Raw genomic sequence first — 115,343 nt, forward strand, 5'->3', positions numbered from 1 at the left:
ATCCAGGCCGTGCTGCGCCAGGTCGACGGCGCGAAAGTGGAGGAGCAGGGCGAAGGCGGGGCGGTCCTGGAAGTGGCCGTGCTGCGCGAGCGGCTGGCCGCCTGCGAGCACCGCATCGCGCTGCTGGAACGGATCGCCCAGCTGGAAAAGGCCGCGCGCCAGGCAGCCGACGTGACGTGGCGGCAGCGGGTGCAGGGCAAGGATGAAGTGATCAATGCGTTGACGCTGGCGCTGGCCCGGCCGGAGCCGCAACCGTTGCCGCAGGCGCCGGCCCGTCCGCGCGACGACGCATGGCCGACCTGGCGGCATGCGCCGGGCGGCGAGAAGCGGGCGATCAATTGAGCAGATAAAGGTCTGCCGTGGCATGCCATTAGCGCATGCACCACACCCGGCAGCGAACTGCTGGGGTCAGGAGGGAGTCCTGGCATGCATGCCAGGACCGTTGCGCAGGCGCGAAGCATGCTTCGCGAAACCCCTGCTCCACCCCGGTGGGTATCCGACCCCGGGTCTTGCACTTGGGGTGGTACAAGCGCCAACAGGACCCGACCTGGTTTTCGCAGGACTTTCGACAACACGCGCAATAAAGCCGTACTGGCAGCTTCACGGTCGCCATTCGTTGCGGTTGTGCGGGCCAACGAGACAAGCCCGCGACAACTCCCGTCAATAAATCTCCGGCACCACGATCTCCTCCGGCACCGGACGCCGCACGTAGTCCTCGTGGTACTCGCGCTCCGGCAGCGCGATGGCCGGGCGTTCCACTTCCACGTACGGAATCTGCGCCAGCAGGTGGGCGATGCAGTTCAGCCGCGCCTTCTTCTTGTCCACGCCCTGCACGACCCACCACGGCGCCTCGGGGATGTGGGTCCGCTCCAGCATGATTTCCTTGGCTTTGGTGTATTCCTCCCAGCGGCGGCGCGATTCCAGGTCCATCGGCGACAGCTTCCACTGTTTCAGCGGATCGTGGATGCGGCTGAGGAAGCGGGCGTTCTGTTCCTCGTCCGAGATCGAGAACCAGTACTTGATCAGCTGGATGCCGGAACGGGCCAGCATGCGCTCGAACTCGGGCACGGTCTGGAAGAATTCCTCGTACTCCGCATCGGTGCAGAAGCCCATTACCCGTTCGACACCGGCGCGGTTGTACCAGCTGCGGTCGAACAGCACGATCTCGCCGGCGGCGGGCAGGTGGCAGACATAGCGCTGGAAATACCACTGCGTGCGTTCGCGGTCGTTCGGCGCGGGCAGGGCGACTATGCGGCAGACCCGGGGGTTCAGCCGCTGGGCGATGCGCTTGATCACGCCACCCTTGCCGGCCGCGTCGCGGCCCTCGAACAGGATCACCACGCGGTGGCCCGTGTGCACCACCCAGTCCTGCAGCTTCACCAGCTCGGCCTGCAGCCGGAACAGCTCGCGGAAATAGGCGCGGCGCGCATCCCTCTCCTCGTCGCTGCGGCCGCCCTGCGGCAGCAGCGTGTCGGGATCGAGATCGCGGTCGTCCAGTTCCAGTTCCAGCTCCTCGTCGTAGCTGTCGTCGATGTCGCGCTGCATCCGGTGGATGACGTCCTGCGGGTTGTTCTGCAACATGTGGTGCTCCGGCTACATGGGAAGATGGTGCCGCAGTCTACGGATCAAACGTGACAGGCCGATGACTCGCGGCGTTCGGCGACGATGTCGGCGGCGAAGATGCGCGCCGGGTCGAGCGTCGTCCTGTGCCCCAGGTCGCGACCGTGCTCGCGCAGCCATTGTTCGGCGGCAGCCACGCCAAGTCCATGCAGCTTTTCCAGGAAGCCCAGCTCGGAATTGAATTTGCTCGAGAATCCGTAGTCCATCAGCGTATCCAGCCCGCTGATCAGGTGCAGGCGCGTGGGCTCGGCGGCCATGCGCGCGGCCCGTTCCTCGTCGGCCAGGTGCTGTGTGTGATACAGCGAGCTGATTTCCCGCATGAAGGCGATATTGAAGGCGATTTCATTCGACCGGTTGGCGATGTCGGCCTGGCTGCGCGGCAGTTCGCCGCGTGCGATCGGGTTGATCTGCACGACGATCACGTCGCGCGCCGGCCGTTCGAGCAGCGGGAACAGTGGCGGGTTGGCGACATAACTGCCGTCCCAGTAGAGTTCCCCGTCGATTTCCACGCCGGCGAACACGGTCGGCAGGCAGGCCGAGGCGATCAGCCGCTGCACGTCGAGCTCCCTGCGCGTGAAGATCTTGCCGGTACCGGTGCGCACGTTGGTGGCGCCGATGAACAGTTCGAGCTCCTCGCAGCCGCGCACCCGCTCGAAGTTGATCATCGTCGCGATGAACTGCTTCAGGGGGTTGATGGTGACCGGCAGGTTCGTCACCGGGCCGATGATCGCCCCCATCATCTCCATCAGGTGATAGGCGGGCGTGTGCGCCATGTCCCACCGGCCGGTGAGACGGTCGACGGGCGAACGCTGCAATGGGCTCATCAGCGATACCTGGCCCAGGGTGGTCCAGAAGCGCCGCAGCGCGGCCTGTGCGCCGCGCCGGCCGCCGCCGAAGGCATGGCCATCGGCCGTGACCACGGCATTGATGGCACCGGCGCTGCTGCCGGTCAGTGAATCGATGACCAGGTGCTCTTCGTCGAGCAGCCGGTCCAGTACGCCCCAGGTAAAGGCGCCGTAGGTGCCGCCGCCCTGCAGGGCGAGGCTGACTGTTTTATTCGTGGTGATCAGCAATTGCATTCCCCTTCGAAGTGGCTGGGCCAAGGACGGCCCTTGCCGGTACTGTAGGGGGTTTCGCGAACCTTCGGCGCTACGGATCAGCCGGCGGTGGGCGCATTGCGCGCCGCCGGCACAGGAACCGTCAGGCTGGCTTCGGCGTATTGCGCTTGCCGGCGTGGACCAGCAGGATGGCCAGCCCGGCGATGGCGGCCGGAATGCCCAGGATCGGATCACGGCCGAGAAGCCCCAGCCCATCGACAGCAGCACGCCGCCCAGGAACGAGCCGAGGATGCTGCCGAAGCGGCCGATGCCCAGCATCCAGGACACCCCGGTGGCGCGCACCGCTGTCGGGTAGCAGGCCGGCGCGAAGGCCGTCATGCCGGTTTGCGCGCCATTCATGCAGAAGCCCGCCAGCATCACGAATGCGGTGAACATCGCCGAGTGGATGTCGCTGGCGGCCAGCGCCAGGATGAAGACCGCGCCGCCGCCATAGGCCAGCCCGATCACGCGGTTGGCGCGCCAGCGGTCCATGTAGAAGCCCACCACCAGCGCGCCGAGCGTTCCGCCCAGCTGGAACAGCGCGGTCAGGCTGGCGGCCCGCTCGATCGGCAGGCCGGCGTCGCGGATCAGCGTGGGCAGCCAGCCGCCCAGCAGGTAGATCACCAGCAGGCCCATGAAGTAGGTGGTCCACAGCGACAGTGTCATCGATTTGTAGGTGGGCGAGACCAGGGTGGCGACCGGGTGGCCGGTGGCGACGGGCGGTTCGCTGACATGGAAGCGCGCCGCGTCGGTGAACTCGCCGCCACAGACGCGGCGCAGCGTCTGCGCGATCTTCGCGGAACCCATCTTGCGCACCACCATGAAGCGCGCCGATTCCGGCAGCAGCCACACGTAGATGGGCAGGCACAGCAGGGGAATCGCGCCGCCCATCAGCAGCAGCGCGCGCCAGCCGTAGGAGGGCAGCAGTGCCGCCGCGGCAAAGCCGATCAGCGCCGAGCCCAGGTTGAAGCCGGTGAACATCACGGCCAGCAGCGTGCTGCGCGAGCGCTCCGGCACGTATTCGGACAGCAGGGTGGTGCAGCACGGCATGGCGGCACCCAGGCCCAGGCCCGTCAGGAAGCGCAGCAGGCCGAGCACGACGATATTGTCGGCGGCCGCGCTCAGCAGGTTGAAGATTTGGCGCCTGCCGGCAGGATTGACATTCCGCTACCGGAAAGGCCCGGCGAGCTTTAGCGGGCCGCGGGCACCCGCTGGCGAGTGGCCGCGGCAGGGGCAGGGAGAGAAGCAGGGGCGGCGGCAGCGGCCAGCCGCGCCATCGCTTCGCGCGCCGTCATGCGGTCCTGGTTCCAGAATTGCTGGACCACGTCCCACATCGGCGCCACCGTATGCGATGGCTGGGCCATGCCGTGCGCGAGGCTGGGCAGCAGCGTGCCCCGCTTCGCGCTGTGCTGGAAATCTTGCCGGGCGCGGCGGGCGCAGGCGTCGAAGCGCTCCAGCGGCACGTCGAGCCGGGCCGGGATCGACCCCTTGGCGAGGTTGAAGGCATGCTGGAAGTCGCGGCCCATCACGGCGCGCGCCAGGTCGCGCTGGGCGGCCTTTTTCTCCGCGCTGACATCGAACAGCACGATCGAATCGATGTCGAAGCTGAACGCCTCGCGCGAGCCGGGCGTGGCCGTGCACAGGATGTCGATGCCCGGGCGCTTGCCGGCCGCCAGGATCTCCGCCTTGGCCCAGTCGCCCATGATCAGCATGCCGGCGGCGCCGCGGTTCAGCATGGCTGTCGCCGCCACCCAGTCGCGCCCCATGTTGCGCTGGTCCGTGTACGACTTCAGGCGCTTGAAGGTTTCCAGCGTCTTTTCCATCGCCGGGCTGGTCAGCGCTGCGCGGTCCAGTTCGAGGAATGCCTTCTTGTAGAAGTCCACGCCGCCGACGCCGATCGCCACGCTCTCGAAGGTGCCCAGGTCCAGCCAGGACTGGCCGCCGTAGGCCACCGGCGTGATGCCGGTCTTGCGGATGGCGTCCGCGGCGGCGAAGAACTCGTCCCACGTGGCCGGCACTTTCGCGCCGGCCTTGCGCAGCACGTCGGCGTTGATCCACAGCCAGTTCACGCGGTGCACGTTGAGCGGCGCCGCCACGTAGTGGCCGCGGTACTTCATCGTGTCGCTGATGACCTGCGGCAGCAGCGCATTCCAGCGCTCGGCGCCGGCCACGTCGTCCAGGCCGGACAGCTTGCCCTTGCGCGCCCATTCCTGGATCGCCACGCCCTTGATCTGGGCGGCGGTGGGCGGGTTGCCGGAACGCACGCGCGAATCGAGCATCAGCACGGCCAGCCCGCCGCCGCCATCGGCGATGGCGAAATCCTTCCATGTGTGGCCGTTCGCGCGCAGCGTCGCCTTCAGCTGCGCGACGGCCTGGGCCTCGCCGCCGCTGGCCCAGAAATGCAGCACTTCCACTTCGCCGGCCCGGGCGGGGCAGGCAAGGGCGGCGTGCAGCAGGGCGAGCGCGGCGGCTGCGCGGCGCGCCCGTCGCCCGCGTGGCGGCAGGGCGCTCATGGCTGCGGCTCGCGCGGCAACCGGATCGTCACGCGCAGGCCATGCGGTTCGGCGTCGCCCAGCGTCACGCTGCCCTGGTGCCGTTCGATGATCTCGCGCACGATCGCCAGGCCCAGGCCGCAGCCGTCGCCGCCTTCGGTGGCGCGCACGAAGCGCTCGAGCACGCGTTCGCGGTCGGCGGCGGGGATGCCGGGGCCATTGTCGTCGACGACGATGACCGCGCCGGCGCCGTCTTCCTTCACGCGCAGGGTGACTTCGGCGCCGCGCCCGGCGTAGCGGATGGCGTTGTCGACCAGGTTGGAAAGCGCTTCGCGCAGCAGCGCGGCATTGGCGAGGATGGGGATCTCGCCGGCGGGCGCGTCCACGCCCAGGTCCACACCGGAACGCAGCGCGCGCGGCACCAGGTGCGCCGCCACCTCGCGCACGAAGCGGTGCAGGTCGAAGCGGCTCCGTTCCAGGACCGCCGCCGCGCCCGGCTCGGCGCGGGCCAGCGTCAGCAGCTGGGCCACCAGGTGCGCGCTGCGCGTGGCACTCTGGTGCACCATGTCCAGCCGGGTGCGCTGGGCCTCGTCGCTGGCTGCTTCCAGCGCCAGTTTCGTCTGGCTTTTCAGGCCGGCCAGCGGCGTGCGCAACTGGTGCGCCGCATCGGCGATGAAGCGCTGCTGCGCCCCCACGTGGTGGCGCACCGATGCCAGCAGATCGTTCAGCTCGCCGGCCAGCGAGCGCAATTCGCTGGGCGCCAGGTCCAGCTTGAGCGGTGTCAGGTCGCCCGGCGCGCGGCTTTCCACCTCGCGGCGCAGGCGTGCCAGCGGCGCCAGCCCGGCGCGGATGCCGGCCCACACGATCACGCTCATCAGCAGCACCAGGCCGGACAGCGGCAGCAGCGTGTCGGCCAGGAGCGCGCGGGCCAGCTCTTCGCGGTTGGCGCTGCTGCGCGCGACCTGCACCAGCATGGTCTGCTGCGGCGCACTGATGTCGCCGAACGCCACGTACAGCGCGGCGATGCGCATCTGCTTCGGCGTGCCGCTGGGATCGGGCTGCGGCACCACTTCGCCATCGTAGAAATAGGGGGTGTCGAGCTTGCGCTCGATGCGGGCCGGCGGCGCCGGCAGGTTTTCGTTGCCCAGGATGAAGTGGCCGGGCGGCGTGCTCACCGTATACATCAGCGGATCGTTCGGATCGGCTTCCAGCACGTCCTGCGCGGCGCGCGGGAAGTCGATCAGCAAGCCCTGTTCGATGGGCTTCACCTGCCGCAGCAGCGCGCGCGACGCCTGGGCCAGGCCGGCATCGATCGCCCGGTTCGCATACGTGGCGGCCAACCGGTAAGTCAGGAAGCCGCCCGCCACCCACAGCACCAGCTGCGGCAGCAGCAGCCAGAGCAGGAGTTTGCGGTGCAGCGAGACCATCTCAGGCGCGCGCCGCGCGGCTGTCCGCCTCGAGCAGGTAGCCCAGTCCGCGCACCGTGCGGATATCCAGGCCGGACCCTTCCAGCCGGCGCCGCAGGCGGTGGATGTACACCTCGATGGCGTTGCCGGCGCCGGTGCCGGCGCTGTCGCTGGCCCAGCTTTCGTTGATCTGTTCCTTGGTCACCACATTGTCGCGGTTGACCAGCAGCAGTTCCAGCAGCGACCACTCGCGCGGGCTGAGTTCGATCGGCTCGCCCGCGATCGTGGCGCGCCGGGTGCGCAGGTCGAAATGCAGCTTGCCGAAACCCAGCTCCGAGTTGCCGCTGCTCGCGCTGACCCGGCGCAGCAGCGCCCGCACGCGGGCATCGAGCTCGGGAAAGTCGAACGGCTTGGTCATGTAGTCGTCGGCCCCCGCGTCGAGCCCGGCCACGCGGCTCTCCAGCGCATCCTGCGCCGTCAGCACGATCACGGGCATCAGCTGGTTGGTGGCGCGCACGTGGCGCAGCACGGTGAGTCCGTCGACCATCGGCAAGCCGAGGTCGAGGATGGACAGGTCGAACGACTGCCGCTGCAGCAGGTATTCGGCCACCGGGCCGTTCGGCGCATGTTCGACCGTGTAGCCCATGCCACGCAGGTGCGCGCACAGGGCGTCGGCAAGGATCGGATCGTCTTCGGCAAGCAGGATATGCATGCAAAGAGTTTAACAATAAATGAATGAAACAGCCACCTGGAATGAAATGATCAATTTTCTGTAATGTTTCATTAAGAGGTTTACGCTTCATTAATGCTTGCGTATATTTGCTTACAGAACGTTAAGGTTGGTCGACGGACAAACAGCACGGGAGCAGGGATGGCATCGCGCTCCAGCCGCCGCCGATGCCGACAAAAACGTCAAGGCTCAAGGTTGACCAACGACATTCGCATATAACAGGCCGCCCGACGGCCGACCAAGGAGACTGCGATGGACCCGCGCTACCGCCACAAGCATCTGCTGCGCCTGCTCGCCGAGCATGGCGCCGCGCCCATCTCCCGGCTGGCCGGCTGGCTGGGGGTCTCGGCCGCCACCGTGCGCCGAGATATCCGCCTGCTCGATACTGCCGGCCAGTTGCGCCGCACCCACGGCGGGGCGCGCCGCGTCGATGCCGGCACGCCGCAGCCTGCATTGACACCGGGCGCGCCAGGCAGCAGCTTCACTGACACGGCGCGCGCCAACGCCGGCAGCAAGCGGGCCATCGCCCGGCGCGCCGCCGCGCTGTGCGCCGACGGCGACACGCTGCTGATCGGCGGCGGCACTACCACGTTCCAGCTGGCCGCCTTCCTGGCCGGGCGGCCGATGCGCATACTCACCAATTCCTTCGCCATCGCCCGCGAGCTGCTGGCCAGCGGCAGCGACGACGTGATCATCACCGGCGGCAAGGTGTATCCCGCGCAGGGCATCATCCTCAGCCCGTTCGATACGGAGGCCGTGCAGTACTGCTACGCGGACCGGCTGTTCATGGGCGCGCACTGCCTGTCGGCGCTGGGCGCGATGGAAGCCGACGCGCTGCTGATCCAGGCCGGCCGCCGGCTGATCCACCAGGCGCGCGACGTGGTGGTGCTGGCCGATGCGTCGAAATTCGACCGGCGCGGCGGCATGTTCCTGTGCGCGCTGGACCGCATCGCCCGGGTCATCACCGATACCGCCGCGCCGGACGCCGGCGTGCAGATGCTGGAGCGCGCCGGCGTGCAGGTCGACATCGTCGCGCCCGAGATGCCGCCCGGTCCGCGCGATGCCGCCTGCCTGCAAGCGGCGGCGCGCAGCTGGAACAGCGCCAGTCCGCCGCACTGAACCATCCCTGCAGCAAGCCCGATGCGCACGGCCCGCGCCGCCGCGCACGGCACTGCTGCGCCATGCAATCCGCCATTCAAGGCAACAAGCAGACCAACACCAGTTTCATACCAGATCAATTCAAGGAGACAGGCAATGCAAGCACACCCCATTCACCGCGTTCCCGGCATGCGCATGACGAGGATCGCGCTGGCGATCTGCGGCCTCGCGGGCGTCATCGGCGGCGCGGCGGCCCAGCAGGCCGTGCAGCCCGAGAACGTGGTGACCGTGACCGGCACCAGCATCCGCGGCGTGGCCGCGGTGGGCTCGGACGTGACCACGATCCGCCGCGAAGACATCGCCGCTACCGGCGCGACCACCTCCACCGAGCTGCTGCGCTCCGTGCCGGAGATGAACAACTTCAGCGCGTCGGGCATCAACAATGGCCAGAACCAGGCCAACTTCGTCGACCAGCCGGCCATCCACGGCATCGGCGTGGGCAACGGCGGCGGCGGGCTGACGCTGGTGCTGCTCGACGGCCACCGCCTGCCGGGTGCCGGCATCAACCAGACGGCACCGGACGCCGGCGCGATCCCCACGTCGATCCTCGAACGGGTCGAGGTCATGGCGGACGGCGGCTCGGCCATCTACGGGTCCGACGCGGTCGCCGGCGTCATCAACTTCGTGCCGCGCAAGAGCTTCGACGGTGCCGAGACAAAGGTCCGCTTCGGCAGCGCCGACGGTTACCGCACGAAGAACTTCAGCCACCTGGTCGGACACAAATGGGATGGCGGGCATGCGCTGGCCGCCATCGAACGCTCCGAAAATACCGCGCTCGACGGTTTCGCCCGCCCATACGCGGTAGCCGACCAGCGGCGCTGGGGCGGCGCCGACGCGCGCTCGACCAGCTGCACGCCGGGCACGGCCACAGTGGGCGGCGTGAACTATCCCATCGTGGCCGGCGGCCCGCTGGGTCCGGGCGCGGCCACGCGTTGCGAAACCAACCGGGGCAACGACCTGTATCCGGCGCAGCACCGTGACCAGGCCTACTTCAGCCTGCGCCAGGACGTGGGCGAGTCCACCGAGCTGTATGCGAGCTTCCTGTACTCGGGGCGCCGGCTCGATTCGCGGGTTTCCGGCAGCGGTGTCACCAGTGGCGGGCTGTCGCTCACCGTGCCGGCCAGCAGCCCGTTCTACCTGCCGCTGGCCGGTGCCGAAGCGGGGGCGCCGCAGTCGGTGACGTACAACCCGGCCGCGGACTTCGGCGCGGCGTTCACGAACCGCATCACCACCAGCACGCGCAGCCTGGTGGCGGGCGCCAACGTGCAACTGCCGAACGACTGGAGCGCCAAGGTCGAGTTCAACTACGGGATCGAGAAGGATGACGTCAACAACCATGGCATCAACCAGGCCCTGGCGATCAGCGCCGCAGCCAACGGCACGTTCAATCCGACCGGCATCGGCGCGCAGACCAGCGCCGGCGTGCTCTCGCAGATCGGCAATTTCGTCACCCGCTACAACGCGCGGCATACCCTGAAGGAAGCGCAGGTCAAGCTCGATGGCCCGCTGTTCCAGATGGGCGGCGGCAAGGCCCGCGCGGCGCTGGGCGCCGGCACTCGGCGCGAGGAAATGGAAGGCCTGACGTCGGCCGGTCCGGTCGGCGGCGACTTCACCGCCGCGCCGTACACGTCGATCGGGACCCGCGATGACGATTTCATCTTCGGCGAACTGTATTTCCCGGTGCTGGGCGAGGCGAACGGCATCCCCGGCGTCCGGAAGCTGGACCTGTCGGTCGCCGCGCGCCATGACCGCTACAGCGACGTGGGCAATACCACCAATCCCAAGGTGGGCGCCACCTGGACGGTTGCCGACGGCGCCAAGGTGCGATTCTCCGCCGGCCGCTCGTTCCACGCACCCAGCCTGGCCGACGCGCCGAGCGCGATCGACAGCCGCGCCATCCGTGCGGACTGCCTGCCCGGCCAGCACCTCGGCTGCAGCACTGCGGGGCCGTCCGACTACGCGGTGTGGCTGGCCGGCGGCAATAACCTGAAACCGGAGAAGGCCAACACCTACAGCATGGGCCTCGATCTCGGCCCCGAGCTGCTGGGCGGCTTCAAGGTGGGCCTGACCTATTTCCGCATCGACTACAAGGATGTGATCACGTTCCCCACCTTCGGACCGCTGTTCAATCCGATCGGCGCCTACGACCGGTACCGCACGCTGCGTCCCGCCGGCGCCACCGACGCGCAATGGCGTTCCACTGTCGAACCGCTGCTGGCCGGCCTGCGCCACGATGGCCTGATCTATCCGGACGTGGGCCTGCCGCTGGCGATCTACGACCTGCGCCGGCAGAACTTTGCCGACGAGACGATCCAGGGCATCGACTACAACGTCGAATACCGCCTTCGCAACAGTGCCGGCCAGTGGAACTTCGGGATCGCCGGTACGCGCATGCTCAAGTTCGACCAGAACGTGCCGGGCGTGGCGGAAACCATCGAGCTGCTGAACACGAACTACTCGGTGCGCGACAAGGTGCGGCTGCAGGCTGGCCTGGTACGCGGCGCTTTCAGTGCCGCCCTGTTCGCCAATCACGTCGGCAGCTACCGCAACACGGGCGTCACGCCGGTCCAGCGGGTGTCCAGCTTCAACACGGTGGATGGCCATTTCGCCTGGAACTTCAAGGACGGCGCCGTGCTGGGCAACACCACGCTGGCGATCGACGTGACCAACCTGTTCGACCGCAACCCGCCCGTGTTCTACACCGGCGGCTCGATCCTCGGCTTCGACGCCGCCGCCGCGAACCCGCTGGGCCGCGTGATTTCGGCCAGCCTGACCAAGCGCTGGTAAGCCCCCTGCAACCAACAAGGAGAGCAATGAAACCAAGTCCGGAACAGATCGCCCAGGCCAACGCGGCCGAGGAAGCGCGGCGGATCAACCTGCCGGCCGGCGCCCCCGTCGAAGCATACCTGCGCACGGCGCAGGCCTTGATTCCCGCCCTGAACGAGCGCGCCATCCCGCCGGTGGCGCTGGTCGAGGCGGAGCCGCGGCCGGACCTGGCCTTGCGCCACGCCATGCGCCGGCTGGCCGATGGCGGTGAGCTGGCGCGGCGCGGCTGGGCCGAGGGCAGCGCGTTCATCGCCGATTTCGGCGAACACCTGACCGGCTACCTGTCCTTCCGCGCCGTGCCCGTGGGCAGCGTGGCCGACAGCCCGATCCGCCTGCGGCTGACGTTCGGCGAGGTGCCGACCGACGTGGCCGAGCCCCTGTATCCGTACTCGGGCTGGATCAGCGCGGCCTGGCTGCCGGAGGAAATCGTCACCGTCGACGACTTGCCGGCGCTGTTCCGGGTGCCGCGCCGGCACGCCTTCCGCTATGTCAGGGTCGAGGTGCTGGCCGCGTCGCGCCGCTTCGGCGTGCGCTTCGAGGCGATGACGGCGCATGCCGTCACGTCGGCCCGCACGGAACCGGTGGAGCTGCCGGCGACCTATCCGGAATGGATCCGCCAGGTCGACCTGGTTGCCCAGCGCACGCTGCGCGACTGCCTGCAGACGGCGTTCGAGGATGGCCCGCGCCGCGACCGGCGGCTTTGGGTGGGCGACCTGCGTCTACAGGCGCTGGCCAGCTACGCGACCTTGCGCGCCGACGATGTCGTCAAGCGCTGCCTGTACCTGTTCGCCGGGCTGCCCCGTTCCGACGGCCTGGTGAACGGCTGCGTGTACGAGCGCCCCGAGCCCACCTACGGCGACACCACCACGCTCGACTACGCGGCGCTGTTCTGCGTGACCTTGCAGGAATACGTGGACGCCACCGGCGACCTGGCCTGCGGCCGTGAACTGTGGCCGGTGGCGCGGCGCCAGGTCGACTGCCTGCTGGCCCGGCTCGACGACACGCTGCTGTTCCACGACACGGGCGAAACCTGGTGCTTCATCGACTGGGCCTTCGGCCTGGACAAGAGTGCCGCGACCCATGGCGTGATCGTCTTCGCGCTGCGCCGCATGCTGGCCCTGGCGGAGCGGCTCGAGTGCGCGCAGGAGGTCGCCCACTACGGCCCGCTGGTCGACGGCATGGCCGCCGCTGCGCGGGCGCAACTGTTCGATGCCGGCCGCGGTGTCTATACCAGCGGGCCGGAACAGCAGGTATCGTGCGCGGCACAGGCCTGGCTGGTGCTGGCCGGCATACCCGAGTCGCGCGAGGTGGCGCAGGCGGCGTTGCGCAACGCGCTGGCCGATCCGCATGCGGTGCGGCCGATCACCCCGTACGCGTATCACTACATCGCCGAGGCGATGCTGGCGTGCGGCATGGAAGACGAGGCCCTCGGCCTCGTGCGCTCGTACTGGGGCGCAATGCTCGACGCCGGCGCCGACACCTTCTGGGAAGCGTTCGACCCGGCCGATCCGCTGGCGTCGCCGTATGGCGACATCCATGCCAACAGCTACTGCCACGCGTGGAGCTGCTCGCCCGCCTGGCTGTTCCGGGCCCGCGGCCTGGGCCGGCCGGATGGCGTGGCGGATGCGGCATCGACGGGGGAGGGCGCATGAAAGTCGAAACCATTCCCGTGCCGCGCCTGCGCGACCTGCCCCGTCCGGCCTGGCGCGTGGCGATCCTGGCGGGCATGGCGTCCTACCTGGATGCCGCGGCGATCATCACGAGCGGCGGCGCGCTGGTGCTGTACAAGGATCACTTCGGCCTGTCGCTGGGGCACATCGGCCAGCTGTCCGCCTTGCTGACGGCGCTGTTCGCCATCGGCGCGCTGGTCGGCGGCCGGCTGGGCGACCGCTTCGGCCGGCGCCGCGTGTTCACCACCACGATGGTCGGGCTGGCGCTCGGCACGGCCATGCTGGCGCTGGCGCCGTCGCTCCCGGTGCTGGTCGCGGGCACGGTCATCGTCGGCTTCTGCATCGGCGCCGACCTGCCGGTCTCGATGGCGATGATCGCCGAGGAAGCGCCGCCCGGTTTCAAGGGCCGGCTGATCGCCTTCTCGCACGTGCTGTGGATGGCGGCGATCGGCACCACCTACGTGCTGCAGATCTTCGTCGGCGGGTTCGGCGAGCTGGGTGGCCGGATCATGTGGGCGCACGTGCTGCTGGTGGCGCTGCTGGTGCTGGCATTGCGGGCCACTTTGCCCGAGTCGGGCGAATGGACGCGGGCCCGCGCCGATGCGAAGGCCGCAACGGACGGCGTGGCGCTCGATGCCGGGAGCATCCGCCAGCTGTTCGGCCGCCGCTACATCGGACCGTTCGTGGCGCTGGGGCTGTTCTATGGTGTGTTCAACCTGGCCGCCAACACGGGCGGGCAGTTCGGCACGCTGCTGTACACCGAGGTGGCCGGCACCTCCGTCTCCACGGCGGGCCTGGTGAATACGGCGCAGCTGGTGGTGTCGTTCGCCAGCGCGATCCTGTTCATGCGCACCGTCGACCTGCCGTCGCGGATGACCTGGTTCGTGCTGGGCGGCGTGCTGGCGGTGGCCGGGCAACTGATGCCGATCCTGTTCGGCGTGAACGTGTACTCGCTGGCGGCCTGGCAGATCCTGCAGGGCATCGGCGGCGCGTTCGCCGGCGAATCGATGTGGAAGGTATGGAGCCAGGAACTGTTCCCCACCTTGCTGCGTTCGACGGCGCAGGGCGCCACCACCTTCTTCACCCGCATGCTGGCCGCCGTGGCGGCGCTGGGCACGCCGCTGCTGATCGAGAGCGGCCCCGCCACGCTGTTCCTCACGCTGACGGTGGCGGTCGGCTTCACCACCGCGCTGGGCTGGCTGTATATTCGCAGGCTGCCGAGCGCGGTCCTGCAGTGACTTTCATGACAACACAACGAGACGAGACGATGAGTACAAAACTGTTGCGCAGTGGCGTGGCCCTCCACGTGGGACTGGCATTCGCGAGCATGGCGGCGCTTGCCCAGGCGGCCGGGCCTGCCGCACAACCATGGCGCGATGCCACGCAGGCGCCCGAAGTACGCGCCGCCCAGCTGCTGAAGGCGATGAGCTTCGAACAGAAGGTGGCGCTGGTGAGCGGCGTCGACCCCGTCGAGTATGCGCCGCTGGCCCCGCTGGGCGTGCAGCCGCTGACCCGGGTCGATGCGTCCGCCGGCCTGCGCGGCGACAAGGGCGTGACGGCGTTCCCGGTGCCGCTGGCGCTGGGCGCCACGTTCGACGCGGCACTGGCGCGCGAGTACGGCAAGGCGATCGCCGTCGAGGCGCGCGGCAAGGGCTGGAACGTGATCCTCGGCCCCACGGTCGACGTGGCGCGCGACGGCCTGTCCGGCCGGTTGACCGAATCGTTCGGCGAAGACCCGCTCGTCAATGCCGTGCTGGGCTCGGAAGTGGCGTCCGGCATGCAGGGCGAAGGCACCATCGCGATGGCCAAGCACTACACGGTGTACCACACGGAACGCGAGCGGCTGACGATGAACGTGGAAGTGGGGCAGCGCGCGCTGCGCGAAGTGTACGACCTGCCGTTCCACTACCTGGTGGAGAAGACCAGGATCGGTGCCCTGATGGGCTCCTACCCGAAAGTCAACGGCACCTACATGCTGGAAAACGCCGCGCTGCTGGAGCAGATCAAGCGGCACGGCTTCCAGGGCTACATGGCCACCGACTTCATGGGCGGCGCCGACGGCATCGCGCAATTCAACGCCGGCATCGATTCCTGGTCGCTGCAGCCGTTCCTGCGCAAGGCCGAAGGATTCAGGGATGGCCGCATCCCGGCCAGCCGCCTCGACGACGCGGCGCGCCGCATGCTGTGGGCGCTGTTCTCGACGGGCACGTTCGACCGCCCCGTGACCGATACGCCGGCCGCCGTGGTGACGACGCCGGCGCACCAGGCGCTCGCGGTCAGGGTGGCGGAAAGCGGCACCGTGCTGCTGAAGAACGAGGGCGGCGTGCTGCCGCTGCGCCGTGGCGGCCGGGTCGCCGTCATCGGCCCGGCCGGCAAGGAGGCGGTGACGGGCGTGATGTGGTCGACCTTCGTCGATCCGGGCCAGTTCACGACCCCGCTCGAAGCGATCGCGGCGAAGGCGGGCAGCGGCGCGAAAGTGGCCCATGCCCAGGGTTCGCTGGGCGACGTGGTGCTGCCGTCGATGTCCGCCGATGGCGGCATCTTCGCGCCGCCCGTGGCATTGGTGGCGCCACACGGCAAGCCGGGCTGGCAGGTGCGGTACTTCGGCAGCGAGGACTTCAGCGGCGCTGCCCTGGGCGAGGATACCGTCAAGGAAATCGACATCAAGGGCAAGCCGTCGATGGCGATGCCGGCGAAATGGTCCGCGAAATGGGTCACGGAATACACGCCCGACAAGGATGGCCCGGTGCGGCTGGCCGCTTCCGTCAGCGGCGCGGTGAAGGTGACGATCGACGGCAATGCCGTCATCGACGGCGCCCGCTCCACCGCCGACGGCTTCCCCGGTTCCGGTCCGTACACCTATCCACTGCATGGCGTGGTACGGATGGAGAAGGGCCGCAAGGTACGCATCGAGGTCGCGTACTCGTCGCGCGGCGCCTTCACGGGGCCGCGCATCCAGCTGGGATGGCAGGGTACTTCGATGATTCCGGACGCCGTGGCGCTGGCGAAGAAGTCCGAGGTCGCCGTGGTGTTCGTCAACCAGGTCACGGGCGAGGAAATGGACCGCGACAACTACGCGCTGCCGGCCGACCAGGATGCGCTGGTGGAAGCGGTGGCCGCCGCCAACCCGAACACCATCGTGGTGCTGAACACGGGCGGCGCGGTGAAGATTCCGTGGCTGCCGCGTGTCAAAGGGGTAGTCCAGATGTGGTATCCCGGTTCCGCCTCCGGCACGGCGATCGCCAACGTGCTGTTCGGCGACGCGGAACCGGGCGGCCGGCTGCCGGTGTCGTTCCTGGCCGATGAACGCCAGGGCCCGCGGCCGTATGCCGGCGGCGGCACGGTGCGCTACGACGAAGGCGTGTTCGTCGGCTACCGCTACCTGCACAGGCATGGCCAGAAGCCGCTGTTCCCGTTCGGTTACGGCCTGTCGTATTCCACTTTCAGCCTCGATGGCCTGGGTGTCCGGGCAGTGCGTGGCGGGCAGGGCGGGCAAAGCGGGCCTGCGGACGTGGCGGCCACGGTGTCGGTGCGCGTGAAGAATACCGGTGCGCGCGCCGGATCGACCGTGGTGCAGGTGTACAGCGGCGCCTTGCCGGGGCCGGTGGAGACGCCTGCCGTGAAGCTGGTGGGCTTCGCCCGGGTCCAGTTGCCGGCTGGCGGCGAGCAGGTGGTGACGATTCCCGTCGAGCGTCGCCTGCTGTCGTACTGGGATGACAAGGGGAACAAGTGGATCGCCCCGGCGGGCAAGGTGGCGCTGGGCGTGGGCTTCAACTCGGCCGAGATCGTGCAGCGGCAGGAAGTCGACCTGTTCAGGTAAGAGGGTGGGCAGGGCGCCGGTTGGTCGACGCCTCCGCCTGCCCAGGCACTTCCGCTTCTGTCGGAGCTTCCCTCAGAAGCCGGTGAAGGTATCGGTTTCCCAGGCCGTTTCCCCATTCGGATAAACGGCCACGCCGGCGCCGCCCAGCGCGCCCGCCGCACCGGCCGCTGAAACATCGCCCTTGACGAAAGCGTCGATCAGCCGCACCGTTTCCAGCGGCCTCGCGACCGGGAAGCCATGGTCGAAGCCCTGGTCCGGATTGATCATCACGGCGGTCACGCTGGCGCCCGCCCGTTTGAGATCGTACTTCGAGGTGGCGGTGTAGTTGTCGTAGATGACCTGGTCGCCGCGCCAGGTGGCGAGACTGGTCGTGGCCTTCACCAGCATCGCTCGCTTGCCGTTGAACAGCGCGCCAAGGCGGGCGTCGCCCGGGATGGTGACCACGCTGCCGTCGGCATTCGGTGCGGGCTTGACCACGTTGACGGGCGAGACATTGAACTTGTGCGAGTAGTACAGCGATTCCGGCATGTACTGGATGGTGAAGCCGTCGAGCAGCGAATTGCCGTAGTTCGGCGATGCGCGGAACGCGGGATCGGTGACCGCCGCAGGCGTGAATGCCTTGCTGATGTCGTATTTCAGGACATCGTTGTAGACCACCGCGTCCCAGGTGGCCTGCACATTGGCGTAGGTGCGCTGGTCGCCCTGCCAGGAACGCTGCTGGAACTCCGTACCGGCCAGGCCGGCGGCATCGTTCGCGACGGTGACCCAGTCGCCGTTCGCCCACGAATGGCCGGCCGCATCGGTGCCGGCCTGGCCCGCGTTGAAGCCGACACGGACGCCGCGCGTGCCGATCCCCGCCAGGCTGACGACATTCGCGTAGCGCCCGGGATTGGCAATCACCATTTCCAGCGCGGTGCCGAAACCCATCGAGTAGCCGACCAGCGTGACGCCGGACGTCGGGAAGTTGGCGATCTTGTTCATCACCTTGTCGAAATCGGCGGCGAAATCCTTCAGCGACGTGATCTTCCGGTTGTAGCTCGACTTGCCGCTGCCGCGGTAATCGAAGGTGTAGACGGTATAGGCGTCATTGAGCGCGTCGATGGAACGGAAGAAGCCCATCATGCCGTCGAACGTGGCGCCCGACGTGTTATTGCCGGGGACGAGGACGATGACCTTCGGGCCATGGCCGGCCTTGCGAACGTAGATGCTTTCCTTCGGATCGCCGGCGGCCGCGCCGTCGATGATGATGGCGCCCTCGCCGATGGTGGCGATGGCGTCGGCATTGGCGCCCGGGGTGCCGGGCGCGCCAGGATCGCCCTTGGCGCCCTGGTCGCCGTCGCCGCCACAGCCTGCGAGAACGGTCGAGAGGGCCAGCAAAAGCAGTGGGTTGACGCACCTGGTCTGCAGCATGGTGTCCCTCGTTGGTTGAGTGGCCTGACAGGGTGCCGCCCCGTCGCGGAATGGCGTCGGATTACGATAGCACGACGGGGAGAAAAAAAACGTGGTGAAATTGCACGCTGGACGGGATCGTCCGCGGATGCGGCGGCCGGTCGTGCCACGGACATGTCCGGCTCGCCGCGCATTGAACCGGCGAATTCCCATGGCATATACTGGACGGCAGCGGATACAACTACTTCGAGAAAACAAGATGCCATCCATTGAAATCCGGTACACCGACAAATTCCCGGAGCCGCATTTCTCATCGCTCCAGAAACTCATTTTTGCCGATATCGAGCAGGTTTCGGCCGAATTGGGTTCTGTACTGGCTTCCGAGCGCACCGACGTGGATTTCCCGGCACGGGGCACTGTTTCCATTTACAGGCTGGGTGCTTATGACGGCGACCAGCTGGTCGGGTGGACCTATGGCTGGATGGAGCACGACAATTCCCTTTATATGGCCAATAGCGGTGTCATGCCAGCGCATCGAAGGAAAGGCGTTTATACATCGCTGTTGCAAGCCGTCCAGCGTCATGCATCGACGCAGGGCGCGTGGTGCATCCGCTCTCGACATTCCGTGGTAAACAATCCGGTGATCATCGCGAAGCTGCGGGTGGGTTTTCGTATCTCCGGCCTGGTTCAGTCCGCGCAAATGGGAACACTGGTCGAACTGACGCGGCATTTGTCCGAACAACGCGAAGCGATGTTCCAGAAGCGGGTTCTGCCTTATGTTGTTCCCGATCGCTGATTCCTCCTGCTTGATGATGGACCGGAAGCGGCTATGCAACTTGGAAAAGGCAAGATGAAAAGCGTACAGGATTGGCTATTCAAGGGAAGGCATTTCAAGCTGCAGGCACTGTCGTTTGCCATCGTAGCCTGTTGCCTGGCGGTGTTTTTCTATGGATTGATAACGTATCCAGACGCCCCATACAAGCCTTGCGTCGATGGTCCGTACTGCGGTAAGACAGGCAAGCATCATTCGTACGAAACGTACCGGGACTGGAACCGCTGGGAAGGCGTGCTCATCGCGTGCTGGCCATTTGGCCTTCTGGCGGCATTTGGATTGAACCGGCTGCGAAAACAGCCCGCGTAGGATCCTGGAGCCATCGGTCGGAAGCGTGTACGATCCTGGATGAGTTTGCTTGCTATGGAAAGCCCTTATGTATCACTGCCATGTTTGCGGCGCACCTGTGGACGAACCACCATGGGGCGAGGATGGACATACTCCACTGTTCGACCTTTGTCCTTGCTGTGGATGCGAGTTCGGCTACGAAGACTCGACGCAGGCCGGTGTCGAACGTTATCGGACCACATGGCTGCAGGGCGGCGGTGTGTGGAAGAACGCGAAGCACAAGCCGGCCGGCCTCCAATTGGAGCAACAGCTGAAATGGATTCCGGCGGAGCTGCCAATCGGTATCGCCAGGCGGATTGCCTAACGCATGGCTTAATCACGGGAAGCGCTCGATATGCGATGACGATCCATGTGGCCGATAGCGACCGGGCAGTGATGAACGCCCGAAGCATTAATGAGGCGCCGCTCGGCTGAACCGCGAGCCTGGCTCATTCGCCCTTCGATAGATCACCGGTACAAGGATGTATGTTCGCTGACTGGAACGAGATTCGCGAGTTGTTGGATCGGTCGCCCCGTCCACCTGGATATATGCCGCTGCAAGGTATCGACACTGCCGGAGCTGCGGCACTGCGGGCCATGCTGGGGAGTGAATTGCCATCGGATCTGTCGCAGTGGCTTCATATCGCCAATGGGCTGTGCGCGGGACCGGGCGGACTGTTCGGTTTTGGTACCAGGGAGGAGCATCTGGACATGAAGTTCTTCTGGGCGCTCTTTTCGGGTTGGCGCATGAAGGGATGGATTCCGGTGGCCGGCGATGGCTGCGGAAATTATTATGTACTGGCGATCCAGGATGAATGCGCCGGAAGCGATCCCGTACTCTTCGTCGAGACGCTGGACAATGCGGATGCCGGCTCGTATGTCGTTGCCTCCAGCCTGGCGCACTTCCTGCGCTTCTATCTGGAAGACGATATCGGGCGAACCGGCTGGCCGTTCGACGAAATGTACGTCCGTGACCGTGACCCGGCCATTTGCAACTTCGGCCGGCTCACACTGCCCTGGGATGCTCGTGCGTAGCGACCGTTCCCGTTGCCGGTGTTCCATCTCGACTTTCGTCATACAACTTTGAGGAGTGGCCATGACCAAGTTTCTGATTTCTTTCCCGGGGAATGCGATGCAGGTTCCGGCCGAGGAGATGCCCGCCGTGAGCGAGGCATCGCGCGCGGTAATCCGGGAAGCCAAGGCGGCGGGAGCCTATGTTTTTGGCGGCGGAATCAATAGCGAGGTTGCATCCCTGATGGTATCGGCCGATGGGAGCTGCGAAACCCGGACCTATCCGCAGACCAGGGAGTTCGATGGAGGATTCTGCGTACTTGAACTGCCGTCCAGGGACGATGCCATCCAATGGGCGGCACGGATCGCCGAGGCGTGCCGTTGTGCGCAAGAGCTTCGCGAGTTCTTCTACGACCCGGAAAGCTGATTCGCGGCCATCAATGGTGTGACCAGGGGCGGCTGACACCTTCGGTGGACGGTTCGAATCTAGAGAGAACGGTCGCTACGACAGGCCGCTTTCTGCCGCTACCGGACTTTGCACGCTTTACCAATCCCTACGCGACGGCTGGCGACCCGGTCCGTTCGCACATTCGAACGACAGGAAAATGCATGGATATTGCACCACAGCGTGTCTGGCCCGATGATGCCGATGGCGACGTATTTCGACGGCTGGACGCTGCGTCCTTCGACTTCGAGCGGGAGGTGGACATCGATTTCAACATTGATTTCGACACCTGGCCGCCATCGCCGGAACTGATGGAAACCCTGACGCAGCGGTTCGCCACCGTGGAGGCTTACGTCCCCGGTGCTAGCGGCGAAGGCCATGTTCGGGTCGTTCGCCGGGCGATGCTGAGCTACGAACTGGCGATGTCCATGCAGGATTCCCTGACGAAGCTGGCAGCGCCTCATGGCGGCCTGTGCGAGTCGTGGGGCGTGCTGCAGGATTGACGGTCGACGGTCCAGCATACAAGGCAAGAGGAGGGCGGACATGAAAAAGGCCAGGCCCGACTGGGTCCGGTGCACCCAGCCGGTCGACGGCGTCGAGCGGCTCGAAGCGTTCTTCGGCGGCAAGGCTTACGCGATGCACCGCCACGATACCTATGCGATCGGCGCCACGCTCGCCGGCGTGCAAAACTTCCGTTACCGGCGCAGCCTGCGCAACGGGCTGCCCGGCAACGTGATGGTCCTGCATCCGGACGAGCCGCACGACGGGCAGGCCGGCACCGAACAGGGATTCGGCTACCGCATGGTGTATGTCGAACCCGCGCTCGTGCAGCAGGCGCTGGGCGGGCGCCCGCTGCCGTTCCTGGAGAGCGGGATTTCCGCGGATCCGCGGCTCGTCGCCGCAACGCAGGCGCTGTTGCGGCAGGCCGGCCATGCCATCGATCCGCTCGAACAGCACGGCGCGATCGCGGAAGTGGCACGGGCGCTGGCGGCGGTGACCGGCATGCCGATGCCAGCCAGGAAGGGCGATTTCGCCGCGGCGTGCCGGGCCCGCGACTACCTGCGTGCCAGCATTGGCCGGCACATGGGGCTGGCCGAGCTGGAAGCGGCGGCCGGCCGCGATGGCTGGAGCCTGTCGCACGATTTCCGCATGTTCTTCGGCACCAGTCCCTACCGCTACCTGACGATGCGGCGGCTCGACGCGGCCCGCGGCATGCTCCTCGGCGGCGTGCCGCTGGTCCATGCGGCGGTCGCCACCGGTTTCGCCGACCAGAGCCACCTGACGCGCCACTTCGTGAAGGCCTATGGCCAGACGCCGGGGCGCTGGCTGCGCTACATGCGCGATGCGGGCATGCACAGCCTGCACACGAACGTTCAAGACTGGCCACGGCTGCCGGCGTAATCTCCGTCCTCTATCCACTCAGGGGAGATAACGATGTCCATCGAAGCACACGGCAGGGAAGCGGCGGCGGTTCGCGGCCAGGGCAAGGCCATCGACCTGGCCGGCAAGATCGCGCTCATCGACGGCTACTGGCAACCGCGCGTGGTGGCCGAGATGAACGACTACCAGTTCAAGGTCGTCAGGCTGGCGGGCGATTTCGACTGGCATCGCCACGCCGGCACCGATGAAACCTTCATCGTGCTGGACGGCGAGCTGAGGATCGAGCTGCGCGGGGCGGATGCGCCGCCCGGGCCGATCGTGCTGCGCGCCGGCCAGATGGCGGTGGTGCCGAAAGGCGTCGAACACAAGCCCTGCGCCATCGGCGAAGTGAAGCTGCTGCTGATCGAGCCGCGTGGCGTGCTCAACACGGGCGATGGCGGGGAGAGCGCACGCACCGTCGCCAACGACCAGTGGATCTGACGGGCGACGCGAAGCGAAAAACGGTGACAGGCACCATTTTCCGGGAAACGTTGCAGCAAAAACGGTGACAGGCACCATTTTCCAGGAAATGTTGCGATTTTAATGGTGACTGTCACCGTTTTTTCCTGGGTGCCCGGCGGTCAGGCCACGCGCGCTTGTCGAGCTGCGCAGCTTGCCCTGATCGCCGAACGGGCCGCAGTCGGCCATCCACCGCCGCCCTGGCGGTGGCCAAAATTTGCAACTAACCGAATTTGATGAAGACGAGTGCGACCTCACGTCATGCGGTGAGTCAAGCGCCCGGCCATCAGCCCGAAGCCGCCGGCAATTGCCGAGGCACGCCAACCCGTCCAGGCGTCGGGACTGGCGCGGGCCCGCAACGCTGGTCAAAGATCGATTTCCAGGACCGGCGTCCTGGCCCGCGACACGCAAGGCAGGAAGCACCCGGCCCGCTCGGCCGTGGTGAGGTAGCTGTCGCGATGATCGGCTTCGCCGCCGCGCACCCGGGTCAGGCAGGTGCCGCACACGCCCACCTCGCACGACGATTCGATGTCCACGCCCGCGTCCTGCAGGCAGGCAAGGGCGCTGCGGTCGGGCGGCACGGGGACCTCGCGGCCGCTTTGCAGCAGGCGCAGGATGAACGGCCGGTCGCCGGCTGCAGGCGCCGGAGCGCCGAACGATTCGGTGTGCACCGCATCCGCCCCGAACCGCGCCACGGCCCGCGTGGTGACGGCATCCATGAACGCGGCCGGTCCGCAGGCATAGACGTGCGTGCCATCCGGTGCGGCGGCCAGCAGCGCGTCGATGCGCTCGCCGGTTTCCTCGGGCCCCAGCGCGCAGTGCACGCTGCTGAAAGGTCCCAGCGGCGAGCCTTCCAGTTCATCCGCGAAGGGCACCAGCCCGGCCGCGCGGGCGAAGACAGCGAGCCGGAAGGGAACCGCGCGCCGTGCCAGCGCATGCGCCATCGACAGCACCGGCGTGATGCCGATGCCGCCGGCGAACAGCAGGTGCGACGGCGCCTCGTCGACCAGCGCGAACGCGTTGCGCGGCGTGCCGATCTCCACATGAGCGCCCTCGGCCGCCACGTCGTGCAGCCATGACGAACCGCCTCGCGACTGCGGCTCGCGCTTGACGGCGATCCGGTACCGCTCCGGCGACGGCACGGCGCAGCACAGCGAGTATTGCCGCGTGATCCCGCCCGGCAGCGTCACGTCCAGGTGCGCGCCCGGTTCGTAGGTTGGCAGGGCGCCGCCATCCGCCGCCGCCAGTTCCAGGATCCTCACCTCGGGCGTGGCATGCACGATGCTGCGGATGACGGCCTTCATCGGGTGGCGCCTTCGTTCAGCAGGGCGATCACGCGGCGGGCGCGGTTGGCGCCCGCATCCACGTGGATATCGACCATCGGCGGCTGCGCGAAGCGCTGCATGTTGCGCCACTGCGCTTCGATGATCACGCGGTCCTCCTCGAACGTGTCGGCGGTCTGCTGGTGCACGGTATCGAGGTTGTCCGGCTGCTCCGGGTGGCTCGACGCGGCCATCGTCCAGAAGTAGTGCGAGGTCGTCGCCGTTTCCGGCGTGATGCCGTGGAAGCCGCGCATGTGGAAACCGCCGCGCTCCGGATTGTCGATCGGTTCGGCGCCGGCATCGACCGCGCCGGTGAAGATGTGCAGGTGGCTGACATGGAAATCGATCTCCTGCCAGCGGTCGATCAGCCCCTTGAATGGCCAGGCCGCCGTGTAGGTGGCGGGCGGCTGGGAAGCCTTCATGTGGCGCACCACGCGCACATGCTCGCCGTCGGCACCCACGTTGGTCGGTGCTTCCATGTGCACCCGCGCGTTGCCGCCGATGGTTTTCGTGTGCACGTAGCCCACGTGGCTCAGGTCGAGCAGGTTGTCGTGGATCAGCTGGTACGGCGCCTGGTAGTGGAACGCGCCGCCCTTGAAGCGGTAGCGGGGATCGGCATGCGCGGGCACGCGGGGCGGTTCGCAGTCCGGCTGGCCCCCTGGCTGGCTGGCCATCCAGATCCACACCACCTGGTCGACCACCGCGACCGGATACGGCGCCACGCGCGCCTTCGCCGGGATCTTGCCCTGGCCGGGCACGTCGATGCATTGGCCGTCGGCGGCGAACAGCAGGCCATGGTAGCCGCAGCGCAGCGCGCCATCCTCGACGCGCCCGCAGGATAGTGGCAGCGCGCGGTGGCAGCAGCGGTCTTCCAGCGCGGCCACCTTGCCGGCGGCATCGCGGAACAGCACGACCGGGCGGTCGAGGAAGGTGCGGCCCAGCGGGGCGTCGCCGACTTCCCAGTCGAAGCCGGCAACATACCAGCGGTCCAGTGGAAAATTGTGAGAATGCGTCATGGTGGTCTCCTTTAGTTCTTGACGGGGTCCTTGACCGCGTCGTAGCGGTCGATTTCGCTGGCGACGAAGGCGCCGCCCCGGCGCTCGATGCGGCGGATGTAGATCGTCTGCACGATGTCGTTGGTGGCGGCGTCGATGGTCACCGTGCCGCGCGGGCTGGGTGCGCTGTAGCCCTTTACCGCTTTCATGAAGCCCGGCCCGTCCGTCTTGCCGCCGGTCCTGGCCAGCGTGGCGGCGATCAGCGCCATGCCGTCATAGGCCGAAGCGGCCAGGAAATTCGGCTCGAACTTGCCGTTCACGGTCTTCGCGAACGCGGCGCGGAAGCGTTCGTTGTCCGCACCCGGGCGCGAATAGGCGTAGAAGCCCGCCGTGTAGATGCCCTGCAGGCCATCGCCGGCCTGGGTCAGCACGTCCTGGTCGGCCCAGCCTTCTCCGCCGAGGAAGCGGATGTTCGCCTTGTGGAGCCCCTTGTCGTGCCATGCCTTCATGAACGACACCATCGGCTGGCCGTTCGGCAGGAACACGTGCACGGCATCCGGCTTTGCGTCCTTGATGCGCTGCACGTAGGCGCTGTAGTCGACGGTGGCCAGCGGCGCGCGCACAGCGCCGACGATCGCACCGCCGGCCGCCTTGAATGTCCTGTCGAACCACTCCTCGCCATCGAGCCCCGGCGCGTAGTCGGCGACGATCGAGTACACCTTGCGCGAACCCGTCTTGTACGCCCACTGGGCCAGCGGCACCACCGACTGGGCGATGGTGTAGGAGGTGCGGGTGACATACGGCGACCGTTTGGTGATGCCGGATGCGGCGGCGTTCATCACCACCAGCGGGCGCTTCGCCCGGTCGGCCACGCTGGCGGCGGCCATGGCGTTCGGCGTGAAGATGAAGCCGGCCAGGATATCGGCCTTGTCGCGGCTGACCAGCTCCGTCGCCAGGCGCTTGGCCACGTCGGCCTGCGGCCCGGTGTCGTCGCGGTACAGTACTTCGATCTTGCGCCCGCCGGCGGTGGCGCCATTCAGGCGCAACCAGGTGTCGATGCCCGCCTTCATCTGCGCGCCGCTGTGCGCGGCGGGGCCGGAGAGGGAAGTGATGACGCCGATCCGCACCGGCTCGGCCGCATGCAGAGCGGAAGAAAAGGCAAAAGATAAGGACAGGGCCAGCAGCGCGCTGCCGGCAATCAGGTTGCGCAAGATCGTCTCCTTGTGTGGTCGCGGGCCTGGACCGGCCCGTCGTGAAACCATCATCACGCAATCTGGACTATCTGAAAATGGAATTTATTGCATAATCTGAATTCGAAAACGTAATACAGACGTGTAATACAGGCGCGTAACCGGGATGGAGAGGTGGCCGTGAAACCGTTCGACATGAACCTGCTGCCGGTGGCGCTGGCGGTATTCGAGGAAAAGAGCGTGAGCGGCGCGGCGCGGCGCCTGGGCATGAGCCAGCCGGCGGTCAGCGTGGCGCTGAACAAGCTGCGCACGGCGCTGGGCGACCCGCTGTTCGTGCGCACCACGCAGGGCATGCAGGCCACGCCGCGCGCGCTGGACCTGATCGCGCCCACCCGCGACATCCTGCAGCGGCTGGAAACGGACGTGCTGGCGCGCCGCGATTTCCAGCCCGCCACCACGCGCAAGCGCTTCACGCTGGCGCTGTCGGACATCGGCGAAATGACCTTCCTGCCCAAGCTGCTGGACCGCCTGCAGCGCGAGGCGCCGGATGCCACCATCAGTTCGGTCAGCATGCCGCCCGAAGACCTGGCGCGTGCGCTCGAGAGCGGCGACGTGGACCTGGCGGTCGGCTACTTTCCCGACCTGAACCAGCGCAACCTGTTCCAGCAGCGGCTGTTCTCGCACGACTTCATCTGCCTGCTGCGGCAGGGGCACCCCTACCGCGCGCGCCAGTTCACGCTCGATGCATTTCTGGGGATGGGGCACGCCGTGATCAAGGCGGAAGGGCGCAGCCAGGAAGTGTTCGAACAATTCCTGGCCCGGCAAAAGATCGAGAGGAGGGTGGTGCTGTCGACGCCGCACTTCATGTCGATCCCTTTCCTGATCGCGTCGAGCGACCTGGTGGCGACGGTGCCGCGGGCGGTGGGCGAGTCGTTCGCCAAGCTGGCGGACATCCGGCTGCTGGAGCCGCCGCTGGAGATACCGCCATTCGACCTGAAGCAGCACTGGCACCGCAAATACCACAAGGACGGTGCCAGCATGTGGCTGCGCGCGCTGCTGGCCGAGCTGTTCGGTGCCTGAGGCGTGCCAGGCGCGCGCGATGGGTGACACTTGCTGCAGGGTGACGCTTGCTGCAGGGACGCTTGCTGCAGGGACGCTTACTGCAGGGTGACGCTTACTGCAGCGTCAGGATGACCTTGACGGTATCGTCCACGGCCGACTTGTCGATGTAGCCGATGGCTTTCGGATCGTCCGCCACGGCCTTCTTCACCTCCGCGTTCGACTTGAATTCCTTCGGCGCCTGGGCCTTGCCGGTGAAGACCAGCTTCGACCAGATGGCCTTTACCTGGGCGGCATCCTTGTCCGTCACCTTCTTGTAGAACTCGTTGCGGATGGCCGAGCCGTCGGCCTGGTCGACCGGCGTGAACATCGTCGATTTACCGAGGAAGAACTGGGCCGCCTGCTCGGAGAACATGCGCGTGGCCGGGTTCTTGGCGCTGACGATCACCACGGTTTCCGCACGGACCGGGAGCACCGCGCCGGCGGCGAACATCGCGGCAACCAGGATATATACAGTCTTTTTCATCATGGTTCCTTAGAAAACGAAGTCGACACCGGCGGCGAGCACGGTGACTTTCTTGCCCACGCCTGCCGGGGTCACGTCCGACAGCAGGGCGTTCTTCACGCCCGGCTTGATGCGGTCGACCTGCACCTTCAACGCGGCCGACTTGGCGAAGTCCCAGCGCACGCCGAGCGTGTCCGATTTCTGGCCGGTCGGCGCCAGGATGGAAGACATCGCGCCATACAGCGGCGGAATGCCTGCCAGGCCGGCGGGAATGCTGACCGAAGGCTTCGACTTGAAGCTGCCGTGCGAGTAGTACGGCAGCACCGTGCCGAAGCGGTAGCCGGCCATCAGGTACCAGGCGTCCGCATCGGCCAGGAACATCTTGTCCACCCCGCGGCGAATGCCGTATTCCGATTGCACCACCATGTTGTTCCAGTCGGCCATCAGGCCGACGGACGTGAACGAGATCACTTTCTTCTCGCGCATGCTGAAGTCGCTCGCGAACTGCTCGAAGCCGGCATGGGCCACCGCGTCCGACAGCTTGTTCAAGTCCTTGGCGTCGATCGTCAGCTTGCCGCGCACGTGGGCGACGCGCAGCTGCACCGGGCCGCGTTCAGCGGTGAACGCGATCGCCGCGTGCGGCGACTGGAAGCGTTCCACCGACTTGTCCTGGGCCGTGTAGGCCTTGCCCCGCACCACGCCGCCCACCGCCTGCACGGTGAAGGTGGTCTCGCCCACGCTGTGCTGCCAGCTGATGTCGGCGCCGTCGATGTTTTCCAGGAAGTTCGAGCCATACAGCTCGGTCGGCGGGCGCATCATCGTGTTCGCATAACCCACGTTCTGGTAGTCCGAGATCAGGAACGTCGGCATCACCACGCGGCCGACGCGCACGGCGATATCGTCATTGACCTGGTACTTGACGAAGGCCCATGCCAGCTCGGTCGTGAAGCTGTCGCCGGTCGACTTGCGCGACAGGATCTGGGTGGTGGCGGACAGCTTGTCGGAGAACTTGTACGTGGCTTGCAGGCCGAGGTTGGAGTCGAGGCCGATGGTGGTGGTGCCGGCGGTGCCTTCGCGCTGGTTCGAGCGCGTGTAGCGGGCATCTTCCGTATTGCTTTTCGCGGCAGCCAGCGTGCCGAAGCCGGTGATGCTGAGGTTTTCGCTGCCGAGGTCGGCCGCGTGGGCAGCGCCGAGGGTGCCGAGCAGCGCTGCGGCTAACAGTGTGAGTTTCATTCGTTGATCCAGTGTTGTTCGTCTTGCCGCGAAGTCGGTGGCGGCGGCCGTGTCGGATGGAACAATAGAGGAATTGCCGTGTGGCATCAAATTGTTTTCGTGATCGGGTAGCCATTTAACAAGTTACTGTCGCCTTTTTTGCACAGCAGGGCTCGCTTCAGGCCTGGGATCGCGCCAGGGATCGATCCAGGTATCGATCCGGCGGATGGCTGGCATGGAAATAATCCATTTTTCGGCACCGCGCCGTTTCCTTATATTGCTGACAGCCGTCCTGTCCGCGCCGCCGCCGGCCGCGCCGACGAGGGCGCGCCGCCGAGGGCGCACCGCCACCATCATCAATACAAGGAATCAGCATGTTCAAGTACTTCCCGACCAACTATGTGTGGAACCTGTCGGTCGACCTGGCCATCGAAATGGGCGCCAGGATCGGCGAGATCGAGGAAATGTGCGCGCCGCTGCAGGAAGCGGCGCGCCAGCCCGATGCCGACGGCACCCGCGCTTTCCGTGCCACCTGGTCGACCATGGCCGACAAGCTGTGCGGCCTGGCCGAGGAAGACGAGCGGCGCGGCCGCCTGATCTCGGCCGGCGACAAATACGGCCGCGCCGCCACCTACTACCTGACGGCGGAACGCCTGCAGGCGCACGGCGCGCCGGGTCGCGTGGAGCTGTACGGGCGGTTCCTCGACGTATTCGCCCGCGGCATCCGCCTGGCTGGCGAGAACTGCGAGCGGGTGGAAATTCCCTACGGCGACGGCCACATCGCCGGACTGCTCGTGCGCGCCGAGAACGTGCAGGGCCCCGCGCCGATCCTGGTGCAGGTCAACGGCCTCGATTCCACCAAGGAGATGAAGTACCGCGTCGGCCTGCCGCGCTGGCTGGCGCAGCGCGGCGTGTCGTCGCTGGTGATCGACCAGCCGGGCACCGGCGAGGCGCTGCGGCTTCACGGCATGACGGCGGTCTTCGACAGCGAACGCTGGGCCTCGAAGGTGGTGGACTGGCTGGAGACCCGCGACGACGTCGATCCCAAGCGCATCGGCCTGGAAGGCGTGTCGCTGGGCGGCTACTACTGTCCGCGCGCGGTGGCCTTCGAGCCGCGCTTCGCCTGCGGCGTGGTGTGGGGCGCCAACCACGACTGGCGCGACGTGCAGAAGCGCCGCCTGGCGAAAGAGGGCAGCTTCCCGGTGCCGCACTACTGGGAACACGTGCGCTGGGTATGGGGCGCCAGGGACATGGACGACTTCATGCGCATCGCCGAGAACGTGCACCTCGACGGCGTGCTGGACCGGATCACCGTGCCGTTCCTTGTCACCCATGGCGAAAAGGATTCGCAGATCCCGCTGCACTGGGCCCAGCGCACCTACGACCAGCTTGTCAACAGCCCGGGGCGCGAACTGAAGATCTTCACGGACCGCGAAGGCGGCGTGCAGCACTCCAGCTTCGACAACTCCGCCAATGCCGGCGCGTACATCGCGGACTGGGTGGCCGAGACGCTGGGCGGACGGACGGCTGTTTGAAAGCGCATGCATTCACCCCAACAGCGAAGGGCTGGGGTCAGGGAGGAATACTGGCTTGCAGGCCAGTATCGCTACGTCGGCAAGGAGCGATGCTCCTTGAAACCCCGACTACGCCCCGCCGGGGTGGAGCAGGGATTTCGCGAAGCATGCTTCGCGCCTGCGCAACGGTCCTGGCATGCATGCCAGGACTCCCTCCTGCCCCCGGATCCTGCACTTGGGGTGGCTAACCCGAACGATATCGAATCCAAAACCAGACTCACCAGGAGACATCATGAACATCATCGGACCCGACGCGCTGGTCTTCGGCGTGGACGACCTCGCCGCCTGCGCGCAATACCTGGCCGACTACGGCCTGGCCCCGGCCGGCAACGGCCGCTTCGAGGCGCTGGATGGCACCGCCATCGTGCTGGCGCACAAGGACGACGCCGGCCTGCCGCCGCCGATGGGAACGGCCAGCATGCTGCGCAAGACCATCTACGGCGTGGCCGACCAGGCGGCGCTGGGCGCCATCGCAGAGGAACTGGGCCGCGACCGTGAAGTGAAACGCCTGCCGGACGGCAGCATCGAGGCGCTGGACGACATGGGCTTCGTGCTCGGCTTCCAGGTGAGCGTGCGCCGCACGCTGGACATGCCCGCCGAAACCATCAACGCGCCCGGCGCGGCACCCCAGCGCAAGCCGAACGTCGTCGCCGTCGATGAGAACGCGCCGGCACTGCCGCGCACGCTGTCGCACGTGGTGTATTTCGTGCCGGACGTGCCGCGCGCGGAAAAATTCTATGTCGAGCGGCTGGGCTTCGCATGCACCGACCGCCTGGTCGGCGCCGGGCCGTTCCTGCGCCCGGCCGGCACGCTGGATCACCACACGCTGTTCCTGATCCAGACCCCGCCGTTCATGAAGGGCATCGAGCACTTCACCTTCCACATGGGCGGCCCGACCGAAGTGATGCAGGCCGGATCGCGCTTCGTCAACAAGGGATACCAGTCGTTCTGGGGCCCGGGCCGCCACAAGATGGGCTCGAACTGGTTCTGGTACTTCAATTCCCCGCTGGGCTGCCATGTCGAGTACGACGCCGACATGGACTTGCACGATGAACAGTGGACCGCGCGCGAAGCACCGGCCGGCGCCGACGCGTCGCAGCTGTTCCTGTTCGAGAAGCGCGACAACTGGGCACCGGGCGGTCCGCCGCCCGGCGCCGCGGGGGCCGCGGAACGGCACTGATGGACAGCGTGTACCTGTGCCGGCTGGAAGACATCCCGGACGGCACGTCGCGCGGCTTCGATCCGTCGCGCGCGGGGCGCGACACGGTGTTCGTGGTGCGGCAGGGCGCCCGGGTGTACGCCTGGCGCAACGCCTGTCCCCACTACGGAACCCGGGATCGCGAAGTCCCGCTGGCCTGGCGCAAGGATGCCTACCTGGATGCCGGCCGCTCCAGCATCGTCTGCGCCGCGCACGGCGCCCGGTTCGACATCGCCACCGGCATCTGCACGCTGGGACCCTGCCTGGGGCAGGGCCTGCAGCGCGTCGAGGTCGAGGTGGCGCCCGATAACAATATTTACATACCGCCGCAGGGCGGAAGGAGACCAATATGACGCACCCTGTCCAACGCGTGCTGATCGTCGGCGGCGGCTTTTCCGGCATGTCCGCCGCCATCGAACTGAGAAAACGCGGCGTCGCCGTCGACCTGGCCGAGATCGATGCCGGCTGGCGTTCGTACGGCGCCGGCATCAGCCTGGGCGGCGCCACGCTGCGCGCGTTCCGCACGCTGGGCGTACTGGACGAATTCGTGCGGCGCGGTTCCGCGCACGACAACGTCGACCTGCACACGTCCGGCGGCCACCACATCGCCACGCTGCCCACGCCCCGCCTGGCCGGGCCGGACGTGCCGGGCGGCGGCGCCATCATGCGCCCCGTGCTGGCGGAAATCCTGGCCGAAGCCACCCGCGCATCCGGCACCACTGTGCGCCTCGGCTGCACGTTCGCGTCATTCACGCAGGATGCCGATGGCGTCGACGTGACGTTCACCGATGGGGCCACCGGCCGGTACGGCCTGGTGATCGGCGCGGACGGCCTGTATTCGGCGATGCGCGACGCGCTGTTCCCCGGCGCCGCCGGCCCGAAATACACGGGGCAGGGCGTCTGGCGCGCGGTGCTGCCGCGGCCGGCGTACATCGACCACGCGATGATGTGGCTGGGCCCGAAGATCAAGGCTGGCGTCGCGCCCGTATCCGATACGGAGATGTACCTGTACGTGACGGAAGACCGCGCCGAGCGCACCTACGTCGATCCGGCGCAGTTCCTGCCGCTGCTGCGCGACCTGCTGGCGCCGTTCGACGTGCCGGCGCTGCAGGCCATCCGCGCCCGCCTGGCCGAGGATTCGCAGGTGATCTACCGGCCGCTGGAAGGCTTGCTGCTGCCGCGCCCATGGCACCGCGGCCGCGTCGTCCTGATCGGCGATACGGTGCATGCCACCACGCCGCACATGGCGTCCGGCGCCTGCATCGGCATCGAGGATGCGATCGTGCTGGCCGAGGAACTGGAACGCCACGCCGATATCGATACCGCACTGGACGCCTTCGAGGAACGGCGCTGGGAACGCTGCCGCATGGTGGTCGAGAACTCCGGGCGGCTCGGCGAGATCGAGATCACCGGCGGCGACAAGGCCGAACACGGCCGCATCATGCGCGAGACGCTGGTCGCGCTGGCCCAGGCGATCTGAGGGCGGCGCATGGAAACCATGAAACCCGTCCGCCGCATCGTCACAGGCCACGACGCCACCGGCAAGGCCATCGTGGCCGAGGCCGGGCCGCTGCCGACCGTGGTGCCCATCGAGAAGATCCCCGGCACCGTGTTCCATGAAATCTGGTCCACGGCCGCCACGCCGGCCCCGGTCGGCAACGGCGCCGATCCGACCCTCGGCCCCCTCGTGCTGCCGCCCCCTCGCCACGGCTCGCGCATCCGCATCGTCGACATTCCGCCCGATACCGACGAGTTCCTGGCGCAAGGTGGGGCGCGGATGAAGGATGCCTTCACGCAGATCGGCGATGCCGCCGCGTCCACCGTCAAGGCCGACTCCCCGCATCCGCTGATGCACCGCACCGAGTCGGTCGACCACGGCATCGTGCTCGAGGGCGCGATGACGCTCGTGCTGGACGACAGCGAAGTGCCGCTGGCGCAGGGCGACATCGTTGTCCAGCGCGGCACCAACCACGCCTGGGCCAACCGCTCCGGGGCCATGTGCCGGATGCTGTTCGTGCTGCTCGACGGCGAATACGAACCCGGCCTGCGCACCGCGCTGGCCAACCGCAAGGAGAATGGATGAAATTCGCAACGTTGAAATCGGCCCGTCCGGACGGCCGCCTGGTGGTGGTCTCGCGCGACCTGTCGCGCGCCGTGGATGCGGGCCATGTCGCCGCCAGCCTGCTCGACGCGGTCGAGCGCTGGGATGCCGTGCAGGCACCGCTGCGGGCACTGTACGACAGCCTGAATGAAGGTTTGGCCGAAGGCAGTTTCCCGTTCGACCCGGCGGCCTGCCTGGCGCCGCTGCCCCGCACCTGGCAGTGGGCCGATGCCTCGGCGTTCCTGAACCATGGCCGGCTGATGGAACGGGCCTTCAACACGGAGCCCATTCCCGATTTCGAGACGATCCCGGTGATGTACCAGGGCGCTTCCGACGATTTCCTCGGCCCGCACGACAACGTGCCGCTTCCCGACGAAAGCCTGGGCATCGATTTCGAAGGCGAATTCGGCGTCATCACGGGCACCGTGCCGATGGGCGCGACCGCTGCCGCGGCCCAGGAACGGGTGCGGCTGCTGGTGCAGGTCAACGACTGGAGCCTGCGCAAGCTGGGGCCGCGCGAGATGAAGACGGGCTTCGGCTTCTTCCAGTGCAAGCCGTCGACCAGCTTCGCGCCGGTCGCCATCACGCCGGACGAGCTGGGCGAGGCGTGGCATGACGGCCGCGTGAAGCTGGACCTGCACGTGCAGTGGAATGGCGCGTGGTTCGGCAACCCGAACGGCGCCGAGATGAACTACAGCTTCGGCCAGCTGATCGCCCATGCGGCGCGCACGCGGCGGCTGTCGGCCGGCACCGTGATCGGTTCCGGCACCGTGTCGAACGAGAACCGCGCCGCCGGTTCGGCCTGCATCGCCGAGCGCCGCGTGATCGAGATCATCGACCATGGCGAGCCGCGCACGGAGTTCATGCGCTTCGGCGACCGGGTGTCGATGACCGCGCGCGATGCGCACGGCAATGCGCCGTTCGGCACCATCGACCAGCAGGTGGTGCCGGCCCGCGCACCGGATTGAGGGCCGCGCCATGCACATCGCGATCACGGGCGCCGGCGGCTTCGTCGGCGCGGCGCTGGCACAGCACCTGGCGCGGCACAGGATACCGGGCCGGCCGGCGGTCAGCCGCCTCACCCTGGTGGACCGCCGGTTCGCCGACGCGCCGGACGATGCGCGCGTACGTCTCATCCACGGCGACTTCGGCGTCGACCAGGTACTGGATGCGGTGTTCGACGTGCCGGTCGACGTGCTGTTCCACCTGGCCAGCGTGCCCGGCGCCGAGGCCGAGCGCGATTCCGCGCTGGGCTACCGCGTCAACCTGGTGGCGCCGCTGGCGCTGTTCGAACGGGCCGCGGCGCAGGAGCGCGCGCCACGGCTCGTCAACGCCAGCAGCATCGCCGTGTATGGCGCCGAGCTGCCGGACACCGTCGGCGACGACACGCCGCCGCGGCCAGCCATCAGCTACGGCGCCCACAAGCTGGCGTGCGAGATCGTGCTGGCGGACCTGGGCCGGCGTCGCCTGGTGGACGGCATCTCGCTGCGGCTGCCCGGCATCGTGGCGCGGCCCGGGCTGTCGGCGGGGCACGGCTCGGCGTTCATGAGCGCCATGCTGCGCGCCGCCCAGCTTGGCGAACCGTACACCTGCCCGGTATCGCCGGCGGCGGCGTGCTGGTGGATGTCGCTGCAGGCCTGCGTGGCCAACCTCGTGCACGCGGCGGCACTGGACCCGTCCTTGCTGCCGGAAAGCCGCGCGATCACGCTGCCGGTGCTGCGGTTGACCGTGGAAGAAGTCGTTGCCGCGCTGGCCAGGCGCTTCGGCGCCGCGTCCGTCGCCGGCATCCGCTGGCAACCGGTTGCGGGCATCGAGCAGCTGTTCGGGCGCATGCCGCGGCAAGTCCCCGGCATCGCCGCACGGCTGGGCTTTATCGACGACGGCGACTGCGACGCGCTGGTCGCGCGGGCGCTGTAGCGTGCATCGCGGCGGCGCCCGTCACCTGCGGCGCCATCGCGTTTCCCGATACGTCACATCGCCATAAACCATTTTTCGGCATCCCCCGGGCTCGGTATTCTTGACCAACAAGAAAACGGAGACCCCTCCCGCCTCGCTGTCGCAGACACGCAAGGCACCGCTTCACTCGCAGCACAACAATAAAACGCGCACGACACGCGCGGCGGGTCCGTTCGTCCCGCATAAAACCAAGGAGACACCATGAAACACACCAGAGCAGGCATGACCGCCGCCGTGGCCGCGGCGCTTGCCGCCATGGCCGGCGCCCAGGCGGCGGAGATCGCCACGACCATTCCCGACCTGACGGTCCGCTGGGACAACACGGTCAAGTACAGTACGGCATACCGGCTGAAGCGTCCCTCCGCCGTGCAGGTCACGCCGGGCGAAAACACGGTCAACACGGATGACGGCGACCGCAATTTCGGCAAGGGCTTCGTGTCGAACCGCGCCGACCTGCTGTCCGAGCTGGACATCTCCTATCGGAATTTCGGCGTGCGCGCCAGCGGTGCCGCCTGGTACGACGGCGCCTACAACCGTTCCACCGACAATGCGTTCCGGCCGACCTGGAACGCGGCCTCGGTACCGCCCACCGAGTTTACGGACGCCACCCGCAGGCTGCACGGCAGGAAGGCCGAGCTGCTCGATGCCTTCGTGTTCGCCAAGGGTACGCTGGGCGAGATGCCGTTCACCGTGCGGGCCGGCCGCCACGCGCTGGTGTATGGCGAAACGCTGTTCTTCGGCATGAACGGCATCGCCGGCGCCCAGCAGCCGATCGACGTCGTGAAAGGCCTGTCGGTGCCCGGCACCCAGTTCAAGGAACTGCTGCGCCCCGTGGGCCAGGTGTCCGGCCAGGTCCAGGCCGGCGCCAACGTCAGCCTGGGCGCCTACTACCAGTATCGCTGGGAGAAGAGCCGCCTGCCCGCCGCCGGCAGCTATTTCTCCACCGTCGACTTCCTGGACGACGGCGGCGAACAGCTCTACACCGGCGTGGATGCGACCGGCCGGCCGGTGGCGCTGGCACGCGCGCACGACCGCCTGGCCAGGGATTCGGGGCAGGGCGGCATGCAGCTGAAATGGAGCCCCGAGGGCCTCGGCATCGACTTCGGGCTGTACGCCGCGCGCTACCACGACAAGGCCCCGCAGGTGGTGCTGGCACCGGGCCTGCACACCTATTCGCTGTACTACCACGAAGGTATCCGTACCTACGGCGCCAGTGCCACCACGACGCTGGGCGAGTTCAACTTTTCCGCCGAAGCTTCCGTGCGCCACAACACGCCCCTGTCGCATGCCGGCACGGCCGACCTGTTCGGCCTCGTGCCGGCGGCCTTCGGCGGCCCGGCCAGCGCCTCGGACAATCGCGGCAATCCGGTCTATCCGGTGGGCCGTACCGCCCACGTGAACGTGTCGATGCTGGCGTCGCTCGGCCCAAGCTTCATCGCCCGCGAGGCGTCGCTGGTGGGCGAGATCGCCTGGAACCGGGTGACCAGCATCACGAGGAACGCCACGATGATCGACCCGAACGCGCGGCGCGAAGGCACGGCGGTGCGGGTGCTGTATGAACCGAGCTACCGGCAGGTGGCTGGCGGGCTCGATGTGTCGGTACCGATCGGGCTGGGCTATGCGCCGGCCGGCCGCTCGCTGGCACTCGGCAACAGCTTCGGCGTGCAGCGCGGCGGGGACATCAGCGCCGGCCTGAACGCCGTCTACGAGAGCGCCTGGTATGTGTCGCTCAACTACACCCATTACTTCGGCCGCGAGGATACGCCGACAGTCGTCACGCACGCCCCGCGAACACTGCCGCAATCAGCCTACACCTACGGCCAGGCGATGAAGGACCGCGATTTCCTGTCGCTGTCCATCCGCCGCACATTCTGACGACAATGGAGACAACCATGACACGCATGAAGCACCTGCCGGCCGCGCTGGCGGCCATCCTGTTCGCCGGCGGCGTTTATGCCGCCACCGCCGAGGAGGCGGCGCAACTGGGCAAGAGCCTGACGCCACTGGGCGCCGAGAAGGCCGGCAACAAGGATGGCACGATCCCGGCCTGGGACGGCGGCCTGGCGAAGCCCGCCGCCGGTTTCACGAATGGCGGAAAGCGCGACCAGGATCCGTTCGCCGGCGACAAGCCGGTCGTCTCGATCACGGCGAAGAACATGGAGCAGCATGCCGACAAGCTGTCCGACGGCAGCAAGGCCATGCTGAAGAAATACCCGTCGTACCGCATCGACGTGTATCCGACGCGCCGCACCGCGGCCGCGCCGGACTGGGTGTATGCGAACACGGCGAAGAACGCCACCCGCGCGAAACTGGGCGACAAGCTGGTGCCGGAAGGCGCCTATGCCGGTATTCCATTCCCGATCCCGAAGACCGGCGCGGAAGTAATGTGGAACCACCTGCTGCGCTGGCGCGGCACCGACTGGCAAAAGCCGTTCCGCTCCTACCTGACGACGGCGGCCGGCAAGCCGGTGATGACGGTCGACGGTACGGCCGACGGCAGCATGCCGTACTACTACAAGGACGCTGCGGACAAGTTCAACGGCACCTACTGGACTATCCGGCTGGTCAACTCCGGCCCGCCGATCCGCGCCGGCGAAGCGATCAACGGCAAGCTCAATCTCGATCCGGAAAAGGATTCCAGCTACGTCTACCTGCCGGGCCAGCGCCGCACGCGCAAGCTGCCGAACGCCTGCTGCGACACGCCGACGCCGGCCACCGCGGGAGTGATGAGCTTCGATGAAGTGGATATCTTCGGCGGCCGCCTGGACCGGTTCGACTGGAAGATCCTGGGCAAGAAGGAGATGTACATCCCGTATAACAGCAACCGCTCGCTGAAGGGCAAGGATGCCGACCTGCTGGGGCCGAACCACCTGAATCCGGACGGGGTGCGCTGGGAGCTGCACCGCGTGTGGGTGGTGGAGGCGAAGCTGAAGGCGGGCCAGCGCCACCTGGCGCCGCGCAGCGTGTACTACATCGACGAGGATTCGTGGACCGGCGCGCTGGCGGACCGCTGGGATGCCAATGGCCAGCTGTGGAAGACGCTGTGGTCGCTGCCGGTAACGATGCCGGACCTGCCGGCCACCACCAGCATCACGTTCGGCTTCTACGACCTGGTGTCCGGCACCTGGTTCGTCAGCGACCTGGTGACGGAAAAGGCCGTGCAGTACAAGCAGGTGCCGCGCTGGCCGGAAGCCACGTGGAGCCAGGAAGCCCTGTCCGGCGCGGGGTTGCGCTGATGGGCCGTCTGTTCAACACGCTGCTGATTGCCTGCCTCGCGCCGGCTGCCGCCACTGCGGCTCCGGTGCCGGCGCAGGGCGCGCAGCAGGGAATACAGCAAGGCGTCCATGCGGTACTGGACCGGCCGGCGGCGAGCGACCGCCAGGCGCCGCGCCGCGTGATGCTGGGCCTCGACCGGATGGAGGGACGTGCGATTGCCGTGGGCGAGCGTGGCCTGGTGCTGCTGTCGGACGATGGCGGCAAGGCCTGGCGGCAGGCACAGGTACCGGTCAGTGTCACGCTCACGGCGGTGCGCTTCGTGACGCCACGGCTGGCCTGGGCGATCGGCCACGGCGGCGTGGTGCTGCACAGCGCGGACGGCGGCGCCACCTGGCGCCGGCAACTGGACGGGCGCGGCATCATCCGCCTGCTCGACACCGCGGCGCGCGGCAACGAAGCGCTGGCCGCCACGGCACGCCAGTTCGCCGCCGACGGTCCGGACAAGCCCTTGCTCGACCTGCATTTCTTCGACGAGCGGCGCGGCATCGTGGCCGGCGCCTACGGCCTGGCGCTGCGCACGGAAGACGGCGGCGCCACCTGGACGGTCCTGAATGACGCGATCGACAACCCGGACGGCTTGCATGTCTACGCGATCGCCGTGCGCGGCGAGGAAACCTGGCTGGCCGGCGAGCAGGGCTACCTGGCCCGCTCGCTCGACGGCGGGCGCAGCTTCACGCGCGTGCAGGCGCCGTACCGGGGCACGTGGTTCACCGCCAGGGCATTGCCCGATGGCGGCATGCTGTTCGGCGGCCTGCGCGGCAATGCATTCCGCTGGAACGGGCAGGGCTTCGAGCAGCTGGCCGGCTACGCGCCGGTGTCGCTGAGCGCATCGGCGGCCGGCAAGGACGGCGTGCTGCTGGCCGACCAGGCCGGCCACCTGTACCGCGCCGGCAGCGCCGGCCAGCCGGCCCGGATGGTGAAGCTGGCCACGCCGCCCGCGCCGATCGCGGCGCTGGCGACGACGGCCGGGGGCGATGTGCTGGTGGCCGGCGTGCGGGGCGTTTCCCGCATCGACGCGGCCATGCTGGAAGGAGGTGCGCCATGAGTTTCGGCGGCTCCGCGGGCGAACAGGCGGTGATCCGCGACCTGTCCCACTTCGATACCCGCTCCGGCAGCGCGCTGGAGCGGCTGCTGTTCAACCACCGGCTGCTGGTGGCGCTGGCCTGCCTGCTGGCCACGCTGGTGCTGGGCTGGCAGGCCACGCGCCTGAAGCTCAACGCCAGCTTCGAGGACATGATCCCGGCCAGCCATCCGTACATCGCCAATTACCTGGAGCACCGCGACCAGTTGAGTGGCCTCGGCAACGCGGTGCGCATCGCCGTCGCGGCCAAGGGCGGCACGGTGTACGACGCACAGTACCTCGCCACGCTGCAGAAGATCAGCGACGAACTGTTCCTGATTCCCGGCGTCGACCGCACCTACATGAAGTCGCTGTGGACGCCGTCCACGCGCTGGGTCGGTGTGACGGAAGAGGGCATGGAAGGCGGGCCGGTGATCCCCAACGACTACGACGGCTCGCCGCGCAGCGTGGCCCAGGTGCGCGAGAACGTGGCCCGTTCCGGGGAGATCGGCCAGCTGGTCGCGGTCGATGGCCGTTCCAGCATCCTGTACGTGCCGCTGCTGGAACGCGGCGCGGACGGCCAGCCGCTGGACTACGCGGCGCTGGGTGAACGCCTGGAGCAGCTGCGCGCCAAGTACGCCGGCGGGCAGGTGGACCTGCACATCGTGGGGTTCGCGAAAGTGGCGGGCGACCTGATCGAGGGGCTGAAGCAGGTGCTGCTGTTCTTTGCCGCCTCCACGCTGATCGCGGCGGCGATGCTGTACTGGTACACCCGCTGCGCGCGCAGCACGCTGCTGGTGGTGGCCTGTTCGCTGGTGGCCGTGGTGTGGCAACTGGGCCTGCTGCCGCTGCTGGGCTACGGGCTCGATCCGTACTCGATGCTGGTGCCGTTCCTGGTGTTCGCCATCGGCATGAGCCACGGCGCGCAGAAGATGAACGGCATCATGCAGGATATCGGCCGCGGCACGCACAAGCTGGTGGCGGCACGCTATACGTTCCGCCGGCTGTTCCTGGCCGGCCTGGCGGCGCTGCTGTGCGACGCGGTCGGTTTCGCCGTGCTGGCGATCATCGACATCAAGGTGATCAAGGATCTGGCAGCGGTGGCCAGCATCGGCGTCGCGGCGCTGATCCTGACGAACCTGATCCTGCTGCCGATCCTGCTGTCCTGGCTGGGCGTGGACGCCGGCGCGGCGCAGCGCAGCCTGCGCGCCGAGGCGGCCGAAGCGAATGGCAATGTCATGGGCAGCGGCAGTGGCAGCTGGTCCGTGCTGGAACGGTTCACCGAACGGCGCACCGCGGCGGCAACCATCGCCGTGGCCGCGCTGCTGGGAGCGGGCGGCTATTACGCCAGCCTGCACGTGAAGATCGGCGATCTCGACCCCGGCGCACCCGAACTGCGGCCGGATTCGCGCTACAACCGCGACAACGCCTATGTGGTGAGCCACTACGCGGCCAGCAGCGACGTGTTCGCCGTGATGGTGAAGACGCCGGACAATGCCTGCGCCAGCTACGACACGCTGATGCGCGTGGATGCGCTGGAATACCGGCTGTCGCAGCTGCCCGCGGTCGAGACGACCAATTCGCTGGCGCTGCTGAACCGCCGCGTGCTGACCGGCATGAACGAAGGCAGCCTGAAATGGTATGAGCTGGTGCAGAACCAGGGTGCGCTGAACATGGTCACGGCCGGCGCGCCGCGCGGCCTGTACAACGACACCTGCAACCTGCTGACGCTGTGCGCCTACCTGACGGACCACAAGGCCGACACGCTGGCCGGCGTGGTGAAGGTGGTGGAGGACTTCGCCCGCGAGAACGACACGCGCGACGTGAAGTTCCTGCTGGCGGCCGGCAACGCGGGCATCGAGGCGGCCACCAACATCGTCGTCCACGATGCCAGCCGGGCCATGCTGTACTGGGTCTACGCCGCGGTGATCGTGCTGTGCCTCGTCACGTTCCGCTCCTGGCGCGCCGTGGTGTGCGCGGTGGTCCCGCTGGTGCTGACGTCCGTGCTGTGCGAGGCGCTGATGGTGTGGCTCGGCATCGGCATCAAGGTGGCCACGCTGCCGGTGATCGCGCTGGGCGTCGGCATCGGCATCGACTATGCGCTGTATGTGATGAGCATCCTGCTGGCGCGCCAGAAGGCCGGCGACTCGCTGCGCGAAGCGTACAGCCATGCGCTGCGCTTCACCGGCAAGGTGGTGCTGCTGACCGGCGTGACGCTGGCGATCGCGGTCGCCACCTGGGCCCTGTCGCCGATCAAGTTCCAGGCCGACATGGGCATCCTGCTGGCGTTCATGTTCCTGTGGAATATGGTCGGCGCGCTGGTGCTGCTGCCGGCGCTGGCCTGCTTCGTGATGCCGTCGGCCCGGCGGCAGGTGCAGGACGCGCCGGCGGGCGTGCCGGCGCAGGCGGCGCTGGCCGACTGAACGGCCGGGTGGATCAGGAGTACGCGGCCATGGGCGCCGCGTGCTCCCGGGGAGGCTGGCCGAACGGGTCGACCCGCGCGATATCGGCCAGCACGGAACGCAGCCAGATGTGCGAAGGATCGCGGTCCAGGAAGTGGTTCCACTGCATGCACATCTCCAGCGCGGGGATTTCCAGCGGCGGCGGCAGCAGGCGGATCGGGTAATAGCGGGCCAGCGTGCGGGCCAGGCGCGTGTGCATCGTGGCGATGCGGTTGGTGCCGATCACGAAGTGGGGAATGCTGGTGAAGTTGGTCGTCGTCACTTCGATGCGCCGGTCATAGCCGCTCACCTTCAGGAACCACTCCTCGAAACTGGTCACCGCGTTGCCGAAGCGGGAAGACACGTGGCCCAGGCCCATGTACTGGTCCAGCGTCAGCGTATCGCCGACCGCCGTGTTGCCGGTCCACGCGATGCAGGTATAGGTTTCCTCGAACAGCACGTGTACCGGATGCGTTTCGGCGATGAACTTGCGGGGCAGGACGATCAGGTCCACCTCGGCGCGTTCCAGCAGGTCGATCGGGTTCGATGTCGTCGGCAGCACGTCGAGCGTGATGTTCGGCGCGGCGCTGGCGATGCGCTGGCCCAGGTCGCCCAGCAGCACCGTCGAGATGTAGTCGCTGGCGAGGATGCGGAAGGCGCGGCTGGCCGTCTGCGGATCGAACTCGGGGCGGATGTCGATGGTCGCCTGGATCTGCAGCAGCACCTTGCGCACCGGGTCGCACAGGCTGGACGCCAGCGGCGTGAGGATCAGCGTGCGGCCGACGGGGACCAGCAGTTCGTCCTTGAAGTAGTCGCGCAGCCGGGCCAGCACGCCGCTGGTGGCCGACTGGCTCAGGTTCAGGCGGCCAGCCGCGCGGGTGATGCTTTTTTCGCTCAGCAGTGCGTCGAGCGCGACCAGCAGGTTCAGGTCGAGGCGGTTGAAGCGCATGGTGTCTCCTTTGATTCTTCTTGAAAATTATGCGGAGGATGATGCCACATCCCGCCAGCCGCCATGGCGGCGCGGGCATCGGTTTTGTGGATACCTGTGATCGATACAATCCATTTTGCGGTGGCGCCGGCGGGCAGTACGCTTCACGCGACAATAACCTGACACCAAGCCGGAGACCGCAATGACCCGCCGCTTCATCGACCTTTCCATCTTCCTCGAGAACGAAGTACTGTCCGACCCGCCGCCGCTGGCGCCGAAGATCACGTACCAGAAACACACGGACACGCTGCCCGAGTTCATGGCGATGATCCCCGGCACCACCGCCGCCGACTACCCGGACGGCGAAGCCGCCGCCGCCGAATGGGTGACGATGACCACCCACAGCGGCACCCACCTCGACGCGCCATACCACTTCCATTCCACGATGGATGCCGCCACCGGCGAGAAAAAGGCCTCGATCACGATCGATGAAGTACCGCTGGAGTGGTGCTTCCAGCCCGGCGTGAAGCTGGACTTCCGCCATTTCCCCGACGGCTACGTGGCCACCGCAGCCGACGTGGCCGCGGAACTGGACCGCATCGGCCACGAACTGCGCCCGCTGGACATCGTCGTCGTGAACACCCGCGCGGGCAGCCGCTATGGCCACAACGACTATGTTTCCGCCGGCTGCGGCATGGGCTACGAAGCCACCATGTACCTGCTGGAGCGGGGCGTGCGGCTGACCGGCACGGATGCGTGGAGCTGGGATGCGCCGTTCTCGTTCACGGCCAAGAAGATCGCCGAGACGGGCAACAAGGCGCTGATCTGGGAAGGCCACAAGGCCGGGCGCGACATCGGCTACTGCCACCTCGAGAAGCTGCACGCGCTGGAGAAGCTGCCGGCGCATGGTTTCTATATCAGCTGCTTCCCGCACAAGGTGCGGCGCGGGTCGGCGGGGTGGACGCGGGCGGTGGCGATTTTCGACGATGCGTTGATGGCGCTGCCGCGCAGCTGAGTTCGTGTCAGCGTGCCTGACCCCCTGAAACGAACTCGGCAGTAGAGCCCGGATCAGCTCGTGTCAGCGTGCCTGACCCCCTGACACGGACTCGGCAGTAGATTCTGGATCAGGTTCGGGGCGAGTGCCGGGCCCGGGGGTAACCAGATGGCGGAAGATCCGTGTAAATGACAGTTTCTTGTAAGCGTTTATAGGATTCTTCCGCGCCGCAGCACGAGGTTTTGTCCGACAAACCTGTTCTCTCTCCACCCACGCCAGCCTGTACCGTGCAGTTCTAAGCTAGGGGCGGATCAACACTGGAGAGAAAACATGAGCCATGACACGAACAGTCCTGCATCCCCCGCCACCGGTTCCACGGCGCTCGAACTGTGGGGCGGCCTCGAATGCACGATCAACCGCGTGTCGGACCAGTACTTCAGCCAGATGGAACGCAACGGCCACATCGACCGGCTCGATGACATCGACCGTTTCGCCTCGCTGGGTATCCGCGCGGTGCGCTATCCCGTGCTGTGGGAACGCACCGCGCCGGACGGCGTGGACAAGGCGGACTGGTCGTGGTCGGATGCGCGGCTGCCGCGCCTGCGCGACCTGGGCGTGGAACCGATTGCCGGGCTGGTGCACCACGGCAGCGGGCCGATGCACACCAGCCTGGTGTCGCCGTGCTTTGCCGAGAAGCTGGCCGAGTTTGCCAGCGCCGTCGCGCAGCGTTATCCGTGGCTGACGTTTTACACGCCGGTCAACGAGCCGTTGACGACTGCCCGGTTCTCCGCGCTGTCCGGGGTGTGGTACCCCCACGCGCGGTCGGAACAGTCGTTCGTGCGTGCGCTGCTGAACCAGTGCCGCGCCACCATCCTGGCGATGCGGGCGATCCGCGCCGTCAATCCCGATGCCAAGCTGGTACAGACGGACGACCTGTCGCGCACCTATGGCACGCCCGAAATGGCCGAACTGGTCGACTTCTTCAACGAACGCCGCTGGCTGTCGTGGGACCTGCTGTGCGGCATGGTCGGTCCCGAGCACGCGCTGTACGACTTCATGCTGAAGTCCGGCGCCGATCCGGAAGAGCTGCAGTGGTTCCGCGACAACCCGTGCCCGCCGGACATCATCGGCGTCAATTACTACATCACCAGCGAACGCTGGCTCGACCACCGGGTCGAACGCTTCCCGGACAGCCACGTGCACGAGTACAAGGGCTTGCGCCATGCGGACATGGAAACCGCGCGCGTGCTGGCCAACCCCACGCGCGGCATCGGCCCGCTGCTGGGAGAAGTCTGGGAGCGCTACAAACTGCCGGTGGCGATCACCGAGGCGCACATCGACGCCCACCGCGAAGACCAGCTGCGCTGGCTGCGGGAAATCTGGCAGGCCGCGCAGGCACAGCGCGATGCCGGTGCCGATATCCGCGCCGTCACCGTGTGGGCGCTGCTGGGTTCCTATGACTGGAATTGCCTGGTGACGGCTTGCCATGGCTACTACGAACCCGGCCCGTTCGACGTGCGCGGCGCCGAACCGCGGCCGACCGCCGTGGCCGACCTGATGCGCCGGCTGTCGAGCGGGCGCCGGCTGGATCACCCGGTGCTGCATGGCAGCGGCTGGTGGCACCGGCCGGGGCGCTTCCTGTGCCAGCCCGTGGCGGCGCCCGCCGTGACGGCATCGCTGACCGAGCGCCAGCAGGCCAGGGCGGTGATGCCGCCGATCCTGGTGGCGGGGGCCAGCGGGGCGCTGGCGCGGGCATTTGCCGCGCGCTGCAAGGCGCGCAACCTGCCCTGCGTGCTGGCTGGCCGCGACATGATGGATGCCACCGATCCCGCGGCGGTCGAGCGCATGATCCGCCAGCACCGGCCGTGGGCCATCGTCAACGCGGCGGGGTGCCGCCCGCCGGCGCCGGGCATGGCCGACGTGGGCCAGACGGATGAGCAGTACCGTGCCCACGTCGCCGGTGCCGTCGTGCTGGCCCTGGCGGCCGCGCGGCACGGGTTGCCATACCAGATGTTTTCCAGCACGGCGGTGCTGGCCGGGGTCGAGGGCCGGCGCGACGAGGCGGCCGTTCCAGTGCCGCTCGATGCCTTCGGCGAATGCCAGGCCGAAGCCGAGCGCCGCGTGCAGGGTGCCAATCCCCGTTCGCTGATCGTGCGCAGTGGGCAGTTCTTCAGCGCGGACGGCGACGTCGGCCTGCTGGGCCAGGCGCTGGCATCGCTGCGCGACGGGCAGCCGGTGGCCATCCCGCCCGACCTGGCACTGGCGCCGAGCTACCTGCCGGACCTGGTGGATGCTTGCCTGGACCTCGCCGTCGATGGCGAACAGGGTATCTGGCACTTGAGCAACCACGGCGGCGTAGCGGCCGTGGACCTGGTGGCCCGTGCCGCGCAGCTGCTGGGACTGGGTACGATGCTGGTGCAGGACGCCGCCAACGACGCGCAACCGCTGCCGGTGCTGGAGACGCGGCGCGGCGCGCTGCTGCCCTCGCTGGACTACGCGCTGGCGCGCTTCGCCGCCGCCAGCCAGGCCCACGCACAGGCCGTGGAGCGGCGCAGCGTGCCCCGCGCAGGGCGTGGGTGAGGAAGGGGTTTCGCGGAGCACCGCTCCGCGCCTTCCGAACGGCGCAGCCTTGCAAGGCTGCGACTGGGCAAGGAGAGGAACGGCACAGCACAGCCCTGAAGGGCTGCGACTGGGCAAGAAGGGAATGGTGCTTCGTGCAGTGTCAGCCGACACATTGGAAGCGCATGCATTCACCCCAACGCCGAAGGCTGGGGTCAGACCGGCGGGGTGAAGCAGGGGTTTCGCGAAGCATGCTTCGCGCCTGCGCAACGGTGCTGGCATGCATGCTAGCACCCCTCCCTGACCCCGGAATTTGCACTTGGGGTGGGCCTATCCAGGCGGCATCAGGCCAAGAGGGACAGCCGTTCAGTAGTCCACCGCGGCCAGAAGGTCGATCATGACGCCCGTCTGGTCGCGGCTCCGCGTGCGCAGGCGTGCTTTCAGCTGCGGCGCGGCGGCCACGGCGGCGGCGATGTTGGCGGCCAGCGCCGGCCGCAGCGGGTTGCTGCGGTTGGTCAGCCACACGCGCCAGCCGCGCCGGCGCGCGCCGTCGGCGATCCACACCAGCGTTTCCGACGCCGGATTGTCGTGCCGGCCATCGGCCGAGATCACGTAATGGCGCGCCTGCACGCGGTGGAAGAATTCCGGTGCCAGGTTGCGGTCGCTGCCGTGGTGCGGCACCTTCAGCAGGTCGAAGAACACGTGGCCGTTTTCATCCAGGAAACCGGCTTCCTCCAGGCCCGCCAATATGTGGTCGCCGCGCGCATCGCCCGTGAGCAGCATGCGTGCGCGCCTGCCGCGCGGTCCGCGCGCGGTGACGACCAGCACCAGGCTGGACAGGTTGAACACCGACCTGTCCACATAGGCGGCCGTGGCGGCGGCATCCTGCACGGTCTTGCGTTCCCACTCGATGGCCAGCTTGCGCAGGTGCGCCAGGTTCGGGCAGACCAGCTGCACGTCCAGCACGCCGAGGTCGAGCGGCAGCATCGTCGCGCCGCCCTCGGCGACCAGCGATGCGGCGCCGCCGTTGATGGCCGCCTGCAGGCGCGCGATCTGTTCCAGCAATCCCTGGCCCTGGCGCACGCTGGCCTCCAGCGCCTGCAGGCTGGCGGGGCGCGCATGGCCATCGAGCGTCGCCAGGGCGGCCTGCGCCGGTGCCGGCAGGTGCTCCAGCAGCGAGGCATCGAAGGTATTGAGCCAGAACCGGTCGCACTGGGCCGGACAGTCTTCCGCGCCGAGGCTTTCGGCCAGCGCCAGCACGCCGCCGATATGGTCGCCGTCCAGGTGCGTGACGAGGATATGGCGCAGTTCCAGCGGCAGTTCGCCCAGCCGCTCGCCGATCTGCGCCAGGCGCGGGCGCAGCGTGCGTTGCCAGGTGGCGCGCGGGCCGCCGTCGATCAGCAGGTGGCGCGGGGCCGCGCTGTCGCCATAGTGCAGGATCAGCGCATCGCCCTCGGCGGCATCCAGCGCTTCCAGGGAAAACAGGGCGGCCATGTCATACCGCCTGCAGCGCGCGCAAGGCATCGACCAGGCCGCGGCCCTGGAACGCCGGCTCGCGCCCCAGGTCGGTGGCCGAGTCGCGCAGGATTGCCTTCACGCGGTCCGGATGGCCCATCAGCTCGGGATGGCGGGCCAGCAGCAGCGCCGCCACGCCGGACACGTGGGGCGCGGCCATGCTGGTGCCATCCATCGTGGCCGTCTTCCCGTGCGGCACCGTGGACGTGATCTTCTCGCCGGGGGCGACCAGGTCCGGCTTGGCGCGGCCGTCGCCGGTCGGGCCGCGGCTGGAAAAGTACGACACGCCGAAGTGGTGCGGATCGCTCCGGTGCGTGGCGCCGACGGTGATCACGGCTTGCGCATTGCCTGGGTCCGTGAGGCTCTGCCCGCGGTACGCGCCGCCCAGGCTGGTGCGCGCGTAGGCTTCGTCGAAACCGAAGTTGCCCGCGGCCGCCACCACCACCACGCCGCTGCCGACCAGCCGGTTGCACTCCAGGCAGACCGGCGTGCTGCCGCAGCCGTAGCTGCGCACCGAATGGTGCAGCGACAGGCTGATGTTCAGGCCATGCACATATTGACGGTCGCGGCTGCCGTTCAGGTAGCGCACGTACTGCAGCGCCGCGAGGATGGTGAATTCGTCGGCGTTGCCGTCGCTGTCGAACACGCGCAGGTCGAGCAGTTCGATCGCCGGGCACATGCCCAGCAGGTCGGTGCTGTCCGCCAGCTCGGCGGGCAGGGGCAGGCCCCGCTCCAGGTAGGCGCGGCCATGCCAGCCGGCGCCGAGGATGCCGGCGACATGGGTGCCGTGGCTGTCGGCTGGCGCTTCGTAATCGCCGGGCGCGTGCGGCACGTCGAGCAGCGGTTCGAGCAGCGACCAGTCCAGCATGCGGCCATCGGCCAGGTAGCGGGCGATGCGGCCGGCCCGTTCCAGCAGCGCCGCGCCGCCGGGCTGGCGGGCAAGGCGCGCCATGACCGCTTTCGGCAGCGTGCCGGCGGTGAGGTCGGCCAGGCGCGTGAAGTCGAGGGTGCGCACGATGCGCGATCGCCGCGGGTCGCGATCGTCGCTGGCGAGGTCGTCATTGGCCGGATCGTCATTGGCGGGATTGTCATCGGCCGGATCGTCACCGCCCGGATTCTTTCCGGCGGGATCACCGGTAGCGGGATCGCCGCCGGCCGGCCGCGTGCCCGGCCGGCGCGCACCATCGGGCGGCTCGGTGCGGACGAATGCGGGGTGGCCGGCATCGATGCCGGAATCGACGATGGCCCAGCGCACGCCGCGCCCTCCGGTATCGAACACGCGGCTGGCGGCATCGGCCTTCACTGTCAGGCGGCTCCGGGTGACCGCGTGGCGGGCAGGGCGGTTGCGGGCGATGTGCCACAGCGGCGGCACGGCATCCGGCAGCGCATCGGACACCGCGGTGGTCCCCGCGTTCTTCTTTGCACCGGGCGGTGCCGCGCGGGCATCTTCGCAGCAACTTGCCAGCACGCGCAGCACGGCGCGGCTTGCCGCCAGGATGTTCGCCTGCAGGGCCGCGTCGCCGATGCTGTCACGCGTGACGCCGAGCAGGCCCAGGCCCACGTACAGCGCCGCCACGTTGACCAGGCGGACCAGCGCGCCGCGCACGCCATCGGCGGACGGTTCGCCGCCGGGGCCATCGACCTCGTCGACCACCAGCCGTCCCACGTCCTTGAAGCGGCCGATGGTGTCCACCGTTTGCAGGTGGTCCAGCACGTGCCGGCCCAGCGCCTGCGCGGTGCCGTCGTCGCGCAGCACCGCCGTTTCCAGGCGTTCCGCCGGGGTGATGCCGCGCCGCCACCATGCCGTCAGCGGCAGCAGGCGCAGCAGCGCGAAGAAGTCGAGCCGTGCCAGCAGGTGGGATTCGTTCGAGGCGATCACGGGAGGCGCGCAGTCCGCGGAGGCACCGGCATGGCAGGCGGCGATCGCCTGGCGCAGCGTGGCGGGGTGGATGTCGCTATGCGGGGTCAGCAGCAGCGACGCGCTGCCCGCGAAGCGCAGCTCGGCCGCGTAGTGCAGCCATACATCAGCGCCGATCGGCAGGTCGCTGGTGAAGCGGCCCGGTTCGGGCGCGCAGCCGGCGTAGACCAGCATGTACGCGAGATCGCGTGCCAGCGGCGTCAGCGGCGTGAACGGTTCTGCGGACATGGGTACCTCCACGGTACGGGCGCGGGAAGGGAAGTACCAACATTGTAGTCACGGCTCGCTACCGGCGGTGGAAATAAGTAAGGCCGGGGTCCGCGCTATTTAACTGCCGAGGCCGTGTCAGCGTGCCTGACACCCTGACACGAGCTCAGCAGTCTTGTCGCGGGGGAGTGCGGGAAAGTCAAGATGCACCGCACCGGCAATGCGGTTTCCCTTTGCAAGGGATAACTTCTTCGAGGCAGCCCGACACTGCCGAGCTCGTGTCAGGGGGTCAGGCACCCTGACACGAGCTCGGCCGTCATGGCCGGCGGGGGAAGCATGGGAAGAGCGGAAAGCGTCAGCCGAAGGCGCGGTACCGGAAGTTCCGGAATCGGGCCTCGCCGGTGCCGGCCGCGTACAGCGCCGGTTTCAGCGACATGAAGCCGCCCCGCACGTTGTGGTGGTAGCCGGAGACTTCATACCCGCGCGGTCCCCGCGTCCACGTCTTGCCGTCGCCCGACAGGTGGATGCTGACCACGTGCCGGCGGTTGCGGATGCGCAGGAACACGCGCTTGCCGAACGGATTGGCGGGCTGGCCGTGCTCGGTGCCGTAGCGGTGCAGCACCAGGTTCTTTTCCTCGAAGCCCATGCCGCAATACAGCTTGTGGTCATAGAACAGCAGCAGGCCGGAGCGGGTGCCGGGATCCACCTCGATCTCGCACTCCACTTCGTAGTCCTGGTCGGGCACCACGAAAACCAGCGGCGACGAGTCCGACGGCATCTTGCCGGCCGCCTTCAGGTGCAGCGTGCCGTTGCGGCGCATCAGCCGCTTCGACTCGTCCGGCGACGGGTTGAAGAAGTTCCACTGGATGCCGTACTTGTCGGTGGAAAAATCGTCCGACAGCGGCATGCCGTGCGCTCCCGGAGTGCCTTTTGCCGGTTTCCTGATCGGCTGCGCCAGGTCGCCGCCGCCGAAGTCCGGCCAGCCGTCGGCCGACCACGTGACGGGGGCCAGCAGGCATTGCCGGCCCAGCGTCCAGTAGCCGTTCTCATAGCCGTGGTAGACGCTCCACCAGTCGCCGGCCGGGCCCTGCACCAGCGTGGCATGGCCGCGCGACCACCATTTCTCGGCCACGTCCGTGGTGCGCACCAGCGGGTTGCGCGGATGGTGTTCCCACGGCCCGTCGATCGACTTCGAGCGCGCGGCGATGACCATGTGGCCGGTGGGCGGGCCCGAGGTGCCGCCCACGGCCAGGATCAGGTAGTAGTAGCCGTTATGGCGCAGCACCTTCGGGCCTTCCGGCGAGAAGGCTTCCACTTCCCAGTCGTCCGGATAGCGCCACGGCTCGTAGACCTTTTCCGGCTTGCCGATCGTCGACAGGCCATCGTCGGCCAGCCGCACGCGGTCCACGCCGGACAGGAACAGCCAGCGCGAGCCGTCTTCGCCCACGGCGTGGCCGGGGTCGATGTGGCGCGGCAGGTCCAGGTCGATGGGGTCTGACCACGGCCCTTCGATCCGGTTCGCCCAGATCACCCACGAGGTGGTTTTCGAGCCCGGCACCGCGGTCTTCTTGGTCGGGATGTAGAGGAAGTAGCGGCCCTTGTGCTTGCACAGTTCCGGCGCCCACACCGAACCGATGTTCCGGTGCAGCGTGGCCGTCACGGGCCGCCAGTTGACCAGGTCCTTCGAATGCCAGATCACCAGGCCGGGATAGGCGTCGAAGGTGGAAAACGTCATGTAGTAATCGTCGCCGTCCTTCAGGATCGACGGATCGGGGCGGTCGCCCGCCACGATCGGATTGAGGAAGGTGCCGTTGCCCAGGTCCGGCTTGCGCTGGCCTTCGAAGCCGGTGCCCCAGGCGGGGATGGCGGGCGCGCAGGCAGCGGCCGCCGCCGCCGGGGCCGGCGCGCCGGCTCCCAGCAGCAGCGAGCCGAGGCCCGCCGTCTTCATTGCATCGCGTCGGGAAACCATCGGCGGCCCGGTCAGAACTTGTAGCGCACGCCGAGCAGGTACTCGCGGCCCGTCACGTTCAGCACGTTCACGCTGTTGCGCACGCTGCCCACGTACTGGTCGCTCGACTCGTTGGTGAGGTTGACGCCTTCGAACGTGAACTCCACCTTGTCATTGAGCTTGTACGACAGCGACAGGTCGACGTTGGTGGTTTCGTTCTTGCCTGCCACGTCGTTGTTGTTCTGCGCCGGCACGGTCTGCAGGTACGCGGAACGGTAGGCGCCGGTCAGGCGGGCGCTGAACTTGCCGTCGTCATAGTACAGCGTGGTGTTCCACGACTTGGGCGACAGGTTCACCAGCTCGTTGCGCACGGTGCCGCTGTTGGCGGTGGTGGCCGAGATGATGTAGTCGATCTTCGACGACACCTTGGTGTAGTTGGCGATCAGGCCGAAGTTGCGGCCCCATGCCGGCAGGAACGTGAACGGCTGCTGGTAGTTCAGTTCCACGCCGCGCAGCTTGCCGCCCGGGGTGTTGCGGAAGCTCGTCACGTCGAACATCTCGGTGCCGGTGAAGTTCGACGGCAGCAGCGACAGCGGCAGGCCGGTCTGGTTGTACGGCATCGATTCGCGCACGCCCTGCACGTAGCTGGCGATGTTCTTCTGGAACAGGCCCACGCCGACGAAGGCCTTGTTCGGGAAGTAGTACTCGAACGAGGCGTCGAAGGTCTTGGCGCGGAACGGTTCCAGCAGCGGGTTGCCCGACGAGATGCCCAGCGCACCCACGGTGCTGACCGTGCCGCCCGGGTTCAGGTTGCCCAATGGAGGACGCGACATCACCTTGGCCGCGGCCAGGCGCACCAGGAAGTCCGGCGTCACGTTGGCGGTGACGTTGAAGGCCGGCAGGAAGTCGTTGTACTCGTTCTCCACCGTGACCGGGGTGCCGCCGCCGGTGGCGACATAGCCGGTGGCGGTCAGCTTGGTCTTCACGTAGCGGCCGCCGACATTGCCCCGCACCGGCAGGCCCCACAGTTCGGCATCGAAGTCGCCCTGCAGGTACACGCCGTTATCGCGCTCGGTGATGGCGCGGTTGTTGCCGCGCGCGCTCGTGTTGGAGAGCGACGTCAGCGTGAAGTCGCCCGGGCCGCCGGCCGGTCCCGTCTTCAGGCAGTTGCAGTAGGCATCGTACAGCGAGGTGATGGCCTTGATGTTCGGCATGACCCAGCTGGTGGCATTCCCCGCCGGCAGATCCTGGCCGGGGCCGAACCCGCTCAGCACAGAAGCCAGGCCGTTCACGTCGGTGCCGGCCGGCAGGCCGTAGATCGTTTCGGCCGTGTTGGCGCGGCGCGATTCCCACGTGTTGAACTTGTAGCGTTTCAGGTTGACGCCGCCCTTGAAGGTCCACGTGTCGGTGGCGCGCCACGCCAGGTCGGTGCTGAACACATCGTTGGTGTTGTCGGTGCCCGCCGGGCGGATGCGGATCTCGCTCGGCAGCGCGTTGGCGGCCGACGTGGCGCCGGCCGGCACGCCGTAGATGCCCAGCACGCCGGCCTTGGTGACGTCGAACGGATAGGTGATCACCGGCAGGCGGCCGCTCTCGCGGAAGTCGACCGTGTAGCCGTTGACGTTCGGCGCATCCAGCGTGACGGTGGTCTGGATCGGGTTCTCGAACTTCGACTTGGCGTGGCCCAGCGCGGCGGTCAGGCGCCAGTCCTCGTTGATCTGGTGCGACAGGTTCAGCGTGGGCTGGAAGAACTTGGTCTGCATTTCGTCGTAGCGCGACTCGGAGCGGATATCCACGCCGTTGAATACGCCGTACGTCATGCGGCCCAGCGCATCGTACTGCACGTCGACCACGGAGGTCTGCGGCTTGCCGCCCGAGCTCAGGTTGCGCGAGAACGAGAAGCCCTCGATGTAGTTTTCCTCGCGGGTGGCGTCGAGGTCGGCGTACAGCATGTCCAGCGACAGGCGCGTGCCGCGCTGCGGTTTCCATTCGAACGAACCGGTGATGCCCAGGCGTTCCTGTTCGTGGACCATGCGGCCATAGCGGGGGAAGCGCGGGTGGTAGTTGTTCGGATCGCTGGCGGCATTGTAGGCCGCGATGTTTTCCGGCGTGCCGGGCAGGCGCTGCGAGGCCGGGAAGCCGGGCGTCGTGGGGCCGCAGGTGGTCGAGGTCGACGTGCCCACGCCCATCGGCGCGCACCAGCCGCCCACCGAAGGGCCGTTGTCCCAGCGGCCGGTGGAGAAGCCGTCCTCGTACAGGTTGCGCTTGCCCCAGGCCACGGAGACCAGGTAGCCCATGGTGTTGTTGTTGAAGGTGTCCGAGATCATGAACGCGCCGCGCGGGTCGGACTTCTCGGACAGGTCGTTGTAGCGGCCCTTCAGCATCGCGGTGGCGTTGAAGCCGCGCTTGGACAGGTCGAACGGTCGCATGGTCTGCAGGTCGACGGTGGCGCCCAGCGAACCTTCTTCCACTTCGGCGGCGGAACTCTTGCGCACCGTCAGCGACGAGAACAGTTCCGAAGCAAACACGTTGAAGTCGAAGCCGCGGCCGCGGTTGGTGCCGCCGCTGTTGTCGCTGCCGCCGGTGGTGGCCAGCGCCTCGATGCCGTTAATGCGCACGCGGGTGAAGTCCTGGCCCAGGCCACGCACGGTGATGCTGCGGCCTTCGCCGGCGTCGCGGTCGATCGCCACGCCGGGCACGCGCTGCAGCGATTCGGCCAGGTTGGTGTCCGGGAACTTGCCGATGTCCTCGGCCTTCACCACGTCGACGATGCTGTTTTCCGTGCGCTTGGCATTGAGCGCGCTTTCCAGCGACGCGCGCAGGCCGGTCACGACCACGGTTTGTGTTTCAGCTACCGGTTCCTGCGCCTGTGCATTGGCCGTGGCATGGCTCATCGCCAGTACGGCCGCGGCGATCGCTGTCAGTTTCAATGCGGTTTTGTTGCTGTGCATCCAAGTCTCCTGTTCTGATTTTGTTCCGGATCTCTGCGCCTGCTGGTACGTCAGCTGCGTGCACCATGCGAGGTGCGTGCGGGATACATCATTGCGGAGCGCGGTTGCTTCGACAAATAACAAAAACGTATAGGAAGCCGGGAAAACGATAACCTTATGATTTTTACGCGCCAACTTCGCTCAACATGCGCGCATTTCGCTCAATTCGCGTATGGCGAGCGCCGCGGTGGGCAGCGAATTTGGTCGGGCCGCATGAGATTCTGTCAGACCAGTGAGGCATTTTTGCAACGACTGGTCAGGCCAGCTTGATGATTCTCGGGCGTTATTCGACCGTCGGTGCAGTGTCGAGCGCAGCTTGGCGCCCCTGCACGGATGAGGCGGTACGACGGCCCAGTTCGCGTTCCACGTCCCGCGCCACGCCATCGAACAGGGCGGCGTGCCGGGCCAGGCAGCCAGCGCGCTCGGCTGCGATGCGGTCGCGGTTCGCGTCCAGCGTGCCCCGGTCGAGCCGGAAGCCGAATTCCGCCGGCGCGCGCCGGTCCACCCGGCCCAGCACGCGCGCCACCATCACGTCGCCCAGGACCGGCTTGAAGTGGCCCGCTTCCCAATACCAGCGCGTGCGCGCCGTGCTGCCGGGTGCCGGGACGGGCTCGCACTGGATCGCGCCGTAGCCGGAGAAGTCATGCACCGCGATGCGGGCGGCCGGATGGCGCCGCCGGCCGGCTTCGGCTTCTTCGACGAGGATCGCCTTCCATGCCTCGAAGCGGGGCCACAGGTTGGCCTGCTCGAACAGTGCCATCAGCTGCGCATGGTAAGGGTAGATGACGAGATCGATGGCGACCTCGGGGTTGGCGCCCGCCGCGGTGTCGATCAGCGCGGCGGCCTGGGCGCGCACGGCCGGGACATGCAGGCCGCCGGCAGCCGCGGCGGCCAGCTTGCGCGTGTTCTCGGCGGCCCGCTGGCTGAACAGCGCGGCATAGCCTTCCGTGGCGGCCGCCTGGTGATACTGCAGCAGCGGATTGTGGCCGCGCAGCGTGGCCATGGCGGCCTGGGGGTGGCGCTGGATCGCCACGGTGACCAGGGCATCCTTCAGCGACGCGAACGAATACAGCGTATCGGCGCGCCATGCGTGCGCCCGCCAGCCGGACGGTGGCTCAGGCTGTACCGGCGCCACCGTCCCGGGCGGCAGGGGCTGGTTGGTCAGCGCATCGACGAACTCCATGCCGGCGATCACGTGGCGCGGCGGACGGCCGCCCCGGGCCAGGTAGCGAAGCTGGTCGACGGCCAGCGTCGTGCTGGTGCCGGCCAGGGCCAGGTTGAACGCGTTCCGGTCGGCCAGGTGCGGGCCGTCCGGGTCGACGCCCACTTCCATGCGCGAGTTGCCGGCGATGACGATCTCGGGCCGGAAGCGCTCGGCGCGGGCCAGGCGGATCTCGTTGCGGTAGCGTTCCACCGGCGGCTTCACGCGGTTGAAGCCCGGGATGTCGGCCAGCGCATACAGGCCGTAGGGATCGACCAGCAGCACGAAGCCGGCCACCGCGGCGCTGGCGCCGGCGGCCGTGCCCAGAATCCAGCGGAGGTAGTGGCGATAAGGGTTGGGGTCGGCGCTCATGTGGCAACTCGGGTCAGAACTGGAAATGCAGGAAATCGGTGGGGCGGTTCAGTGACAGCAGGCCCAGCACGGCCAGCGTGCCGACCAGCACCGCATGGCGGCGTGCCGGGCGCCAGGCCAGCCGCGTGCGGCCCGCCATGCCGCCGGCCGCGTCGAGCGCGGGAGCGAAGCGGTGCATGATCTCGGGTGGGCGGAAACGCTCCGGAATTATAGCTTCGACAACTTATTAATTGCGGATAACTATTCTTTTTTTGCAAGATCGTCGCCTGCGCGAGACGAACCAGAGGGCGCAATACCACACGCGACGGCTCGGGACCGGCCGGCGCGTAACCGGCCGCGGTCCGCGCCCGTGGCCGGAGCTGCGCTACACTCGCCCGGTCCTCTTGCCCGCGAGCCGCCATGGAAGAAATCACCGTCGCCACCTGGAATGAATTCGTCGCGCTCGGCGCGCAGCTCGATGGCTGGGCCTTCCGCGGCCAGCAGGATGCGCGCTGGCCCCTGCTGACTTCGCTGTCGCGCTATCTCGAGGCCTACGTGCCCGACCAGTCCAGCTGGCGGCTGCGCGAGGAGCGGGCGATCCGCATCTTCCGCCGCAAAGCCCACAACTACCTCGACAATCCGGCCGTGCTGGACAACACGCTGCGCTGCCTGGCGCTGATGCAGCACCACGGCGCGCCCACGCGATTGCTCGATTTCACCAAGTCGCCGTTCGTGGCCGCGTTCTTCGCGCTGGAGCGCGCCACCAGCAACGCCGCGGTGTATGCGCTGGATACGCCGCGCCTGTGGAGCGCCGCCCCGCGCGGCCAGCCGGCGATGGACCGCAACGGCATCGACCCGCGGCTGTCCGGCAACTTCGCCAGGCTGTTCCTGCCGAATACGAACGCCATCATCTGGACCGGCGAGCCGACCGAGATGGACCGCCGCCTGGTGGCGCAATCGGGCACGCTGGTGGTGCCCGGCATGCTCGACAAGCCGCTCGACGAAATCCTGCGCCACTACGCCGACAGCGGCACGCTGCTGAAGAAGATCGCGCTGCCGATCGGCATGCGCGAGGAAGCGATGAAGGCGCTGTACCGGATGAACATCACCAGCGCCACGCTGTTCCCCGACCTGGACGGACTGGCGAAGTCGATCGGCATGGAGCTGGAGATGGAGTGGCCGGGGACGAAGGGGAGCGGCACGTACGGCGATCCTTGATGAAGGAGGAACCGATGGAGCGACTGTCTTCATCGGCCAGGGAGGCCGGGGCCCTGGTATCGGGGCAACGCCTGTTTGCCAGCGGTTGCTCGCACGCGTGGTACTTTAGCCACTAGTCAAAAGAAAGTAATGCGATTGCGTGGCGCAAGCGTAGACTGGTTCCGACTTCCTGCTACTTACAAGGCCGCGCGCATGCCCATGCGCAGCGCCGCCACACCCGGCAAAGCCGGGCGATGCCTGTCACTCCTCACGCCGCCACGCGCGGCACATTCCGCGTATTTCACGCCCGGGCCTGCGTCGCTCCCGGGGGACGTGCGCCGGCGAGGCCGGGATGCACGCCTGTACGGACGCGTCCAATAGCAGGGGTAGTCATGTCAGAGAAATACGATACCGTTCCGACCCGCCACGAGTCGTCGGACGACAAAGTTGCCACCGAAGCCGGGAAGCCGCATTACTGCGCGATGCGGCCGCGGCCGCGCCGGGTGTTCTCGCCCGCCGTGACTGCGCAGCGGGAAGGCCTGATCAATACTTTCAGCAGTAAATGGGTCAGCGGCACCACGCTGCACTACTACTTCTTCGACCGGCCGACAGATGGGGAAAAAGTGCTGTTTACCGATGGCACCACGCAGTTGCGCAGCTGGGTGGGCGAAGAAGAGCAGCGTGCCGTCGTGCGCGACGCATTCGGGGTCTGGAGCAGCGTGGGCATCGGACTGAAATTCGAAGAGGTGGCCACCCGCGAGGAAGCGGAAATCCGCATCGGCTTCATGCGCGGCGATGGCGCATGGTCATACCTGGGCCGCGATATTCTCGAACACGGGCCGAACGAACGGACGATGAACTTCGGCTGGGACCTGACGCGCTCCGGCGAGATCGACACCGCGGTGCATGAGATCGGCCACTCCCTGGGTTTTCCGCACGAACACCAGAATCCGAAAGCGGGCATCGTCTGGGACGAGGAAGCCGTGTACGCCGCGCTGGCCGAGCCACCCAACAGCTGGCCCCGCGAAACGACATTCTGGAACATCATCCGCAAGCTCGATCCGAACGAGGTCGAAGGCTCCACGTGGGATCCGGACTCGGTCATGCATTACCCCTTCGAGAAAGGGATGATCAAGGAACCGGTGCGCTATTTCGACGAGGGCCTGCAGCCCGCAGGGGGGCTGTCGGCAAGGGATATCAGTTGGGTGAAGGCGCTGTATCCGCCGCAGGTCGACAACTTCGGGCAGCTCAAGCCAGCCCAATCCGTGCTGCTGGAGCTGACGCCCGGCGAGCAGCGCAGCTTCCGTGTGCGGCCCGAAGAAACACGCCGGTATGAGTTCCGGACGTTCGGCACATCCGATTCCGTCATGGTGCTGTTCGAGAACGACAATGGCGAATTCCGCTACCTGACCGGGGACGACGACAGCGGCGAGGACACCAACGCCGCGTTCCGCCTCAAGCTGGTCAAGGGCCGCGAATACGTGTTGCGTGTGCGGCTGTATCACAGCGAACGGCAGGGGCAGACGGCAGTGATGATGTGGTGATTGCGGGGCGGAGCGTCGGCGGCAGCCCGGTACGTTCCGCCGCAGCGGTTCGGCACCAGGCATCTCACGCCGACGCACCGGCGAAGTTTCAAGCCATGGCCTAGAACTTGTAGTTCGCCCCCAGCACGAACGAACGCCCGGAATGCACGTAGAGCAGCGTATCGTTGCGCACCGAGTCCCGGCCGTAGCGCAGCGCTTCGTCCGTCAGGTTCTGGCCTTCGAAGGACAGGCGCAGGTTCGGCGTCACGTTGTACGACAGGCTGAAGTCGATGTTCGTCATGCCATTGACGCGCGTGTAGTCGTGGCCGTTGATGTCGCCCAGCACTGCCTGGATGTAGCTCGAGCGGTGCGCCGCCGACACGCGGGCGCTGAACTTCGGATCGTCGTAGTACAGCGTGATGTTGTGCGCGCGCGGCGACAGGCCGATGAAGTCGGCGGTGTCGCCGATGAATTCGTTGCCTGCCGTCGCCGGGTTATCCGGCCGCACGATGTAGTTGATCTTCGACTTCACGCGCGTGTAGTTGGCCAGCAGGCCGAAGTTCTTGCCGATGCCGGGCAGGAAATTGAACGGCGCCTGCAGGTTGAACTCCAGGCCGTTGAGCGGGCCGCCCGGCGTGTTGAACTTGCGGTTCACCACCACGGTGCTGTCGGGCTGGACGACGCAGGCCGGCAGGCCGCCGGTGATCGAGCAGCCGCCTTCGGTCAGCAGTTCATTTGGCAGGCCCAGCGCCGAATAGACTTCGCGCTGCTGCACGTTCTGGATGAACGACTTGATCTCCTTGCGGAAGAAGCCCAGCGAGATCATCGCGTTCCTGTCGTAGTACCACTCGGCCTGCAGGTCGTACGTACGGGCGCGGATCGGGTCCAGCTGCGCATTGCCCACGCTGACAGTCTGGAACTGGTGATTCACGCTGGCCGTCGGGCGCAGGTCTCCGTATTCCGGGCGGGCCAGGGTCTTGCCGGCCGAGAAGCGCAGGAACACGTCCTTCGGCAATTGCGCCGTCAGGTTCAGCGCCGGCAGCCAGTCGCGGTATTTCTTCACCACGGTGATGGGCTGCAGCTTGCCGCCGATGGTCTGCAAGGTCATCGAGGTGGACTTGGTGTCCACGCCGCGCACACCGGCATTGCCGCGCCAGCCGATACCCCACAGGTCGTAGTTGAAGTCCACCATGCCGTACGCGGCGTCGATATCCTCGGTGATGCGCGTCACGCCCGGGGTGGCCGTATTGAACAGCGAGCCCGGCACCTCGGCGCAGTGGCACTCGATGTTGTGCACGGCCAGCAGCTTGTCCAGGTCCACCGCCGCCCACGACGACGGCACGCCGGTGCCGCCCAGGCCGCGGCCGAAGCCGGCGATCTGGCGCGAGATGTCGTTCATGCCCACGCCGGCCGGCAGGGCCAGGCCGCCGTCCGAGCCGTTGCCCACTTCATACAGGCCATACGCGTTCTTGCGGGCGGACAGGCCGGTGCGCAGCGTCAGCCGCTCGCTGGCGTCCCAAGCCAGGTTCACGGCGGTGGTCTTCAGCTTGTTGTCGGACTGCAGGTAGCGGCCGAAGAACTGGCCATGCCACGTGCCGTTCGGCTCCGTGCGGGCGAAGGTGAAGCTGTTCGGATCGGCCACGTCGATGCCGTAGTCCAGCGTCGGCACGTTGCGGTTCTGGCGGAAGTCGAACGAGAAGCCGTTCACGTTGGGCGCGTCGAACATGACGGTGGCGCGCATCGGGTTGTCCAGGTTCGTGTTCGACATGCCGTGCAGGAAGTCGACCTTCAGCGTATCGCCGATGCGGTGGCTGGCCGACAGCACGTTCTGGCGGAACTTCGTCTCGTACACATCCATCAAGCCCTCGGTGCGCACGTCCACGCCGTTGAAGCGGCCGTAGGTCCAGCTGCCCTTGTCGTCGAATTCCGCTTCCAGGATCGAGGTCTGCGGCTTGCCGTTGGCCGCGGCCAGGCTGCGGCCGAACGAGATCGCGCCGATGTAGTTGTCGTAGCGGGTGTTGCTGAACTTCCCGTACATCAGGTCCAGGTTGATGTCGGTGCCCGGCGCCGGCCGCCACTGGAAGGAGCTGGTGATGCCGGTGCGCTCGTAGTCGGTCTGCGAACGGCGGTAGCGGGGGATGCGCGGCGCGAAGGCGCCCGAGCCGGCCAGCGGGGCGGCGACCGTGCCGCCGAAGTTGTCGGTACGGCCCATCACCTCGGCATACTCGGCCGGGTTGCTGGTGCGCGGCACGCCGAAGCCGCAGTTGGCCGCATCCACGCCCTTGACGGCGTCGTTGCCCGGTACCTGCGGCGCCGTGCCGGCCGGCGAGCAGAAGCCGCCGTCGTAGCTGGCCGGGTACAGGTCCACCGCCTCGTAGCCTTCCTCGACGGCGCGGCGCTTCGAGTGGGCCGCCGACACCAGCGCGCCGAACTTGCCGAAGCGGGTATCCCAGCGGTCGGACAGCAGGCCGGTGAAGCGCGGCTGGGTCTTGCGGGATACGGAATTCCAGCTTTCCTGCACGCCGAAGCTGATGGTGCGGCCCATGAAGTCGAACGGGCGGCCGGTGCGCAGGTCGACGGTGGCGCCCAGCGAACCTTCCTCGATGGCCGCTTCGGAGGTCTTGCGCACTTCCAGGCTGTTGAACAGCTCGGAGGCGAACACGGAGAAGTCGAAGCCGCGGCCCCGGTTGGAATTGCCGTTGATGTCCGAGGCGCCCGTCATCGACATGCCTTCGATGCCGTTGATGCGCACCCTTGTAAAACCGGCGTTCAGGCCGCGCACGGTGATCTGCCGGCCTTCGCCGCCTTCGCCGCGCGCCAGCGACACGCCGGGGACGCGCTGCAGCGATTCGGCCAGGTTGGCATCGGGGAACTTGGCGATATCCTCGGCCTTGATCACGTCCAGGATACCGTCGGAATTCTTCTTGGCGTTCAGCGCGCTGTCCAGGCTGGCCCGGAAGCCCGTCACGGTGACCACGTTGGCCGGTTCGGTGGCACCGGTCGCACCAGTGGCATTGGCCGTATTGGCCGTATTGGCGGTGCTGGCGGCGGGCGCCTGCTGGGCCGCGGCGGAAGATGCCAGCGCGGCGGCCGCCAGTGCCAGCACGGTCAGCCGGGTGCCGCTGTTCTTGCGATGAATGTGCATGTCTCTCCTTGTGCTCTCGATCTCGCGTTCTTGTCGTCGCCATGTTGCGAACAGGCGCATCTTATGAAAGGAACGGTCGGCACAAATTAGCAAACAGGCAAATAATCATCGAGTTGATGATTGGGCGCGGCGGCCGGAGGACAAAAAGCCACGCTATGCCAAACAGGTATTCCTCCGGCAAAAAATGGAATACCTGGATGGCCGCGCGAGGTGCTAGGGAAGTGCTGATGGATTGCTGGTAGACGAGCGCAGTTTAAAGAACGTGTCCAGCAAGCGCAGATGTCCTGTCATGCTGCAATGCCGTTGAGTGAATCCGGACCCAAGGGCAAACCCTGGGGTCAGACCCGGCGGGTCTGACCCCGGCCTTTCGCTGTAGGGGTGAATGCATGCGTTATCAAGGTGCCGGATGATGCCTCACTTAACGGCATTACCGCCGCCTTAGGGAAGCGCCCGCGCGCGAGGTTTCAGCGGCACTCGGGCAGCGTCACGCTGACGGCGACAGTGTCCGCCACCACCCTCACGCCGGCATCGCCAGCGATCGCGCCACACCGGACCAGGAATTCCTGCCGCGCCGGCAGGCCGGGGAAACTGCCTTGCCATGGCCCGATCGTCAGCCGCCCGCCTGCCTGCCGCCACGTGAACCGGCGGGTGGCCGATTCGCCGCGCAGGTAGCCATGGCCGTCCCCGGCGTCGTCGTACAGTTCATAGCTGCCGTCCGCGCCGGGATAGACGCGCACTTCGATCGGCTCGGGGCTCTTCTCGCCTGCATGCTGCACGACAGGGCCGAGCGGCAGGATGCTGCCGCCGCGCACGAACAGTGGAATGGTATCGATGCCCGCCTTTGCCGCGATCACCTTGCCGGCCTCGTGACGCTGCCCGCTCCAGAAATCGAACCACGCGCCGCTGCCCGGCAGGTAGACGGTGCGCACGTCCGCCCTGGCCTGCGTGACCGGCGCGACCATGATGGCCTTGCCGAACATGTACTGGTCCGGCACCGTCAGCGCCTGCCGGTCCGCGCGAAAATCCATCATCAGGGCACGCATCATCGTGCCGTGCCGGTTCGTCACGTCGGCCGACGCGGAATAGATGTAGGGCAGCAGTCGGTAGCGCAGCTCCGTGTACTTGCGCAGGATGTCCTGGGTGGCCTCGTCGAACTGCCAGATTTCCTTGCCGGCGCCGGTGCCATGCACGCGGAACATGGGGTTGAACGCGCCGAACTGGTACCACCGCGTGTACAGCTCCGCGTAATCGGGATCGGTGGGTTTGCCGCCGAAGAAGCCGCCGATGTCGGCGGACCAGTAGGGAATGCCGCTGAGCGTGAAGTTCAGCGCCGCCGGGATGTGGGCACGGAAGACGTCCCAGGTGGCGGCGGTGTCGCCGGACCAGGTGACGGCGGCATTGCGCTGCTGGCCGCTATAGGCCGAGCGCGTGAGGATGAACGGCCGCTTGCCCGGGGCATCCTTGCGCGATCCCTCGTAGACCCCGGTCGTGTGGAGCAGCGGATACGCATTGAGCACTTCGGCGCCGGGCCCGGCCGCCGTGCGCACCTCGCGCAGCTCGCCCCAGTGCCCGCCCAGTTTGGCCTCGCTGCCATCCAGCCACCAGCCGTCCCAGCCATGCCGGCCCAGCGTGCGCCCGATCTGGTCCCAGTACGTCTTGCGGCCGGCCGGCGCGTAGGCGTCGTACCAGCGGCCCTGCCCGGCGGGGTAGACGTTGTCGTAGGTTTTCGGGAACAGCGCGCCGGCGCGTTCCAGCTCCGCCGCATTGCCCGTGCCCGGATCGAAGCGGGGCCATACCGATACGATGGCATGCACGTTCTGTGCGTGCAGCGCGTCCAGCATGCGCCTGGGATCGGGGAAGCGTGCGGCGTCCACCTCGTGCGAGCCCCATTGGCCCGGCAGCCAGTACTGCCAGTCCTGCACCACCGCGTCGAGCGGCACCTTCATCTGCCGGTAGCGCGCCGCGATGCCGAGCAGCTCGGCCTGGTCCTTGTAGCGCTCCTTCGACTGCCACAGCCCCCAGGTCCAGCGCGCCATCATCGGCGCGCGGCCGGTCAGCTCCCGGTAGCCGGCCACGATGTCGTCGATCTCGGGGCCGTGGATGAAATGGTAGTCGACCCCGCCGCCCGCCCCGGAGCGAAATTCCAGCGGGTGGTGCGGCGTCGCCGGCAGGCCGGCGTCCACGTCCGTGACCGAAGCGTTGTTCCACAACAGCCCGTAGCCCTTCGGCGATACCAGCATCGGCACCGCGACATCGCGGTTCGCCTGCTGCAGGTGGACGGTGTTGCCGGTGTAATCGAACAGGCCGTTCAGGTGCTGACCCAATCCGAATACAGGGCCCTGGAGGGCAAATCCCTGGCCAACCTGCGAGCCCGGCGCGATCCGGCGGCTACCGGGCAGTTCGTTCAGGATCGGGTCACCCTTCGGATCGTGGAAACTCACGGCACCGGTGGCCTTGTCCACGCGGACCTGGAGTGCCGGGGTAGCCAGTGCATGGAACCCGGCCGACTCGGAGATCTTCCAGTCGACGCGCTGCGGCCGGGCGATCACGGCGGGATTGTAGTTGCCTTGCCACGCGGGGTCCGCACTGGCACGGACATGGATGACGCGCTCGCTCCAGGGCTCGATGCGCAGCGTTGCCCGGGCGAGCGTGACCAGCAGGCCATGCGGCGTCTGCCGGGCCGATTCCACGGCCTTGCCTGGCGGCGCCGCCGCGAGTGCCGCCGGTGCCGGCAGCGTAACAGCGATGGCCAGCGCGAGCGCCAGCCTGGCCATCGGCCGAACTCGATCATGCATTGGTGTCTCCTGTGTTGTTATCGCAATCATTGAACAGTATCCGCAGCGACCCGGGAGCAGGGCAATGGGCCGCCGGCCGAATAATCACGAACTTGACGAAAATAGGGAGCGCCTGCGCCGGCAACGCAACGCTATGCCAACTCGATATTCTTCCCTTGCAAAACGGAATACCTGGGCATGTTGGCGCTCTGCTACGATTGCCGGATTTTTATCGCCGGATTTTTATCGCCGGATTTTTATCGCCGGATTTTTATCGGATTACGAGGACCCGCCCGCATGCATCCACTCCTGAAGACGCCGCGCCTGCCACTGGCCATTGCCGTGTCATTCCCCCTCTTGCTGGCGCTGCTGTCCGGCCAGGCCGCCGCCGAACGGCGCAGTCTTGCGCAGGACTGGCTGTTCCAGAAGGGCGAAGCGCGGGGGGCGGAGCGGCCGGCGTTCGACGATGCCGGCTGGCGCAAGGTCGCGGTGCCGCACGATTTCGCCATCATGGACAAGCCCGATGGCACGCCGCCGTTCGATCCGAAGGCGGTCGGCGGGCAGGACTCCGGCTACCTGCCGGGCGGGCAGGGCTGGTACCGCCGGCACCTGGCGCTGGACGCCGGCGATGCCGCGCGCGTGCTGCGCCTGAACTTCGAAGCGGTCTACATGGATGCCGACATCTGGTTCAACGGCGAGCACGTGGGCCGGCACCGCTATGGCTACACGGCGTTCACGCTGGACCTGACGGGCAAGGCGAAGGCGGGCGGCAACGTCATCACGGTACGCGTCAACCACGCCGATCCCTCGTCGCGCTGGTATGCCGGCTCGGGGCTGATCCGGCCCGTGACGCTGGACTTGCTGGACCCCGTGCACGTGGCGGCGGACAGCGTGTTCGCCAGCACCCGCAGCGCCTCGAGCGACCGGGGCGAGGTCGACGTGCGGGCTTCCGTCAGCAACCGTTCGGCTGCCGCCACGAAGGTTGAGGTGCTGTCGACCGTGGTGGCGGGCGACGGCAGCACCGTGGCGCGGGAGCGCCGGACGATGACGGTGCCTGCCCGGGGCAAGGCCGACGTGGCGCACCGCTTCGCCGTGGCGAATCCGAAGCTGTGGTCGCCCGACGCGCCGAACCTGTACACGCTGGTGCAGGAAGTGCGGGTCGGCGGCGTGCTGCGCGACACCCGGCGCACGCGCTTCGGCATCCGCACGGTGACGGTGGATGCGCGGCACGGCCTGCGCATCAACGGGAAGCAGTACGTGCTGAAGGGCGGGAACATCCACCACGACAACTACATGCTGGGCGCCGCCGGCGCACCGGACGCGGACCGGCGCAAGGTGGCGCTGATGAAGGATGCCGGCTACAACGCCATCCGCAGCGCGCACAACCCGGCCAGCCAGGCCACGCTGGAAGCGGCCGACGAACTGGGCATGCTGGTCATCGACGAAGCCTTCGACATGTGGCGCAAGCCGAAGCGCGATGCCGATTACTCGCGCTTCTTCGAGGAGAACTGGCGGCGAGACATCGACAGCATGGTGGTCAGCGGCCGCAACCACCCCAGCGTGATCTTCTGGAGCGTGGGGAACGAGATTCCCGAGCAGGCCACCCCGGAAGGCGCGAAGACGGCACGCGAACTCGCGGCGCGCATCCGCACGCTCGACGCCACGCGCCCCGTCACGCAGGGCGTGAACGTGGACAGCCCGGGCAACGCGGTGCAGTTCGCGGAACTCGACGTGGCCGGCTACAACTACCGGGTCCACCTGTTCGGCAGCGACCACGCCACGCATCCGGAACGGGTGATGTACACCTCCGAATCGACGTCGAAGGATGCGTTCCGCTACTGGGACCCGGTGGACCGGATGCCGTGGGTGATCGGCGACTTCGTGTGGACGTCGGTCGACTACCTCGGCGAGACCGGCATCGGCTGGATGGGCTATTCGAAGGACTGGAAGGAACTCGGCAAGTACCCGTGGCACCTGGCGTACTGCGGCGAGATCGACGCCACGGGCCGCAAGCGCCCGGCGGCCTACTATCGCCAGGTGCTGTGGCAATCCGGCATCGATCCGGTGGCGGCGTTCGTCGAACAGCCGGCCGGCACGGAAGACCTGCCGGACCGCCAGTACTTCAAGGAGCACCCCGAGCTGGACTGGTCGCTGCACGACCTGCACCAGAGCTGGAGCTGGCCAGGCCAGGAAGGCAAGCCGCTCAAGGTGGTGGTGTATGCCGAGCATCCGGAAGTGGAGCTGTTCCTCAATGGCCGCAGCCTGGGGCGCAAGGCGGTGGGCCGGCAAACCGAGTACCAGGTGTCCTACGCCGTGCCGTACGAGGCGGGGCGCCTGGTCGCCGTCGGCTACCGCGACGGCAAGGCGGCGGACCAGTGGGAATTGCGCACGGCAGGCGCTCCGGCCGCGGTGAAACTGACCGTCGATCGCCGGCAGGTACGGGCGAACGGCGAAGACCTGGCCTACGTGAGCGCCGAGCTGGTCGACGCGAACGGCGTGCCGGTCTATGCGCGCGACGGCGACCGCCAGTTCAAGGTCACCGTCAAGGGCGCCGGCACGCTGGCCGGCGCCGGCAATGGCAATCCGATGGATGCTTCGAGCCTGCAGTCCGGCGAACGGGCCACGTTCCACGGCCGGCTCGTGGCGGTGGTGCGTGCGGGCAGCGAGGCCGGTCCGATCGAGGTGGAATTCGCCGGCGAAGGCTTGCCGGTGCAGCGCGTGCGGATCGACGCGGCCAGCCGCTAGGGGTAGAAGATGGGGCGGGGCGCCGCATGTTCGCGCAATGCCTGCGCTACAATGCAACTTGTCTTATTTGCCACATATGCCCACATGAAAAACATGGAAAACATCCTCGACGACTACCTGGCCGCGATCGAAGCGGCCGGTTCCCTGATCCCCAAGGCACTGGGCCCGGCGCCCGATGCCGGCTGGATCGATGCGATGAATGCGCTGGAACAGGTCACCGTTCCGGACGACCTGAAAACCTATTTCTCGAAAATCAACGGCTGGGATGTCGATTCCGACCTCGACCTGTTCGAGCCGGAACTGGCCTGGGGCATGTTCCCGTTGTCCACCGATCGGAGCATCGAGGACTACGTGGAAATCGCCGATATCGTCGGCGATGAAAATCCCGACTACTGGCCGCTGGGTTTCGTGCCGATCCTGGCCGACGGCGCCGGCTCCTGGGTACTGGTCAATTGCATCGCCGCGTCGCCCACCTATGGCGCCGTGTACGAAATGACCCACTGCGTGGGCATCAACCGCATCGCCGGCTCGCTGGCCGATTATTTCGCAGGCTTGACCCATGTGGTAAAGGCCGGCTGGAAAGTGTTCGACGGGGACAGCTCGGACATCACGGTCGACGGCGATGAATACGCCGACCTGCAGGCCGGGGTGTTTGGCCACACGCCATATTTCACGACACGGGGAAGCGACCAGGTGGTGGACTGGCGGTGACGCCGCGGCCGGGTGAGCTTGGCGGCGCTGAAATGCACGGCACCGGAATTGGCGAATTAACAACACCCGGCGATGATCGGAACCGATGCGGCCGCAAAAAATTGATTAAAAAAATGCCAACGAATAAGCTTGTGGCTCGTCAATTTTTAAGGTCGATATGAAACTTCATCAGTTTGCCCTGGCTGCCGCGCTCGCGGTGGCCGCGCTCGGCTCCGCCCAGGCCGGCATCTACACGTACACCGGCAATTTCGCCACCCACGATACCATCGGCGACGCGCCGACCCGGATCATCGCGCATTTCGAATTCGATTTCGAGAACTCGCCAAGCGCCGAATATAACGCCTACGAATTCAAGAGCTGGGATGTCAGCTATGGGTCCATCCATCTCAGTTCCGCCGCGGGAAACGGCTTGATGAACAGGTTCACCTTCGATACGGCGATGAATATCACGGGCTGGTTCTTCAACGCCAGCGACACCGCCGAACCGTGGAACTACAACGCGAACATCCAGTCGCTGTCGGATAATTTCATTTTCTACGCACCGAATGAAGCGCATGACATTGCGCTGCTGGAAAATCCGCTGCGTTCGGCGGCAGTGTATGGCAACCAGGGCACCTGGACGCTGGCACCGGCCGTGCCGGAGCCGGCCACGTACCTGATGCTGGGCGCCGGGCTCGCAGCCGTCGGATTCGCCAGCCGCAAGCGCCGCCGCCAGGCTGCCTGAAGTGCTGTAACGCTGGCCGGGCAGCGCCCTGCGCCTGGCCGGCGGTAGCCGCGACCGGGATCCCGATCGTGGCATCCTCCGTGAAATCCCGACCTCGCCCGCTTGACCTGATACCCGCATCCGGATCCGCGCGGGCCATGCGCCGGCCGATCCACGCGGCGCACCACCTTCCCTCGATCAATGCCGTGAGCATTTCTGCCACCTGCTGGACAGCGGCGAAGCGGCCCGGGTAGCATCCTTCGAGACGCTAATATATTAGCGCGCGATCCAGCGGCAGGGCCCGCCATGGGCGTGCGCCCGGAGACCCATGACCACTCGCCCCACCACGCGCAGGCGCTTCCTGCAATCGGCCGCGGCCGCTTCCGTGCTGTCCACGCTGCCCGGCCTGTCCGGCGCCGTCACCGCGAATACCGGAGCGAAAGCAAAACCCGTATCCGGTACCGCGCTGCGCTGGCTCGACGGCAAGCCGCCGGCGCGCTTCGACGGCGCGACATTGGGCGTGCCCTGGCCGCGCGGCACGTTGCGGCTGCCAGCCAGCCGGCGGCTCGATTTCACGCTGGGTGCGAACGCCCCGGCGATGCAGTCCTGGCCGCTGGCGTACTGGCCGGACGGTTCGCTGAAGTGGACGGCCCATGCGATCGCCGGCGGTGCGCCGGCCGCCGGGTGGAACGTCGAGCCGGGCGCTTCCCGTGGCGGCACGGTCAGCGTGCGGCAGGCGGCAGGGCAGGTGGTGGTGACGGCCGGCGATGTCGTGTGGACCGTGCCGGCCGCGGGCGAACACCTGGTTGCCAGCGCCGTGCGCGCGGGGCGGGTCACGTTGCGCGACCTGAAGCTCGTGGCGCTTCGCCAGGATGGGCCTGACCCGGAGGGGGAGAACAGCGTGGCCCGCCAGCAGTTCACCAGCAAGGTGACGAAGGTGTCGGTCGAGCAGGCCGGACCGGTGCGCGCCGTGCTGAAACTGGATGGCGTGCATACCGGCGGCGGACGCGACTGGCTGCCGTTCTCGGTGCGCCTGTACTTCTACGCCGGTTCGGACAGCGTGCGCATCGTGCATTCGTTCATCTACGATGGCATGCCGGAACGCGATTTCATCCGCGGCCTGGGCGTCACCGCGCGGGTGCCGACGACTGACGCGACGCACGACCGGCATGTGCGGTTCTCCGGGGAAGGCGCTGGCGTCTGGGGCGAGGCCGTGCGCCCGGTGACCGGCTTGCGGCGCGATCCCGGCCAGGCCTTCAGGGACGCGCAGGTGGCCGGCCGGGCGCTGCCGCCGCTGGACGGCATGGCGAAACCGGTGCGGGATGGCTTGCAGTGGATTCCCGAGTGGGGCGATTTCTCGCTGGCGCAACTGGCGCCGGACGGTTTCACGCTGAAGAAGCGCACGAAGAGCGGGCGCGCCTGGATCGATGCGAATGCCGGCACGCGCGCGAAAGGGCTGGTATATGCGGGCGGCGCCTCCGGCGGCGTGGTGCTGGGGCTGAAGGACTTCTGGCAGCGCGCGCCCGTGCAGCTGGACGTGCGCCATGCGGCCGGCGCCATGGCCGAGGTGACGGCCTGGCTCTGGTCGCCGTCGGCGCCGGCGATGGACATGCGGTCCTATCGCGGCGAGGATGGCATGGACACGCACGACAAGCAGATCGCCGGCCTGAACATCACCTACGAGGACTACGAGGCGGGCTGGGATGCCGCCACCGGCGTGGCCCGCACCTCCGAGCTGCAGCTGTGGGTGACAGGAGCGACACCGTCGCACGATACCCTGTCGGCGATGGCCGATCAGGTGGCCAATCCGGCGCGGCTGGTGCTGTCGCCGGAACGCATCCACCAGTGCGGCGTGTTCGGCGACTGGGACCCGGCCGATACGGGCACGCCGGCGCGCAAGCTGATCGAAGACCGGCTCGCGCTGCAGCTGGACCAGTACCTGCGCGAGACGGAACAGCACCGCTGGTACGGCTTCTGGTCGTACGGCGACGTGATGCACACGTATGATCCCGACCGCCACATGTGGCGCTACGACATCGGCGGCTATGCGTGGGACAACTCGGAGCTGTCGACCGACCTGTGGCTGTGGTACAGCTACCTGCGCACCGGCCGCGCCGACATCTTCCGGTATGCCGAGGCGATGACGCGCCACACGGGCGAGGTCGACGTCTACCACCTGGGCCGTTTCAAGGGTTTCGGCACGCGGCATGGCGTGCAGCACTGGTCCGACTCGTCGAAGCAGCCGCGCGTGTCGAATGCGGCCTACCGGCGCATCTTTTATTTCCTGACCGCCGACGAACGGGTGGGCGACCTGATGCGCGAACTGCTCGATTCCGATGCCGACCTGGCCACGGTGGACATCTCGCGCAAGCTGCCGAAGAAGGAGGGCGCTCCGCAGGGCGGATTCGTCAACGCGTCGTTCGGCACCGTGTGGGGCTCGCTGATCGCGGCCTGGCTGGCCGAGTGGGAGCGCACCGGGGACGTGAAGTGGCGCGACAAGATCGTCAACGGCATGCGCAGCATCGCCGCATTGAAGCGGCAGTGGTTCGCCGCCGGTGCGCCCTACGATCACCGGACCGGCAAGTTCCAGGGCCCGGGCGACGACGCCAGCTTCTCGAACCTGAACGGCGTGTTCGGCGTGGTGGAGATGAATTCCGAGCTGCTGACCCTCGTCGACGAACCGGCCTACAGGAAGGCGTGGCTGCAATACTGTCGCACCTACAATGCGCCGAAGGAGGAAATCGTGGCGCTGCTGGGTCGCGACCCGGGCGGCCGCGGCATGGGCGACACCAATTCGCGGATGACGGCCTATGCCGCCTACCATGAACGCGACCGCGCACTGGCGCTGCGTGCCTGGCGCGAGTTCTTCCAGTCGGACTGGCTGAAGCCGGAGGGGAGCCGCACGCGCCGCGTCGGCGGTACCGCCGTGCTGCGGCCGGTCGTCGAACTGGCCAATACAAGCACCAACGGCTCGGCGCAGTGGGGTCTGGCGGCCATCCAGCACATGGCGCTGGGTGGCGCCACGCTGGACGAAGCCGCCCGCGCCGCCGGGCTGATTCCCTAACTTTTCCAAGATCGACAGACGATGAAGACATTCGTGATCGCCTTGCTGGCCGTGCTGGCCTGGCCCGTGTCTGGCGTTGCCGGCGCAGCACCCGCAACGGGAACTGCAACGGCAACGGCAACGGCAGCGCAGCCCGCCGCGCAAACCGCCGCCGACTTTCGGCCCGCCGATTTCCGGGCGACTGACCCGCGGCCCGCCGACCTGCGCCCCCAATTCCTGCTGACCGGCGCGCCGTCGCGCGACAGCCAGGACCTGTCCGGCCAGTGGACATACTCGAAGGACCTGTACCGCACCGGCCTCACCGACATCAACGGCTGGGTCGCCAAGTCGCGCATGCAGCGCTATCGCGACGTCGACGTGGCGGCCGAGGAAGCACGCGCCACCACCGATTTCTACGAGTTCGACATGGACCGGGGCCCGCAGGTATCGATTCCCGGCGCGTGGAATGCGGCCACGCCGGCCATGCGCCACTACGATGGCCTGGTCTGGTTCCAGCGCAAGTTCAAGGCGCCGGCGCCGGATGGCGGGCGGGCCTTCCTGCGCTTCGAGGCCGTCAACTACAAGGCCTACGTGTACCTGAACGGCAAGGAGATCGGCCGGCACGAAGGCGGCTTCACGCCGTTCGTGCTGGAAGTGACCGGCGCGCTGCGCGGCGGCGAGAACCGCCTGACGGTCGGCGTCGACTCCACCCACGATGCGCAGTCGATCCCTACCTTCATCACCGACTGGGATCTTTACGGTGGCATTACCCGGCCCGTGAAGCTGGTCCGCACGCCGGCCACCTTCATCGACGACGCCACCCTGGCCCTGAAGGCCGATGGCCGGATCGCCGGCGAAGTGCGGCTGCAGGGAGAGAAGGCGGCCGGGCAGCGCGTCACCGTTGCCATCGGCACGCTGGCCAGCGCCACCGCCACCACCGACGCGAACGGCCGCGCCGTCTTCGATATCAGGGCGCCGGCGAAGCTGGAGCGCTGGTCGCCGGACACCCCCGTGCTGTACGACGTGCGCTTCGCCGCGGCGGGCGACACGGTGCGCGACCGCATCGGCTTTCGCACCATCGCCGTCCAGGGCAGCCAGATCCTGTTGAACGGCAAGCCGCTGTTCCTGCGCGGGATTTCGCTGCACGAGGAGGAGTTCGGGCCGAACCCGGCGCGCAACATGACGGAACAGGCGTCGCGCGCGCTGCTCACCGAGATCAGGCAGGGACTCGGCGCCAACTACGTGCGGCTGTCGCACTATCCCCATTCGGAAACCACCTTGCGGCTGGCCGATGAAATGGGCTTGCTGGTGTGGAGCGAGATCCCGGTCTACTGGACGGTGGACTGGGAAAACCCGGCCGTGCTGCGCAAGGCGCTGGCGATGCAGGCCGAAACCATCTACCGCGACCGCAACCGCGCCGCCGTGGTGATGTGGAGCGTGGGGAACGAAACCCCGGTGTCGCCGGCCCGCACGGCATTCCACGGCGCCATGGCCGACAATGTGCGCGCGCTGGATCCGACCCGGCTGGTCAGCGCGGCGCTGCTGGTCGAACGCGGCAAGGAAAACGGCGAGGACGTTACCGTCATCAAGGACCCGCTGGTCGACAAGCTCGACGTGCTGGCCGTGAACACCTATGCCGGCTGGTACGGCAACGACACGCTCGATGCGCTGCCGTCACTGAAGTGGCAAGTGCCGGCCGACCGGCCGCTGATCCTCTCCGAGTTCGGCGCCGACGCGCTGGCAGGTTATCGCAATGACGGCATGAAGAAATTCACCGAGGAATACCAGGCCGAGTATTACCGCAGGACGCTGGCCATGGCCGACCGGATTCCCACCCTGCGCGGCATGTCGCCCTGGATCCTGAAGGACTTCCAGTCGCCGCGCCGTGAACATCCGGTGTTCCAGAACGGCTGGAACCGCAAGGGCCTGGTGTCCGAGACCGGTGTGCGCAAGCAGGCGTTCGGCGTGCTCGCCGAGTACTACCGCGCCAGGGCTGCCGCGGCACCGGGACGGTAAGGGCAACGAAGGCTTCCTGTAAAGCCAGGTGTTACGGGCGTCCGGGCAGGCAGGCACGATGTTGCTGCGCGGGACTTTTTGGCGGCGTGCTACGATGCTTCCTCGTCATTCTATGAAGGAAAGCGGGTGGAGTCGCTGCTGCTACTGGTCGGGCTGATCGTGTTGAACGGGGTCTTTGCGATGTCGGAAATCGCGCTGGTCACGGCGCGCAAGGGAAAGCTGATGAAGCTGGCGAGCGAGGGCGACCACGCCGCCGCCGCCGCGCTGGAACTGGGCGAGGATCCGACCCGGTTCCTGTCCACCATCCAGATCGGCATCACCTCGATCGGCATCCTTAACGGGATCGTCGGCGAGTCGGTGCTGGCCAGGCCGCTGTCGCTCTGGCTGGCGTCGCTCGGCGTGGGCCAGGAAGCGGCCGGCATCATGGCCACGGCCGGCGTCGTCATCGTCGTCACCTACGTGTCGATCGTGATCGGCGAACTGGTGCCCAAGCGGCTCGGCCAGATCGCGCCGGAAGTGGTGGCCCGGCTGGTGGCGCGGCCGATGCAGAGCCTGGCCACGGTGACGCGGCCGTTCGTGATGCTCCTGACCGGTTCCACCCACGCGATCCTGCGCGTGATGGGCGTGCGCCAGACGTCGCAGAGCAGCGTCAACAAGGAAGAAATCCACGCCATGCTGGAAGAAGGCTCGGAGAGCGGCGCGATCGAACAGCAGCAGCACGACATGGTGCGCAACGTGTTCCGGCTCGACGACCGCAAGCTGGGCTCGCTGATGATTCCCCGCTCCGACATCGTCTTCCTCGACATGCGCCTGCCCGTCGAGGAAAACGTGGCGCGGCTGATCGAGTCGGAGCATTCGCGCTTTCCCGTCTGCGATGGCGGCCTGGCCAACGTACTGGGCGTGGTCACCGCCAAGCAGGCGCTGGCCGTGATGGCCAAGGGGCAGGTGCCCGACTTCGCCGCGATCGCCCAGCCCGCAACCTATGTGCCGGAAACGCTGACCGGCATGGGCCTGCTGGAACAGTTCCGCGCCAGCGGCATGCAGATGGTCTTCGTGATCGACGAGTACGGCGACATCGAAGGCATCGTCACCGTGCAGGACATGCTGGAAGCGCTGACCGGCGAATTCACGCCCCGCAACGAGGAAGAAGCGTGGGCGGTGCAGCATCCGGACGGCTCCTGGCTGCTGGCCGGCACGATCCCTGTGCATGAACTGAAGGACCGCCTGGGCCTGCGCTACGTGCCGGAAGAAGAAAAGGGCCACTACCACACCATCAGCGGCATGATCATGCTGCTGCTGGGCCGCCTGCCGATGGCCGGCGACCTGGTCGAGTGGGAAAACTGGCGCTTCGTCATCGCCGGCATGGACGACAAGCGCATCGACAAGGTGCACGCTTCCTTCATCGGCGCGATCGAACCGACGCCTGCCGATAGCTGATCCGCCAAAGGGCCGGCAGTCGCCTTGACATGACGCCGCCTGACCCTGATGCCGCCAGGATAATTCCACCCCAAGTGCAAATTCCGGGGTCCGACCCGCCGGGTCGGACCCCAGCGTTTCGATGTTGGGGTGAATGCATGCGTTTCCAATTGCTGGCAAACACCTAACTTGCAGCACCCACGCGGCTGCGCTAAACGCCAGCAATCCCTGCGCGCCGCCGGCGCCAGTAGCATATTTCCCACAGCCACTCAATTGCAAGATTGTAATTGAATTGTCACTAGGATATACTCGCGGTCAGCTGATAGTTACCTTTACTCAATAAACCTGTCTATATGTCCACTCTGGTTGCCAGTGCCGTCGTTGCCACCGCCATGCTGTCGAACTGTTCCTGGAATCATCCGGGCAGGAATCCGTACCGCGGTACCGTCGGCGAAGCGGTGTCGCGCTATATCGACATCCCCGCGCCGGTGCGCACCCGCCTGATCGCCAAGATCGAGAGTGGACAGGCCGACGATACGGCGGCCATCATGCGCGACACCATCGCCGGCAAGTACGACTACAGCCCGCAGATCACCGACATGCATTTCGGCCAGCGCACCGTGTGCGGCGCCGTCACGCGCGACGAGTGGGCGGCCACGCGGCGGGAAATGGGCAAGGTCTATTGCGTCGACAACCATTGCCTGATCGTGCCGAAAATCTGCGGCAACATCAGCCGCGTGCACCGGGTGGCCGGCGAGGGCGGTGGCGGCGGGATCGGCGGTGGGGCGGCGCCCGCCACGGTGGCCGTGCCGCGCCCGGCCGCGCCGGGCTGGGTGCGCGCCGCTTCGCCGGACGAGGTGGCAGCGGCCGACACGATGGCGGAAATGGCCACCACGCCGATGACCCAGCTGTCCGGGTTCGCTTCGCCGTTCGGCACCGCCAGCTACGCGCCGGACCTCACGAGCCGCAATCCGTCGACCGACACCGGGCTGGCGCAGCCGGGCCCGGCGCCTTCGCCGGTGCCGGAGCCGGCCACGTTCGGCATGCTGGGTGCCGGCCTGGCCGTGCTGTGCGGCGTGATGCGCCGCCGTGCCCGTCGTGAAGCTGCTCCAGGCGCATAATCTCCCGCTGTCTCACCGATCACCGCAGTGATTGCTTCGCCGCCGCGGCGGCGAATGGTTGCGCATAACATCCGATTGTTGGCAAAATGGGGCGCTAACACGGCGCCCGTGCCGGGCCGGATGATGGACAACCAGACGAGACGACATTGCAACCGACGATCCTCGCCAGCGCGCTGCTGGCCGCCAGCTTCCTCCTTCCCGCGGCCCATGCCGCGGCGCCCGCCAAATCCGTACCGATGCCGCCCGGCGTCTGGAGCCCCGACCAGGGCGACGGCACCTACGTCAACCCCATCCTGGCCGGCGATTATTCCGATCCCGACGTGGTGCGTGTCGGCGACGATTTCTATCTGACCGCGTCGAGCTTCACCAACGTGCCGGGCTTGCCGGTGCTGCACTCGAAGGACCTGGTGAACTGGACGTTGATTGGCTACGCGCTGGCACGCAATGTCCCCGACGCGCACCACGCGGTGCCCCGCCATGGCGGCGGCGTGTGGGCACCGGCGATCCGCCACCATGGCGGGCGCTTCCTCATTTACTATCCGGACCCGGACTTCGGCATCTTCATGGTCAGCGCCACCGATCCGAAGGGGCCGTGGACGGCGCCGGTACTGGTCGACGATACGAAGGGCGCGATCGATCCCGCGCCGTTCTGGGACGACGACGGCCAGGCATGGCTGGTGCACGGCTTCGCCGGTTCGCGGGCCGGCTTCAAGAACATCATCACGCTGAAGAAGATGAGTGCCGACGGCAAGCGCACGCTGGGCCCGGAAAAACGCATCATCGAAGGCGACAAGCTGCCGAAGGTGGCCACGTCGGAGGGCCCGATGCCCTGGTTCACCACCGAGGGGCCGAAGCTGTACAAGCGCAAGGGCTGGTACTACGTGTTCGTGCCGTCCGGCTCCGTGAAGGGTGGCTGGCAGGGGGTGTTCCGCGCCAGGCACATCGAAGGGCCGTACGAGGGGCGCAACGTGATGGACCAGGGCGATACGCCGGTCAACGGTCCGCACCAGGGCGCGTGGGTCGACACGCCGGCCGGCGAAGACTGGTTCGTGCATTTCTCGGATGCCGATTCCTACGGCCGGCGCGTGTACTTGCAGCCGATGCGCTGGGGCGCGGATGGCTGGCCGGTGATCGGCGCGCAACAGGGCAACAAGCCGTACGGCGCGCCGGTGGCGCGCCACCGCAAGCCGAAGGTGGCCGCGCAGCCCGTCGCCATCCCCGTCACGAACGATGAATTCGACGACGGCCATCACCTGGGCTGGCAGTGGACGGCCAACCCGGCGGCGGATTGGCGCGATCCGGCGGTGAAGGGCAAGCTGCGCCTGAAAGCCGCGTCGTCGCCGGCCAACCTGTGGGAAGCGGGCCACCTGCTGACGCAGAAGCTGCCGGGCATGGCGTTCTCCGTCACCACCTCGGTGGAACTGAAGCCCGGAGGGCAGCCGGGCGAACGCGCCGGCCTGCTGGCATACGGCTACGACTATGCGTGGATCGGCCTGGAAAACACGGCGGCCGGCCAGCGCCTGGTGCAGGTCACCCGCCTGGATGCCGACCTGGCCGTCAACAAGGGCAAGGTGCGGCAAAGTTCCGAGACCGTGATGGTCGCCCCGGTCGAGGTGAAGGGAGCGGTGCACGTGCGCATGGCGTTCAGCCCGGTGGTGGTGCCCGAGCCGGCGCCGGACATGAGCGCGACGCCGTCGCCGCCACCGTACTGGCACTCGATGCTGCGCTCCACGCACGCGAAAGTCACCTTCAGCTACAGCCTCGACGGCGTGAACTTCCAGCCGCTGGGCACGGCCTTCACCACGCAGCCGGGCCGCTGGGTCGGCACCCAGGTGGGGCTGTTCGCGCAGGCGCCCGGCGGCACGCCGTCGAACACGGCCACGCGCGCCGGTTACGCCGAGTTCGATTATTTCCGGTTCGGCCGCTGAACTGTCCGCCATGGCGCGCGAGGCGTGACATGGCGGACGGCCCGGTGCTTGTCGTGCTTCGCTGCCCTTATTTGACCAGCTTCAGGCGCGCGATGTCATCCAGCGCCGCGCGCAGGTGGTGGCTTTCCGCCTCGGACGTGGCGGTCACGTAGCCGCGCGCATAGCGGATCTCGTCGGCCGGGCCGTGCGCCGCCAGCTCGGCCAGCAGCGTGTCCTCCACGGCCAGGTCGTTCAGCAGGCCCAGCTTGTCCTGCAGCGCGGACAGGGCGCCGATGTAGCGCTTCGACGCCTTGGCCGGCAACAGGTCATGGAAGAATTCGGCGGCATAGCGCGCTTTCTTGGCCGCGATGCGCACCCGGTGGCGGGCCGGCGCGTCGTTCTCGTCGAGCGCGGCGATGCGCTTTTTCAGGCGCTGCTGCGCCTTGTGCAGCAGCGGCGCCATCGCCTCGTGCGCGCGCTGGCGCAGCGGCGAATCCTTCGGCATGCCGTCCAGGCGCCACTGGCGCCCGTGGAACCAGCCATTCAGTTGCAGGATCAGTTGCGTGTAGCGGGGCTGGCGCAGCGTGGGCAGCAGCGCGCGGTGCAATTCCCTGGCGCGCAGTTCCGCGCTGGCGACCAGCGAACCCAGTTCGGCGCCCTTGACCCTGGCAAGCGTGGAGCCGGCCAGCACGTCCCAGTCGCGTGCCGCGCCGAGTTCGCCGGACAGCCATTCCAGGCTGTCGCGCACCGGTTCCGGCAACGGCGCCAGGTCCTCGAACATGTCGAGCAGGGCGCGCAGCCGGCGCAGGCCCACGCGCATCTGGTGCAGGCTTTCCACGCTGCCTTCGAGCACGCCGGGCACATTGGCTTCCAGCTGCTGCAGGCAGTTCAGGCCCATGCATTGCAGCGCTTCCTCGAGCCGCATCTTCTTCGTCAGGTGCACGGGCAGCGCCTTCACCGGCGCGGGCAGGGCGCTGTCGAGCAGCGCATAGCCGCGCGCGGCCTTGCTGTCGTTGGCGATCTGCAGCGGGATATCCTGGTGCAGCGACAGGGCCAGCGCGAACAGCGGCGTGGGGTCGCCCCGCTTCAGTTCCAGTTCCAGTTCGCCGATCGGCGCGTTGCGCCCGCCCACGTGGATATCGCCGGCATCGAGCGAGCACTCGACCTGCTGGCCATCGGGCAGCACCAGGTTCCATTGCGTGCGCCGCGTGGTGTTGTTGAACACGGGGCGCAGCGCATTGACGATGTTCGGCGCGCGCAGCAGTTCGGCGATGCGTTTCGGCTTGACCTGGCGCGCCAGGGTCACCGGATCCGGCTCGGGGCCGGCCAGCAGGCACTCCCACTCGCCGCGCTCGTGCAGGCCGGCCGAGCCGCCCTGGGCGGTCTTGACGGTCTGTATCCACCGGTCGCCGTCGCCGCGCACGCGCAGCGTCAGGCCGTTGCGCCACAGGTCGAGCTGGGGCGTATCGAAGTAGGTGTCGTTCAGCTGGTGTTCTTCGGGCGTGGCGCCGGCCAGGCCGGCCAGCAGCGCATGGTCGCGCACGCGGTCCAGGTCGCCCTGGGCCACTTTCAGTTTCAGTTCCGTTTCCATTATCTTTTCTCCGCGTAGAGGTGCCGGCGCGGGCCGCCGCTGCCGGCAGGGTCAGAAGGCATCGGTACCGGCGGCGAACTTCCGGTACCTTGTGATTTGTACTATACAATTTATACGGTTTAGGTGGCGTACTGCTGGGGCAGGCGTGCCGCCAGGGATTGCGGGGCGGCCACGTCATGGTGCGGTCACAGTAAAGATTTACCATGCGCAATCTATGCTCTCCCCCCGCTCCCTTGCGCGTCGCGTTTCAGGCTCCCGGCTGTCAAGCTTCGGGCTGTCAAGCTTCCGGCCGTCGCGCTCGTGGCTGCCGGCCGCCTGGCCGTTGCTCGCCGTGCTGGCCTGCGCCGCCTACTGGCTGGTCATGGATGCCCAGCTGCGGCACGACCGCATGCTCGCCGAACGCGACGCCATGCGCGAGGTGCGCTCCTATGCGGAAGCCTACGAGCAGTACCTGACACGCTCGCTGAGCCAGATGGAGCAGGTCGCCGTCCAGCTCAGGCATGCGTGGGAACAGCCCGGCCAGCTGGACCTGGCGGCGCTGCGCCGCGACGGCATGTTCATCGATGCCGCCTTCGTCGAAGTAGCCATCGTCGATGCCGCGGGCAGGGTGGTGTCGTCGATTCCGCGCCGCGGCCGCGCCGTGCTGGAGGGCGACGACCCGGCCTTGCGCCATCACCGGCAAAACAATTCCAGCGCGCTGCTGATCGGCGCGGTGCCGGGCCATGCGGCCAGGGTGGACAATCCGGGCGAGGGCGCGCAGCGGCAGCGGCAGGTGCGCATGACGCTGCGCCTGGAATCGCCGGACAACGAATTCGCCGGCATGGTGTCGCTGGTGATCGGTGCCGACTACCTGACCGCGTTCTACAACGAGCGGGTCCTGGGCCGGCACGGCCTGGTGGCGCTGGTGGCCGACCAGGGCGGCGTGCGCCTCGAAAGGCAGGGCGGCGCCGGGCGCGGCTCGCTGTTCAGCATGCCGCCGCCGCTGGCGGGCGGCGACGGCGGCGCGCTGCTGGCCGGTGCGCAGTTCACCGATGACGCACCGCGCCTGCTGGCGTGGCACCGTTCCGCGGTCTATCCGGTCGTCGCGGTGGCGGGCAAGACCACGGTCGAGGCGCTGGCTTCCGCCGCGGAAGGCGCCGCCGCGGTGCGCCGGGTCTGGGCCGTGATCTCGGCCGGCATGCTGTTCGCATCGCTGGCGCTGGCGTTCGCCACGCGGCGCCACCTGGCACGCCGCGACGCCGAAGAGGAAGTGCGCCTCGCCTACCGCACCGCCACCGAAAACGCCAAGGATGGCTTCTACATGGCGCAGGCCGTGCGCGACACGATCGGCGCGGTGGTCGATTTCGTGGTGGTCGACTGCAACGAGCGGGGTGCCTCGTTCTATGGCGTGAGCCGCGACGACCTGGTCGGCCGGCGTATCTCGCTGATCGAGCGCGAACACGGCGGGCCGATGCTGGACGCCTACCACGCCGCCATGCACGCCGGGATCCACGAGGACGAACGCCAGATGCCGGCCGGCCGGCGCATGCAGATCACGTGGGGGCGCCGCCGCATCGTACGGGTCGGCAATGGCCTGGCCATCACGCTGCAGGACATCAGCGAGCGCAAGGCCTACGAGAGCGAGCTGCTGTACCTGGCCAACTACGATTCGCTGACCGGCCTGCCCAGCCGGCCATGGGTCAGCCGCTTCGTGCCGCAGGCGATCGGCGAGGCGGCGCAGCGCGACGGCACGCTGGCGCTGCTGCTGGTGGACCTCGACGGCTTCAAGCATGTCAACGAAACGCACGGCCACGACGCCGGCGACGACCTGCTGAAGCAGGCCGCGCTGCGCCTCGGCGGGCTGCTGCGGCCGCAGGATATCGTGGCGCGCCTGGGCGGCGACGAATTCGTGGTGGTGATTTCGCCCGGCGGCGCGGACGAGGAACTGGCCGCGATCGGCGGCCGGGTGGCGGCGGCGCTGTCGCGGCCCTATGATCTCGGCACGGTGCGCTACGCGATCAGCGCCTCGATCGGCATCAGCTGCTACCCGCGCGACGGCGAGGATGCCGCCACGCTGCTCAAGCATGGCGGCATCGCGCTGGCCGCCGCCAAGCGCGAGCACGGCGGCCGCTACCGTTTCTTCGACCCCGACCTGTATATCGCCGCCACGGCGCGCGCCCAGCTGCGCCACAGCCTGCAGGGTGCGCTCGCGGCGCGGCAGTTCGAACTCCATTACCAGCCGCGCGTGAACCTGGCCACCGGCCGCCTGTGCAGCATGGAAGCGCTGCTGCGCTGGCGCCACCCGGAGCTGGGCATGGTGCCGCCGGCGAAGTTCATCCCCATCGCCGAAGAGTGCGGGCTGATCGGCCCGATCGGGCAATTCGTCATCGAGGAGGCTTGCCGGCAGATGGCGCTGTGGCGCGGCGCCGGCTTGGCCGTAGTGCCCGTGTCGATCAACGTGTCGGCCCACCAGTTCGGCCATGGCGGCGTGCATGCCCACCTGGCGATGCACCTGGCCCGGCACCACCTGGCCGGCGCCATGCTGGAAGTCGAGATCACCGAATCGGCCATGTTCGCCGAGGGCGTGGACGTGCAGGGCGAGCTGGCGGCCCTGCGCGGCCTGGGCGTGCGGCTGCATGTCGACGACTTCGGTACCGGCTATTCGTCGCTGGCGCAGCTGCAGCGGCTGAACATGGACGTGCTGAAGATCGACCGCGCCTTCACGTCGGAGCTGACGGTGTCGCCGGAAGGGCGGGTGCTGTTCCAGGCCATCGTGTCGATGGCGAAGGCGCTCGACATGGCGGTGGTGGCGGAAGGCGTGGAAACGGCCGGCCAGCTGGCCGAGCTGATCGCGCTGGGGTGCGACGAAGGGCAGGGCTACCTGTTCGCCGCGCCCCTGCCGGCCCGCCAGGCGGCGGGATTGCTGGCACGGCCGCAACTGATGTCGGTACTGGCCGGCCCGGAGGAACTTGCAGTCTAAGCAACGCAAGTTGCAAATTAATATGTTCGTCATGGCCTCGTCACAATTTCTTCATAGAATGTTTCGAGTCCATTTCGAATCGCCATGACCGAAACTTTCAACCCGTCGCGCCATTCCCTGCCGCGCTTCCGGCCCGCCACCGCGGCCGACCTGTGCGTCGCCACGCCGAGCGTTCCCGCCGATGCCAGCAATGGCGACGTGCTGGCGCTGTTCACCGAGCGGCGCGAGCTGATGACCCTGCCCGTGGTCGAGGATGGCCGCCCCATCGGCCTGATCAGCCGCAACATCTTCATGTCGCAGATGTCCAAGCCGTTCTACCAGGAGCTGTACGGGCGCAAGAGCTGCATCGCCTTCATGGACAAGTCGCCGCTGGTGGTGGAGGCCGGGCTGTCGATCGAGGCGCTGACCTTCCGCGCCGTGGAGTCGGGTGAAAAGGCGCTGGCCGACGGCTTCATCATCACGCGCGGCGGCCAGCTGCAGGGCGTGGGCTTCGGCCTGCAGCTGATGAACGTGGTGGCCAACATGCAGGCCGAACGCAATCGCCAGATCATGCACAGCATCGAGTACGCCAGCGTGATCCAGCGGGCCATGCTGCGCGCCTCGGACGACGCGCTGGCCGAGGCGCTGCCCGATGCGGCGCTGGTCTGGCAGCCGCGCGACGTGGTCGGCGGCGACTTCTACCATGTGGCCCGCCATGCCGGCGGCTGGTGCGCTGTGATCGCCGACTGTACCGGCCATGGCGTGCCCGGCGCGTTCATGACGCTGATCGCCTCGTCGCTGCTGGCGCAGGCCCTGCAGGGCTGCGGTCCGCGCGATCCGGCCGCGCTGCTGGCCGAACTCAATCGCGGCGTGAAGGACATGCTGGGCCAGCACGCCGGCGGCCGCCATGGCGGCGGCGCGTCGCTGTCGAACGACGGCCTGGATGCGGCGGCACTGTGGTTCGACTACACCACGCGGCGATTGTCGTACGCCGGGGCGCGCCTGCCGCTGTTCGTGCTGGCGCCCGGCGAGGAAGCCTGCCGTGTCCTCGATGCCGGCCGCACCGGCATCGGCTACGCCGAGACCCCGGCGGCGCACGCCTGGCCTGTCCAGACCATGCATCTGCCGCCGGGCAGCCTGCTGTTCGCCTGCACCGATGGGCTGTTCGACCAGATCGGCGGCGAACGCGAGATCTCGTTCGGCAAGCGCCGCGTGCAGCAACTGCTGCTGGAACACCGCGACAGCAGTGCCGCCGCGCTGGCGGCGCTGCTGGCCGATGCGCTGGCGCGCTGGCAGGGCGGGCAGCCGCGCCGCGACGATGTCACGTATTTCTGCTGCAGGCCATGAACGGCCTGCCCGCCACCGATTCCACCGCCAACGGAGCGATACCCTTGCAATACCAACAGTTCCAGGAATTCTGGCGCGCCGCGAGCGAGCGCCAGGTCATCTTCTTCTATGCCGGCTATTTCTCGCAGCACGTGGTCAGCGCGATCGCCGAGACCATCCGGGCGCGCCTGGATGCCGCCGGAACCGCCGGCCCGACCAGCCGCCGGATCTTTTCCGCCTTCGTGGAAATGTCGCAGAACATCATGCACTATTCGGCCGACGCCCTGACGCCGGCCGAACAGCCGGACCGCCAGATCCGCGGCGGCGCCTTCTGCATCGGCGTGTGCGGCGAGCGCTTCCACCTGCTGTGCGCCAATCCGGTGGCCAGCGAGCGGGTCGAGGCGATCCGTGCCCGCATCGAGCCGCTGTGCGCGATGACGGTCGATGAAATCCGCTCCGCCTACCGCACCGCGCTGCGCCAGGCCGCGCCGGAAGACAGCAAGGGCGCCGGCCTGGGCCTGCTGACCATGGCGCGCGATGCCAGCGCGCCGCTGGCCTTCCACTTCCTGCCCGACAGCACCGATGCCGGCCGTACCGTGTTCTGCATCGCCGCCACCATCTGACATTGAGCCCACCATGGAACCGTTCTTCCTTCCCGCATCGCCCACCTCGCCCGAGGTCTCGTTCGAATTCGCCCGCCACCACCTGTCGATCCGCGGCGAATCGTATCCGGAGAATGCCGCCGCCTTCTACGGCCCCGTGATCGACCGGCTGCGCGGCTACCTGGCGCTGTGCGACGGCCAGGCGATCGACGTGCATGTGGCGCTGGCCTATTTCAACAGTTCGAGCACGAAGATGCTGTTCGCGATCTTCGAGGCGCTGAACGACGCGGCCATCTTCGGCAACGAGGTGCGCCTGCACTGGTACCGCGACGAGGAAGACGACACGATCCAGGAATTCGGCCAGGAACTGAGGGACGATTTTTCCTCGCTCGAGTTCGTCGACTGCGTGCTGCCGGAAGGGCACGCATGACGGTGGCGGAACAGCCCGACCTGTTCGCCGCCGAATCGCAGGCCCTGGTGCGCGCCCGGCAAGCCTTCGCCAGCGAGGCGGCCGGTGCCGACCACCGCGGCGTGCTCGGCGAACTGATCGCGCATTACGAGCGCCTGATGCGGGAAACCCGCCGGCTGATCGGGCGCAGCGACCGCGCCGAGCGCGACATGCAGCAGATGAACCGGGGCTTGCAACAGCTCGCGCTGCAGTTGCAGCACCGCGCCACGCACGATCCGCTGACCGGCGTGCTCAACCGGGGCGCCCTGATCGAGTACGCGGGTGGCGTGCTGCGGGGCGAGCCGGCCGTGCTGCTGGTGCTCGACATCGATCACTTCAAGGGCATCAACGACGATTTCGGCCACCCGGCCGGCGATGCGGTGATCTGCGCCGTGGTCGACTGCCTGAAGGCGCTGGTGCCGGCGCCCGCCGCGATCGGCCGCGTGGGCGGGGAAGAATTCTCGATCGTGTGGCCGGCACTGGCGCCGGGCCAGGCGGCTGGGGTGGCGCAGCGGCTGTGCGACGCGGTGCGTGCGCTGCGGCACGCCGGCCCCGTGGACCGGGTTGTCACCGCCAGCATCGGTGCCGGCTGGTTCGCGCGCGGCACGGCGTTCGAAGCGGCGTATGGCCGGGCCGACGCGGCCTTGTACCAGGCCAAGCGCGAGGGCCGCGACTGCGTGCGGCTGGACGCGGGCTGAGCCGCGCCGCCGGCGCCCTCAAGCCGGCGGCATGTGCCGGATGTCGCTCGTGCCGGTAACGCTCGATGCCGGTTGAGGTCCGCGCGAGCCGAGGTTCATGCCGGCCGTGCGCGCCGGGCGGCGTCTTCCGGCGCCAGCACCCTGGCGATCACTTCGTCGGGCAACTGCTCGCGCCGCAGCAACTGTTCCGCGCGGTCGCGGCCAAGCTGGTCCGCGATGGTGATCGCGGCCTCCACGATGGCCGCCTTCACCGTGTTCCGGCGGCGGCCGGAGCTGCCATAGAAAATATTGTTCAGGTCGGGCGGCTGCGGGAGCACTTCCGCCGCTTCCGACGCTTCCGTCCCTTGCGGCGCGGCGCTCCCCTGGTCGAGGCGGATGGTCTCGCCCGCGAGCACCCGTTCGATCACCGGTTCGGGAATGTTTTCGGCGCTCAGGTAGGCCCGCGCATCGTCGGGGCCGAGCATCTCCCTGAAAACCATGGCGATCCCGACTTTCTGGGCAGTCAGCTGGTCTTTGCGGATTTCTTTCATGGCTCAGTTTGGTTAGTGCGGCTGCTTGAGTGGTTGCGGCTGGTGAGGTTGGCGGCCCGCCCGATGCAGCACGCGGCGGCCTGCAGGCCGGGGCCGCTCGCATGCCTGCAAGCCTAACCTTTGTGACGCTGCTTGAAAAGAGAAGTAACGTTTCGTGCGCGCAAATTCGTTGGCTGGAGCGAGCGCCGGCGCCGCGCGGGCCTGCCGCGCAGGACATGCAGATGGGCAATGGAGCGCCCCCCCGAGGGGTATTACCGTAGACTTTTTGGCATGGACAAAACACCGGAATCATTCGAGACCAGCAACGGACCAGTTTCAGTGCCCGTTTCAGTCCCCGTGATGCGCGAGGAAATCGACGTCACCACCCGTGTCGTCGACACTGGCCGCGGCGTGCGGGTCACCCGCAACGTCACCGAGCAGCCAGCGGAAATCCACGAGCAGCTGTGGCACGAAGAGCTCGACGTGCAGCGTGTCGCCGTCGACCGCGTGGTGGCGGAAGCGCCGCCTTCGCGCTACGAAGGCGACGTGCTGGTGGTTCCGGTGCTCGAAGAGATCCTGGTCATCGAAAAACGCTACCGCATCAAGGAGGAACTTCGCATCACCCGGGTACGCAAGCAGCAGGAATATCGGGAAACCGTGCCGTTACGGGTCGAGGACGTGCAGGTCGAAACGTTCGACGACACCCGGCCGGACGGTGTTCCGCCACGAAACCAAGCCACTTGAAACAAGGAGATAGCCATCATGAGCCATACGCTAGCAGCCGTATTCGACAACCGCGCCGATGCCGAACGGGCACGGGATGAACTGGTCAGCTCGGGCATCGGGTCCGGCTCGATCAACCTCAGCAACAGCACCTCGTCCACCGCCGACGCCAGCAGCACTTCCACCGGCAGCTACAGCACCTCCGGCAGCTCCAGCACCAGCGGCGAGCACTCGATCGGCGACAGCATCAAGAACTTCTTCGGCAACATGTTCGGCGACGACGACGACGACCGCCACGTCTATGGCGAAGCGGTCAACCGCGGCAACGTGGTGCTGACCGTGACGGCCGCCACGCAGGACGAAGTGGAACAGGCCGCCGACATCGTCGAGCGCTTCGGCCCGATCGATATCGACGAACACCGCACCCAGTGGGAAGCGAGCGGCTGGAACCTGCCGACCTCGCGCAGCGGCGGCGCCCTGCTGGGCGCTTCGCAGCAAAGCTCCTCGCTGCAGGACAACAACCTGCAGGGCACCACGGTATCGGGCACGCAAGGTGTCAACGTATCCGGCACCCAGGGCTCGGTGCAGGGTTACAGCGAATCCGGTTCGCTGCAGCGCGCCGACACCCTGGCCGACACCGAATCGCAGGTGATCCCGGTGATGCAGGAAGAGCTGAAAGTGGGCAAGCGGATGGTGCAGCGCGGCGGCGTGCGCATCTACCAGCGCCTGGTGGAAACGCCGGTGCAGGAAAGCGTGAGCCTGCGCGAAGAGCACGTCAACGTGGAACGCCGGCCGGTGGATCGCCCGATCGACCCGTCGCAGGTGGGCGCGTTCCAGGAAACCTCGTTCGAGCTGCGTGAAAACGCCGAGGAGGCCGTGGTGCAGAAAACCGCCCGGGTGGTCGAGGAAGTGCTGGTCGGCAAGGAAGTCTCGCAGCGCACCGACCAGATCAGCGACACAGTGCGCCATACCGAGGTGGATGTCGAGCAGCTGGGCAGCACCGACGATGAAGACTACTATCGCAGCCACTGGACCAGCAATTTCGCCTCCGCCGGCGGCACGTACGACGATTACGCGCCGGCCTATCGCTACGGCTCGTCGATGCGCAGCAACTACAGCGGCCGCTCGTGGGACGAGTCGGAATCCGGCCTGCGCAGCAGCTGGGAATCGCGTTATCCCGAGTCCACCTGGGAAAAGGTGAAGGCCGCCGTTCGCCACGGCTGGGAACGCATCACGCAGTAAGGTCGCCACGTCACACCGTGAGACTGTAACGTTATACCAGGTCCGCGGCGGCATTCCCGCCGCCGCCTGGGCAGCATGCGCAAGCCGCCGGCACCACATCGGTGCCCGGCGGCTTGTCCATTTCAGGGGGCGCCGTTTTTCCCTTGCTTCCCGCTCCCTTCCAAATGCCGCTTGGACATACCCACCCCAAGGGCAGAGTCCGGGGTCAGACCCGGCGGGTCTGACCCCAGCCCTTCGCTGTTGGGGTGAATGCATGCGCTTTCAATGTGTCGAGTAACGCTTAGCCAGGCGGCACTAGTTTCTTTCCCATCGTCGTTCCCGTTGTACGCCCGCTTTCCTCCGTTTTTCTACACCGCTCCCTTGAGTGCCACTTCCAGCTGCGCCATCGAGAACGGCTTGCGGATCGCCGCCGCCGGGAAGTCCACGTCCGGCCGGGTACCGCCGCTGGCGAACACGATGCGCACGCCCGGATGGTCGCGGTGCGCGTGGCGCGCCAGTTCCACGCCGGACATGCCGGGCAAATTGACGTCGGTCAGCAGGATGTCCGCCGTGGCCAGCAATGGCAGCGCCTCCTCGGCCGTGCGCACGCCGGCCGCGTCGCAGCCGAGCAAGCCGATCATTTCGCACAGCAAGTCGCGGCCATCGTCGTTGTCTTCCACCACCACCACGCGGCGCAGGGCAGGTGGCGCCGCTGGCTCGGGGGGCGCGGGTGGCGCGGCCGGGCCGGCCGGGACCGCCTGCGCCGGTCGCCGGTCCAGCACCTGGCGCACGCGCGCGGCGAGCTGCTGCCGCGTGTAGGGCTTGCTCAGCAACTCGACGCCCGGATCGAGGCGGCCGGCATGCACGATGGCGTCCCGCGTATAGCCCGACGTGTACAGCACGCCGATGCCGGGCAAAAGCTCGGCGGCGAGGCGCGCCAGTTCCGGGCTGCGCAGCTTGCCGGGCATGACCACGTCGGTAAACAGCAGGTCGACGCGGGCGCCGCCTTGCAGCACGGCCAGCGCCGCGTCCGGATGCTCGGCCTGCAAGACCGTGTAACCCAGGCCGGCCAGGCCATCCGTGACGACGGCGCGCACCTCGGCATCGTCCTCGACGACAAGGATGGTCTCGCTGCCGCCGCGTACTGCGCTGCCGGCCGGCTCCGCCTGGGACGCCGGCAATTCAAGCGTGCGCGGCAGGTAAAGCTGGACGGAGGTACCCTTGCCGGGCTCGCTGTGGATCTTCAGGTGGCCGCCGCTCTGCTTCATGAAGCCATACGCCATGCTGAGTCCGAGGCCGGTGCCTTCGCCTTCCGGCTTGGTCGTGAAGAACGGTTCCACGGCACGGGCCAGCACTTCCGGTTCCATGCCGCGGCCGGTGTCGGACATGGCCAGCATCACATAGGGACCCGGCCGCAGGTCTTCCTGCCGGGCCGTGTAGCGCGCATCCAGCTCGACATTCGACAGCTCGATCGTGAGCCGCCCCGCACCCGCCATCGCGTCGCGGGCGTTGATGGCCAGGTTCAGCAGCACGTTCTCGAACTGCATGCGGTCGACCAGCGTGGCCCACAGGCCGGCCTCGGCCCTGGTCTCGATGTCGATCGCTTCGCCCAGTGCCCGGTGCAGCAGGTCGGACAGGCTGCGCACCACGACGGCCAGGTCCACCGGTTCGGGGCGCAGCGGTTGGCGCCGTGCGAAGGCCAGCAGCTGGGCCGTGAGCTTGGTGCCACGGTCCACGGCGGCCAGCGCGCTGTCGACACGCCGCGCCGCGCTCCCGGCGGGATCGACTGCCTGGCCCAGCAGCTCCAGGTTGGCCCGCAGGATCTGCAGGATATTGTTGAAGTCGTGGGCCACGCCGCCGGTCAGCTTGCCGATCGATTCCAGCTTCTGCGCATGGTGCAGCGCAGCCTGGGCGCTCTGCAGCTCGGCCGTGCGCTCCGCCACCAGCCGCTCCAGCTCGTTCTGGTGCGCCAGCAACTGGTCGCGCATCTGTTTTTGCCCGGTCACGTCGTTGCCCTGGCAGATGATGCCCCACACGCGCCCATCCTTGCCGGTCAGCGGCTGGTAGACGAATTCCAGGAAGCGTTCGACCGGTTCGGCGTCCGGCCGCAGGCGGACCTGGACCGGCACGTCGCGGCCCACGTACGGTTCGCCGGTGCGGTACACCTCGTCGCGCAGGCGCATGAAGAGCTGGTCGCGCAATTCCGGGAAGGCGTCGTGCATGGTGCGATCGAGCAGCGCGCGGCTGCCGAAGGTGGCGAGGTAGGCCCGGTTGGCCAGTTCGAACACATGGTCCGGCCCACGCGTGACGGCCAGGAAGCCGGGCGCGCGGTCGAACAGCATGGCCAGGTGGCGATAGCGGCTGTTCGCCACCGAGATGGCTTCGATGCTGCGCGAACGCTCCAGCGCCAGCTGCCGGTGGCGCTCGGACACGTCGCGCAGCAGCAGCATGGCGCCCGCGTAGGCCCCTTGCTCGTCGGCGATGGCGGACAGCGCCACTTCCAGCACGGCCACTGGGGTGTCCGGCACCGCCTGGACCTCGGCCATGGCGTGCTCGGCGCCTCCCCGCACGGCTGCCAGCGCCTGTGCGACAGCGTCGTTCCAGAACGGCAGCTCGCCGATGGCGCGGCCGCGCGCCTCGCGCGCCGTGGGACCGAGCAGGCGCGCGGCGGCATCGTTCCAGTACAGCACCCGGTCGCGCCCGTCGAGGCCGACGATGGCCTCGGCCGACTGTTCCAGGAAGCGGGTCAGGTAGCGTTCGGCGGTGACGAGGCGGTGGACATCGCTCGTGCCGGCGATGGCACCGGCCATGGCGGCGCTGGCGGGCGCGAGCCGGGCGTTGGCGCGCTGCAGCGTGGTGCGCAGCTGCCGGGCGCGCACTTCGGCACGCACCGCCTTGACGATTTCGCCGGCCAGCGCGGGGTCGCTCTCTTCCAGCAGCGACACGTTCGGGCCCAGCATCGGCGTGTAGTTCAGGCGGCGGCGCAGTTCGGCCAGTTCATCGGCCGGGCAGGCCAGCAGCACGGGGCCCGACCAGCCCTGGCGCAATTCGCGCACCAGCGCCAGCGGCGCGGGCACGCCCGCCAGGATGCACACAGCGGGCGAACTGCCGCCCTGCACGGCGGCCTCCAGCGTGGCAACGGCTGTGCCCGGCGCGGCCTGCAGCAGCACGATATGCTCGGCTTCGAGGGCGGCGGCCAGTTCCCGCGACGGCCCATCGCCGACCAGCAGCGCGGTGGCGTGCGCCGGTCCGCTCATAGCAGCGGCAGGCCCAGCAGGGCGCGCCCCGCCCAGATATTCAGGAGGTCGGTGGTGGGGGACATCACATGGCTGGCGCGGGCGTCGCGCAGCATCTGCGCGACGCGGCTGTTGTCGCGGTATGCGGTGCCACCGAAGATCGTCATCGCGTCGCTGGCCAGCGCGATGGCGGTTTCGCCGGCATCGGCCTTGCTGGCCAGGATGAACGGCAGCGCCTCCGGATCGCCGGCGTCGCCCCGCGCCGCCGCCTCGAACACGAGTGCGCGGGTCTTGCGGTAGGCGATCCACATCTTCGCGTAGCGCGTCTGCATGGTTTCGATGTCGCGTAGCGCCGTGCCCGAATGGGCGTAGCGCCGGTTGCGCAGGTGCGCGCCCGCCACTTCCAGCGCGGCCTGGGCGATGCCGAGATAGGTGCCGGCGATCGCGAGCAGGAAGTAGGGCGCCACCACCTCGAACGCATACCAGACCTGGTCGCCCTCGGCGCCCAGCAGGTTCGCCGCCGGCACCGGCACGCCATCGAGCGCCAGCGTGCGCGACGAGTTGCCGCGCATGCCGAAACCGGCCCAGTCGCCCTGCCACGCCATGCCCGGGGTATCGCGATCGACCACCAGGCAGCTGAAATCGCCGTTGTCGGGGTTGCCGCCGCTCGCCACCGTGGAGACCACATACGAATCGGCGTGGCCGCCGTTCGTGACGAACTGCTTGGCGCCGGTGACAGTGTAGACGGCGTCGTCGCCTTCGCCGGCCAGCACGAGGCGGGTCTCGGGCAGGTAGAAGTGGGCGCCGGTCCCCGCTTCGGACAGCGCGAGGGTGGTGATGTGCCGCCCGGCGGCGATCGGCCGCAGGTAGCGCTCCTGCTGGTATGCGGTGGCCTTGGCGGCGATGACGGCCGTGCCCACGCAATGCATGCCGAAGCACAGCGACGAGGAGGGACACGCGCGGCCAATCTCGGCGCTGACGGCCGCCAGTGCCAGCAAGCCCTGGCCATGGCCGCCCAGCGCGGCGGGTACCTGCAGGCCGAGCAGGCCGGCCTGCGCGAAGGCGGCCATCGAGGCGGCCGGCCAGGTGCAATGTTCGTCGACCTCGGCCGCGCGCGGCGCGACGACGCTGTCGACGATGCCCCGGGTCACGCCGACCAGCTGCTCGAGTTCGTTGGGAAAGATCATGGGGGGCACCATGGTGGATGTCCATCCAGTATAGGACAAGGTCGCGCCGGGCTCGCGCACGATGGCCCGGACTGGTGGCGGGAGGACCGCGCATGATGTTGAGCGAATGGGCCGGAACGCTGACTTGGCGCGACGATGGGGATATGCTGGCGCGGTGCCAACTTTCATTGCCATCCCATGCCCACGCCCATCCCCGCTTCGGCGCAGTTCATCCCCGCTTCGGCCCGGCCGGCGGTCGCCGCCCTCCTGCTGGCTTCCGCCGGCGCCGTGCTGGCCGCCGCCCCCGTTACCGAGCAGCGCTACCTGTCCGGCACCGGGCCGTCCAGCGCCGTGCCGTGGGAATTCAAGGTGTCGGATGGCCGGCGCGCCGGCGCCTGGAGCACCATCCCCGTGCCGTCGAACTGGGAACTGGAAGGATTCGGCGGCTACGACTACGGCGAGGGCGACAAGCGCCACGTGGAACAGGGCCAGTACCGCGTGAAGTTCGCCGTGCCGCCGGCCTGGAAGGGGCGCGCCATCAGGCTGGTGTTCGAAGGGGTGATGACGGAAGCCACCGTGCGCGTGAACGGGGTGCAAGCCGGGGCGCCGCACGTGGGCGGCTTCTACCGCTTCAGCTACGACATCACGGCGGCGGTGAAGCACGGGGACAGCGCGGACAATGTGCTGGAAGTCGATGTCAGCAAGAAGGCAGCCGACCCGCTGACGGACAAGGCGGAACGGCGCGGCGACTACTGGGTCTTCGGCGGCATCTTCCGCCCCGTATGGCTGGAGGCGGCGCCGGCGCGGTCGATCGCGCATGCCGCCATCGATGCGCGGGCGGATGGCAGTCTGGCCGCGCTGGTGACGCTGGCCGGCCCGGCGGCCGGCACCACGGTGGAAGCGCAGGTGCTCGACGCGGCAGGCAAGCCCGTCGGGCGCCCGGTCAGTAGCGCGGTCGGTGAACCGGCCGTTGCCGGCACGCCCCTGAAGGTGAATCTCGCCGTCGCCAGGCCGCGCCTGTGGTCGGCGGAGACCCCGCACCTGTATTCGCTCCGGCTGACCTTGCGCCAGGGCGGCAAGGCCCTGCACACGACGACCGAACGCTTCGGCTTCCGCACGTTCGAGGTGCGCAAGGGCGACGGCCTGTACCTGAACGGCCGCAAGATCGTGATCAAGGGCGTCAACCGGCACAGTTTCCGGCCTGCGACGGGCCGCGCCCTCGACCCGGAAGACAACTACGCCGATGCGCGGCTGATCAAGTCGATGAACATGAACACGGCGCGCATGTCGCATTACCCGCCCGACCCGGCTTTCCTGCGCGCGGCCGACGAGCTGGGGCTGTACGTGATCGATGAACTGTCCGGCTGGCAGGCCGCGCACGGCACGGAGATCGGCCGCAAGCTGGTGGCCGAAATGGTGCCGCGCGACGTGAACCATCCCAGCATCCTGTTCTGGGCCAACGGCAACGAGGGCGGCTTCAACTTCGACCTGGACGGCGAATACCACAGGTATGACCCGCAGAAGCGCCCGGTGATCCACCCGTGGGCCATCTTCGGCGATATCGACACCAAGCACTATCCGAACTGGCAGCTGCTGAACGAGCGCCTGCGCGGGCCGAACCTGTTCCTGCCGACCGAGTTCCTGCACGCGCTGTACGACGGTGGCGGCGCGGCGAGCCTGGACGACTACTGGAACGCGATGATGGCGTCGCCGGTGGGCGTGGGCGGCGTGATCTGGGCCCTGAACGACGAAGGCGTGGTGCGCACCGACCAGGGCAACCGTGTCGACCCGTACGGCACCTATGGGCCGGACGGCATCGTCGGTCCGGCCCATGAGAAGGAGGGCAGCTACCACGCGGTGCGCCACATCTGGTCGCCCGTGCGGCTGACCAGTGCCGTGCTCGACCAGCGCTTCGATGGCAGGCTGGAAGTGGACAACCGGTATGACTTCCACAATCTCGACCAGGTGCGCTTCGCGTGGCGGCTGGTGCGCTATCCCGGCCCGTCGGCGGCGGGGGCCGAGCCGCGCGTGCTGGCGAAGGGCGAGGTCGCCGGGCCACGGGTCGCGGCACGCCGCCGCGGCGTGCTGGACCTGCGCCTGCCGGCGAACTGGCGCAGCCACGCCGCCGACGCGCTGGAGGTGACAGCGCGCGGTCCAGATGGCGGCCAGCTGTGGACGTGGAGTTATCCGGTACCGGACCTGGCCGCCCGCGCCCTGCAGGCGGGCGAGGCGCTCGGCGCGCCGCGTGTCGAACAAGGTGATGGGACAGTCCGGCTCGTGGCCGGCAACGTCAGCGCGGACTTCGATGCCGGCGGCCAGTTGCGGGCATTGCGCAACGGCGAGCGGGTATCGGCGCTGGCCAACGGCCCCCGGCTGGCGTTTGCCCGGCCGGCCAGGGATGCGGCGGTCGAGTGGCTGCCATTCGCCAGCGAAGAGCCCGGCAGCGGGATCCGGCGCCTGGCCAGCCCACTGGTTGCCAGCGTGCTGGAGCTGATTCCCGACATGGACAAGAAGACGGCCTATGCGCGCTTCAAGGTGGAGATCAGCGCCGACGGGCAGGTGTGGAAAACCGTGTTCGACGCATCGCGCCGCCGCTCCGATGGGAGCGAGTACCGTTTTCCGCCGCAGCCCGTGCTGGCGGTGCGGGTGTCGAAACCGGTGGACGAACATGGCCAGCCGCTGGCGTTCAGCAGCGTGCGCCTGGGGCATGCCGCGCAGCGCTTCCCCTCGGTGGCCGCAAGCGGCGCCAGCATCACCAGCGGCACGGATGCCCAGGGCACTGCGTGGCTGGAGGCGCGCAACAGTGGGGGGCTGGACAGCACGCGCTGGACGCTGCGGGCCGACGGCACCCTGCGGCTGGACTATGCCTACCGGCTCGAGGGCACGGTGCAGTACCACGGCGTGACCTTCGACCATGCCGAAACGGCGCTGCGCTCGGGGCGCTGGCTGGGGCAGGGCCCGTACCGGGTGTGGAAAAACCGGCTGCACGGCACCTGGCTGGGCGTGCACGAGCTGGCACGTTTCGACCAGCAGCCGGGCGAAACCTTCCGCTACCCCGAATCGCAGGGTTTCTTCGCCGGCGTGCGCTGGGCGCAGCTGGCCACGCAGCCCGGCGAGCTGCTGGTGAGCGCCGGCCCGCAGGACGGCTACCTGCGCGTGGGCACGCCGCGCATCTCGCATGGGAACACGACGGTGGAGTTCCCCGCCGGCGACCTGTCATGGCTGCATGCCATTCCCGCGATCGGCGAGAAGTTCAGCGGTACCGAGGTGCTGGGACCGGCGGCGGCGTGGCCGGTGGCGCAGGGCGTGTATCAGGGGAGTTTGATGTTCCGGTTCAAATAGACGAACGGATACGCGCGGGATCGGCCCGCGCGGAACTCACCGCTGGAACGCAGGCGGCTTATTCGTCGAACTCTTCGGCCAGGTTCTTCCAGCCGCGGCTCTTGGCGAAGGTGGCGAATTCCTCGGGCGCTTCCAGCACGATCAGCTTGCTTTCCTGCAGGCCGGGGTCGCTGAGCCCGAAGTCGGGGCCCTTGTAGCCCAGCGCCCGCAGGCGCTCGACGATCTGGCGGAGCAGGGCCGCGTCCTTGTGGCCGCCGTCGAGCGGCTTGGCGAAATCGACGTAGACGTCGATGATGCCGTAGCCCTCGTCGAAGATGCGGATGGCCTTCACTTCATGGGTGCGGCCGCTGCTGTCGGCGGCCTGGAACGGGCCGGACAGTTCAATATCGGAATCGGTAGTCATGGGCGAAGCATAGCAGGCGGCGCGCATGGCTGGCGCGTGTTCGGAATCGCCGGGTATATCGACAAGCGATGACGTCGGCTGCCAGCACGCGAATGCCTGCTTCAAGGGCGGCTGGCGTCGGGATACCGCGCTCACTGCGTTCGCGGCGATCAAACCGATGCCGACCTGGTGGCGCCAGCGGTGCCGGCTGGGCAAGGCTATCCGGATTTTGGACCGTCTCGTCTTCTGGCTGATGACGTGAGTTATTTCTTCGGTCAGTGGCCCTGGGACCGGCCGTGCTTGCGGATGGTTGCGACGACAAGGCCGAGGCCGCTGAGCAACATGATCCAGGAAGCTGGTTCCGGCACCGCCGTGATCTGGAATATCGTATCGTCCGTGATGCGGTACTCGTAGCCATCACCGTGGTGAGCAGGCTCCCACGACATGCCATAGGGCGGCGAGAACCCGAACCAATGGTACGAGTCCCCTCTGTCTGAAATTTGATATGCGGCGCTGAAAGCCAGTTCGCCGCCGAGCTCGTACGTAAATCTGGTCAACATGCAATCGGAAGGGCCTACGACGCTGGGTCCGGCTGCCGGACAGCCGACGACGAAATCAGGGTGATAATCAGTCATGCGCAAGCTGGAAATCTCGTCCAGCCTGATCACACTATCGTGATCAATGTCTTCGCCCCGAAACGTGCCGCTGTAGGTGATGTTCGGATACCAGGCAATGAGCTCATCCATCGGGGACAGTTCTGCAAAGCCGGTCCACTGGAACGCATACTCGGTCTCGGCCGCTTGTGCCGTGACAGCGCCGGCGGCCAGTAGCCCGGCCGATAGAATCAGCTTCAACATAGTCCCTCCAATCGTTGAATGATTGCGCCTTCGCATGACAGGCGGGAGAACCGCCCGGACTTACAGCATAGGCTCAAGTCGTGGCGATGCACTCGACAAGAAAGAATTTCGTGATTTTTTGCACTGAGCGATGCGTGCAATGCACCCTGATCGAGGATCACTCGCGTGCGGAGCCGGTCAGCAGGTCAGCCGGCGGCCACGCGATCGACTGACCAACGGCGAGGGACCCCGGAGATGCGCGCCGTTCACGCGGAAGGCGCTTATGGCCATGCCGCCAAGTCAGCGCGCGCCGCTCACTTAGACATTAGCTTTGGCGACGGCGCAGTGCCACTCCGACCAAGCCCAGGCCTGCTAACATCATGCCGTACGTTGCTGGTTCGGGCACGGCCGAAATGGTTAGCGTGTAGCTGCCCGGGCCCATTGCCTCGGTCAGCACATGGGTACCGACCACGAAGTCGAAATCAGCTTCGCTGCCGCTGTAGAGCTGGGGGCCGCTGCTCAGGACCAGGGGCGAGTTGGGTCCGGAATCAACGATAAACAGGCCGCCACCTTGCGAACTGTTTCTGAAATATATGTCGGCAGTGCCCCACGTAGAGTCGGGAAACAAGCCGCCGACGCCGAGGTAGTAAAAGCTCACTCCGGGGTAGACAGCAGTCGGTGCCTTATCGGTATCAAGCTGCCACGTCGCCGAATAGTCGCCGCTTATAGCGAATTGATACAGTTCCGCGTTGGCCGCGTTGGCCCAAAGTAGTGTTGCCGCAGCAGCAGTGCCGCACAAGAGAGGAGTCAGCTTCATTGCAGTCCTTAGAAGTGGTTGGTATGGGTACCACGCAACGGCGTACATGGCCACATGACGTTGTTACATTAGCATGTCTTCAACCGGCTTTGTTCGAAGCGGTTGCATTATTGCCATCGTGATGAGTAGGCCGGGAGGGCAACTGTTAGCAGAGGGGGGGCGGGGCGAAAGTCTGAGCCTTTCGGGCTGGACACCGCATTGTTCCTTACGCGCAGAATTTTTCTCCCTTGGAGGATTTTGTTAATGGCTTTAACAGGCAAAAAGCGGGCCTTCGCCGATGCCGTTTTGGCCGGGCTCTCGAATAAAGACGCGGCAATTGCCGCCGGCTACAGCGCCGCGACGGCGTCGGCCGCGGGATAGCGACTTGTTAAAGACGCGGACGTTGCCGGCTACCTCGCTGAGCGCAAAAAGGAGGTGCGCAAGCGAGCAGCTGGCAAGCCTGCCGCGCCACCGCCGAAGGAACCCGCGCGCGCCGCCATCGACCTGGCTTCCCTGGTGCACTTTTCCGACCCGAAGGCCTTCCTGAAGGCCGTGATGAACGAACCGGCCGTAGAGGTCAAGCAGCGCGTGGACGCCGCCAGGGCGTTGTTGCCGTTCGAGCATCACAAGCTGGTCGAGGGCGGCAAGAAGGGCGCGAAGGATGAGGCGGCGAAGAAGGCGGCCAACAAGTTCGCGGCCACGCCGGCGCCGCTACGCGCAGTGAAGTAAGGGAGTGTCATGGAATGGTCAACCGCATGCCTCGACTGGAAGGAAAGGCTGGTCGAGGGGCGGTCCATCATACCGCCGCCGCTGTTTCCCGACCAGGCCGAGCAGTCGGTCGCGATCTTCAAGCAGCTCAAGATCGTCGACGCGCCTGGCAGCCCGACGTTCGGGGAGGCGTGCGACCAGTGGGTGTTCGACCTGGTCGCCTCGATCTTCGGTGCAGATATGAACCCCGGGCGCCAGATCAGCGTGCAATGCACCCTGATCGAGGATCACTCGCGTGCGGAGCCGGTCAGCACGTCAGCCGGCGGCCACGCGATCGACTGACCAAGGCATCATTCACGCAAACGGTGACACTACTGCGCAGCTATGCTAGCCCGCGCGCCTCACTTTGTTCACTTGACTTGACGACGGCGCAGTGCAGCTCCGACCAGGCCCAAGCCGCCGAGCATCATGGCGTATGTTGCGGGTTCCGGCACGGCGGAAATGGTCAGTGTGAAGTTGGTTGGACCCCCAAAATCGTAGAACATTGTATAAGTACCGGGCTCGAATACTGGATCTGCTTCACTGCCGCTATAGATCTGATCGCCTTCGCCGCGAAGTATTGCGAAACTGCTGTTCCAGCTATCTGTGATAAACATGCCACCGCCTTGCGATTCGTGATAAAAAGTAATATCACCGTACCCCGAAAAGCCGTAAGGATAGCGGCCAGGAACAAAATCGTAGCTAAGGCTCGATCCAGGCGCGATTGAATCTGGGGTCTCATCGGCATCAATCTGCCACTGCCACACGTGGTTAACGCCATCATCACGTTCACTAAGTACGCGGAAGTCGTACACGGTAGCACTGGCTGAGCCAGTGCATAGGAGTATTACTGCAATAGTAGTACTACTCAACACATGTGTCAGTTTCATTGTGGTCCTTTAGAGGTGGTTGATCGGACTGCCCTGCAATAGCATACACAGCACATTGCGTTGTCATATTATCATGCCCTAAACCGGTTTTTTATAATGCGACTGCATTATTGTCATGGTGGCGATAAGGACTGGAAGCCAACTGTTGGCAGGAGGGGGCGGGGCGAAAGTCTGGGGCCTTTCGGGCTGGACACCGCATTGTTCCTCACGCGCAGAATTTTTCTCCCTTGGAGGATTTTGTTAATGGCTTTAACAGGCAAAAGCGGGCCTTCGCCGGTGCCGTTTTGGCCGGGCTCTCGAATAAAGATGCGGCGATTGCCGCAGGCTACAGCGCCGCGACGGCGTCGGCCGCGGGATCGCGACTTGTTAAAGACGCGGACGTTGCCTGCTAGCCTCAGAGCGCAAAAAGGAGGTGCGCAAGCGAGCAGCCGGCAAGCCTGTCGCGCCGCCGCCAAAGGAACCAGCGCGCGCGGCCCTCGACCTGGCGTCCCTGGTGCACTTCTCCGACCCGAAGGCCTTCCTGAAGGCCGCGATGAACGAACGGGCCGCAGAGATCAAGCAACGCGTGGAAGATGACCGGTGCGATCAAAACCGCCGAGCGCAAGCTGGCCGAGGGCGTGATGGTGAAAATCTCTTCGCCTGCCTCACTCCCAGGCACTGGATCTGGACACGCCAGGACACGCCGCTCTTGAGCTGCACCTTCTTGAAGGTCGCCATTCCTTGTTCGTGATTTGTTTGTGAAATGTTCGCGAAGCGTAGCAGGAATCAGTGTTTTTCAGTGGTAAACAGTGCGTCCTGCCGAGTTGGCAAAAGTGCCTTAACTCGTTGATTGACATCGGGAAGTGAGGGAAAGTGAGAGGTGGTGCAGATGGTCAGTGGTGCCCCCGGCCGGAATCGAACCGGCACGCTCTTGCGAGCAACGGATTTTAAGTCCGGTGTGTCTACCAATTTCACCACAGGGGCACAGCCCGCCATTATGACATGTCTGCACGCCAACTTCCAGAGCTGCCGTGCTATCGCGCCGGTCCTTCGCCAAAACAAGTCAGCCTTCCGCCAGCCCGCCCGATTGGTGTAGCATGCTGGACGGCACGCCATCGGCGTGCCGCTTGTTTTTCAAGGAACACGGAATAATGCAAATCCAGATCAATGACATGCTGCGCGCTTACATCGAGCCGCTGACCGAGGCCGAACACGAGGCGCTGGAGCGCAGCCTGCTGGCCGAAGGGTGCCGCGATGCGCTCGTGCTGTGGGGCGACGTACTCGTCGACGGCCATAACCGCTATGCGATCTGCCAGCAGCACGGCATCCCGTTCAAGGTCGTGCAGAACGAGCGCTTCCAGAGCATGGAAGACGTGATGCTGTGGATGATCGACAACCACCTGGGCCGCCGCAGCGTGGGCGATTTCCAGCGCGGCGTGCTGGCCCTTCGCAAGAAGGACATCCTCGCCAAGCGCCTGGAGGAAGACGCCGCGCGCATCAAGGCCGAGGACGCCGCCATCGCGCCGCCGGACCCGGATGCCGACGCATCGGCGGTGCCGAAAGTGCGCACGTCGCGCGAAGACATCGCCCGCGCCGCGCGCCTGTCCAGCAATACCATCTCGCAGATCGAGAAGATCCAGAAGACCGCCACGCCGGAACTGGTGGAGGCTGTTCGTACCGGCACCATCTCGATCAACGCCGCCCACCGTGGCCACGCTGCCCGCCGAAGAGCAGGTAAGCGCGGTGGCCGGCGGGAAGAAATCGTTGCAGCAGGCTGCCAAGGAAGTGCGCGAACAGCGTGCCGCCGCGCGCCCGGTGAAACCGGCCAAGCCGGCGCCATGGGAAGACGGCGGCGAAACGCCGTCGCAGCCGCACCAGCCGCTGACCGAAGTCGAGCATCTGCGCGCCGAAGTGGCGGAGCTGAAGGCGAAGAACGCGGCGCTGCGTGCCGAAAATGCCGAGCTGCGCGAGCGCATCGACCAACTGGTCGACGCTTCCTGAGCCAGCTGGTCGGCGCCTCCTGAGCCGGTTGGCCGGCGCTTCCGGGCTGGCCGGCGACGCATCGTTATCCACCATCGAAAGGTCCGTATGCTGAAAACCGCCGCTGTACTTGGATGCCTGCTCCCCATCACCGTCCTGGCGGCGCCGGCCGACCGGCCAGCCACGAAGCTGGCGCCCGCGGAAGTGCTGCGCCTGCAGGCGCAGGCGAAGCGGGTGACGATCCTGCGCGACAAGTGGGGGATTCCGCACGTGTACGGCAAGACGGATGCGGACGCGGTGTTCGGCATGCTGTACGCGCAGGCCGAGGATGACTTCCGGCGCGTCGAGCGCAATTTCATTACCGCGCTGGGGCGCATGGCCGAGGTGGAGGGCGAAAAAGCGCTGTACGACGACCTGCGGATGAAGCTCTTCATCCGTCCGGACGAGCTGAAGGCGCAGTACCAGGCCAGCCCCGCGTGGCTGAAGACGCTGATGAACGCGTGGGCCGACGGCTTGAACTGGTACCTGCATACGCACCCGCAAGTGCGGCCGCAGCTGCTGACGCGCTTCGAACCGTGGATGGCGCTCAGCTTCTCGGAAGGCAGCATCGGCGGCGATATCGAGGAAGTCGACGTGCCGGCGCTGCAGCGCTTCTATGCAGACATGCCCGTGCTGGCCGGTGCGCCGGCGACCGGGAGTCTCGACCGGGAACCCGGCGGCTCGAACGGCTTCGCCATCGCGCCACACCTCAGCAAGAGCGGCCACGCGCTGCTGATGATCAATCCCCACACCTCGTTCTACTTCCGCCCGGAGATCCACGTGGTCAGCGAGGCGGGGCTGAACGCCTATGGGGCCGTGACGTGGGGCCAGTTCTTCGTCTACCAGGGATTCAATGACCGGCTGGGGTGGATGCATACGTCGGGCGGCGGCGACGTCATCGACGAATTCCTGGAAACCGTCGTCAAGAAGGATGGCAAGTACTGGTACCGGCATGGCAAGGAGCTGCGCCCGGTGAAGGAAGTGGCGATCACGCTGCCGTTCAAGGTACCCGGCGGCATGGCCGAAAAGAAGATCACCGCGTACTTTACGCACCACGGTCCGGTGGTGCGGCGCGAGGGGGACAAGTGGGTGTCCGTGGCCCTGATGAACCAGCCGCTGAAGGCGCTGCAGCAGTCGTACCTGCGCACCCGCGCGCGCGACTACAAGGCGTTCTGGAAGGCGATGGAGTTGCGCACCAACTCGTCGAACAACACCGTGTACGCGGATGCGGACGGCAACATCGCCTACTTCCACGGCAATTTCATCCCGAAACGCGACCCCCGCTTCGATTACACAAAGCCGGTCGATGGCAGCGATCCGGCCACCGACTGGAAGGGTTTGCACAGCGTGGAAGAGACCATCCGGCTGTTCAATCCAAAGAACGGCTGGATCCAGAATACCAACAACTGGCCGTACTCGGCGGCGGGACAGTACAGCCCGCGCCGGCAGGATTATCCGGCGTACATGTCGATGAACCCGGAAAACCCGCGTGGCATCCACGCCGTGCGCGTACTGCAGGACAAGAAAGACTTCACGCTGGAGTCGCTGATCGCCGCCGCCTACGACAGCCAGCTGACGGCCTTCGAGCCACTGCTGCCGCTGCTGGTGCGCGCCTACGACGAATTACCCGCCGGGTCGCCGGACAAGGCCGCGCTGGCGGAGCAGGTCGCCACGCTGCGCGGCTGGGACATGCGCTATGCGCTGGCATCGGTGCCCACCTCGCTCGGCATCTACTGGCTGCAGGATCTCGTGAAAACCCATGGCCCGGCGGCGAAGGAGGCTGGCATCCCCGTGCTGGAATATGCCGAGAACCGGCTCACGCCGGCGCAGCGGCTCGAAGCGCTGGCACGGGCATCGGCCACGCTGGAAAAGGCTTTCGGCACGTGGCGCACGCCGTGGGGCGAGATCAACCGCTTCCAGCGCGTGACGGGCGACATCGTGCAGCCGTTCGACGACAGCAAGCCGAGCATTCCGGTGCCGTACGCCTCGGGCAACTGGGGCGCGCTGGCCGCCTACGGCATGACGTCGCCGCAGACCACGAAGCGCATCTATGGCGAGCGTGGCAACAGCTTCGTGGCGGCCGTCGAGTTCGGGCCGCGGATCCGCGCCAAGAGCATCCTGGCGGGCGGGCAGAGCGGCGACCCCGCCTCGCCGCACTTCAGCGACCAGGCCGAGATGTATGCGCGCGGCGAATTCAAGGACGTGCTGTTCTACAAGGAAGACGTGCTGAAGAACCTGGAACGGCAGTACCACCCGGGGCTGTAGCATTGCCCGAATCCGGCCGGGAAGCGGTGAGAAATGTGGTGACAAGAAATGTGGTGACAAGAAATATGGTGACAGGCTCCATTTAATTTGAAATGTTTCCCGAAAAATGGTGCCTGTCACCGTTTTTGAGTTTGAAATGTTTCAGGAAAAATGGTGCCTGTCACCGTTTCTCGTGGCGGGGGCGGGCGTAGAATCGATCCACCAGCACGGTGGAGGATGCCATGGCCGCAACCGACGACGAGCATGTGCCCGGCCCGGCGCCGGGTGACGGCGAGAAACTCCGGCTCGAGGAATTCATCTTCGTGCGCGAGCTGTACGAAGTCTTCCTGTTGCTCGACCATATTTCCGGCCGCTGGGACAAGGACTTGCGCGCCGAAGCGGGCGCGGATCCGGCGCAGATCATCCGCACGATCTGCGAGATCGGGCTGACACCGGCCGCCGATCCCGGATTGCGCCTGGAGCAGGCGGTGGCGCTGATGCGCGCCAAGGACATGCTCAACACCGTGGCACGCCCGGCCACCGGGCTCTCGGTGGCGTTCACGATCCTGGTGGTCGGCGAGGAAGACCGGCGCAAGAAGATGAACGTGCTGCGCCGGCTGCTGCGCGACGTGTTCTCGCGAACGCCGAAGAAAGCGCCGCCGTCGCCCCACCGCGGGCAGGGCGGCCAGATGTGGGACAAGCCCACGCGCGTCACGCTGGCGCGCTACGCCTACCCGGGCCTGATCGGCGTGGCGATCAATTTCAACCACCGCATGCTGTGGCTCGTGCTGTTCCTGCTGTCGTCGCTGGCGCTGACGTGCGCGCTGTCGTGGCACGTGGCGGCCGGGAACGTGATCCTCGGCCACCTCGATGCGGTGCGCACCCGCACCAGCGAGCTGCGCGCGGAAATCTCCACCGCCGAGCTGAAATACACGGCCGACGAGCGGGCGCGCCTGATGGCGGCCGATGCGAAGGGCAGGCTGGCGCGCGACCCGGAGCCGGTGCGCTTCTGCGCGTTGACGGGGCCGGACGGCAAGCCGCGCTACCGCACCACCGAGGAATACCAGTTCTGCGACCGCGCCGAGGCGCTGCGCGAGGAGCGCCGCGCGGTGCGGCTGAATTTGCGCGAATGGCTGGCGCCGTGGCGCAGCTTCTACAGCATCTTCTACCGCCCCGAGCCGGTCAATACGCGCGATCCGGAAGACGCCAGCGTGCGGCGCCGGGGCACCGAGGAAATGGCGCGCATCGTCACGCTGGTGGTCGGCACATCGTTCCTGCCGCTGGCCTATGGCATGCTGGGCGCCGGCGCCGCCGTGGTGCGGCGGCTGTGGGAGCGGATGCGGGAAAGCCTGCTGTCGCCGCGCGATTCCACGATGGCCTTGCTGCAACTGGCGCTGGGCGGCACGATCGGCGCCTGTATCGGGCTGTTCATCAATCCTTCCGGCGCGGCACCCGGCGAATCGAAAGGCTTGCTGGACGCGTGGGCGCTGTCCGGTTCGGCGCTGTCGTTCATTGCCGGCTTCGGTGTCGAGGGCGTGTTCCAGGCGCTGGAGAACTTCGTCCGGCGCCTGTTCCGTACCGATGAGCCGAAGCGGAGCGGCTCAGGGCACTAGCCCAGCGCAGGAAGGCCGGGTTCAGGGAAGCCCCATCAGATCGCGGCCAGCGCATTGGCGAGGTCGCGGCGCAGGTCGGCCACGTCCTCGATACCCACTGAAAGCCGCACCAGGCCGTCGCCGATGCCCAGTTGCGCGCGCTGCGCGGCGGGGATCGTGGCATGCGTCATCAGCGCCGGGTGCTCGATCAGGCTTTCCACGCCGCCCAGGCTTTCGGCCAGCGCGAACACTTCGCAGCGCTCCAGGAAGCGGCGCGCCCCGGCCAGGTCGGTGGCGAGGTCGATCGAGATGATGCCGCCGAAGCCGTGCATCTGGCGCCGGGCCAGCGCGTGTTGCGGGTGCGAAGCCAGGCCGGGATAAAACACCTTGCGCACGGCCGCCTGGCGTTCCAGCCATTGGGCCAGTTCCAGCGCGCTGGCGCAATGGCGCTCCAGCCGGATCGCCAGCGTCTTCACGCCGCGCAGCGCGAGGAAACTGTCGAACGGGCCCAGGATCGCGCCCACGGAGTTCTGCAGGAAGCCCAGCCCCTCGCGCCAGGCGGCCTGGCGTTCCTCGCCGGCGACGACGGCGATGCCGCCGATGATGTCGGAATGGCCGTTCAGGTACTTGGTGGCCGAGTGCACCACGATGTCGAAGCCGTGTTCCAGCGGGCGCTGCACGATCGGGCTGGCGAAGGTATTGTCGGCCACCGCGATGATGCCCCGCTCGCGGCAGATGCGGGCGATGGCCGCCAGGTCGGCCAGCTTGAGCATCGGGTTGGTCGGCGTCTCCACCCACACCATCCTGGTCTCCGGCCGCAGCACGGCCAGCAGGTTTTCCGGGTTGGTCAGGTCGGCATACGTGAATTCGTGGCCGGCGCTGCGGCGGCGCACCCGTTCGAACAGGCGGAAGCTGCCGCCGTACATGTCGTCCCCGGCGACGATGTGGGAACCGGCGTCCAGCAATTCCAGCACGGTGGAAATCGCCGCCAGGCCGGAGGCGAAGGCATAGCCCTGCGCGCCGCTTTCCAGGTCCGCGACGCAGCGCTCGAACGCCCAGCGCGTAGGGTTGTGCGAGCGGCCGTAGTCGAGCCCCTTGTGCACGCCGGGGCTCTGCTGCACGAAGGTCGAAGTGGCGTAGATGGGCGGCATGATCGCGCCCGTGGAAGGATCGGGCGACTGGCCGGCGTGGATCACCCGGGTGGCCAGCCGCTGGCGTTGTTCACCGCGAGGCTGGTCGTCGTGCCGTGGGTCGTCGCGCGGTTGGTCGTGCTGTTTCTCATTGTCCAGTTGATCGTCGGATTGGCTCATAGCGTCCTGCGCAAGTGGTTGAGGAGGTCGTAGCGGGTGACCAGGCCGTAGAACCGCTGGCTGTCCGCCACCACGGCGGTCAGGCCCCGGTCGAGCGTGCTGCGCAGCGCCTGCACGCTGTCGCCCGGCTGCAGCGTTTCCAGGCGGGACGTCATCGTGTCGCCGACGGGGCTGGCGAAGTGCGCGGCCTGGTTGCCCACCTTCAGCAGCAGGTCCGATTCATCGAGGATGCCCACCAGCCTGCCGTTTTCGATCACGGGCAGCTGCGCCAGGTCGGCCGCGCGCATGCGGTTGAAGGCCACCAGCAGGGTGTCGGTCGGCGCCACGCTGACCACCTCGCCCGCGTCGTAGCGGCGGCCGATCAGGTCGCGCAGGTCGCCGGTGGGCGGCCGCTCGATCAGGCCCTGGTCGAACATCCAGCCATCGTTGTACATCTTCGACAGGTAGCGCGTGCCCGTGTCGCAGACGAAGGTGGCCACGCGCTTCGGTTCGGTCTGCTCGCGGCAGTATTTCAGGGCCGCGGCCAGCAGCGTGCCGGTCGACGAGCCACCCAGGATGCCTTCGGCCCGCACCAGGGCGCGCGCGCAGTCGAAGCTTTCCTGGTCGGTGATCGTGTAGGCCTGTTTCACGCGCGAGAAATCGGCGATGGATGGCACGAAATCCTCGCCGATGCCTTCCACCGCCCACGACCCGCTGGTCGACGGCACGCGCGCGGTGCGCAGGAATTCGGTGAGGATGGAACCCTTGGGATCGGCCAGCACGAAGGCCAGGTCCGGATTGGCCCGGGCGAAATAGCGCGACAGGCCGGTCAGCGTGCCCGACGAGCCGACGCCGACGACGATCGCGTCGAGCTGCTGGCTGCTCTGCTGCCACAGCTCCGGCCCGGTGGTGGTCTCGTGCGCCAGCGGGTTCGCCGGGTTGTTGAACTGGTCCGCATAGAACGCGCCGGGAATGTCGGCGGCCAGCCGGGCGGCCTGGTCCTGGTAATACTCGGGGTGCCCCTTGCCCACGTCGGAGCGGGTGATGTGGATCTCGGCGCCGAGCGCCTTCAGGTGCAGGATCTTCTCTGTGGCCATCTTGTCCGGCACCACCAGCACCACGCGGTAGCCCTTGATGCGGCCGACCAGCGCGAGGCCCAGGCCGGTATTGCCGGCGGTGGCTTCGACGATGACGCCGCCCGGCTGCAAGCGGCCGTCGCGCTCGGCCGCTTCAATCATCGACAGCGCGATGCGGTCCTTGATGGAGCCGCCGGGGTTCTGGGATTCGAGCTTCAGGAACAGCCGGCAGGGGCCGGTGTCCAGGCGGGTGACTTCGACCAGGGGGGTGTTGCCGATCAGCCCATACAGCGCGGGCGTGGCGGCTTCGGGGGAGCTGGTGTTCGGCATGGTCTCTCCTTGTGGGATCGAATGAGCGCGAATGAACGGGTGTCCAGATGAGATGTCCATGAGCCGTGGTGCGGCCGCAGACGGTGCCATGGCAGTATGCGCCGATTCGCGGCCGGGGGCCAGCGCAGCCGGGCCGCGTGGTGGCGGCCCTGCCGGCTATGCACCAGCCGCCGTGCACCGGCCGCTGTGCACTACCCTATAATCCGGGATTCCCTTTTTACAGCAGGTCCGCAGTGGCAAAACTCTATTTTCGTTACTCCGCGATGAACGCGGGCAAATCCACCGCGATGCTCCAGGTCGCCCACAACTATGAGGAGCAGGGCCAGGCGGTGCGGCTGTTTACCGCCGCGATCGACGACCGCTTCGGCGTGGGCAAGATCACTTCACGGCTGGGCTTGCAGCGCGACGTGGAAACCTTCGATGCCTCCACTAATTTCCTGGAGATCGACAAGGTGGCGTGCGTGCTCGTCGACGAGGCGCAATTCCTCACCGTGCCGCAGGTGCAGCAATTGCACCAGCTGGCCCAGGTGAGAGGCGTGCCGGTAATCTGCTATGGCCTGCGCACCGATTTCCGCGGCGAACCCTTCCCGGGCTCGGTCTACCTGCTGGCGCTGGCCGATACGATCGAGGAGCTGAAGAATATCTGCACTTGCGGCAAGAAGGCGACGATGAATATTCGCGTGGACGAGCACGGCCATCGCATCCGCGAAGGCGCGCAGATCGCCATCGGCGGTAACGAGCGCTACCGTCAGGCCTGCGGCCGCTGCTTTTATAGCGGCGGACATTAACCTTTATTCAAATTCCCCGGTAATGGATTTACAAGTTTTTGCAATCCGGTCACTTATTCGCCAATTCGTTGCCAGAACGGTTGGCATTCTTTAATACGCGCTTAAGCGTGAGTGGCGAATCAGCGCCGTGTCTCCTGTAGAATAAGCCGGGAGCGGGCTTGTAATGTATGAGCCTGTCCGCAAATCGTCATTTTAGAATTCGGAGCATGCCGATGAAGAAGCAAATGCTGCTGGCCGCGATGTCGCTGGCTATCCTGTCCGCCTATGGTAATGCCGCGCCCGCCGACAAGGCGGCCGTCGAGCAGCTCAAGCCTGCCGCACAGCAGACCCAGGCTGCCCTGTGGGCGTCCCGCGTGCTGTCCCGCTATCACTACAAGGCGACGCCGCTGGACGATGCGATGTCGGAAAAGATCTACGACCGCTACTTCAAATCGCTGGATGCGGAAAAGCTGTTCTTCGTGCAAGCCGACCTGGACAAATATGCCGGTGCCAAAGGCAAGCTCGACGATGCGATCGTCGGCGAAAACCTGCAGATGCCGTTCGACATCTACAATCTTTACCAGCAGCGCTTCAACGAGCGCATTGCGTATGCCCGCGAATTGCTGAAAACCAAGCCCGATTTCACGCTGGACGAAAGCTACCAGTACGACCGCGAAAAGGCCGAATGGCCGAAGAGCGAGGCCGATGTGAAGGACCTGTGGCGCAAGCGGGTCAAGAATGACTGGCTGCGCCTGAAACTGGCCGGCAAGGACGACAAGGCGATCCGCGACACGCTGGACAAGCGCTATGAAAACTACCTGTCGCGTTCGCGCAAGCTGAACGGCGAGGATGTCTTCCAGATCTTCATGAACGCGTATGCGATGTCGATCGAACCGCACACCAATTACCTGGGCCCGCGCGCTTCCGACAATTTCGACATCCAGATGCGCCTGTCGCTGGAAGGCATCGGCGCCGTGCTGCAGACGCGCGACGAATACACGGTGATCCGGGAGATCGTTACCGGCAGCCCGGCCGGCATGTCCGGCAAGCTGAAGGTGGGCGACAAGATCGTCGGCGTGGCGCAGGGCGAGACCGGCGCCGTCACGGACGTGCTGGGCTGGCGCATCGACGACGTGGTGCAGCAGATCCGCGGCCCGAAGGATTCCAAGGTGCGCCTGCAGGTGCTGCCGGGCGATGCCGGTCCCGATGCGAAGCCGGTGATGATTTCGCTGGTGCGCAAGAAGATCAGCATGGAAGAGCAGTCGGCCAAGAAGTCGATCATGGAAGTGAAGGATGGCGCCGTGAAACGCCGCATCGGCGTGATCTCGCTGCCCACCTTCTACCAGGATTTCGAGGCACGCCGCCGCGGCGACAAGGATTACAAGAGCGCCACGCGCGACGTGGCCCGCCTGCTTGCCGAGCTGAAGAAGGATAAGGTCGACAACGTACTGATCGACCTGCGCAACAACGGCGGCGGTTCGCTGACCGAAGCGGTGGAGCTGACCGGCCTGTTCATCGACAAGGGCCCGGTAGTGCAGCAGCGCAGCGCCGAAGGCCGCGTGGAAGTGGAAAACGACACGCTGCCCGGCCTGGCATGGGATGGTCCGATCGGCGTGCTGATCAACCGCGGCTCGGCATCGGCGTCGGAAATCTTCGCCGCCGCCGTGCAGGATTACGGCCGCGGCATCGTCATCGGCGAACCGAGCTTCGGCAAGGGCACCGTGCAGACGCTGATCAGCCTGGACCGCTTCGCGCAGGACAAGCAGCGCCTGGGCGAACTGAAGATGACGGTGGCGCAGTTCTTCCGCATCAACGGCGGCACCACGCAGCTGCGCGGCGTCACGCCGGACATCAAGCTGCCGCAGCTGACCGATGCCGAGAACTTCGGCGAGTCGAGCTACGACAATGCGCTGCCGTACACGGTGATCAAGCCGGCCGTCTACATCCCGGCCGGCGAGGTGAAGGACATCGTTCCGCTGCTGGCCAAGAAGCATGAGGCACGGGTGGCGAAGGACAAGGACTTCCAGTTCCTCGTCGAGGACGTCAACTACGTGAAGCAGCAGCGCAAGGACAACCTGATCTCGCTGAACGAGAAGGAGCGCCGCAAGGAACGCGACGAGCAGGAAGCGCGCGCCAAGCAGCGCGATGCCCGCCTGGCCGCCGCGCCGTCCGCGGACGATCCGATCCTGGTGCCCGATCCGAAGGAAGCGGCCAAGAACGCCGTCGCCGCCAAGCCGGCCGGCGCCAAGCAGGCCAAGCAGGCTGCCGCCGCCGTGAAGGGCGTCAGCCGCACCGACGATGGCCTGCAGGGCGACGAACGCTCGCTGAGCGCCGAACTGGAAGCGGAAAAGGCCGCCAAGAACGCCAAGGACGTGCTGCTGCTGGAAGCGGTGCATATCATGGCCGATGAAGTGAGCCTGCTGAAAACCGATACCCGTCTCGCTTCGCGCGTGCTGCCGTACGCGCCGGACCGCTGATCATTCCTGGCAGGGATGACTCCTGGGGAGCCTTCGGGCTCCCCTTTTTTTCGCCGGCATTTCATTGCCGACATGCGATTGCCGGCACCGTGCTCCGCCGCGCTTCGATCAGATCGCTGACTATTTGCAGTTATGGGGCCTGCCTATAACTAGTATCACTACAAACGCGTTGCGCGATATGGCGCGCCGCAGCATAATTGAACCGTCTCCTCTATTCTCCTCCAAGGAAATAGACTTCAGCCCGCCAGCTTGGCGGGCTTTTTTTTTGCTCGTTGTGGAGTGCGCCGGGCACCGTTTCCTTCGCGTATTCGTGGCGACATTGCCATGAAAGCGCATAGATTTACCCCTACAGCGAAAGGCCGGGGTCAGGAAGGAGTACCGGCATGCATGCCGGTACCGCTACGCAGGCGAGGAGCGGTGCTCCTCGAAACCCCTGCTCTGCCCCGCCGGGGTGTAGCAGGGGTTTCGCGAAGCCTGCTTCGCGCCTGCGGAACGATGCTGGCATACATGCCAGCATTCCTCCCTGACCCCTGAATTTGCCGTTGGGGTGGCCTAACTCAACAGCGCGAGGTGCCGCCGCAGTTACTTCTGCAAACATTGCTGGGAAGGCAATCGTGCGCCGCCCGGGGGCGTTTTTGCGTGTAGTCGAGTTTCAGCAGCCTGGGTCGCCGGGCGGAAAGGACTCTCCCATGCAAGCAGTCAAGCCGGCCCGGCCGACGGGACCCGCGATCGTCGTCAATGGCGTGGAGCACCACATGAACGTGGACGTGCGCACCACGCTGCTCGATTACCTGCGCGACCACCTGCACCTGACGGGCGCCAAGAAGGGCTGCGACCATGGCCAGTGCGGCGCCTGCACGGTGCACCTGAACGGCCGGCGCATCAATGCCTGCCTGGCGCTCGCGCTGGCGCACGAGGGCGATGAAGTCACCACCATCGAGGGCCTGGGGTCGCCCGAACGCCTGCACCCGATGCAGGCCGCCTTCGTGCAGCACGACGGCTACCAGTGCGGCTACTGCACGGCCGGCCAGATCATGTCCGCCGTGGCGCTGCTGGAGGAACCGTGCGGCGGCGGCGATGCGGCGATCCGCGAATGCATGAGCGGCAACCTGTGCCGCTGCGGCGCGTATGCCAGCATCGTCGCGGCGATCCGGCAGGTGCGCGGGGAGGGCGGCGAATGAGGCCCTTCGAACTGCGCCGCGCCGCCAGCGTGGACGACGCGGTGCTGCTGGGCGCCGCCTCGCCGACCGCGCAGCAGGGCGCCACCGTGCGCTACCTGGCCGGCGGCACGACCCTGCTGGACCTGATGAAGCTGGACGTCGAGCATCCCGCCCACGTGGTGCGGATCGGGCACCTGGGACTGGACCGCATCGAGACGGCGCCGGACGGCGGCCTGTCGATCGGCGCCACGGTGCGCAACAGCGACCTCGGGCACGACGAGCGGGTGCGGCGCGGTTATCCGGTGTTGTCGCAGGCGCTGCTGTCGGGCGCGTCCGGCCAGTTGCGCAACATGGCGACCACGGCGGGCAACCTGCTGCAGCGCACCCGCTGCGTGTACTTCCGCGACCCGCACATGGCGTGCAACAAGCGCGCGCCGGGCAGCGGCTGCGATGCCATGGAAGGCTATCACCGCAACCTGGCGCTGCTCGGCACCAGCGAGCATTGCATCGCTTCCAATCCCTCGGACATGAACGTGGCGCTGGTGGTGCTGGAGGCGCGCATCCACGTGGCCGGCCTGCATGGCGCGCGCCAGATCCCGATCGCCAATTTCCACCTGCTGCCGCGCGATACCCCGCACATCGAGACCCCGCTCGCGGCCGGCGACCTGATTACACACGTGACGCTGCCGCCGCTGCCGCCGGGCACCCGCTCGGGCTACCTGAAGCTGCGCGACCGGGCATCGTATGAATTCGCGCTGGCCTCCTGCGCCATCGTGCTGCGGCTGGACGGCGGCAAGGTGGACGAGATCCGCATCGGGCTGGGCGGCGTGGCCACGCGGCCGTGGCGCGCCGTGCAGGCGGAACACATGCTGGTTGGCCAGCCGCTCACGGCGGCCGCGATCAAGGCCGCCGCCGCGGTGGCGATGCAGGATGCCGTGCCGCGGCCCGGCAATGCGTTCAAGGTGGAGCTGGCGCGGCGCTGCATCGTCGAGGCGATCGGCAACCTGGCCGGGGAGGAACTGCGATGAGCGCGGACATCATCGGCGCGGCATCGCCGCAGGACATCATCGGCGCGGCGCTGCCACGCGTTGAAGGGCCGCTGAAGGTCAGCGGCCACGCCCGCTACACGGCCGACCACCATTTCCCGGACATGCTGGTGGCCGTGCCGGTGTGCGCCACCATCGCCGTGGGCACCGTGCGCCATATCGACTGCAACGCGGCGCGGGCGCTGCCCGGCGTGCGCGCCATCCTCACGCCTGAGAACATCGGCCACATCGCCCGCCTGCCGGAAAAGAGCCGGCTGAAGATCGATGAGACGGTGCCGCCGCTGCAGGACGATGAGGTGCGCTACTACGGCCAGTTCGTGGCACTGGTGCTGGCCGACACGTTCGAGGCGGCGCGCGACGGTGCCCGGGCCGTGCAGGTGGACTATGCAGCTTCCATGCCGGACGTGCGCA

At 67.3% G+C, this 115,343-nt stretch carries 84 protein-coding genes, 1 tRNA gene and 2 pseudogenes (2 of these 87 cut by a window edge); 56 read left to right on the forward strand and 31 right to left on the reverse strand.

Annotation, left to right across the window (positions count from 1 at the left end):
• On the forward strand, positions 1–342 hold the 3' portion of the coding sequence (locus tag OU994_RS15345; RefSeq protein ID WP_281611476.1) for a hypothetical protein. Its footprint begins 216 nt before the window's first position; the window shows 342 of its 558 coding nt (coding positions 217–558); its start codon lies beyond the left edge, outside the window; its stop codon occupies positions 340–342.
• A gap of 318 nt (positions 343–660) precedes the next feature.
• Here the strand turns inward: OU994_RS15345 and ppk2 are convergent, their stop codons facing one another.
• From ppk2 to OU994_RS15370, 5 genes are all read right to left on the reverse strand, one after another.
• Entirely contained in the window at positions 661–1,581 is a 921-nt protein-coding gene (gene ppk2, locus OU994_RS15350) for a polyphosphate kinase 2 (protein WP_281611477.1), read from the reverse strand.
• A 44-nt stretch (positions 1,582–1,625) separates the two neighbouring features.
• Positions 1,626–3,815, reverse strand: a complete 2,190-nt coding sequence (locus OU994_RS15355) for an MFS transporter (protein ID WP_281611478.1) — start codon at positions 3,813–3,815, stop codon at positions 1,626–1,628.
• A gap of 92 nt (positions 3,816–3,907) precedes the next feature.
• Entirely contained in the window at positions 3,908–5,230 is a 1,323-nt protein-coding gene (locus OU994_RS15360) for an ABC transporter substrate-binding protein (RefSeq protein ID WP_281611479.1), read from the reverse strand.
• The gene (locus OU994_RS15365) at positions 5,227–6,636 is read right to left on the reverse strand and encodes a sensor histidine kinase (protein ID WP_281611480.1); all 1,410 of its coding nucleotides are present in this window, start codon (positions 6,634–6,636) and stop codon (positions 5,227–5,229) included. The genes OU994_RS15360 and OU994_RS15365 overlap by 4 nt, the downstream gene beginning before the upstream one ends.
• Position 6,637: 1 nt before the next feature.
• Positions 6,638–7,327 (reverse strand): response regulator transcription factor, encoded by a 690-nt coding sequence (locus OU994_RS15370; protein WP_131146132.1) that lies wholly within the window; start codon positions 7,325–7,327, stop codon positions 6,638–6,640.
• A gap of 270 nt (positions 7,328–7,597) precedes the next feature.
• Here OU994_RS15370 and OU994_RS15375 point away from each other — a divergent pair, with 270 nt between their 5' ends.
• From OU994_RS15375 to OU994_RS15395, 5 genes are all read left to right on the forward strand, one after another.
• Positions 7,598–8,464 carry a DeoR/GlpR family DNA-binding transcription regulator gene (locus OU994_RS15375; RefSeq protein ID WP_281611481.1) on the forward strand — a complete coding sequence of 289 codons (867 nt, stop codon included), beginning with the start codon at positions 7,598–7,600 and terminating at the stop codon, positions 8,462–8,464.
• 135 nt (positions 8,465–8,599) lie between these two features.
• Positions 8,600–11,290 carry a TonB-dependent siderophore receptor gene (locus OU994_RS15380; protein WP_281611482.1) on the forward strand — a complete coding sequence of 897 codons (2,691 nt, stop codon included), beginning with the start codon at positions 8,600–8,602 and terminating at the stop codon, positions 11,288–11,290.
• A 26-nt stretch (positions 11,291–11,316) separates the two neighbouring features.
• The gene (locus tag OU994_RS15385; protein ID WP_281611483.1) at positions 11,317–12,981 is read left to right on the forward strand and encodes a hypothetical protein; all 1,665 of its coding nucleotides are present in this window, start codon (positions 11,317–11,319) and stop codon (positions 12,979–12,981) included.
• Positions 12,978–14,237: an MFS transporter gene (locus tag OU994_RS15390; RefSeq protein WP_281611484.1), complete on the forward strand. Its 1,260-nt coding sequence runs from the start codon at positions 12,978–12,980 to the stop codon at positions 14,235–14,237. The genes OU994_RS15385 and OU994_RS15390 overlap by 4 nt, the downstream gene beginning before the upstream one ends.
• A 29-nt stretch (positions 14,238–14,266) precedes the next feature.
• Positions 14,267–16,819 (forward strand): beta-glucosidase, encoded by a 2,553-nt coding sequence (locus OU994_RS15395; protein WP_281611485.1) that lies wholly within the window; start codon positions 14,267–14,269, stop codon positions 16,817–16,819.
• Between the two features lie 72 nt (positions 16,820–16,891).
• On the opposite strand, the gene OU994_RS15400 is transcribed toward OU994_RS15395, so the two are convergent.
• Positions 16,892–18,229, reverse strand: a complete 1,338-nt coding sequence (locus tag OU994_RS15400; protein ID WP_281611486.1) for an alpha/beta fold hydrolase — start codon at positions 18,227–18,229, stop codon at positions 16,892–16,894.
• A gap of 238 nt (positions 18,230–18,467) precedes the next feature.
• On the opposite strand from OU994_RS15400, the gene OU994_RS15405 reads away from it, so the two are divergent.
• The 7 genes from OU994_RS15405 (at position 18,468) to OU994_RS15435 (ending at position 22,683) form a co-directional block, all read left to right on the forward strand.
• Positions 18,468–19,004 (forward strand): GNAT family N-acetyltransferase, encoded by a 537-nt coding sequence (locus OU994_RS15405; protein WP_281611487.1) that lies wholly within the window; start codon positions 18,468–18,470, stop codon positions 19,002–19,004.
• 33 nt (positions 19,005–19,037) lie between these two features.
• Positions 19,038–19,349 carry a hypothetical protein gene (locus OU994_RS15410; protein ID WP_281611488.1) on the forward strand — a complete coding sequence of 104 codons (312 nt, stop codon included), beginning with the start codon at positions 19,038–19,040 and terminating at the stop codon, positions 19,347–19,349.
• 504 nt (positions 19,350–19,853) lie between these two features.
• The gene (locus tag OU994_RS15415) at positions 19,854–20,402 is read left to right on the forward strand and encodes an SMI1/KNR4 family protein (protein WP_281611489.1); all 549 of its coding nucleotides are present in this window, start codon (positions 19,854–19,856) and stop codon (positions 20,400–20,402) included.
• 61 nt (positions 20,403–20,463) lie between these two features.
• Positions 20,464–20,805, forward strand: coding sequence for a YciI family protein (locus OU994_RS15420; protein ID WP_281611490.1), 342 nt, complete (start codon positions 20,464–20,466; stop codon positions 20,803–20,805).
• Positions 20,806–20,987: 182 nt separating this feature from the next.
• Positions 20,988–21,326, forward strand: coding sequence for a ribonuclease E inhibitor RraB (locus OU994_RS15425; protein ID WP_281611491.1), 339 nt, complete (start codon positions 20,988–20,990; stop codon positions 21,324–21,326).
• A 40-nt stretch (positions 21,327–21,366) separates the two neighbouring features.
• Positions 21,367–22,224: an AraC family transcriptional regulator gene (locus tag OU994_RS15430; RefSeq protein ID WP_281611492.1), complete on the forward strand. Its 858-nt coding sequence runs from the start codon at positions 21,367–21,369 to the stop codon at positions 22,222–22,224.
• A gap of 33 nt (positions 22,225–22,257) precedes the next feature.
• Positions 22,258–22,683, forward strand: a complete 426-nt coding sequence (locus OU994_RS15435) for a cupin domain-containing protein (protein ID WP_281611493.1) — start codon at positions 22,258–22,260, stop codon at positions 22,681–22,683.
• Positions 22,684–23,066: 383 nt separating this feature from the next.
• Here OU994_RS15435 and OU994_RS15440 read toward each other — a convergent pair whose 3' ends face one another.
• From OU994_RS15440 to OU994_RS15450, 3 genes are read right to left on the reverse strand one after another with little or no spacing between them, the layout of a single operon-like run.
• Positions 23,067–24,005: a PDR/VanB family oxidoreductase gene (locus tag OU994_RS15440; RefSeq protein WP_281611494.1), complete on the reverse strand. Its 939-nt coding sequence runs from the start codon at positions 24,003–24,005 to the stop codon at positions 23,067–23,069.
• Positions 24,002–25,039: an aromatic ring-hydroxylating dioxygenase subunit alpha gene (locus OU994_RS15445; RefSeq protein ID WP_281611495.1), complete on the reverse strand. Its 1,038-nt coding sequence runs from the start codon at positions 25,037–25,039 to the stop codon at positions 24,002–24,004. The genes OU994_RS15440 and OU994_RS15445 overlap by 4 nt, the downstream gene beginning before the upstream one ends.
• Positions 25,040–25,050: 11 nt before the next feature.
• Positions 25,051–26,229, reverse strand: a complete 1,179-nt coding sequence (locus OU994_RS15450) for an ABC transporter substrate-binding protein (protein WP_281611496.1) — start codon at positions 26,227–26,229, stop codon at positions 25,051–25,053.
• Between the two features lie 159 nt (positions 26,230–26,388).
• Here OU994_RS15450 and OU994_RS15455 point away from each other — a divergent pair, with 159 nt between their 5' ends.
• On the forward strand, positions 26,389–27,288 hold the full coding sequence (locus OU994_RS15455) for a LysR family transcriptional regulator (protein WP_281611497.1): 900 nt from the start codon (positions 26,389–26,391) through the stop codon (positions 27,286–27,288).
• Between the two features lie 94 nt (positions 27,289–27,382).
• On the opposite strand, the gene OU994_RS15460 is transcribed toward OU994_RS15455, so the two are convergent.
• Both OU994_RS15460 and OU994_RS15465 read right to left on the reverse strand, forming a co-directional pair.
• A complete protein-coding gene (locus OU994_RS15460) occupies positions 27,383–27,760 on the reverse strand; it encodes a hypothetical protein (RefSeq protein ID WP_131149109.1) in 378 nt (125 codons plus the stop codon).
• Between the two features lie 42 nt (positions 27,761–27,802).
• Positions 27,803–29,005, reverse strand: coding sequence for a porin (locus OU994_RS15465; RefSeq protein ID WP_281611498.1), 1,203 nt, complete (start codon positions 29,003–29,005; stop codon positions 27,803–27,805).
• 353 nt (positions 29,006–29,358) lie between these two features.
• Between OU994_RS15465 and OU994_RS15470 the strand changes: the two genes are divergently transcribed.
• From OU994_RS15470 to OU994_RS15520, 11 genes are all read left to right on the forward strand, one after another.
• Positions 29,359–30,519 (forward strand): S9 family peptidase, encoded by a 1,161-nt coding sequence (locus OU994_RS15470; RefSeq protein WP_281611499.1) that lies wholly within the window; start codon positions 29,359–29,361, stop codon positions 30,517–30,519.
• Between the two features lie 271 nt (positions 30,520–30,790).
• Positions 30,791–31,738 (forward strand): VOC family protein, encoded by a 948-nt coding sequence (locus OU994_RS15475; RefSeq protein ID WP_281611500.1) that lies wholly within the window; start codon positions 30,791–30,793, stop codon positions 31,736–31,738.
• Positions 31,738–32,109, forward strand: coding sequence for a Rieske (2Fe-2S) protein (locus OU994_RS15480; RefSeq protein WP_281611501.1), 372 nt, complete (start codon positions 31,738–31,740; stop codon positions 32,107–32,109). The genes OU994_RS15475 and OU994_RS15480 overlap by 1 nt, the downstream gene beginning before the upstream one ends.
• Positions 32,106–33,236 carry an FAD-dependent oxidoreductase gene (locus tag OU994_RS15485; protein WP_281611502.1) on the forward strand — a complete coding sequence of 377 codons (1,131 nt, stop codon included), beginning with the start codon at positions 32,106–32,108 and terminating at the stop codon, positions 33,234–33,236. The genes OU994_RS15480 and OU994_RS15485 overlap by 4 nt, the downstream gene beginning before the upstream one ends.
• Positions 33,237–33,254: 18 nt before the next feature.
• Positions 33,255–33,839 (forward strand): cupin domain-containing protein, encoded by a 585-nt coding sequence (locus OU994_RS15490; protein WP_373922599.1) that lies wholly within the window; start codon positions 33,255–33,257, stop codon positions 33,837–33,839.
• The gene (locus tag OU994_RS15495; protein ID WP_281611504.1) at positions 33,836–34,825 is read left to right on the forward strand and encodes a fumarylacetoacetate hydrolase family protein; all 990 of its coding nucleotides are present in this window, start codon (positions 33,836–33,838) and stop codon (positions 34,823–34,825) included. The genes OU994_RS15490 and OU994_RS15495 overlap by 4 nt, the downstream gene beginning before the upstream one ends.
• Positions 34,826–34,835: 10 nt before the next feature.
• The gene (locus tag OU994_RS15500) at positions 34,836–35,774 is read left to right on the forward strand and encodes an NAD-dependent epimerase/dehydratase family protein (protein ID WP_281611505.1); all 939 of its coding nucleotides are present in this window, start codon (positions 34,836–34,838) and stop codon (positions 35,772–35,774) included.
• A 240-nt stretch (positions 35,775–36,014) separates the two neighbouring features.
• Positions 36,015–37,688 carry a DUF1302 domain-containing protein gene (locus tag OU994_RS15505; protein WP_281611506.1) on the forward strand — a complete coding sequence of 558 codons (1,674 nt, stop codon included), beginning with the start codon at positions 36,015–36,017 and terminating at the stop codon, positions 37,686–37,688.
• A 17-nt stretch (positions 37,689–37,705) separates the two neighbouring features.
• Positions 37,706–39,049 (forward strand): DUF1329 domain-containing protein, encoded by a 1,344-nt coding sequence (locus OU994_RS15510; protein ID WP_281611507.1) that lies wholly within the window; start codon positions 37,706–37,708, stop codon positions 39,047–39,049.
• Positions 39,049–40,134, forward strand: coding sequence for a YCF48-related protein (locus tag OU994_RS15515; protein ID WP_281611508.1), 1,086 nt, complete (start codon positions 39,049–39,051; stop codon positions 40,132–40,134). Before OU994_RS15510 ends, OU994_RS15515 begins: the two co-directional genes overlap by 1 nt.
• Positions 40,131–42,572 carry an RND family transporter gene (locus OU994_RS15520; RefSeq protein ID WP_281611509.1) on the forward strand — a complete coding sequence of 814 codons (2,442 nt, stop codon included), beginning with the start codon at positions 40,131–40,133 and terminating at the stop codon, positions 42,570–42,572. Before OU994_RS15515 ends, OU994_RS15520 begins: the two co-directional genes overlap by 4 nt.
• Positions 42,573–42,585: 13 nt before the next feature.
• Here OU994_RS15520 and OU994_RS15525 read toward each other — a convergent pair whose 3' ends face one another.
• Positions 42,586–43,539, reverse strand: a complete 954-nt coding sequence (locus OU994_RS15525) for a LysR family transcriptional regulator (RefSeq protein WP_281611510.1) — start codon at positions 43,537–43,539, stop codon at positions 42,586–42,588.
• A gap of 181 nt (positions 43,540–43,720) precedes the next feature.
• Here OU994_RS15525 and OU994_RS15530 point away from each other — a divergent pair, with 181 nt between their 5' ends.
• Positions 43,721–44,533 carry a cyclase family protein gene (locus tag OU994_RS15530; protein ID WP_281611511.1) on the forward strand — a complete coding sequence of 271 codons (813 nt, stop codon included), beginning with the start codon at positions 43,721–43,723 and terminating at the stop codon, positions 44,531–44,533.
• 309 nt (positions 44,534–44,842) lie between these two features.
• Positions 44,843–47,092 (forward strand): family 1 glycosylhydrolase, encoded by a 2,250-nt coding sequence (locus OU994_RS15535; protein ID WP_281611512.1) that lies wholly within the window; start codon positions 44,843–44,845, stop codon positions 47,090–47,092.
• A 345-nt stretch (positions 47,093–47,437) separates the two neighbouring features.
• Here the strand turns inward: OU994_RS15535 and OU994_RS15540 are convergent, their stop codons facing one another.
• From OU994_RS15540 to OU994_RS15565, 6 genes are all read right to left on the reverse strand, one after another.
• On the reverse strand, positions 47,438–48,565 hold the full coding sequence (locus OU994_RS15540) for an MBL fold metallo-hydrolase (protein WP_281611513.1): 1,128 nt from the start codon (positions 48,563–48,565) through the stop codon (positions 47,438–47,440).
• A gap of 1 nt (position 48,566) precedes the next feature.
• Positions 48,567–50,732, reverse strand: coding sequence for a S8 family serine peptidase (locus OU994_RS15545; protein ID WP_281611514.1), 2,166 nt, complete (start codon positions 50,730–50,732; stop codon positions 48,567–48,569).
• Positions 50,733–51,066: 334 nt separating this feature from the next.
• Positions 51,067–52,659, reverse strand: coding sequence for a family 43 glycosylhydrolase (locus OU994_RS15550; RefSeq protein WP_281611515.1), 1,593 nt, complete (start codon positions 52,657–52,659; stop codon positions 51,067–51,069).
• A 32-nt stretch (positions 52,660–52,691) separates the two neighbouring features.
• Entirely contained in the window at positions 52,692–55,610 is a 2,919-nt protein-coding gene (locus tag OU994_RS15555) for a TonB-dependent receptor (protein ID WP_281611516.1), read from the reverse strand.
• 322 nt (positions 55,611–55,932) lie between these two features.
• Positions 55,933–57,222, reverse strand: coding sequence for a hypothetical protein (locus OU994_RS15560; protein WP_281611517.1), 1,290 nt, complete (start codon positions 57,220–57,222; stop codon positions 55,933–55,935).
• 13 nt (positions 57,223–57,235) lie between these two features.
• Complete coding sequence (locus OU994_RS15565; RefSeq protein ID WP_281611518.1) at positions 57,236–57,400, reverse strand: hypothetical protein; 165 nt, start codon at positions 57,398–57,400, stop codon at positions 57,236–57,238.
• Between the two features lie 221 nt (positions 57,401–57,621).
• Between OU994_RS15565 and OU994_RS15570 the strand changes: the two genes are divergently transcribed.
• Together OU994_RS15570 and OU994_RS15575 are read left to right on the forward strand one after the other, a co-directional pair.
• Positions 57,622–58,419 carry an FRG domain-containing protein gene (locus OU994_RS15570; protein ID WP_281611519.1) on the forward strand — a complete coding sequence of 266 codons (798 nt, stop codon included), beginning with the start codon at positions 57,622–57,624 and terminating at the stop codon, positions 58,417–58,419.
• A gap of 371 nt (positions 58,420–58,790) precedes the next feature.
• Positions 58,791–59,942, forward strand: a complete 1,152-nt coding sequence (locus tag OU994_RS15575) for a matrixin family metalloprotease (RefSeq protein ID WP_281611520.1) — start codon at positions 58,791–58,793, stop codon at positions 59,940–59,942.
• Between the two features lie 100 nt (positions 59,943–60,042).
• On the opposite strand, the gene OU994_RS15580 is transcribed toward OU994_RS15575, so the two are convergent.
• Both OU994_RS15580 and OU994_RS15585 read right to left on the reverse strand, forming a co-directional pair.
• Positions 60,043–63,066 carry a TonB-dependent receptor gene (locus tag OU994_RS15580; RefSeq protein ID WP_281611521.1) on the reverse strand — a complete coding sequence of 1,008 codons (3,024 nt, stop codon included), beginning with the start codon at positions 63,064–63,066 and terminating at the stop codon, positions 60,043–60,045.
• A gap of 464 nt (positions 63,067–63,530) precedes the next feature.
• Positions 63,531–65,861, reverse strand: coding sequence for a glycoside hydrolase family 31 protein (locus OU994_RS15585; protein ID WP_281611522.1), 2,331 nt, complete (start codon positions 65,859–65,861; stop codon positions 63,531–63,533).
• Positions 65,862–66,137: 276 nt separating this feature from the next.
• Here OU994_RS15585 and OU994_RS15590 point away from each other — a divergent pair, with 276 nt between their 5' ends.
• The 8 genes from OU994_RS15590 (at position 66,138) to OU994_RS15625 (ending at position 79,523) form a co-directional block, all read left to right on the forward strand.
• Entirely contained in the window at positions 66,138–68,585 is a 2,448-nt protein-coding gene (locus tag OU994_RS15590; RefSeq protein ID WP_281611523.1) for a glycoside hydrolase family 2 TIM barrel-domain containing protein, read from the forward strand.
• Positions 68,586–68,678: 93 nt separating this feature from the next.
• Positions 68,679–69,296, forward strand: a complete 618-nt coding sequence (locus tag OU994_RS15595) for an SMI1/KNR4 family protein (RefSeq protein WP_281611524.1) — start codon at positions 68,679–68,681, stop codon at positions 69,294–69,296.
• A gap of 157 nt (positions 69,297–69,453) precedes the next feature.
• On the forward strand, positions 69,454–70,020 hold the full coding sequence (locus OU994_RS15600; RefSeq protein ID WP_281611525.1) for a PEP-CTERM sorting domain-containing protein: 567 nt from the start codon (positions 69,454–69,456) through the stop codon (positions 70,018–70,020).
• A gap of 307 nt (positions 70,021–70,327) precedes the next feature.
• The gene (locus OU994_RS15605; RefSeq protein ID WP_281611526.1) at positions 70,328–73,063 is read left to right on the forward strand and encodes a Tat pathway signal sequence domain protein; all 2,736 of its coding nucleotides are present in this window, start codon (positions 70,328–70,330) and stop codon (positions 73,061–73,063) included.
• A 21-nt stretch (positions 73,064–73,084) separates the two neighbouring features.
• Positions 73,085–75,058: a glycoside hydrolase family 2 protein gene (locus tag OU994_RS15610; RefSeq protein WP_281611527.1), complete on the forward strand. Its 1,974-nt coding sequence runs from the start codon at positions 73,085–73,087 to the stop codon at positions 75,056–75,058.
• 126 nt (positions 75,059–75,184) lie between these two features.
• A complete protein-coding gene (locus tag OU994_RS15615; protein WP_281611528.1) occupies positions 75,185–76,495 on the forward strand; it encodes a hemolysin family protein in 1,311 nt (436 codons plus the stop codon).
• Between the two features lie 332 nt (positions 76,496–76,827).
• Positions 76,828–77,595: an MHFG family PEP-CTERM protein gene (locus OU994_RS15620; protein ID WP_281611529.1), complete on the forward strand. Its 768-nt coding sequence runs from the start codon at positions 76,828–76,830 to the stop codon at positions 77,593–77,595.
• A 146-nt stretch (positions 77,596–77,741) separates the two neighbouring features.
• Positions 77,742–79,523, forward strand: coding sequence for a glycoside hydrolase 43 family protein (locus tag OU994_RS15625; RefSeq protein ID WP_281611530.1), 1,782 nt, complete (start codon positions 77,742–77,744; stop codon positions 79,521–79,523).
• 67 nt (positions 79,524–79,590) lie between these two features.
• On the opposite strand, the gene OU994_RS15630 is transcribed toward OU994_RS15625, so the two are convergent.
• Positions 79,591–81,093, reverse strand: a complete 1,503-nt coding sequence (locus OU994_RS15630) for a CYTH and CHAD domain-containing protein (RefSeq protein WP_281611531.1) — start codon at positions 81,091–81,093, stop codon at positions 79,591–79,593.
• 214 nt (positions 81,094–81,307) lie between these two features.
• On the opposite strand from OU994_RS15630, the gene OU994_RS15635 reads away from it, so the two are divergent.
• The 5 genes from OU994_RS15635 (at position 81,308) to OU994_RS15655 (ending at position 87,105) form a co-directional block, all read left to right on the forward strand.
• The gene (locus OU994_RS15635; RefSeq protein ID WP_281611532.1) at positions 81,308–84,052 is read left to right on the forward strand and encodes an EAL domain-containing protein; all 2,745 of its coding nucleotides are present in this window, start codon (positions 81,308–81,310) and stop codon (positions 84,050–84,052) included.
• Between the two features lie 84 nt (positions 84,053–84,136).
• A complete protein-coding gene (locus OU994_RS15640; protein ID WP_281611533.1) occupies positions 84,137–85,378 on the forward strand; it encodes a SpoIIE family protein phosphatase in 1,242 nt (413 codons plus the stop codon).
• The gene (locus OU994_RS15645; protein ID WP_281611534.1) at positions 85,375–85,980 is read left to right on the forward strand and encodes a SiaB family protein kinase; all 606 of its coding nucleotides are present in this window, start codon (positions 85,375–85,377) and stop codon (positions 85,978–85,980) included. Before OU994_RS15640 ends, OU994_RS15645 begins: the two co-directional genes overlap by 4 nt.
• 13 nt (positions 85,981–85,993) lie before the next feature.
• Positions 85,994–86,389, forward strand: coding sequence for a DUF1987 domain-containing protein (locus OU994_RS15650; protein WP_281611535.1), 396 nt, complete (start codon positions 85,994–85,996; stop codon positions 86,387–86,389).
• On the forward strand, positions 86,386–87,105 hold the full coding sequence (locus tag OU994_RS15655) for a GGDEF domain-containing protein (protein ID WP_281611536.1): 720 nt from the start codon (positions 86,386–86,388) through the stop codon (positions 87,103–87,105). Before OU994_RS15650 ends, OU994_RS15655 begins: the two co-directional genes overlap by 4 nt.
• A 95-nt stretch (positions 87,106–87,200) precedes the next feature.
• Here the strand turns inward: OU994_RS15655 and OU994_RS15660 are convergent, their stop codons facing one another.
• Positions 87,201–87,635, reverse strand: coding sequence for a hypothetical protein (locus OU994_RS15660; protein WP_281611537.1), 435 nt, complete (start codon positions 87,633–87,635; stop codon positions 87,201–87,203).
• A 318-nt stretch (positions 87,636–87,953) separates the two neighbouring features.
• Between OU994_RS15660 and OU994_RS15665 the strand changes: the two genes are divergently transcribed.
• Together OU994_RS15665 and OU994_RS15670 are read left to right on the forward strand one after the other, a co-directional pair.
• A complete protein-coding gene (locus OU994_RS15665; RefSeq protein WP_281611538.1) occupies positions 87,954–88,358 on the forward strand; it encodes a YsnF/AvaK domain-containing protein in 405 nt (134 codons plus the stop codon).
• Positions 88,359–88,376: 18 nt separating this feature from the next.
• Positions 88,377–89,579: a YsnF/AvaK domain-containing protein gene (locus tag OU994_RS15670; protein ID WP_281611539.1), complete on the forward strand. Its 1,203-nt coding sequence runs from the start codon at positions 88,377–88,379 to the stop codon at positions 89,577–89,579.
• 347 nt (positions 89,580–89,926) lie between these two features.
• Here the strand turns inward: OU994_RS15670 and OU994_RS15675 are convergent, their stop codons facing one another.
• Both OU994_RS15675 and OU994_RS15680 read right to left on the reverse strand, forming a co-directional pair.
• The gene (locus OU994_RS15675) at positions 89,927–92,815 is read right to left on the reverse strand and encodes a response regulator (RefSeq protein ID WP_281611540.1); all 2,889 of its coding nucleotides are present in this window, start codon (positions 92,813–92,815) and stop codon (positions 89,927–89,929) included.
• Positions 92,812–93,981: an acyl-CoA dehydrogenase family protein gene (locus OU994_RS15680; RefSeq protein ID WP_281611541.1), complete on the reverse strand. Its 1,170-nt coding sequence runs from the start codon at positions 93,979–93,981 to the stop codon at positions 92,812–92,814. Before OU994_RS15680 ends, OU994_RS15675 begins: the two co-directional genes overlap by 4 nt.
• 177 nt (positions 93,982–94,158) lie before the next feature.
• Here OU994_RS15680 and OU994_RS15685 point away from each other — a divergent pair, with 177 nt between their 5' ends.
• Positions 94,159–97,302 (forward strand): glycoside hydrolase family 2 TIM barrel-domain containing protein, encoded by a 3,144-nt coding sequence (locus OU994_RS15685; protein ID WP_281611542.1) that lies wholly within the window; start codon positions 94,159–94,161, stop codon positions 97,300–97,302.
• 58 nt (positions 97,303–97,360) lie between these two features.
• On the opposite strand, the gene OU994_RS15690 is transcribed toward OU994_RS15685, so the two are convergent.
• The 3 genes from OU994_RS15690 to OU994_RS15700 form a co-directional block, all read right to left on the reverse strand.
• Complete coding sequence (locus OU994_RS15690; protein WP_131146074.1) at positions 97,361–97,705, reverse strand: hypothetical protein; 345 nt, start codon at positions 97,703–97,705, stop codon at positions 97,361–97,363.
• Positions 97,706–97,959: 254 nt separating this feature from the next.
• Positions 97,960–98,541, reverse strand: a complete 582-nt coding sequence (locus tag OU994_RS15695; RefSeq protein ID WP_281611543.1) for a PEP-CTERM sorting domain-containing protein — start codon at positions 98,539–98,541, stop codon at positions 97,960–97,962.
• 304 nt (positions 98,542–98,845) lie between these two features.
• Positions 98,846–99,337 carry a PEPxxWA-CTERM sorting domain-containing protein gene (locus OU994_RS15700; protein WP_281611544.1) on the reverse strand — a complete coding sequence of 164 codons (492 nt, stop codon included), beginning with the start codon at positions 99,335–99,337 and terminating at the stop codon, positions 98,846–98,848.
• Between the two features lie 243 nt (positions 99,338–99,580).
• Here OU994_RS15700 and OU994_RS31755 point away from each other — a divergent pair.
• Both OU994_RS31755 and OU994_RS15710 read left to right on the forward strand, forming a co-directional pair.
• Positions 99,581–100,045: pseudogene (locus tag OU994_RS31755) on the forward strand (terminase small subunit).
• A gap of 9 nt (positions 100,046–100,054) precedes the next feature.
• Complete coding sequence (locus OU994_RS15710) at positions 100,055–100,366, forward strand: hypothetical protein (protein WP_281611546.1); 312 nt, start codon at positions 100,055–100,057, stop codon at positions 100,364–100,366.
• A gap of 68 nt (positions 100,367–100,434) precedes the next feature.
• Here the strand turns inward: OU994_RS15710 and OU994_RS15715 are convergent, their stop codons facing one another.
• Complete coding sequence (locus OU994_RS15715) at positions 100,435–100,953, reverse strand: PEPxxWA-CTERM sorting domain-containing protein (protein ID WP_281611547.1); 519 nt, start codon at positions 100,951–100,953, stop codon at positions 100,435–100,437.
• A 412-nt stretch (positions 100,954–101,365) separates the two neighbouring features.
• Between OU994_RS15715 and OU994_RS15720 the strand changes: the two genes are divergently transcribed.
• Positions 101,366–101,683: a hypothetical protein gene (locus OU994_RS15720; RefSeq protein WP_281611548.1), complete on the forward strand. Its 318-nt coding sequence runs from the start codon at positions 101,366–101,368 to the stop codon at positions 101,681–101,683.
• Positions 101,684–101,829: 146 nt separating this feature from the next.
• On the opposite strand, the gene OU994_RS15725 is transcribed toward OU994_RS15720, so the two are convergent.
• Positions 101,830–101,916: transfer RNA gene (locus tag OU994_RS15725), tRNA-Leu, on the reverse strand.
• A 167-nt stretch (positions 101,917–102,083) separates the two neighbouring features.
• On the opposite strand from OU994_RS15725, the pseudogene OU994_RS15730 reads away from it, so the two are divergent.
• From OU994_RS15730 to OU994_RS15740, 3 genes and pseudogenes are all read left to right on the forward strand, one after another.
• Positions 102,084–102,933: pseudogene (locus OU994_RS15730) on the forward strand (hypothetical protein).
• Between the two features lie 87 nt (positions 102,934–103,020).
• A complete protein-coding gene (locus tag OU994_RS15735) occupies positions 103,021–105,216 on the forward strand; it encodes a penicillin acylase family protein (protein WP_281611549.1) in 2,196 nt (731 codons plus the stop codon).
• A 221-nt stretch (positions 105,217–105,437) separates the two neighbouring features.
• Entirely contained in the window at positions 105,438–106,808 is a 1,371-nt protein-coding gene (locus OU994_RS15740; protein ID WP_281611550.1) for a hypothetical protein, read from the forward strand.
• Positions 106,809–106,843: 35 nt separating this feature from the next.
• On the opposite strand, the gene OU994_RS15745 is transcribed toward OU994_RS15740, so the two are convergent.
• The gene (locus OU994_RS15745; protein WP_281611551.1) at positions 106,844–108,097 is read right to left on the reverse strand and encodes a PLP-dependent aspartate aminotransferase family protein; all 1,254 of its coding nucleotides are present in this window, start codon (positions 108,095–108,097) and stop codon (positions 106,844–106,846) included.
• Positions 108,094–109,482 (reverse strand): cystathionine beta-synthase, encoded by a 1,389-nt coding sequence (locus OU994_RS15750; protein WP_281606613.1) that lies wholly within the window; start codon positions 109,480–109,482, stop codon positions 108,094–108,096. The genes OU994_RS15745 and OU994_RS15750 overlap by 4 nt, the downstream gene beginning before the upstream one ends.
• A gap of 233 nt (positions 109,483–109,715) precedes the next feature.
• Here OU994_RS15750 and OU994_RS15755 point away from each other — a divergent pair, with 233 nt between their 5' ends.
• The 5 genes from OU994_RS15755 to OU994_RS15775 all read left to right on the forward strand — a co-directional run.
• A complete protein-coding gene (locus tag OU994_RS15755) occupies positions 109,716–110,270 on the forward strand; it encodes a thymidine kinase (RefSeq protein ID WP_281606614.1) in 555 nt (184 codons plus the stop codon).
• Positions 110,271–110,482: 212 nt separating this feature from the next.
• Positions 110,483–112,726, forward strand: a complete 2,244-nt coding sequence (locus tag OU994_RS15760) for a carboxy terminal-processing peptidase (protein WP_281606615.1) — start codon at positions 110,483–110,485, stop codon at positions 112,724–112,726.
• Positions 112,727–113,415: 689 nt separating this feature from the next.
• On the forward strand, positions 113,416–113,907 hold the full coding sequence (locus OU994_RS15765; RefSeq protein ID WP_281606616.1) for a (2Fe-2S)-binding protein: 492 nt from the start codon (positions 113,416–113,418) through the stop codon (positions 113,905–113,907).
• Positions 113,904–114,914, forward strand: a complete 1,011-nt coding sequence (locus tag OU994_RS15770) for a xanthine dehydrogenase family protein subunit M (protein WP_281606617.1) — start codon at positions 113,904–113,906, stop codon at positions 114,912–114,914. Before OU994_RS15765 ends, OU994_RS15770 begins: the two co-directional genes overlap by 4 nt.
• On the forward strand, positions 114,911–115,343 hold the 5' end (the start) of the coding sequence (locus OU994_RS15775) for a xanthine dehydrogenase family protein molybdopterin-binding subunit (RefSeq protein ID WP_281606618.1). Its footprint extends 1,757 nt past the window's final position; only the first 433 of its 2,190 coding nucleotides appear in the window; its start codon is at positions 114,911–114,913; the stop codon falls past the right edge of the window. The genes OU994_RS15770 and OU994_RS15775 overlap by 4 nt, the downstream gene beginning before the upstream one ends.

This window comes from Pseudoduganella sp. SL102, from assembly GCF_027856995.1.
GTDB classification, from domain to species: Bacteria; Pseudomonadota; Gammaproteobacteria; order Burkholderiales; family Burkholderiaceae_D; genus Rugamonas; species Rugamonas albidiflava.

Coding starts and splice junctions, on each gene's coding strand:
- OU994_RS15610 (WP_281611527.1), top strand. CDS start 73,085: ATGAAGACATTCGTGATCGCCTTGCTGGCCGTGCTGGCCTGGCCCGTG.
- OU994_RS15555 (WP_281611516.1), bottom strand. CDS start 55,610: ATGCACAGCAACAAAACCGCATTGAAACTGACAGCGATCGCCGCGGCC.
- OU994_RS15710 (WP_281611546.1), top strand. CDS start 100,055: ATGGAATGGTCAACCGCATGCCTCGACTGGAAGGAAAGGCTGGTCGAG.
- OU994_RS15530 (WP_281611511.1), top strand. CDS start 43,721: ATGACCCGCCGCTTCATCGACCTTTCCATCTTCCTCGAGAACGAAGTA.
- OU994_RS15570 (WP_281611519.1), top strand. CDS start 57,622: ATGGAAGAAATCACCGTCGCCACCTGGAATGAATTCGTCGCGCTCGGC.
- OU994_RS15595 (WP_281611524.1), top strand. CDS start 68,679: ATGGAAAACATCCTCGACGACTACCTGGCCGCGATCGAAGCGGCCGGT.
- OU994_RS15575 (WP_281611520.1), top strand. CDS start 58,791: ATGTCAGAGAAATACGATACCGTTCCGACCCGCCACGAGTCGTCGGAC.
- OU994_RS15475 (WP_281611500.1), top strand. CDS start 30,791: ATGAACATCATCGGACCCGACGCGCTGGTCTTCGGCGTGGACGACCTC.
- OU994_RS15370 (WP_131146132.1), bottom strand. CDS start 7,327: ATGCATATCCTGCTTGCCGAAGACGATCCGATCCTTGCCGACGCCCTG.
- OU994_RS15660 (WP_281611537.1), bottom strand. CDS start 87,635: ATGAAAGAAATCCGCAAAGACCAGCTGACTGCCCAGAAAGTCGGGATC.
- OU994_RS15505 (WP_281611506.1), top strand. CDS start 36,015: ATGAAACACACCAGAGCAGGCATGACCGCCGCCGTGGCCGCGGCGCTT.
- OU994_RS15695 (WP_281611543.1), bottom strand. CDS start 98,541: ATGTTGAAGCTGATTCTATCGGCCGGGCTACTGGCCGCCGGCGCTGTC.
- OU994_RS15465 (WP_281611498.1), bottom strand. CDS start 29,005: ATGAAACTCACACTGTTAGCCGCAGCGCTGCTCGGCACCCTCGGCGCT.
- OU994_RS15585 (WP_281611522.1), bottom strand. CDS start 65,861: ATGCATGATCGAGTTCGGCCGATGGCCAGGCTGGCGCTCGCGCTGGCC.
- OU994_RS15685 (WP_281611542.1), top strand. CDS start 94,159: ATGCCCACGCCCATCCCCGCTTCGGCGCAGTTCATCCCCGCTTCGGCC.
- OU994_RS15375 (WP_281611481.1), top strand. CDS start 7,598: ATGGACCCGCGCTACCGCCACAAGCATCTGCTGCGCCTGCTCGCCGAG.
- OU994_RS15365 (WP_281611480.1), bottom strand. CDS start 6,636: ATGGTCTCGCTGCACCGCAAACTCCTGCTCTGGCTGCTGCTGCCGCAG.
- OU994_RS15525 (WP_281611510.1), bottom strand. CDS start 43,539: ATGCGCTTCAACCGCCTCGACCTGAACCTGCTGGTCGCGCTCGACGCA.
- OU994_RS15500 (WP_281611505.1), top strand. CDS start 34,836: ATGCACATCGCGATCACGGGCGCCGGCGGCTTCGTCGGCGCGGCGCTG.
- OU994_RS15605 (WP_281611526.1), top strand. CDS start 70,328: ATGACCACTCGCCCCACCACGCGCAGGCGCTTCCTGCAATCGGCCGCG.
- OU994_RS15430 (WP_281611492.1), top strand. CDS start 21,367: ATGAAAAAGGCCAGGCCCGACTGGGTCCGGTGCACCCAGCCGGTCGAC.
- OU994_RS15735 (WP_281611549.1), top strand. CDS start 103,021: ATGCTGAAAACCGCCGCTGTACTTGGATGCCTGCTCCCCATCACCGTC.
- OU994_RS15565 (WP_281611518.1), bottom strand. CDS start 57,400: ATGCACCGCTTCGCTCCCGCGCTCGACGCGGCCGGCGGCATGGCGGGC.
- OU994_RS15640 (WP_281611533.1), top strand. CDS start 84,137: ATGACCGAAACTTTCAACCCGTCGCGCCATTCCCTGCCGCGCTTCCGG.
- OU994_RS15545 (WP_281611514.1), bottom strand. CDS start 50,732: ATGTCCGCAGAACCGTTCACGCCGCTGACGCCGCTGGCACGCGATCTC.
- OU994_RS15495 (WP_281611504.1), top strand. CDS start 33,836: ATGAAATTCGCAACGTTGAAATCGGCCCGTCCGGACGGCCGCCTGGTG.
- OU994_RS15550 (WP_281611515.1), bottom strand. CDS start 52,659: ATGAAGACGGCGGGCCTCGGCTCGCTGCTGCTGGGAGCCGGCGCGCCG.
- OU994_RS15700 (WP_281611544.1), bottom strand. CDS start 99,337: ATGAAGCTGACTCCTCTCTTGTGCGGCACTGCTGCTGCGGCAACACTA.
- OU994_RS15390 (WP_281611484.1), top strand. CDS start 12,978: ATGAAAGTCGAAACCATTCCCGTGCCGCGCCTGCGCGACCTGCCCCGT.
- ppk2 (WP_281611477.1), bottom strand. CDS start 1,581: ATGTTGCAGAACAACCCGCAGGACGTCATCCACCGGATGCAGCGCGAC.
- OU994_RS15470 (WP_281611499.1), top strand. CDS start 29,359: ATGTTCAAGTACTTCCCGACCAACTATGTGTGGAACCTGTCGGTCGAC.
- OU994_RS15520 (WP_281611509.1), top strand. CDS start 40,131: ATGAGTTTCGGCGGCTCCGCGGGCGAACAGGCGGTGATCCGCGACCTG.
- OU994_RS15675 (WP_281611540.1), bottom strand. CDS start 92,815: ATGAGCGGACCGGCGCACGCCACCGCGCTGCTGGTCGGCGATGGGCCG.
- OU994_RS15435 (WP_281611493.1), top strand. CDS start 22,258: ATGTCCATCGAAGCACACGGCAGGGAAGCGGCGGCGGTTCGCGGCCAG.
- OU994_RS15510 (WP_281611507.1), top strand. CDS start 37,706: ATGACACGCATGAAGCACCTGCCGGCCGCGCTGGCGGCCATCCTGTTC.
- OU994_RS15655 (WP_281611536.1), top strand. CDS start 86,386: ATGACGGTGGCGGAACAGCCCGACCTGTTCGCCGCCGAATCGCAGGCC.
- OU994_RS15445 (WP_281611495.1), bottom strand. CDS start 25,039: ATGACGCATTCTCACAATTTTCCACTGGACCGCTGGTATGTTGCCGGC.
- OU994_RS15360 (WP_281611479.1), bottom strand. CDS start 5,230: ATGAGCGCCCTGCCGCCACGCGGGCGACGGGCGCGCCGCGCAGCCGCC.
- OU994_RS15650 (WP_281611535.1), top strand. CDS start 85,994: ATGGAACCGTTCTTCCTTCCCGCATCGCCCACCTCGCCCGAGGTCTCG.
- OU994_RS15515 (WP_281611508.1), top strand. CDS start 39,049: ATGGGCCGTCTGTTCAACACGCTGCTGATTGCCTGCCTCGCGCCGGCT.
- OU994_RS15535 (WP_281611512.1), top strand. CDS start 44,843: ATGAGCCATGACACGAACAGTCCTGCATCCCCCGCCACCGGTTCCACG.
- OU994_RS15715 (WP_281611547.1), bottom strand. CDS start 100,953: ATGAAACTGACACATGTGTTGAGTAGTACTACTATTGCAGTAATACTC.
- OU994_RS15690 (WP_131146074.1), bottom strand. CDS start 97,705: ATGACTACCGATTCCGATATTGAACTGTCCGGCCCGTTCCAGGCCGCC.
- OU994_RS15405 (WP_281611487.1), top strand. CDS start 18,468: ATGCCATCCATTGAAATCCGGTACACCGACAAATTCCCGGAGCCGCAT.
- OU994_RS15770 (WP_281606617.1), top strand. CDS start 113,904: ATGAGGCCCTTCGAACTGCGCCGCGCCGCCAGCGTGGACGACGCGGTG.
- OU994_RS15420 (WP_281611490.1), top strand. CDS start 20,464: ATGACCAAGTTTCTGATTTCTTTCCCGGGGAATGCGATGCAGGTTCCG.
- OU994_RS15485 (WP_281611502.1), top strand. CDS start 32,106: ATGACGCACCCTGTCCAACGCGTGCTGATCGTCGGCGGCGGCTTTTCC.
- OU994_RS15415 (WP_281611489.1), top strand. CDS start 19,854: ATGTTCGCTGACTGGAACGAGATTCGCGAGTTGTTGGATCGGTCGCCC.
- OU994_RS15680 (WP_281611541.1), bottom strand. CDS start 93,981: ATGATCTTTCCCAACGAACTCGAGCAGCTGGTCGGCGTGACCCGGGGC.
- OU994_RS15560 (WP_281611517.1), bottom strand. CDS start 57,222: ATGAGCGCCGACCCCAACCCTTATCGCCACTACCTCCGCTGGATTCTG.
- OU994_RS15440 (WP_281611494.1), bottom strand. CDS start 24,005: ATGAAGGCCGTCATCCGCAGCATCGTGCATGCCACGCCCGAGGTGAGG.
- OU994_RS15460 (WP_131149109.1), bottom strand. CDS start 27,760: ATGTTCGCCGCCGGCGCGGTGCTCCCGGTCCGTGCGGAAACCGTGGTG.
- OU994_RS15740 (WP_281611550.1), top strand. CDS start 105,438: ATGGCCGCAACCGACGACGAGCATGTGCCCGGCCCGGCGCCGGGTGAC.
- OU994_RS15645 (WP_281611534.1), top strand. CDS start 85,375: ATGAACGGCCTGCCCGCCACCGATTCCACCGCCAACGGAGCGATACCC.
- OU994_RS15490 (WP_373922599.1), top strand. CDS start 33,255: ATGAAACCCGTCCGCCGCATCGTCACAGGCCACGACGCCACCGGCAAG.
- OU994_RS15765 (WP_281606616.1), top strand. CDS start 113,416: ATGCAAGCAGTCAAGCCGGCCCGGCCGACGGGACCCGCGATCGTCGTC.
- OU994_RS15670 (WP_281611539.1), top strand. CDS start 88,377: ATGAGCCATACGCTAGCAGCCGTATTCGACAACCGCGCCGATGCCGAA.
- OU994_RS15620 (WP_281611529.1), top strand. CDS start 76,828: ATGTCCACTCTGGTTGCCAGTGCCGTCGTTGCCACCGCCATGCTGTCG.
- OU994_RS15425 (WP_281611491.1), top strand. CDS start 20,988: ATGGATATTGCACCACAGCGTGTCTGGCCCGATGATGCCGATGGCGAC.
- OU994_RS15600 (WP_281611525.1), top strand. CDS start 69,454: ATGAAACTTCATCAGTTTGCCCTGGCTGCCGCGCTCGCGGTGGCCGCG.
- OU994_RS15385 (WP_281611483.1), top strand. CDS start 11,317: ATGAAACCAAGTCCGGAACAGATCGCCCAGGCCAACGCGGCCGAGGAA.
- OU994_RS15410 (WP_281611488.1), top strand. CDS start 19,038: ATGCAACTTGGAAAAGGCAAGATGAAAAGCGTACAGGATTGGCTATTC.
- OU994_RS15580 (WP_281611521.1), bottom strand. CDS start 63,066: ATGCACATTCATCGCAAGAACAGCGGCACCCGGCTGACCGTGCTGGCA.
- OU994_RS15750 (WP_281606613.1), bottom strand. CDS start 109,482: ATGCCGAACACCAGCTCCCCCGAAGCCGCCACGCCCGCGCTGTATGGG.
- OU994_RS15400 (WP_281611486.1), bottom strand. CDS start 18,229: ATGCTGCAGACCAGGTGCGTCAACCCACTGCTTTTGCTGGCCCTCTCG.
- OU994_RS15635 (WP_281611532.1), top strand. CDS start 81,308: ATGCTCTCCCCCCGCTCCCTTGCGCGTCGCGTTTCAGGCTCCCGGCTG.
- OU994_RS15395 (WP_281611485.1), top strand. CDS start 14,267: ATGAGTACAAAACTGTTGCGCAGTGGCGTGGCCCTCCACGTGGGACTG.
- OU994_RS15380 (WP_281611482.1), top strand. CDS start 8,600: ATGCAAGCACACCCCATTCACCGCGTTCCCGGCATGCGCATGACGAGG.
- OU994_RS15590 (WP_281611523.1), top strand. CDS start 66,138: ATGCATCCACTCCTGAAGACGCCGCGCCTGCCACTGGCCATTGCCGTG.
- OU994_RS15760 (WP_281606615.1), top strand. CDS start 110,483: ATGAAGAAGCAAATGCTGCTGGCCGCGATGTCGCTGGCTATCCTGTCC.
- OU994_RS15630 (WP_281611531.1), bottom strand. CDS start 81,093: ATGGAAACGGAACTGAAACTGAAAGTGGCCCAGGGCGACCTGGACCGC.
- OU994_RS15480 (WP_281611501.1), top strand. CDS start 31,738: ATGGACAGCGTGTACCTGTGCCGGCTGGAAGACATCCCGGACGGCACG.
- OU994_RS15540 (WP_281611513.1), bottom strand. CDS start 48,565: ATGGCCGCCCTGTTTTCCCTGGAAGCGCTGGATGCCGCCGAGGGCGAT.
- OU994_RS15745 (WP_281611551.1), bottom strand. CDS start 108,097: ATGAGCCAATCCGACGATCAACTGGACAATGAGAAACAGCACGACCAA.